This is a genomic window from Streptomyces coerulescens, assembly GCF_042657965.1.
Lineage (GTDB): Bacteria > Actinomycetota > Actinomycetes > Streptomycetales > Streptomycetaceae > Streptomyces > Streptomyces coerulescens.
This window is the reverse complement of record NZ_JBHSKM010000043.1, coordinates 1-115,093: the sequence shown is the minus strand read 5'-3', so window position 1 is coordinate 115,093 and position 115,093 is coordinate 1. Positions and strand designations below refer to the sequence as shown.

The 115,093-nt window shown below is 71.4% G+C and carries 97 protein-coding genes, 1 pseudogene and 1 riboswitch (1 of these 99 cut by a window edge); of the genes and pseudogenes, 61 read left to right on the top strand and 37 right to left on the bottom strand.

Annotated features, from left to right (window positions below):
- On the top strand, positions 1-1,432 hold the 3' portion of the coding sequence (locus ACFPQ9_RS36885) for a primosomal protein N' (protein WP_380863184.1). It extends 722 nt beyond the left edge of the window; only the last 1,432 of its 2,154 coding nucleotides appear in the window; the start codon falls outside the window, past its left edge; it ends in the stop codon at positions 1,430-1,432.
- 447 nt (positions 1,433-1,879) lie between these two features.
- On the opposite strand, the gene ACFPQ9_RS36880 is transcribed toward ACFPQ9_RS36885, so the two are convergent.
- Positions 1,880-2,422, bottom strand: coding sequence for a hypothetical protein (locus ACFPQ9_RS36880; protein WP_380863182.1), 543 nt, complete (start codon positions 2,420-2,422; stop codon positions 1,880-1,882).
- Between the two features lie 308 nt (positions 2,423-2,730).
- Between ACFPQ9_RS36880 and fmt the strand changes: the two genes are divergently transcribed.
- Entirely contained in the window at positions 2,731-3,663 is a 933-nt protein-coding gene (gene fmt / locus ACFPQ9_RS36875) for a methionyl-tRNA formyltransferase (RefSeq protein ID WP_380863180.1), read from the top strand.
- A gap of 74 nt (positions 3,664-3,737) precedes the next feature.
- Positions 3,738-5,156 (top strand): RsmB/NOP family class I SAM-dependent RNA methyltransferase, encoded by a 1,419-nt coding sequence (locus ACFPQ9_RS36870; protein ID WP_380863178.1) that lies wholly within the window; start codon positions 3,738-3,740, stop codon positions 5,154-5,156.
- A gap of 229 nt (positions 5,157-5,385) precedes the next feature.
- On the opposite strand, the gene ACFPQ9_RS36865 is transcribed toward ACFPQ9_RS36870, so the two are convergent.
- Positions 5,386-7,512 (bottom strand): MMPL family transporter, encoded by a 2,127-nt coding sequence (locus ACFPQ9_RS36865; protein WP_380863176.1) that lies wholly within the window; start codon positions 7,510-7,512, stop codon positions 5,386-5,388.
- 164 nt (positions 7,513-7,676) lie between these two features.
- Between ACFPQ9_RS36865 and rpe the strand changes: the two genes are divergently transcribed.
- From rpe to ACFPQ9_RS36830, 7 genes are all read left to right on the top strand, one after another.
- Positions 7,677-8,363: a ribulose-phosphate 3-epimerase gene (rpe, locus tag ACFPQ9_RS36860; protein WP_380863174.1), complete on the top strand. Its 687-nt coding sequence runs from the start codon at positions 7,677-7,679 to the stop codon at positions 8,361-8,363.
- 78 nt (positions 8,364-8,441) lie between these two features.
- Positions 8,442-9,485 (top strand): sugar-binding transcriptional regulator, encoded by a 1,044-nt coding sequence (locus ACFPQ9_RS36855; RefSeq protein ID WP_380863172.1) that lies wholly within the window; start codon positions 8,442-8,444, stop codon positions 9,483-9,485.
- Positions 9,486-9,562: 77 nt separating this feature from the next.
- A complete protein-coding gene (locus ACFPQ9_RS36850) occupies positions 9,563-9,877 on the top strand; it encodes a barstar family protein (protein WP_380863170.1) in 315 nt (104 codons plus the stop codon).
- 131 nt (positions 9,878-10,008) lie between these two features.
- Complete coding sequence (locus ACFPQ9_RS36845; protein ID WP_380863168.1) at positions 10,009-11,451, top strand: GuaB1 family IMP dehydrogenase-related protein; 1,443 nt, start codon at positions 10,009-10,011, stop codon at positions 11,449-11,451.
- A gap of 96 nt (positions 11,452-11,547) precedes the next feature.
- Positions 11,548-12,168, top strand: coding sequence for a GNAT family N-acetyltransferase (locus ACFPQ9_RS36840; protein WP_380863166.1), 621 nt, complete (start codon positions 11,548-11,550; stop codon positions 12,166-12,168).
- A gap of 107 nt (positions 12,169-12,275) precedes the next feature.
- Positions 12,276-13,748 (top strand): amino acid permease, encoded by a 1,473-nt coding sequence (locus tag ACFPQ9_RS36835; protein WP_380863164.1) that lies wholly within the window; start codon positions 12,276-12,278, stop codon positions 13,746-13,748.
- Positions 13,749-13,758: 10 nt separating this feature from the next.
- Positions 13,759-14,211 (top strand): Lrp/AsnC family transcriptional regulator, encoded by a 453-nt coding sequence (locus ACFPQ9_RS36830; protein WP_030947984.1) that lies wholly within the window; start codon positions 13,759-13,761, stop codon positions 14,209-14,211.
- A 22-nt stretch (positions 14,212-14,233) separates the two neighbouring features.
- Here the strand turns inward: ACFPQ9_RS36830 and ACFPQ9_RS36825 are convergent, their stop codons facing one another.
- Positions 14,234-14,644, bottom strand: coding sequence for a hypothetical protein (locus ACFPQ9_RS36825; RefSeq protein ID WP_380863162.1), 411 nt, complete (start codon positions 14,642-14,644; stop codon positions 14,234-14,236).
- A gap of 77 nt (positions 14,645-14,721) precedes the next feature.
- The gene (locus tag ACFPQ9_RS36820; RefSeq protein WP_380863160.1) at positions 14,722-15,462 is read right to left on the bottom strand and encodes a GntR family transcriptional regulator; all 741 of its coding nucleotides are present in this window, start codon (positions 15,460-15,462) and stop codon (positions 14,722-14,724) included.
- Between the two features lie 238 nt (positions 15,463-15,700).
- On the opposite strand from ACFPQ9_RS36820, the gene ACFPQ9_RS36815 reads away from it, so the two are divergent.
- The 6 genes from ACFPQ9_RS36815 (at position 15,701) to ACFPQ9_RS36790 (ending at position 22,478) form a co-directional block, all read left to right on the top strand.
- Entirely contained in the window at positions 15,701-16,873 is a 1,173-nt protein-coding gene (locus tag ACFPQ9_RS36815; RefSeq protein ID WP_380863158.1) for an ABC transporter substrate-binding protein, read from the top strand.
- The gene (locus ACFPQ9_RS36810) at positions 16,870-17,769 is read left to right on the top strand and encodes an ABC transporter permease (protein WP_380863156.1); all 900 of its coding nucleotides are present in this window, start codon (positions 16,870-16,872) and stop codon (positions 17,767-17,769) included. The genes ACFPQ9_RS36815 and ACFPQ9_RS36810 overlap by 4 nt, the downstream gene beginning before the upstream one ends.
- Positions 17,757-18,569 (top strand): ABC transporter permease, encoded by an 813-nt coding sequence (locus ACFPQ9_RS36805; RefSeq protein ID WP_380863154.1) that lies wholly within the window; start codon positions 17,757-17,759, stop codon positions 18,567-18,569. Before ACFPQ9_RS36810 ends, ACFPQ9_RS36805 begins: the two co-directional genes overlap by 13 nt.
- A gap of 3 nt (positions 18,570-18,572) precedes the next feature.
- The gene (locus tag ACFPQ9_RS36800) at positions 18,573-19,652 is read left to right on the top strand and encodes an ABC transporter ATP-binding protein (protein ID WP_380863152.1); all 1,080 of its coding nucleotides are present in this window, start codon (positions 18,573-18,575) and stop codon (positions 19,650-19,652) included.
- Between the two features lie 60 nt (positions 19,653-19,712).
- Complete coding sequence (locus ACFPQ9_RS36795) at positions 19,713-21,161, top strand: HAD-IA family hydrolase (protein ID WP_380863150.1); 1,449 nt, start codon at positions 19,713-19,715, stop codon at positions 21,159-21,161.
- 120 nt (positions 21,162-21,281) lie between these two features.
- Positions 21,282-22,478, top strand: a complete 1,197-nt coding sequence (locus ACFPQ9_RS36790) for an MFS transporter (RefSeq protein ID WP_380863148.1) — start codon at positions 21,282-21,284, stop codon at positions 22,476-22,478.
- On the opposite strand, the gene ACFPQ9_RS36785 is transcribed toward ACFPQ9_RS36790, so the two are convergent.
- The gene (locus tag ACFPQ9_RS36785) at positions 22,447-22,989 is read right to left on the bottom strand and encodes a Repetin (RefSeq protein WP_380863146.1); all 543 of its coding nucleotides are present in this window, start codon (positions 22,987-22,989) and stop codon (positions 22,447-22,449) included. The genes ACFPQ9_RS36790 and ACFPQ9_RS36785 overlap by 32 nt on opposite strands.
- Positions 22,990-23,294: 305 nt before the next feature.
- Here ACFPQ9_RS36785 and ACFPQ9_RS36780 point away from each other — a divergent pair, with 305 nt between their 5' ends.
- Both ACFPQ9_RS36780 and ACFPQ9_RS36775 read left to right on the top strand, forming a co-directional pair.
- Positions 23,295-24,083 carry a carbon-nitrogen hydrolase family protein gene (locus ACFPQ9_RS36780; RefSeq protein WP_380863144.1) on the top strand — a complete coding sequence of 263 codons (789 nt, stop codon included), beginning with the start codon at positions 23,295-23,297 and terminating at the stop codon, positions 24,081-24,083.
- A 47-nt stretch (positions 24,084-24,130) separates the two neighbouring features.
- Positions 24,131-25,834 (top strand): flavin monoamine oxidase family protein, encoded by a 1,704-nt coding sequence (locus ACFPQ9_RS36775; protein WP_380863142.1) that lies wholly within the window; start codon positions 24,131-24,133, stop codon positions 25,832-25,834.
- A gap of 15 nt (positions 25,835-25,849) precedes the next feature.
- Here ACFPQ9_RS36775 and ACFPQ9_RS36770 read toward each other — a convergent pair whose 3' ends face one another.
- Positions 25,850-26,779: an LLM class F420-dependent oxidoreductase gene (locus tag ACFPQ9_RS36770; protein WP_380863140.1), complete on the bottom strand. Its 930-nt coding sequence runs from the start codon at positions 26,777-26,779 to the stop codon at positions 25,850-25,852.
- A 119-nt stretch (positions 26,780-26,898) separates the two neighbouring features.
- Positions 26,899-27,585: a DUF5995 family protein gene (locus tag ACFPQ9_RS36765; RefSeq protein ID WP_380863138.1), complete on the bottom strand. Its 687-nt coding sequence runs from the start codon at positions 27,583-27,585 to the stop codon at positions 26,899-26,901.
- 172 nt (positions 27,586-27,757) lie between these two features.
- On the opposite strand from ACFPQ9_RS36765, the gene ACFPQ9_RS36760 reads away from it, so the two are divergent.
- Positions 27,758-28,891 (top strand): glycoside hydrolase family 6 protein, encoded by a 1,134-nt coding sequence (locus ACFPQ9_RS36760; RefSeq protein WP_380863374.1) that lies wholly within the window; start codon positions 27,758-27,760, stop codon positions 28,889-28,891.
- Here ACFPQ9_RS36760 and ACFPQ9_RS36755 read toward each other — a convergent pair.
- Complete coding sequence (locus ACFPQ9_RS36755; RefSeq protein ID WP_380863136.1) at positions 28,873-30,267, bottom strand: uracil-xanthine permease family protein; 1,395 nt, start codon at positions 30,265-30,267, stop codon at positions 28,873-28,875. The genes ACFPQ9_RS36760 and ACFPQ9_RS36755 overlap by 19 nt on opposite strands.
- A 145-nt stretch (positions 30,268-30,412) precedes the next feature.
- On the opposite strand from ACFPQ9_RS36755, the gene ACFPQ9_RS36750 reads away from it, so the two are divergent.
- The gene (locus ACFPQ9_RS36750; RefSeq protein ID WP_380863134.1) at positions 30,413-30,868 is read left to right on the top strand and encodes an acyl-CoA thioesterase; all 456 of its coding nucleotides are present in this window, start codon (positions 30,413-30,415) and stop codon (positions 30,866-30,868) included.
- Here ACFPQ9_RS36750 and ACFPQ9_RS36745 read toward each other — a convergent pair.
- Positions 30,828-32,039 (bottom strand): MFS transporter, encoded by a 1,212-nt coding sequence (locus ACFPQ9_RS36745; RefSeq protein ID WP_380863132.1) that lies wholly within the window; start codon positions 32,037-32,039, stop codon positions 30,828-30,830. The two genes, ACFPQ9_RS36750 and ACFPQ9_RS36745, sit on opposite strands and share 41 nt — an antisense overlap.
- A 137-nt stretch (positions 32,040-32,176) precedes the next feature.
- Here ACFPQ9_RS36745 and ACFPQ9_RS36740 point away from each other — a divergent pair, with 137 nt between their 5' ends.
- On the top strand, positions 32,177-33,412 hold the full coding sequence (locus ACFPQ9_RS36740; RefSeq protein WP_380863130.1) for an ROK family transcriptional regulator: 1,236 nt from the start codon (positions 32,177-32,179) through the stop codon (positions 33,410-33,412).
- Positions 33,413-33,463: 51 nt separating this feature from the next.
- Here the strand turns inward: ACFPQ9_RS36740 and ACFPQ9_RS36735 are convergent, their stop codons facing one another.
- Both ACFPQ9_RS36735 and ACFPQ9_RS36730 read right to left on the bottom strand, forming a co-directional pair.
- Entirely contained in the window at positions 33,464-34,219 is a 756-nt protein-coding gene (locus tag ACFPQ9_RS36735) for an SDR family oxidoreductase (protein WP_380863128.1), read from the bottom strand.
- Positions 34,220-34,336: 117 nt separating this feature from the next.
- The gene (locus tag ACFPQ9_RS36730; RefSeq protein WP_380863126.1) at positions 34,337-35,224 is read right to left on the bottom strand and encodes an RNA polymerase sigma-70 factor; all 888 of its coding nucleotides are present in this window, start codon (positions 35,222-35,224) and stop codon (positions 34,337-34,339) included.
- Positions 35,225-35,543: 319 nt separating this feature from the next.
- Positions 35,544-35,674, top strand: a riboswitch (FMN riboswitch).
- Positions 35,675-35,820: 146 nt separating this feature from the next.
- Here ACFPQ9_RS36730 and ACFPQ9_RS36725 point away from each other — a divergent pair.
- The 9 genes from ACFPQ9_RS36725 (at position 35,821) to ACFPQ9_RS36685 (ending at position 43,251) form a co-directional block, all read left to right on the top strand.
- A complete protein-coding gene (locus ACFPQ9_RS36725; RefSeq protein ID WP_380863124.1) occupies positions 35,821-36,453 on the top strand; it encodes a riboflavin synthase in 633 nt (210 codons plus the stop codon).
- Positions 36,450-37,091, top strand: coding sequence for a nicotinamide mononucleotide transporter family protein (locus ACFPQ9_RS36720; protein ID WP_380863122.1), 642 nt, complete (start codon positions 36,450-36,452; stop codon positions 37,089-37,091). Before ACFPQ9_RS36725 ends, ACFPQ9_RS36720 begins: the two co-directional genes overlap by 4 nt.
- Positions 37,088-38,440: a bifunctional 3,4-dihydroxy-2-butanone-4-phosphate synthase/GTP cyclohydrolase II gene (locus tag ACFPQ9_RS36715; protein WP_380863120.1), complete on the top strand. Its 1,353-nt coding sequence runs from the start codon at positions 37,088-37,090 to the stop codon at positions 38,438-38,440. The genes ACFPQ9_RS36720 and ACFPQ9_RS36715 overlap by 4 nt, the downstream gene beginning before the upstream one ends.
- A gap of 25 nt (positions 38,441-38,465) precedes the next feature.
- The gene (gene ribH / locus ACFPQ9_RS36710; RefSeq protein WP_126390041.1) at positions 38,466-38,951 is read left to right on the top strand and encodes a 6,7-dimethyl-8-ribityllumazine synthase; all 486 of its coding nucleotides are present in this window, start codon (positions 38,466-38,468) and stop codon (positions 38,949-38,951) included.
- Positions 38,952-38,985: 34 nt separating this feature from the next.
- Entirely contained in the window at positions 38,986-39,258 is a 273-nt protein-coding gene (locus ACFPQ9_RS36705) for a phosphoribosyl-ATP diphosphatase (protein WP_004990764.1), read from the top strand.
- A 45-nt stretch (positions 39,259-39,303) separates the two neighbouring features.
- On the top strand, positions 39,304-40,155 hold the full coding sequence (gene hisG / locus ACFPQ9_RS36700) for an ATP phosphoribosyltransferase (protein WP_380863117.1): 852 nt from the start codon (positions 39,304-39,306) through the stop codon (positions 40,153-40,155).
- Positions 40,156-40,181: 26 nt separating this feature from the next.
- Positions 40,182-40,637: a PH domain-containing protein gene (locus ACFPQ9_RS36695; protein WP_380863115.1), complete on the top strand. Its 456-nt coding sequence runs from the start codon at positions 40,182-40,184 to the stop codon at positions 40,635-40,637.
- Between the two features lie 203 nt (positions 40,638-40,840).
- Positions 40,841-42,166 (top strand): hemolysin family protein, encoded by a 1,326-nt coding sequence (locus ACFPQ9_RS36690; protein WP_380863113.1) that lies wholly within the window; start codon positions 40,841-40,843, stop codon positions 42,164-42,166.
- Entirely contained in the window at positions 42,163-43,251 is a 1,089-nt protein-coding gene (locus tag ACFPQ9_RS36685) for a hemolysin family protein (protein ID WP_380863111.1), read from the top strand. The genes ACFPQ9_RS36690 and ACFPQ9_RS36685 overlap by 4 nt, the downstream gene beginning before the upstream one ends.
- 25 nt (positions 43,252-43,276) lie before the next feature.
- On the opposite strand, the gene ACFPQ9_RS36680 is transcribed toward ACFPQ9_RS36685, so the two are convergent.
- Together ACFPQ9_RS36680 and ACFPQ9_RS36675 are read right to left on the bottom strand one after the other, a co-directional pair.
- On the bottom strand, positions 43,277-45,133 hold the full coding sequence (locus ACFPQ9_RS36680; protein WP_380863109.1) for an AAA family ATPase: 1,857 nt from the start codon (positions 45,131-45,133) through the stop codon (positions 43,277-43,279).
- Between the two features lie 428 nt (positions 45,134-45,561).
- The gene (locus ACFPQ9_RS36675; protein ID WP_380863107.1) at positions 45,562-46,215 is read right to left on the bottom strand and encodes a uridine kinase family protein; all 654 of its coding nucleotides are present in this window, start codon (positions 46,213-46,215) and stop codon (positions 45,562-45,564) included.
- Positions 46,216-46,435: 220 nt separating this feature from the next.
- Here ACFPQ9_RS36675 and ACFPQ9_RS36670 point away from each other — a divergent pair, with 220 nt between their 5' ends.
- From ACFPQ9_RS36670 to ACFPQ9_RS36650, 5 genes are all read left to right on the top strand, one after another.
- The gene (locus tag ACFPQ9_RS36670; RefSeq protein ID WP_380863105.1) at positions 46,436-47,389 is read left to right on the top strand and encodes a hypothetical protein; all 954 of its coding nucleotides are present in this window, start codon (positions 46,436-46,438) and stop codon (positions 47,387-47,389) included.
- A 37-nt stretch (positions 47,390-47,426) separates the two neighbouring features.
- Entirely contained in the window at positions 47,427-48,968 is a 1,542-nt protein-coding gene (locus ACFPQ9_RS36665; RefSeq protein ID WP_380863103.1) for an amino acid permease, read from the top strand.
- Between the two features lie 249 nt (positions 48,969-49,217).
- The gene (locus tag ACFPQ9_RS36660) at positions 49,218-50,591 is read left to right on the top strand and encodes a peptidase C39 family protein (protein ID WP_380863101.1); all 1,374 of its coding nucleotides are present in this window, start codon (positions 49,218-49,220) and stop codon (positions 50,589-50,591) included.
- A gap of 46 nt (positions 50,592-50,637) precedes the next feature.
- Entirely contained in the window at positions 50,638-50,778 is a 141-nt protein-coding gene (locus ACFPQ9_RS36655; RefSeq protein ID WP_380863099.1) for an SCO1431 family membrane protein, read from the top strand.
- 146 nt (positions 50,779-50,924) lie between these two features.
- On the top strand, positions 50,925-51,611 hold the full coding sequence (locus ACFPQ9_RS36650; RefSeq protein WP_380863097.1) for a TetR/AcrR family transcriptional regulator: 687 nt from the start codon (positions 50,925-50,927) through the stop codon (positions 51,609-51,611).
- Positions 51,612-51,675: 64 nt separating this feature from the next.
- Here the strand turns inward: ACFPQ9_RS36650 and ACFPQ9_RS36645 are convergent, their stop codons facing one another.
- Positions 51,676-52,914: a glycoside hydrolase family 18 protein gene (locus ACFPQ9_RS36645; RefSeq protein WP_380863095.1), complete on the bottom strand. Its 1,239-nt coding sequence runs from the start codon at positions 52,912-52,914 to the stop codon at positions 51,676-51,678.
- Between the two features lie 334 nt (positions 52,915-53,248).
- Between ACFPQ9_RS36645 and ACFPQ9_RS36640 the strand changes: the two genes are divergently transcribed.
- From ACFPQ9_RS36640 to ACFPQ9_RS36630, 3 genes are all read left to right on the top strand, one after another.
- Positions 53,249-54,421, top strand: coding sequence for an acyl-CoA dehydrogenase family protein (locus ACFPQ9_RS36640; protein ID WP_380863093.1), 1,173 nt, complete (start codon positions 53,249-53,251; stop codon positions 54,419-54,421).
- Between the two features lie 354 nt (positions 54,422-54,775).
- Positions 54,776-55,879 carry an Rv3169 family protein gene (locus ACFPQ9_RS36635; RefSeq protein WP_465269600.1) on the top strand — a complete coding sequence of 368 codons (1,104 nt, stop codon included), beginning with the start codon at positions 54,776-54,778 and terminating at the stop codon, positions 55,877-55,879.
- Between the two features lie 12 nt (positions 55,880-55,891).
- Positions 55,892-56,989: a phosphotransferase family protein gene (locus ACFPQ9_RS36630; protein ID WP_380863091.1), complete on the top strand. Its 1,098-nt coding sequence runs from the start codon at positions 55,892-55,894 to the stop codon at positions 56,987-56,989.
- Between the two features lie 28 nt (positions 56,990-57,017).
- On the opposite strand, the gene ACFPQ9_RS36625 is transcribed toward ACFPQ9_RS36630, so the two are convergent.
- Positions 57,018-57,458: a hypothetical protein gene (locus ACFPQ9_RS36625; RefSeq protein ID WP_380863089.1), complete on the bottom strand. Its 441-nt coding sequence runs from the start codon at positions 57,456-57,458 to the stop codon at positions 57,018-57,020.
- Between the two features lie 268 nt (positions 57,459-57,726).
- Here ACFPQ9_RS36625 and ACFPQ9_RS36620 point away from each other — a divergent pair, with 268 nt between their 5' ends.
- The 4 genes from ACFPQ9_RS36620 to fxsA all read left to right on the top strand — a co-directional run bounded on the left by ACFPQ9_RS36620 (position 57,727) and on the right by fxsA (position 62,005).
- Positions 57,727-58,167 carry an Lrp/AsnC family transcriptional regulator gene (locus ACFPQ9_RS36620; RefSeq protein WP_380863087.1) on the top strand — a complete coding sequence of 147 codons (441 nt, stop codon included), beginning with the start codon at positions 57,727-57,729 and terminating at the stop codon, positions 58,165-58,167.
- Between the two features lie 149 nt (positions 58,168-58,316).
- Positions 58,317-59,921 (top strand): amidohydrolase, encoded by a 1,605-nt coding sequence (locus ACFPQ9_RS36615; protein WP_380863085.1) that lies wholly within the window; start codon positions 58,317-58,319, stop codon positions 59,919-59,921.
- Positions 59,922-60,479: 558 nt separating this feature from the next.
- Positions 60,480-61,382 carry a polyprenol monophosphomannose synthase gene (locus ACFPQ9_RS36610; protein ID WP_380863083.1) on the top strand — a complete coding sequence of 301 codons (903 nt, stop codon included), beginning with the start codon at positions 60,480-60,482 and terminating at the stop codon, positions 61,380-61,382.
- Between the two features lie 68 nt (positions 61,383-61,450).
- Positions 61,451-62,005, top strand: a complete 555-nt coding sequence (gene fxsA / locus ACFPQ9_RS36605) for an FxsA family membrane protein (protein WP_380863081.1) — start codon at positions 61,451-61,453, stop codon at positions 62,003-62,005.
- A 157-nt stretch (positions 62,006-62,162) separates the two neighbouring features.
- Here fxsA and ACFPQ9_RS36600 read toward each other — a convergent pair whose 3' ends face one another.
- The 4 genes from ACFPQ9_RS36600 to yczE form a co-directional block, all read right to left on the bottom strand.
- Entirely contained in the window at positions 62,163-62,537 is a 375-nt protein-coding gene (locus ACFPQ9_RS36600; protein ID WP_003977404.1) for an RNA polymerase-binding protein RbpA, read from the bottom strand.
- 279 nt (positions 62,538-62,816) lie between these two features.
- On the bottom strand, positions 62,817-64,175 hold the full coding sequence (locus ACFPQ9_RS36595) for an MFS transporter (protein ID WP_380863079.1): 1,359 nt from the start codon (positions 64,173-64,175) through the stop codon (positions 62,817-62,819).
- Between the two features lie 56 nt (positions 64,176-64,231).
- Positions 64,232-65,002: a glycerophosphodiester phosphodiesterase family protein gene (locus tag ACFPQ9_RS36590; RefSeq protein WP_380863077.1), complete on the bottom strand. Its 771-nt coding sequence runs from the start codon at positions 65,000-65,002 to the stop codon at positions 64,232-64,234.
- Complete coding sequence (gene yczE, locus ACFPQ9_RS36585) at positions 64,999-65,715, bottom strand: membrane protein YczE (protein ID WP_380863075.1); 717 nt, start codon at positions 65,713-65,715, stop codon at positions 64,999-65,001. Before yczE ends, ACFPQ9_RS36590 begins: the two co-directional genes overlap by 4 nt.
- A 64-nt stretch (positions 65,716-65,779) precedes the next feature.
- Between yczE and ACFPQ9_RS36580 the strand changes: the two genes are divergently transcribed.
- On the top strand, positions 65,780-67,288 hold the full coding sequence (locus tag ACFPQ9_RS36580) for an SCO1417 family PLP biosynthesis transcription factor (protein WP_380863073.1): 1,509 nt from the start codon (positions 65,780-65,782) through the stop codon (positions 67,286-67,288).
- Positions 67,289-67,356: 68 nt separating this feature from the next.
- On the opposite strand, the gene ACFPQ9_RS36575 is transcribed toward ACFPQ9_RS36580, so the two are convergent.
- Together ACFPQ9_RS36575 and ACFPQ9_RS36570 are read right to left on the bottom strand one after the other, a co-directional pair.
- Positions 67,357-68,991: a hypothetical protein gene (locus tag ACFPQ9_RS36575; RefSeq protein WP_380863071.1), complete on the bottom strand. Its 1,635-nt coding sequence runs from the start codon at positions 68,989-68,991 to the stop codon at positions 67,357-67,359.
- A gap of 40 nt (positions 68,992-69,031) precedes the next feature.
- Complete coding sequence (locus ACFPQ9_RS36570; RefSeq protein ID WP_004002760.1) at positions 69,032-69,226, bottom strand: hypothetical protein; 195 nt, start codon at positions 69,224-69,226, stop codon at positions 69,032-69,034.
- Positions 69,227-69,555: 329 nt separating this feature from the next.
- On the opposite strand from ACFPQ9_RS36570, the gene ACFPQ9_RS36565 reads away from it, so the two are divergent.
- Positions 69,556-69,948, top strand: a complete 393-nt coding sequence (locus tag ACFPQ9_RS36565; protein WP_126904002.1) for an ankyrin repeat domain-containing protein — start codon at positions 69,556-69,558, stop codon at positions 69,946-69,948.
- A gap of 300 nt (positions 69,949-70,248) precedes the next feature.
- Positions 70,249-71,667 (top strand): HEAT repeat domain-containing protein, encoded by a 1,419-nt coding sequence (locus tag ACFPQ9_RS36560; protein ID WP_380863069.1) that lies wholly within the window; start codon positions 70,249-70,251, stop codon positions 71,665-71,667.
- Positions 71,668-71,745: 78 nt separating this feature from the next.
- Here the strand turns inward: ACFPQ9_RS36560 and ACFPQ9_RS36555 are convergent, their stop codons facing one another.
- A complete protein-coding gene (locus tag ACFPQ9_RS36555; protein ID WP_351196490.1) occupies positions 71,746-71,964 on the bottom strand; it encodes a hypothetical protein in 219 nt (72 codons plus the stop codon).
- On the opposite strand from ACFPQ9_RS36555, the gene ACFPQ9_RS36550 reads away from it, so the two are divergent.
- The 3 genes and pseudogenes from ACFPQ9_RS36550 to ACFPQ9_RS36540 all read left to right on the top strand — a co-directional run.
- Positions 71,866-72,996, top strand: a complete 1,131-nt coding sequence (locus tag ACFPQ9_RS36550) for a glycosyltransferase family 4 protein (RefSeq protein ID WP_380863067.1) — start codon at positions 71,866-71,868, stop codon at positions 72,994-72,996. The two genes, ACFPQ9_RS36555 and ACFPQ9_RS36550, sit on opposite strands and share 99 nt — an antisense overlap.
- Positions 72,993-74,153: a glycosyltransferase gene (locus ACFPQ9_RS36545; RefSeq protein ID WP_380863065.1), complete on the top strand. Its 1,161-nt coding sequence runs from the start codon at positions 72,993-72,995 to the stop codon at positions 74,151-74,153. Before ACFPQ9_RS36550 ends, ACFPQ9_RS36545 begins: the two co-directional genes overlap by 4 nt.
- A pseudogene (locus ACFPQ9_RS36540) lies at positions 74,150-74,980 on the top strand (SGNH/GDSL hydrolase family protein); the annotation flags it as partial. The gene ACFPQ9_RS36545 and the pseudogene ACFPQ9_RS36540, both read left to right, overlap by 4 nt.
- A 477-nt stretch (positions 74,981-75,457) precedes the next feature.
- On the opposite strand, the gene ACFPQ9_RS36535 reads toward ACFPQ9_RS36540, so the two are convergent.
- The 5 genes from ACFPQ9_RS36535 to ACFPQ9_RS36515 are packed head-to-tail and all read right to left on the bottom strand — an operon-like array spanning position 75,458 to position 79,845.
- Complete coding sequence (locus ACFPQ9_RS36535; RefSeq protein WP_380863063.1) at positions 75,458-76,327, bottom strand: 5-oxoprolinase subunit C family protein; 870 nt, start codon at positions 76,325-76,327, stop codon at positions 75,458-75,460.
- Positions 76,324-76,941: a 5-oxoprolinase subunit B family protein gene (locus ACFPQ9_RS36530; RefSeq protein WP_380863061.1), complete on the bottom strand. Its 618-nt coding sequence runs from the start codon at positions 76,939-76,941 to the stop codon at positions 76,324-76,326. Before ACFPQ9_RS36530 ends, ACFPQ9_RS36535 begins: the two co-directional genes overlap by 4 nt.
- Complete coding sequence (locus ACFPQ9_RS36525) at positions 76,938-77,696, bottom strand: LamB/YcsF family protein (RefSeq protein ID WP_380863059.1); 759 nt, start codon at positions 77,694-77,696, stop codon at positions 76,938-76,940. The genes ACFPQ9_RS36530 and ACFPQ9_RS36525 overlap by 4 nt, the downstream gene beginning before the upstream one ends.
- A gap of 20 nt (positions 77,697-77,716) precedes the next feature.
- The gene (locus tag ACFPQ9_RS36520) at positions 77,717-78,556 is read right to left on the bottom strand and encodes a putative hydro-lyase (protein ID WP_380863057.1); all 840 of its coding nucleotides are present in this window, start codon (positions 78,554-78,556) and stop codon (positions 77,717-77,719) included.
- On the bottom strand, positions 78,553-79,845 hold the full coding sequence (locus ACFPQ9_RS36515) for an MFS transporter (protein WP_380863055.1): 1,293 nt from the start codon (positions 79,843-79,845) through the stop codon (positions 78,553-78,555). Before ACFPQ9_RS36515 ends, ACFPQ9_RS36520 begins: the two co-directional genes overlap by 4 nt.
- A gap of 135 nt (positions 79,846-79,980) precedes the next feature.
- Here ACFPQ9_RS36515 and ACFPQ9_RS36510 point away from each other — a divergent pair, with 135 nt between their 5' ends.
- The 4 genes from ACFPQ9_RS36510 (at position 79,981) to ACFPQ9_RS36495 (ending at position 87,998) form a co-directional block, all read left to right on the top strand.
- Positions 79,981-80,676 (top strand): GntR family transcriptional regulator, encoded by a 696-nt coding sequence (locus ACFPQ9_RS36510; protein ID WP_380863053.1) that lies wholly within the window; start codon positions 79,981-79,983, stop codon positions 80,674-80,676.
- Positions 80,677-80,823: 147 nt separating this feature from the next.
- Entirely contained in the window at positions 80,824-82,350 is a 1,527-nt protein-coding gene (locus ACFPQ9_RS36505; RefSeq protein ID WP_380863051.1) for a hypothetical protein, read from the top strand.
- A gap of 61 nt (positions 82,351-82,411) precedes the next feature.
- On the top strand, positions 82,412-83,293 hold the full coding sequence (locus ACFPQ9_RS36500) for a hypothetical protein (protein ID WP_380863049.1): 882 nt from the start codon (positions 82,412-82,414) through the stop codon (positions 83,291-83,293).
- Between the two features lie 64 nt (positions 83,294-83,357).
- The gene (locus ACFPQ9_RS36495; RefSeq protein ID WP_380863047.1) at positions 83,358-87,998 is read left to right on the top strand and encodes a hypothetical protein; all 4,641 of its coding nucleotides are present in this window, start codon (positions 83,358-83,360) and stop codon (positions 87,996-87,998) included.
- Between the two features lie 39 nt (positions 87,999-88,037).
- Here ACFPQ9_RS36495 and ACFPQ9_RS36490 read toward each other — a convergent pair whose 3' ends face one another.
- Positions 88,038-89,609, bottom strand: a complete 1,572-nt coding sequence (locus ACFPQ9_RS36490) for an APC family permease (RefSeq protein WP_380863045.1) — start codon at positions 89,607-89,609, stop codon at positions 88,038-88,040.
- 292 nt (positions 89,610-89,901) lie between these two features.
- Positions 89,902-90,546, bottom strand: coding sequence for a hypothetical protein (locus tag ACFPQ9_RS36485; protein WP_380863043.1), 645 nt, complete (start codon positions 90,544-90,546; stop codon positions 89,902-89,904).
- A gap of 421 nt (positions 90,547-90,967) precedes the next feature.
- On the opposite strand from ACFPQ9_RS36485, the gene ACFPQ9_RS36480 reads away from it, so the two are divergent.
- The 5 genes from ACFPQ9_RS36480 to ACFPQ9_RS36460 are packed head-to-tail and all read left to right on the top strand — an operon-like array spanning position 90,968 to position 98,920.
- Complete coding sequence (locus ACFPQ9_RS36480) at positions 90,968-93,820, top strand: nitrate- and nitrite sensing domain-containing protein (RefSeq protein WP_380863041.1); 2,853 nt, start codon at positions 90,968-90,970, stop codon at positions 93,818-93,820.
- Complete coding sequence (locus ACFPQ9_RS36475) at positions 93,817-94,254, top strand: roadblock/LC7 domain-containing protein (protein ID WP_380863039.1); 438 nt, start codon at positions 93,817-93,819, stop codon at positions 94,252-94,254. Before ACFPQ9_RS36480 ends, ACFPQ9_RS36475 begins: the two co-directional genes overlap by 4 nt.
- A 9-nt stretch (positions 94,255-94,263) precedes the next feature.
- Positions 94,264-94,659 (top strand): DUF742 domain-containing protein, encoded by a 396-nt coding sequence (locus ACFPQ9_RS36470; protein ID WP_380863037.1) that lies wholly within the window; start codon positions 94,264-94,266, stop codon positions 94,657-94,659.
- A 24-nt stretch (positions 94,660-94,683) separates the two neighbouring features.
- A complete protein-coding gene (locus tag ACFPQ9_RS36465; protein ID WP_380863035.1) occupies positions 94,684-98,334 on the top strand; it encodes a hydantoinase B/oxoprolinase family protein in 3,651 nt (1,216 codons plus the stop codon).
- Complete coding sequence (locus tag ACFPQ9_RS36460; RefSeq protein WP_380863033.1) at positions 98,315-98,920, top strand: GTP-binding protein; 606 nt, start codon at positions 98,315-98,317, stop codon at positions 98,918-98,920. Before ACFPQ9_RS36465 ends, ACFPQ9_RS36460 begins: the two co-directional genes overlap by 20 nt.
- A gap of 136 nt (positions 98,921-99,056) precedes the next feature.
- Here the strand turns inward: ACFPQ9_RS36460 and glpK are convergent, their stop codons facing one another.
- The 5 genes from glpK to ACFPQ9_RS36435 form a co-directional block, all read right to left on the bottom strand.
- Positions 99,057-100,568, bottom strand: coding sequence for a glycerol kinase GlpK (gene glpK / locus ACFPQ9_RS36455; RefSeq protein ID WP_380863031.1), 1,512 nt, complete (start codon positions 100,566-100,568; stop codon positions 99,057-99,059).
- Positions 100,569-100,590: 22 nt separating this feature from the next.
- On the bottom strand, positions 100,591-101,316 hold the full coding sequence (locus tag ACFPQ9_RS36450; RefSeq protein ID WP_380863029.1) for an MIP/aquaporin family protein: 726 nt from the start codon (positions 101,314-101,316) through the stop codon (positions 100,591-100,593).
- A gap of 497 nt (positions 101,317-101,813) precedes the next feature.
- Positions 101,814-103,463, bottom strand: a complete 1,650-nt coding sequence (locus tag ACFPQ9_RS36445; protein ID WP_380863027.1) for an EAL domain-containing protein — start codon at positions 103,461-103,463, stop codon at positions 101,814-101,816.
- A gap of 174 nt (positions 103,464-103,637) precedes the next feature.
- On the bottom strand, positions 103,638-104,828 hold the full coding sequence (locus ACFPQ9_RS36440) for a lipid-transfer protein (protein ID WP_380863025.1): 1,191 nt from the start codon (positions 104,826-104,828) through the stop codon (positions 103,638-103,640).
- Entirely contained in the window at positions 104,825-105,250 is a 426-nt protein-coding gene (locus tag ACFPQ9_RS36435) for a Zn-ribbon domain-containing OB-fold protein (RefSeq protein WP_380863023.1), read from the bottom strand. Before ACFPQ9_RS36435 ends, ACFPQ9_RS36440 begins: the two co-directional genes overlap by 4 nt.
- Before the next feature lie 167 nt (positions 105,251-105,417).
- Here ACFPQ9_RS36435 and ACFPQ9_RS36430 point away from each other — a divergent pair, with 167 nt between their 5' ends.
- Together ACFPQ9_RS36430 and ACFPQ9_RS36425 are read left to right on the top strand one after the other, a co-directional pair.
- Positions 105,418-106,230 carry a M15 family metallopeptidase gene (locus ACFPQ9_RS36430; RefSeq protein ID WP_380863021.1) on the top strand — a complete coding sequence of 271 codons (813 nt, stop codon included), beginning with the start codon at positions 105,418-105,420 and terminating at the stop codon, positions 106,228-106,230.
- Between the two features lie 47 nt (positions 106,231-106,277).
- Positions 106,278-106,814 (top strand): NUDIX domain-containing protein, encoded by a 537-nt coding sequence (locus tag ACFPQ9_RS36425; protein WP_380863019.1) that lies wholly within the window; start codon positions 106,278-106,280, stop codon positions 106,812-106,814.
- Here ACFPQ9_RS36425 and ACFPQ9_RS36420 read toward each other — a convergent pair.
- Complete coding sequence (locus ACFPQ9_RS36420; RefSeq protein ID WP_380863017.1) at positions 106,805-109,183, bottom strand: glycoside hydrolase family 31 protein; 2,379 nt, start codon at positions 109,181-109,183, stop codon at positions 106,805-106,807. The genes ACFPQ9_RS36425 and ACFPQ9_RS36420 overlap by 10 nt on opposite strands.
- Positions 109,184-109,395: 212 nt before the next feature.
- Here ACFPQ9_RS36420 and ACFPQ9_RS36415 point away from each other — a divergent pair, with 212 nt between their 5' ends.
- Positions 109,396-111,363, top strand: a complete 1,968-nt coding sequence (locus ACFPQ9_RS36415) for an acetoacetate--CoA ligase (RefSeq protein WP_380863015.1) — start codon at positions 109,396-109,398, stop codon at positions 111,361-111,363.
- 175 nt (positions 111,364-111,538) lie between these two features.
- Positions 111,539-112,438, top strand: a complete 900-nt coding sequence (locus ACFPQ9_RS36410) for a hypothetical protein (protein WP_380863013.1) — start codon at positions 111,539-111,541, stop codon at positions 112,436-112,438.
- A gap of 65 nt (positions 112,439-112,503) precedes the next feature.
- Here the strand turns inward: ACFPQ9_RS36410 and ptsP are convergent, their stop codons facing one another.
- On the bottom strand, positions 112,504-114,174 hold the full coding sequence (gene ptsP / locus ACFPQ9_RS36405) for a phosphoenolpyruvate--protein phosphotransferase (protein WP_380863011.1): 1,671 nt from the start codon (positions 114,172-114,174) through the stop codon (positions 112,504-112,506).
- A gap of 82 nt (positions 114,175-114,256) precedes the next feature.
- Positions 114,257-114,706: a PTS sugar transporter subunit IIA gene (locus ACFPQ9_RS36400; protein WP_380863009.1), complete on the bottom strand. Its 450-nt coding sequence runs from the start codon at positions 114,704-114,706 to the stop codon at positions 114,257-114,259.
- Positions 114,707-115,093 lie beyond the last annotated feature (387 nt).

The window sequence follows — 115,093 nt, the reverse complement described above, 5'->3', positions numbered from 1 at the left end:
CGTCGTGCTGCCGGACGGGCGGGCCGTGGCGCGGGTCGATGCCGCACTGACCTCGCTGATGGGCGAGGGGCGGCATGCCGTGCTCACCGCCGACGCCGGGCCCGAGAAGCGGTACCGGGAGTGGCTCGCGGTGCGGCGTGGGAGTGTGCGGGCGGTCGTGGGGACCCGGGCCGCCATGTTCGCGCCCGTGCAGGATCTTGGGCTGGTCGCCCTCTGGGACGACGGCGACGACAGCCACAGCGAGCGGCACGCCCCGCAGCCCCATGCCCGCGAGGTGCTGCTGCTCCGGGCCGCCCAGGACAAGTGCGGCTTCCTGCTGGGAAGTTGGAGCTGCACTGTCGAGGCCGCGCAGCTCGTGGAGAGCGGCTGGGCCCGGCCGTTGGTCGCCGCGCGCGAGCAGGTGCGGGGTGCGGCTCCGCTGGTACGGACCGTCGGCGACGGCGATCTCGCGCGGGACGAGGCCGCCCGCGCCGCCCGGTTGCCCACGCTCGCCTGGCAGGCGGTGCGGGAAGGGCTGCGGCAAGGACCGGTGCTCGTGCAGGTGCCGCGGCGTGGATACGTGCCGCGGATGGCCTGCGCCAACTGCCGGGCGCCCGCCCGGTGCCGGCACTGCTCCGGGCCGCTGGAGGCGCAGGGTTCCGGGGCCGATCTGCGGTGCGGGTGGTGCGGGCGCGACGAGGGTGCCTGGCACTGTCCGGAGTGCGGTGGCTTCCGGCTGCGTGCCCAGGTGGTGGGGGCGCGCCGGACCGCCGAGGAGCTGGGGCGGGCCTTTCCCGCCGTTCCGGTGCGGACGTCCGGGCGTGAACATGTCCTGGACACCGTGCCGGGCACGCCCTCGCTGGTCGTGAGCACACCGGGCGCCGAGCCCGTCGCCGAGGGCGGCTATGCCGCAGCGCTGCTGCTGGACGGCTGGGCCATGCTCGGGCGGCCCGACCTGCGGGCGGGGGAGGACGCGCTGCGCCGCTGGATCGGGGCCGCGTCGCTGGTCCGGCCGCAGAGCGCCGGGGGGACCGTGGTCGTCGTCGCCGAACCCACGCTGCGGCCCGTACAGGCGCTGGTGCGGTGGGACCCGGTCGGGCACGCCGTGCGTGAGCTCGGTGAGCGGGCCGAGCTGGGCTTTCCGCCGGTGTCCCGGATGGCCGCGGTGTCCGGGCCCGGGGAGGCCGTCGCCGAGTTTCTCCGTACGGCCGAGCTGCCGCCGGACGCCGAGGTGTTGGGGCCCGTGCCGCTGGCCGTCACGGCGGTCGGACGGCCCCGTCGCGTGGGTGGGCCGCCGCCGGGGGAGCACTGGGACCGGGCGTTGATCCGGGTGCCGCCGGGCAGCGGGGCCGCGCTGGCGTCCGCGCTGAAGGCCGCACAGGCGGCCCGCATGGCACGCGGGGCGAGCGAGGTCGCGGTGCGGGTTCGGATTGATCCGCCTGACATCGGGTGAGGGGGACTTCCACGCGGGCTGGGCGCGCCGCCCGAGGCCGGAGCGCGATGGACGGTGCCGTGTTGCTGGCGAGTGGAAGTCGGGAGGCGACTGGGCGGAGGGCGGCGCCATCGGGAGGCCGTGAGCCCAGGAGGCCGAGGGGAGGGGGCGCGAGGCAGGGGCTCTGCGACTTGGTGACGCCTGTGGCCGGCGATGGCGCGAGTTCGCATGCCGCTGTGCCGGGAACTCGCATGCCCGCCACCCCGCCGATACCCACCCCTCCGTGACGCCGAGAACCGCTGCGGGGCGGACGTAAGCCCAAACCAGACGTAGCTCAAGCCATCGGCGCCACTCGCCGACCCCGGAAGCCGTGCGTGCGTCGAGGTCGCGGCGGTGGGAGCTCCGTGGTTGTCGCCGGGCAAGACTCTGCCCTCCCGGGTGCGCTCCAGGAGGGCAGAGTGCTGGGGGTCAGCCGTTGCGGGGGCCGGGGAATGCCGTGGGCCTGGCCTCGTCGCGGAGGCCGGGGCTGCCCGCTGTCGGCTGTGTCGGCATCGAGCGGGCCGCGGGGACCGTCGGCACCGTGGGGAGGGCGGTGGAGACATTGACCGTCCGGGTGCCCGAGGGCTCGGACGTGCGCTCGGCCTCTGCCGCCGCCTGCGTGGCGGCACGGCGCGCGCCGTAGCGACGGTGGACCGCCTGCTTGGTGACGCCGAGGGCGGAACCCACCGCGTCCCAGGAGAAGCCGAGCGAGCGGTCGAAGTCCACGGCCGCCGTGACCAGCGTTTCTACGCTGTCCCGCAGCTCCTGGGCGAGACGGACCGTCGGGGCGGGTGCGCGTCCGTAGACGACGAAGCCCGTGGAAGGACCGGAGCGGCGCGGGCGGTAGACGTTGCCCAGTTGCGCGGTGAGCGTGCGCAGTGCGTCCACCTGCCGGCGGACCCGCTCGATGTCCCGCACCAGCAAGTGCAGGCTGGCCCGAGCCTGGGCGTCGTGGGTTGCGTGGTCGGCCATGAACAAGCCTCTCGAACCGGCGTTGAAAAGGAGAGGGCCGCGGGTACGGCGCTTGCGGCCCGTTGTGGTCAACTCTTTCTTGACCAACGCGGGAGTGCTCCGCGGGTCACGCACTGGGGGCGTGTGGGCATATGCCTACGCCCCTGGGTGGTGTGTACGCCCAGACCTTCGGCCTCGGACGACTCCCATAGACTTGTGCGTTGCCCAACCCGATCCCAGTAGATCCACTGACCCGAACCGACCCCCACCAACCCCCGCCGACCCCCACCGATCTCAACTGATCCTGACCGAGAGGCCCGTGCCCACCCATGAAGCTTGTCTTCGCCGGTACCCCCGAGGTCGCCGTTCCCGCTCTGGACGCTCTGATCGCCTCCGGGCGGCACGACGTGGCCGCCGTCGTCACGCGGCCCGACGCGCCGGCCGGCCGTGGACGCAGGCTGGTGGCGAGCCCGGTGGCCGAGCGGGCCGAGGAGGCCGGGATCGAGGTGCTCAAGCCCGCCAAGCCGCGCGACCCCGAGTTCCTGGACCGGCTGCGGGAGATCGCGCCGGACTGCTGCCCCGTCGTCGCCTACGGCGCCCTGCTGCCCCGCGTCGCCCTCGACGTGCCCGCCCACGGCTGGGTCAACCTGCACTTCTCGCTGCTGCCCGCCTGGCGCGGCGCGGCGCCCGTGCAGCACTCCATCATGGCGGGCGACGAGATCACGGGGGCCTCCACCTTCCTCATCGAGGAGGGGCTGGACTCCGGGCCCGTCTACGGCACCGTCACCGAGGCCATCCGGTCCACCGACACCAGCGGCGACCTGCTGACCCGGCTCGCCTTCGCGGGCGCCGGGCTGCTCGCCGCCACCATGGACGGGATCGAGGACGGCACGCTGAAGGCCGTACCGCAGCCGGCCGACGGGATCACCCACGCCCCCAAGGTCAACGTCGAGGACGCGCACATCGACTGGAACGCTCCCTCGCTGCGCGTCGACCGGCTGGTGCGCGGGTGCACCCCCGCGCCGGGTGCCTGGACCACCTTCCGCGGTGAGCGGCTCAAGCTCATCCAGGTGCAGCCGGTGCCGGGGCGGGACGACCTCGCCCCGGGTGCGCTGTCCGTGGGGAAGAACAACGTGTACGTCGGGACCGGGTCGTACGCCGTCGAGCTGCTGTGGGTGCAGGCGCAGGGCAAGAAGCCGATGCGTGCCGCCGACTGGGCGCGGGGCGTGCGGATCGGGGACGGGGAGAGCGTCGGGGCGTAGCCGGCCGTCCGCCGGGAGGGCCGTGCGACGTAGGCTGGTCGTACATCTCATCCAGTAATCCGGAGCACCTTTTCGTGAGCGACACCTCCCGTCGGCCCCGCAAACCCGGCAAGCCCTACCGACGGCCCAAGAAGGACCCCGTCCGCGTCCTCGCCTTCGACGCGCTGCGCGCCGTGGACGAGCGGGACGCCTACGCCAACCTCGTGCTGCCGCCGCTGCTGCGGAAGGCGCGGGAGAAGGGCGACTTCGACGGGCGGGACGCCGCGCTCGCCACGGAGCTGGTGTACGGGACGCTGCGGCGGCAGGGGACCTACGACGCGATCATCGCCGAGTGTGTGGACCGGCCGTTGCGTGAGGTCGACCCGCCGGTGCTGGACGTGCTCAGTCTGGGCGCGCATCAGCTTCTGGGGACGCGGATTCCCACGCATGCGGCGGTGTCGGCGTCCGTCGAGCTCGCCCGGGTCGTGCTCGGCGACGGGCGCGCGAAGTTCGTCAACGCCGTGCTGCGGAAGATCGCGCAGGACGACCTCGACGGATGGATCCAGCGGGTCGCGCCGCCGTACGAGGACGATCCCGAGGACCATCTCGCCGTCGTGCACTCGCATCCGCGCTGGGTCGTCTCCGCGCTGTGGGACTCGCTCGGCGGCGGGCGCGCCGGGATCGAGCGGCTGCTGGAGGCCGACAACGAGCGGCCCGAGGTGACGCTGGTCGCGCGGCCGGGACGGGCCACGACCGAGGAACTGCTCGGCGAGGAGGCCGCGGTGGCGGGGCGCTGGTCGCCGTACGCCGTGCGGTTGGCCGAGGGCGGGGAGCCGGGGGCCATCGAGGCCGTGCGCGACGGGCGTGCGGGGGTGCAGGACGAGGGCAGTCAGCTCGTCGCGCTCGCGCTCGCCAACGCACCCCTCGACGGGCCCGACGAGAAGTGGCTCGACGGATGCGCCGGGCCCGGCGGGAAGGCCGCGCTGCTCGCGGCGCTCGCCGCCGAGCGCGGGTCGATGCTGCTGGCGTCCGAGAAGCAGCCGCACCGGGCCGGGCTGGTGGCCAAGGCACTGCACGGCAATCCGGGGCCGTATCAGGTCATCGCCGCCGACGGGACGCGGCCGCCGTGGCGGGCGGGGAGTTTCGACCGGGTTCTGGTGGACGTGCCGTGTACCGGGCTCGGGGCGTTGCGGCGCAGGCCCGAGGCGCGGTGGCGGCGCCGGCCGGAGGACCTGGACGGGTTCGCCCCGCTCCAGCGGGGGTTGCTGCGCAGCGCGATCGACTCCGTGCGGGTGGGGGGTGTCGTCGGGTACGCGACGTGCTCGCCGCATCTTGCCGAGACGCGGGCGGTGGTCGACGACGTGCTGAAGCAGCGGGCCGACGTCGAGCTGATCGATGCGCGGGCGTTGCTGCCGGGGGTGCCGGAGTTGGGGGAGGGGCCCGATGTGCAGTTGTGGCCGCATGTGCATGGGACGGACGCGATGTATTTGGCGTTGATGCGGCGAGTGGGGTGAGGCGGGGTGGGGGTGTGCGAGGGGGATTTTCGCCCCCGCCGCCCCTACCCGTCCCGTCCTGAAGGGGCGCTGCCCCTTCGACCCCGCCGGGGCTGCCGCCCCGGACCCCGCGCTCCGGCCCCGAAAGGGCCTTGTCCTCAAGCGCCGGACGGGCTGGTGGGCGGCGCTCTGCCGTTCCCTCCCCGCTGGGGCTGCCGTCCCAATCTCCGGGCCCGAAAGGGCCTCGTCCTCAGAGGCCGGACGGGCTGGTGGGCGGCGCGGCGCCGTCCTCCCGTGCCAAGCGGTGCGGCCACCAAACCCTCGGTCCCACGTCCAGGAACAGGGACGTCACCAGTACCGAGCGCACGATGAAGGTGTCCAGGAGCACCCCGAGCGCCACTGTGAAGCCGATTTCGGCGAAGGCGACCATGGGGAGGGTGCCCAGGGCCGCGAAGGTGCCGGCCAGGACCAGGCCGGCGGAGGTGATGACGGCGCCGGTGGCGGCCAGGCCGGTGATGACGCCCCGGCGGGTGCCCTGGTGGGCCGCCTCCTCACGGATGCGGGTGGTCAGGAAGATGTTGTAGTCGATGCCCAGTGCCACCAGGAACACGAACACGAACAGCGGGAAGTCGGTCGACTCGCCGGCGTAGTCGAAGAGGTGGCGGAAGGCCAGCGCGCTGATGCCGAGTGCCGCCGTGAAGGACAGGATGACCGTCCCGATCAGCAGCAGCGGGGCGATCAGGGCGCGCAGCAGCGCGGCCAGGATCAGCATCACCACGACCAGGACGAGCGGGATGATCAGGATGTTGTCGTGGGTCGTCGCCTCGTCCATGTCCAGCAGGGCCGCCGTACCCCCGCCCACCTGGGCGTCGGCGTCCGGCACCGCGTGCACGGCGTCCCGCACCCGTTCGACCGTCTGTTTCGCGGCCTCGCTGTCGGACGGGGCGGTCATCGTCGCCTCGAAGAGCACCTTGCCCTCGTGGAACGGTTTCGTGCCCGGGGGCAGGCCGAGGGATTCCGGGACGACGCCCGGGGTGTCGGCGACGACACGGCCCACCTCCCGGGCCTGGGCCTGGTTGCTGACGATGACCAGGGGGTCGCCGCTGCCGGCCGGGAAGTACTCCTCGGAGAGCTCCTGGCCGGTGATCGACTCCGGTTTGTCGGTGAAGGCGTCGGCGTTGCTCAGCCCCTCGGCGCGCAGCTGGATCAGGCCCAGGGAGCAGACCGCGAGGACCACGGCCGTGATGATCCAGGTCATGCGGGGGCGGCGGGCGATGGTGCGGCCCATGCGCGCCCAGACTCCGCGCTCGTGCGGGTTCTCCGCGCCGACGTGCGGGATCACCGGCCAGAAGATCCAGCGGCCGAAGATGACGAGGAGCGCGGGGAACAGGGTCACCATGGCCAGGAGGCCCACCGCCACACCTATCGCGGCCACCGGGCCCAGGCCGCTCGTCGAGTTCATCTCCGCCGCCAGCAGCACCAGCATGCTCAGGACGACGGTCGCGCCGGACGCCAGTACGGCCGGGCCCGCGCGGTGCAGGGCCAGGGCCATCGCCTCGTGACGGTCCTCGTGACGGCGCAGTTCTTCCCGATAGCGGGCGACGAGGAGCAGCGCGTAGTCGGTGCCCGCGCCGAAGACCAGGACCGTCAGGATGCCCGCGCTCTGGCCGTTCACCGTCAGGCCGCCGTGCTCTGCCAGGAGATAGATGAGGGCCTGCGCGGTGAACAGGGCGACGATCACGGCGACCAGGGGGACCAGGAGCAGGGTCGGGCTGCGGTAGGTGATCAGGAGCATGACGATGACGACCGCCATCGCCGAGAGCAGGAGCGTGGAGTCGATGCCCTCGAACGCCTCGGCGAAGTCCGCCGATGTACCGCCCGGGCCCGTGACGTACACGGCGAGGCCGCCGCCGCTCGTGCCGACGATGTCCTTGATGGAGTCGACGGCGGGGGCGATACGGTCCCAGCCCTGCTCGTCCATCGTGATCGGGACCTGCACCTGCGCCGCGCGCGGGTCGACCTCCCGGTCGAAGACGGGCCCGCGGGTCTCGGCGCCCCGGATGCCATGGGCGGTCAGCTGCTTGAGCCGGGCCACGTCCTCGGTGATCGCGGCCCGGTCCTGTGCCGTGAGGCCGCTGTCGCGGGCGTAGATGACGACCGCCGGGATCTGCTCCGGCCTGAAGTCCTCTGAGATCTTCAGGACTTGGGTGGATTCCGCGGACCCGGGCAGCCAGGACGCCGCGTCGTTGTCCTGCGCGTCGCTCAGCTTCTGGGCGAGCGGCGCCGTCACGAACAGCGCCACCAGCCACAGGACGAGCACGACCCACTTGGCGCGCCGTCCGCAGACCAGATGCGCGATGCCCCGCTTCTCCGTCATGACCACCCCCGCGGCAGCGCCCCGCGAGGGGCGCGGGGCCATGTCCGCCCCGGCGGCTCCGCCGCGCGGGCGCGACCAGCCATATACAACCCGCAGCCGAAGTGATTCGCCAGCCCTGGATCCCCCCGGCCCCCCAAGCACACCGCAGCGCATACGCTTGGGGCATGGCCGCGCAGATCAATCCCAGCATCCTGTCCGCCGACTTCGCCCGCCTCGCGGACGAGGCGAAGGCGGTCGAGGGAGCCGACTTCCTCCACGTCGACGTCATGGACAACCATTTCGTCCCGAACCTCACGCTCGGCGTGCCGGTCGTAGAGTCCCTGGCCCGTGCGACGGACACCCCGCTGGACTGCCATCTGATGATCGAGGCCCCCGATCGGTGGGCGCCCCAGTACGTGGAAGCGGGGGCCTCCTCCGTCACCTTCCATGTCGAGGCCGCCGCGGCCCCCGTGCGTCTGGCCCGGGAGATCAGGGCCAAGGGTGCCCGCGCCTCGATGGCGCTGAAGCCCGCGACACCCATCGAGCCCTACGAGGATCTGCTGCCCGAACTCGACATGCTGCTGATCATGACGGTCGAGCCGGGCTTCGGTGGTCAGGCGTTTCTCGACATCATGCTTCCGAAGATTCGCCGCACCCGCGAGTTGATCAGCAAGCACGGCCTCGACCTGTGGCTCCAGGTCGACGGCGGTGTCTCGGCGAGCACCATCGAGCGGTGCGCGGAGGCGGGCGCGGACGTCTTCGTCGCGGGCTCGGCCGTGTACGGGGCGGAGGACCCCGCCGCGGCGGTCCGTGGCCTGCGTGCTCAGGCGGAGGCGGTGACGAAGTCCGCGGCGTGGGCATGCGACCACTGAGCCAAGGGAACGTGAACGGCGCCCATCTGGGCGGATCAAGAGCGCCGGATCTGCAAGGATGAACGGCGAATCCAGAGTGTGAACAGCAGTGAGGAGATCGCCGTGTCGGGTATGTCGGCGGGCCGGTCAGCCATGCGGATGGGACCCGCTGAGCTGGTGCAGGCGGCGGCCATGGCCCGTCGCTTCTACCTCGAGGGCAAATCCAAGATCCAGATCGCCGAGGAGTTCGGCGTCAGCCGCTTCAAGGTGGCCCGGGTCCTGGAGACCGCTCTCGAACGGGATCTGGTGCGCATCGAGATCCGTGTGCCGGCCGAGCTGGACGCCGAGCGCTCCGACGCGCTGCGCGCCCGGTACGGCCTACGGCATGCCGTCGTGGTCGAGTCCCCGGCCGACGCCGAGGAGACACCGGATCCCGAGAACCTGGGAGAAGTGGCCGCCGACCTGCTCGGCGAGCTGGTGAACGAGGGTGATGTGCTGGGCCTGGCCTGGGGCCGGTCCACCATCCACATGGCCGCGGCCCTGGACCGGCTGCCGCCGTGCACGGTCGTGCAGCTGACGGGTGTCTACGACGCCGGGACCGCCGAGCGCGGTTCGGTCGAGGCGGTCCGCCGGGCCGCCCAGGTGTCGGGCGGCGACGCCCACCCCATCTATGCGCCGATGCTGCTGCCGGACGCGGCCACCGCGGCGGCGCTGCGCCACCAGACCGGCATCGCGCGGGCCTTCGAGTACTTCGACAAGGTCACCGTCGCCTGTGTCTCCATCGGTTCCTGGGAGCCGGGCATCTCGACGGTGCACGACATGCTCAGCGACGAGGAGCGGGCCCACTACGCCTCGCTCGGGGTCGCCGCCGAGATGTCCGCGCACCTCTTCGACACCGACGGCCGCAGGGTCGGGCGGGACTTGGGCGAGCGGTGCATCACCGTCAAGGCCGACCAGCTCCGCCGTATCCCGGAGGTCGTGGCCATCGCGGGCGGCGCGCGCAAGGCGGCCGCGATCGACGCGGTGCTGCGGTCCGGGCTCGTCACCAGCCTGGTGACGGACACCTCGGCCGCCGATGTGCTGATGACGGCGGGTCCGACGCCGAAGCCGGCACTCAACAGGGCCGATCCGGACGGCAGCTGACGGAGTCTCAGAAAGGGGTGGCCGGCCGTGGCCACCCCCTTCTTCATCGACGACCACTACGACGGGGCGGTGCAGGGATGACGGAGCTCGTGGTCACGCTCGACCTCGACGGGGTCACGGACAAGGCGGGCCTGATGGACCGCTGCGCCCGCGATCTGCGGCTGCCCGGCTGGTTCGGCCGCAACTGGGACGCGCTGGCCGACTCCCTCTCCGACCGCACGGTGTGGCCGGAAAGCGCCGTCGAGCAGGGAATGCGGATCGTCGTACGGAACTGGCGGCCGTACGCGAAGGCACGGCCCGACGAGTGGGAGACCGCCCAGGAGGTGTTCGCGCAGGCGGTGGACCGCACGTCGGCGCTATCGGTGCTGCTCGCCCTTGGAGGATCCTCCTAAGGGGACTCTGACCTGCTCGTATGAAGCGACCGTGCATCGCAATCCGGTCAGCATGGGACAATGAAGTACGTGCTCTTCCCCCTGGCTGACCTGTCCGGGGGCCACCTCTGATCGACTGGGATGTGCAGCACGTGCGTTTCCTCAATGACCTCCAGCCCCCGTACGACCTGACGTACGACGACGTCTTCATGGTCCCGAGCCGCAGCGCGGTCGGCTCGCGGCAGGCGGTGGACCTCAGCTCCCCGGACGGCACGGGCACCACGATCCCGCTGGTCGTCGCCAACATGACCGCCATCGCCGGCCGCCGTATGGCCGAGACGATGGCCCGGCGCGGCGGCCTGGTCGTCATTCCGCAGGACATCCCGATCGAGGTCGTCACCGAGGTCGTCTCCTGGGTGAAGAGCCGCCACCTCGTCCTGGACACCCCGATCGTGCTGGCCCCTCACCAGACCGTCGCCGACGCGCTCGCCCTGCTGCCCAAGCGGGCCCACAACGCCGGTGTGGTCGTCGACGACAACCACCGGCCGATCGGCGTCGTCACCGACGAGGACCTATCCGGCGTGGACCGCTTCACGCAGCTCGAAGTGGTCATGTCCCGCGACCTGCTGCTCCTCGACGCCGACATCGACCCGCGAGAGGCCTTCAACACGCTCGACGGGCACAACCGGCGCTACGCCCCGGCCGTGGACTCCGAGGGCCGTCTCGCGGGCATCCTGACCCGTAGGGGCGCCCTGCGCGCCACGCTCTACACCCCGGCCGTCGACGCCGACGGCAAGCTGCGCATCGCGGCCGCCGTCGGCATCAACGGCGATGTGGCGGGCAAGGCCAAGCAACTGCTCGACGCGGGCGTCGACACTCTCGTCATCGACACGGCGCACGGCCACCAGGAGTCGATGATCGCCGCGATCCGGACCGTGCGGGCGCTCGACCCGCAGGTGCCGATCGTGGCCGGCAACATCGTTGCCGCGGAGGGTGTGCGGGATCTGATCGAGGCGGGCGCGGACATCATCAAGGTCGGTGTCGGACCCGGTGCGATGTGCACCACCCGCATGATGACCGGCGTCGGCCGGCCGCAGTTCTCCGCGGTCCTTGAGTGCGCGGCCGAGGCGAAGAAGTACGGCAAGCACGTGTGGGCCGACGGTGGCGTCCGGCACCCGCGAGACGTCGCGATGGCGCTCGCCGCCGGTGCCTCCAACGTGATGGTCGGATCCTGGTTCGCGGGCACCTACGAGTCCCCGGGCGACCTCCAGCAGGACTCCAGTGGCCGGCTGTACAAGGAGTCGTTCGGCATGGCGTCCGCGCGGGCCGTGGCCAACCGTACGTCGGACGAGTCCGCCTACGACCGTGCCCGCAAGGCTCTGTTCGAGGAGGGCATCTCCACCTCCCGCATGTTCCTCGACCCGGCCCGCCCCGGTGTGGAGGACCTGATCGACTCGATCATCGCGGGTGTGCGGTCGTCCTGCACCTACGCGGGCGCCGGCTCCCTCGAGGAGTTCGCGGAGAAGGCCGTCGTCGGCATCCAGAGCGCCGCCGGCTACGCCGAGGGCAAGCCGCTGCACGCCAGCTGGAGCTGACGCATCGTCAACATCCCTCGGAACGGCCTCCGTTGTCCCGCCCGCCGCGGGGAAAATCGGGGGCCGTTCCCGCGTCTCGGGGCTACCGTCGGCGTCATGGAGATCTCCGTCTGCGGTCCCGCCGATGTGGCGCTGCTCGACCGGCACATCGCTTCGCCCGGCACCCTGTCGTTCCGTGCGCGCAGGTTCGCGCGTCAGCAGCGCGGTGAAAGCACCTGTCTTCTCGCCTGGTTGGAGGGACGGCCCGTCGGGCACGTGGAGATGCGCTGGCTCGGCTGCGACGCTCCCGCCGTGCGCACCGCGCGGCCCGGCTGCCCCGAGATCAACGGGCTGGGCGTCTGGCCGGAGGAGCTGCGCTCGCGGGGGATCGGTACCGCACTCGTCCGGGCCGCCGAGGGGCTGGCCCGCGAACGCGGCATCGCGACCGTCGGGATGGGCGTGGCGAAGGACAACCCCCGCGCTGCCGCGCTCTATGCGCGACTCGGCTACCAGCCCCTGATCGACTACCTCGACCGCTGGTCGTACGAGGGTCCCGACGGGGCTCTGCGCGACTGCGTCGACGCATGCGCGTTCCTCGTCAAAGACCTGGTCCGACCAGCCCTGCGCAACGGTCGAAAGCCCCGCTGCAACGAACACCCGCCCAGTCGGCAGACACGCAATGATCATGCGGACACACGCAAGGTTGCTGCATTTCACCAGCAACGTCACTCGCCCTAGGCTGTCGCCTCGAACGTGGCGTGGCAGGGACCCCGCTCGGCGGGTCCCTGCTGCAAGGGCGCCGCCGGTCCCTGCCGCCCTGACCGGCAGCGAAAAGGAGCCAGCGCGTGCTCGACCAAGGCGCACCCCCGCAATCCCCAGGCCAGCAAGCCGCCCCCGCGTCCCTCGGCGTCGGCGCGCGCCTGATGCGTCGCAAGCCCGTGGAACACCTGGTCGCGGAGGGTGGCCAGGGCGAGGGAGGGTCCCTGCGACGCTCCCTCGGCCTGTGGCAGCTCACCATGATCAGCATCGGTGCCACCCTGGGCACCGGCATCTTCGTCGTCCTCGGCGACGCCGTCCCGGAGGCCGGTCCCGCGGTCACCCTGGCCTTCGTGATCGCCGGTCTCACGGCACTGTTCTCGGCCCTGTCCTATGCCGAGCTGGCGGGCAGCATCCCGGTCGCGGGCTCCTCCTACTCGTATGCGTACGCAACGATGGGTGAGCTGGTCGCCTGGGTCTGCGGCTGGTGTCTGGTGCTGGAGTACGGCGTCTCGGTGGCCGCCGTCGCCGTCGGCTGGGGCGAGTACCTCAACGAGCTGCTCGACGGGACGATAGGCGTCACCATCCCGTCCGTGCTGTCCTCCGCGCCCGGCGAGGGCGGGATCATCAACCTGCCGGCGCTGATCGTCGTCATGCTGGCGATGGTGTTCCTGCTCGGTGGTGTCCGTGAGTCCGCACGCGCCAACACGATCATGGTCGCCGTCAAGATCGTCGCGCTGGTGCTGTTCTGCGCGGTCGGCTTCATGGGCTTCAAGTCCGGCAACTACGAGGACTTCATGCCGCTCGGCATGGCCGGTGTGAGCGCCGCGGGTGCCACCCTGTTCTTCTCCTACATCGGCTTCGACGCCGCCTCCACCGCCGGTGAGGAGGCCAAGGACCCCAAGAAGGACCTGCCGCGCGCGATCATGCTCTCGCTGATCATCGTGACGGCGCTGTACGTCCTCGTCGCGGGTGTCGCGGTCGGTGCCTGGAACTGGACCAAGTTCGAGGGCTCCGAGGCATCCCTCGCCGCGATCATGAACGACGTCAGCGGCCAGTCCTACTGGGGCACGCTCCTCGCCCTCGGCGCCGTCATCTCCATCGCGAGCGTCGTCCTGACCGTGCTCTACGGCCAGACCCGCATCCTGTTCGCCATGTCCCGTGACGGCCTGGTGCCCAAGGCGCTCGGCAAGGTCCACGCGAAGACCGGCGCGCCGCGCCTCAACACGGTCATCGTCTCCGTGTTCTGCGGCGCCCTCGCCGCCCTCATCCCGCTGGGCAAGCTCGTCGACGCCACCAGCATCGGCACGCTGTTCGCCTTCGCGCTGGTCAACATCGCGGTGATCGTGCTGCGTGTGAAGCGGCCGGAGCTCGAGCGCACGTTCAGGGTGCCGCTGGGGCCCGTGCTGCCGGTGCTGGGCTTCCTGTTCTGCGCGTACAACATGTTCAGCCTCGACACCGTCACCTGGGTGGTCTTCGGGTGCTGGATGGCCGCCGGTCTCGTGTTCTACTTCCTGTACGGCTATCGCCGTTCCCGTCTTGCCACGCCAGAAGTGAAGTGAACCACCCGCAGTGCTGAACGATCTCGACGAACGCATCGTGCACGCCCTCGCCGAGGACGCCCGCCGCTCCTACGCGGACATCGGGCAACTCGTCGGCCTGTCCGCGCCCGCCGTGAAACGGCGCGTGGACCGGCTGCGCGCCACCGGAGCCATCACCGGGTTCACCGTGCGGGTGGATCCGTCGGCCCTTGGCTGGGAGACCGAGGGGTTCGTCGAGATCTACTGCCGGCACAACACCTCGCCGGAGACGATCCGGCGGGGGCTTGAGCGGTACCAGGAGGTCGTGGCCGCGTCGACCGTCACCGGTGAGGCGGATGCGGTGGTGCAGGTCTTCGCCTCTGACATGCGGCATTTCGAGCGGGTGCTCGAGCGGATCGCCGGGGAGCCGTTTGTGGAGCGGACCAAGTCTGTGCTGGTGCTGTCGCCCTTGTTGCGGCGGTTCTCTTCCGGGTCGCCTACGTAGCGCTCCGCGAGAAGGCCGGGTGTCATCCGCAGGCCGGTGGGGGCTTGTCGCGCAGTTCCCCGCGCCCCTTACGGGGCGCGTTTCTGCGGATCTTTCTCAGCATGTACCGCACGACCAACGCGTGGCCGCCCGTGCCTATGACGAGCCGTCGGTAGACGGCACCCGCCGCGCCGGGAAACTTCGCCCGGGTCTCGGCCCGCAGCCGTGTGCGACCCCGGTCCGCCTCGTCCAGGTGGAAGATCAGCGCGTATGTCGAGAACGGGTGGCGGCCGACGTAGGCCAGCTCCTGGCCCGGGATCGACACCGCCACCTTGAATCCGCGTGAGCCGTCCATCAGGGCGGTCAGCTCTTGCCGGACGGCGTCGGCGTTCGCCTCGACGAGCGTCGTGTGTTCGTCGACGAACGGCAGGGCGGGGATCTCGGTGGTGTCCATGGAGGAAGTCTCGCCCGCCTGCCCACGCCGCTGCCTCCTCCGGCAGGCGGAGGACGACAGCCGTTCGGGGGAGGGCCTCAGTTCGCCGTCTTCCTCGCCAGGGCGTTGTTGTCGATCGAGTTGTGCACGCTGAAGCTCACCGCGTCCGAGCGGTAGCGGTCGTCCGACCACTCCACGGGGCGGCCCTCGCGGGTCGTCGTCACGCGCCGCACCCGCAGCAGGGGGCTCGTGCGGCGGATGCCCAGCAACTCGGCGTCCTGGGCCCCGGCTGACACCGCGTCGATGACGTGCTCGCCGTAGGCGAAGACCAACCCCGTGTCCTCGTACAGGCGTTGGGTGACCGACGCGCAGTCGGGCTCTATGGACTCGACGGCGGGGGAGATCCAGTCCGCGTAGACCGTGCGCTCCAGAAGCACCGGTTCGCCGTCCAGGCCGCGCACCCGCAGGACGTGCAACACCGGGGTGCCGGCGGCCAGTTGGAGGCGTACCGCGTCCTCCTTCGTCGCCGGGCGGTACTCCTGGGTGACCACGTGGCCGGTCGCCTCCCGGCCCATCGCGTTCGCCCACTGGGCGAAGCTGCGCAGCTCGGCGAAGCTCTGGCTGCGACGGCTGGCCAGCACCACGCGGCGGGCGCCCTGGCGCGAGCCGATGAGACCCTCGGCGGTCAGGGCCGCGACAGCCTGGCGGACCGTGCCGCGCGAGACGCCGTAGTGGGCCGCGAGGTCGGTCTCGGCGGGCAGCAGTGAGCCGACCGTGTACTCCTCGCGGTCGATCGCCCGGCGCAGCTCGTCGGCGATCTCCTCGTGTCGCGCCGTCATGCTTCCCCTCTGAGTCGGTTGCTGTGCACAGCGTGACCAGCCTAATCGAGCGCGTCCAGTGATCGGTGTCGTGGGGAGTGTGCAGAAATTCAGGGCTGAGGCTTTCGCCAGTGTTAACCGACGTGTCACCATCGGCGGGCCTACTGGGGCCAACTTGTTCAGACAAGTTCTTCGGACAAGTTCGAGACCTTTCCTGGGCAAGAACCTCCCGCACCCTCGCGCGTCCCCTGGAGCAACCGTGTCCTCGTTTCTGTCGAGCACAGCCCTGCCGAGAAACGCCGTCCCGGCCGGCGCCCTCGCCGTCGTCGCCGCGCTCGCCCTGAGCGCCTGTGGCGCCGCACCCGACAACGCGTCCACCACCGCCGACGGCAAGAGCGCCGCCACCGCCACGTCCGCCGCCGACCTCGGCGGCATGGACAAGCTGGTCGAGGCCGCCAAGAAGGAGGGCACGCTGCACGCCATGGCGCTGCCCCGCGACTGGGCCAACTACGGTGCCCTCATCGACGGCTTCCAGAAGAAGTACGGCATCAAGATCGAGGTCGAGAACCCGGACGGCTCCAGCCAGGACGAGATCAACGCCGTGACGTCGAGGAAGGGCCAGGACCGGGCGCCGGACGTGCTCGACCTCGGCAGCTCCTTCGCGCTGAGCGCCGCCCAGCAGGGGCTGCTGGCGCCGTACAAGGTGGCGTCCTTCGGGGACATCCCCGAGGGGCAGAAGGACGCGCAGGGGCGCTGGTTCAACGACTACGGCGGCTACATCTCCATCGGCTGCGACGCAAAGCGCGTCAAGGAGTGCCCGAAGACCTTCGCCGATCTGCTGAAGCCGCAGTACAAGGGCCAGGTCGCGCTGAACGGCAACCCCACCAAGTCCGGCTCCGCCTTCGGCGGCGTGTACGCGGCGGCGCTCGCGAACGGCGGCTCGTTCGACGACATCCAGCCCGGCCTGGACTTCTTCGCCAAGCTGAAGAAGAACGGCAACTACACGCCCGTCGAGTCGACGCCGGCCACCGTCGAGAAGGGCGAGACGCCCATCAGCATCGACTGGGACTACCTCAACGCCGGCTACGCCGAGGAGTTCAAGTCCAAGGGCGTCGACTGGCAGGTGTCGGTGCCGAGCGACGGCAAGTTCTCGCAGTACTACTCCCAGGCCATCAACAAGGACGCCCCGCATCCCGCCGCCGCGCGGCTGTGGCAGGAGTACCTCTACAGCGCCGAGGGCCAGAACCTGTGGCTCAAGGGCTTCGCACGGCCGGCCCTGATGACCGCCATGGAGAAGGCGGGGACGCTCGACAAGACCGCTGCGGCCAAGCTGCCCGAGGTCTCCGGGACGCCCGCCTTCCCGAGCGAGGAGCAGCAGAACAAGGCCAAGACGGTTCTCGGCCAGGGCTGGGCGAAGGCCGTCTCCGGATGACGGCCACCCTCACCCGGGTCGACACGGCGACCGCCGCCGCGCACAAGCGGCGGCGCCGTGCCGTCGGCGGCGGGCTCGCCGTCCTCCCGCTCCTCGTCTTCACCGGACTCGCCTTCGGGCTGCCCGCCCTGGCCATGCTGGACGGCGCCTTCACCGTCAAGGACCCGGCCACCGGCGCGACTTCGTACACCGCCGACAACCTGACGAACTCGCTCCAGGGCGCCTACCTCACGGCCCTCCTCGGCAGCGTCAAGCTGTCCGCGGTCTCCGCCGCGCTCGGTACCCTCCTCGGGCTGCCGCTCGCCCAGGCCGTGGTGACCTCCCGCTTCCGCGCGCTGCGCGAGGCCGTGCTCACCGCGTCCGGGGTGCTCGCCAACTTCGGCGGCGTCCCGCTGGCCTTCGCCTTCGTCGCCACGCTCGGCAACGCCGGTGTGCTGACCCGGCATCTGGGCCTGAGCGACAAGGGCTGGGACCTGTACAGCTTCTGGGGCCTGGTCCTCGTCTACCTGTACTTCCTGATCCCGCTGATGGTCCTCACCATCACCCCCGCCCTGGAGGGCCTGCGCTCCCAGTGGCGCGAGGCGGCGCAGAACAACGGCGCGACGACCGTGCAGTACTGGCGGCACGTGGCCCTGCCCGTCCTGCTGCCCACGCTCCTCGGCGGCTTCGTCCTGCTCTTCGGCAGCGCCTTCGCCGCGTACGCCACGGCCGCCGCCATGGTGGGCAGCTCGATCCCGCTGGTCACCCTCCAGATCGCCGACGCGCTCTCCGGGAACGTCCTGGTCGGGCAGGAGAACGTGGCGCTCGCCCTCAGCCTCGACATGGTCCTGGTCGCCGGCCTGGTGATGGCCGTGTATCTGCCCCTGCAACGACGGAGCGCCCGATGGCTCGCCTGAACCTGTGGCGGTGGGGCGTGCTCGGCCTCGCCGGCCTGTACTTCCTGGTGCCGCTGGCCGCGTCGGTCGTCTTCACGGTCGACGTGCCCGGGCAGGGCCTCACCTTCGACGCCTACGGACAGATCTTCTCCACCGAGGGATTCGTCTCCAGTCTGCTGCTCTCGCTGGAGCTGGCCCTCGCCACCATCGTCGTCGTCCTGCTGCTGATGGTGCCCGCCATGGTCGCCCTGCGGCTCGGCGCGCCCCGGCTGCGGCCGGTCGTCGAGGTGGTGTGCTCGCTGCCGTTGGTCGTGCCGCCGATCGCGTTCGTCGCCGGCATCGGGACGGTGCTGAAGTGGGGGCCCGAGCACCTCTCGCGCACACCGCTGTTCCAGACGTTCGTGGCGATCCAGAACCCGGACTTCCCCGTGGTGCTGGTCCTGGCCTACGTCGTGATGGCGCTGCCGTTCGTGTACCGGGCCCTGGACGCCGGGCTGCGCGCCATCGACGTACGCACCCTCGTGGAGGCAGCCCGCAGCTGCGGCGCCGGCTGGCCGCAGGCGCTGCTGCGGGCCGTCCTGCCCAATCTGCGCGGCGCCCTGCTCAACGCCTCCTTCCTCACCCTCGCCCTGGTGCTCGGTGAGTTCACGGTCGCGCAGCTGCTGGGCTTCCAGCCCTTCGCCGTGTGGATCGTGAACGTCAGCGGCTCGCAGGCCCAGCTCTCGGTCGCCGTGTCCGTGCTGAGCCTGCTCGTGACCTGGATGCTGCTCCTCGTGATGGCCGGCTTCGGCGGCCGTACCCGTACTACCTCCCGGGGTTGAACCATGACCGTGCTCGAAAAGACAGCCGAAGCGACCGCGACGCAGGCCGCCACCGTCGAATTCCGCGGCCTGCGCCGGGAGTTCGGGTCGACCGTCGCCCTCGACGGACTCGACCTGACCGTCCAGCCCGGTGAACTCCTCGCCCTGCTCGGCCCGTCCGGCTGCGGCAAGACCACCGCCCTGCGGATGCTCGCCGGGTTCGAGCATCCCGACTCCGGACAGGTGCTGGTCGACGGCGAGGACGTCACCGCCATCCCCGCGCACCGCAGGGACGCCGGGATGGTCTTCCAGTCGTACAGCCTCTTCCCGCATCTCAGCGCCCTCGACAACGTGGCCTTCGGGCTGCGCATGCGCAAGGTGCGCACCGCCGAACGGCGCGCCCGCGCCGCCGAGTTGCTGGAGCTGGTCGGTCTCGCCGACAAGGGCGAGCGCTATCCGCACGAGCTCTCCGGCGGCCAGCAGCAGCGCATCGCCCTGGCCCGGGCGCTCGCCCTGCGCCCGCGCGTCCTGCTCCTCGACGAGCCGCTCTCCGCGCTGGACGCCAAGGTGCGCCTGACGCTGCGCGAGGAGATCCGGCGGCTCCAGCGGGAGCTCGGCATCACCACCCTGTTCGTCACCCACGACCAGGAGGAGGCCCTGTCCATGGCCGACCGGGTCGCGGTCATGCGCTCCGGACGGCTCGAACAGTGCGCCGCCCCCGCCGAGTTGTACGGCCGTCCCGCCACCGCCTTCGTCGCCGAGTTCGTCGGCACGATGAGCCGGATCCCGGGCACCCTCGTCGACGGTGGTGTCGAGGTGCTCGGCCGGCGGCTGCCCTTCGACGGCGACGCGCCCTCGGTGTCCGAGGTGGATGTGCTGGTGCGGCCGGAGGCCGTGAGGGTGAGTGCCGATGACGCCTCCGACGCGCATGTCGTCGCCACGTCGTTCCTCGGCGCCACCACCCGGCTGACCGTACGGCTCACCGACGGCACCGAGGTCAAGGCCGACCTGCCCGCTCACGAGGGCGCCGCACTCGGGGCCGGCGCCGCGGTGAGCGTGTCACTCCCGGAGCGGCCCGTGCTGGTGGCCGAACGTAGCCGCTGAACCAGCCCCGTACGACCCGCTGATCCCCCCACGCAAGAACCACGCAAGAAAGAGACAACCGTGACTCGACTCCCGCTCCAGGCCGTCCTGTTCGACATGGACGGCACGCTCGTCGACACCGAGCGACTGTGGTGGGAGGCGGTGGAGCAGGTCGCGGGCCGGGCGCTGAACGAGGCGGACGAGGCGGAGGTGCTCGGCCGGCCCGTCGAGCACACCGCCGACTGGCTGGCCGCGGCCACCGGCGGGCCGGCCGCCGACCTCGCCGACGCGCTCCACCGCGAGTTCGCCGACCGGGTCCGCGCCGGCATCGTCCCCCGCCCCGGTGCCCTCGACCTGCTCGACGCCCTCGCCCGCGACGGCGTCCCCACGGCCCTGGTCACCGCCTCGCCCCGGGCCGTCGCCGACACCGTCCTCGAAGCGCTCGGCGCGAGCCGGTTCGCGGTCTCCGTCACCGCCGACGACACCGACCGCACCAAGCCCGCCCCCGACCCCTACCTCGCCGCCTGCCGCGCCCTCGGCGTCGACCCGGAGGCCTGCGTCGCCGTCGAGGACACCCGCACCGGCGTCAGCTCGGCGGAGGCGGCCGGCTGCACGGTGCTCGCGGTGCCCTCGCTCGCCCCGATCGAGCCGGCACCCGGACGGACCGTGCTGGACAGCCTGGAGGGCGTCACCCCAGAGCTGCTGCGCACCCTGCTGCCGTACCGCCTCCGCGTCATGAGCTGGAACCTCTGGCACGGCGGCACCAAGGTCCACGACCACCTCGCCAAGCAGCTCAAGGTCATCGCCGAGACCGGCGTCGACGTCGTCGGCCTCCAGGAGACGAACGGCACCGCGGCCGAGGACCTCGCCGACGCCCTCGGCTGGTACCACCACCGGGCCGGCGAGAACCTCGGCGTCATCAGCCGGTATCCGATCACGGACGTCCTCGGAGATCCCGACGTCGGCTTCTACGGGGCGGCCGGCGCCCGGATCCGGGTCGGGGAACGGGTGGTCGACATCTGGACGGCCCACCTCGACTACACGCCCTACGGTCCCTATGAGTCCGCCTTCGACGGGCTCCCGGCCGCCGAGCTGATCGCCCACGAGCAGGTACGGCTCGACCAGATGCGGGACACCCTGGGGCGATTCCGGGCGACGGCCGTCCCCGTCGTCCTCGTCGGCGACTTCAACAGCCCCTCCCACCTGGACCGGCCGGACGTCGCCTGGCCGGTCACCAAGGCGGCGGAGGAAGCGGGGCTGCGCGACTCCTACCGTGAGGCCCACCCGGACCCGACCACCCACCCGGGCCACACCTGGTCGCCGATCCACGCCCTGCACGAGGACGGCAGCGGACGTCCCGAACCACAGGACCGGATCGACTACGTGCTGCACAGGGGGCTGCGCGTAGTCGACTCCGAGACCTATGTGAGGGGCGAACCGCGGCCCTGGCCGGACGTCGAGCACAACGACTGGCCCTCCGACCACGCCGCCGTGATCACCACATTCTCGCTGCGAGAACCGCGCGAATGAGCCGGATGCGCCTACCATCGGTGCCATGACCTGGCGACATTGATCCACCAGCCGTGCCTCCCGAGGGCCGCCTCGGACGCCGTTCCGACGACGTCCGAACCGCCCTTCCGGGAAGGCCCCATGACACTCACCCCCGCACGCGTGCCCGCCACCGGCGTCCGACGCCTGACGACCACGCTGTACGGCTATGCGTTCCTCGACGACTTCGTCCTGCTCTACCCGGTGTACGCGCTGCTGTTCGCCGACACCGGCATGTCGCTCTGGCAGATCTCCTCCCTGTTCGCCCTGTGGTCGATCACCGGTGTGCTCCTTGAGGTGCCCTCCGGTGCCTGGGCCGACGCCGTGTCGCGGCGCCGGCTGCTGTGGATCGGCCCGCTGCTCACCGCCGCCGGCTTCGCGCTGTGGGTGACCGTCCCGTCGTACTGGGCCTTCGCGGCCGGCTTCGTCCTGTGGGGCGCGGGCGGAGCGCTCGGCTCCGGCGCCCTGGAGGCGCTGGTCTACGACGAGCTGGACCGGCTGGGCGCGGCCGGCCGGTACGCCGGCGTCATGGGCCGGGCCCGGGCCGCGCGGCTGCTGGGCACCGTCTCCTCCATCGGCCTCGCGGCACCCGTCTTCGCCCGCGGCGGTTATGCGGCGGTCGGTGCCGCGAGCTTCGCGGCCTGTGTGCTGACCGCCGCCGTCGCGACCCGGTTCCCCGAGCACCGGGTGCGGCCGGAGACCGGCGACGACAGCTGGGCGACGACCCTGCGGAGCGGACTCGCCCAGGTCCGCGGGGACCGTTCGGTGCGCGGCGCCCTGCTGCTGGTCCCGGCCGTGGCCGCGGTGTGGGGTGCGCTCGACGAGTACACCCCGCTGCTGGTCCGGGACATCGGCGTCGCCGAGGCGACCGTGCCCTGTCTGATCATGCTGATCTGGGCCGGCGTCACCCTCGGCAGCCTCCTGGCCGGACCGGCCGAACGCCTCGGGACGAGGGGACTCGCCGCACTACTCGCGGGCAGCGCCGTCGCCCTGGCCGTCGGCGCCGCCGCCCGCTCCCTGCCCGGGATCGCTCTGGTCAGCCTCGCCTTCGCCGGGTTCCAGCTCGCCGAGGTGCTCGCCGACGTCCGGCTCCAGCACCGTATCGACGAGTCCCGTCGGGCCACCCTCACCTCGGTGGCGAGCCTGGGCACCGAGCTCGCCACGGTCGCCACCTTCGGCGTGTACGCCCTGCTGGGCACCGACAAGGCGCACAGCACCGTCTTCGCGATGCTGGCCATCCCCTACCTGGTGACGGCGTTGGCGCTGGCTAGAACTCGGGCCGCCACGGCACGACCGTGAAGTCGCCCGTCCCCTTCCTGACCTTCTCGAAGGGGGCGGAGCCCACGCACTTGGGCAGCCCCTTCGTCTCGACGGGGCTGCCCGTGGCGGCCCAGCTGTAGCCGAGCCGGTCGTGCCGGCCGATGTCATGGACCGTGATGCCGACCCGCTTGCCCTCGGCGCCCGGCAGATCGGAGTCGGTGATCACGCCGGAGACGACGGCCACCTTGCCGCCGGTGACGAGACAGTCGACCTTCGCCTTCGCCCGGGCGCCCTCGCCGTTCAGGTAGTGGCTGAATTCGAAGGTACCGGTGGCCTTCGTCGGGTCGGCGGTGTCCTTCGCCGCCAGATGGGCGTCGAACGAGAACGTGATGTCGTCCCCGGCCGAGCGGTACAGCTTGGCGGTGCCGGTGACCGCGGCGGCCTCGCGGTGCTGCGGCCCGTTTGTTGCGGTGGCGGCGGGACCGACCGTTCCGGCGGTGAGCAGCAGCAGCGCACAGCAGAGCACGACGGTCTTGGTACGGCGGTTCATGGCGGTCCTTTCCACAGGTCAACCGGACGGTCACCACTGTCGCGGCGGCGCGCCCCGGCCACATCGCACCGAGGACGGGACCCCGCCTCCCCCGTACTGCGGGGACACCCGTACGCCCCTCCGCTCCGAAGAGGAGGGAACCTCCGTCGGAGGGGGCGCAACGAATCGCCGCCAGGCCCGTGGTCGACGCAACAAACCGCTCACCGGCGCGCAACGGCTCCTCCTTGTCCCCCCTGGTCAGCCGCCCGTACCTTCTATATGGCCCCCACAACCACCCCGTCCGCCCGCCCCGGTGAGGAACACGCATGCGCACCGCCCTGCTCCAGAGCTCCGGCCGCCCCGGCTCGACCGTCGAGAACCTCAAGGTCCTCGACGACGCCGCGGGCCGTGCCGCCGCCGCGGGCGCCGGACTGCTGGTCGCGCCGGAGATGTTCCTCACCGGGTACGCGATCGGCGACGACATCGCCCGCCTCGCGGAGCCGGCCGACGGCGAGTGCGCGGACACGATCGCCGAGATCGCCACCGAGCACGGCCTCGCGATCGTCTACGGCTACCCGGAGCGCGACGGCGACGTCGTCCACAACTCCGCCCAGCTGATCTCCGCCGACGGCACCCGTCTCGCCAACTACCGCAAGACCCACCTCTTCGGCTGCTTCGAGCGTGACCACTTCACGCCGGGCGAGCAGCAGATCGTCCAGGCCGAGGTCGACGGCGTCCGAGTCGGCATCCTGATCTGCTACGACGTCGAGTTCCCGGAGAACGTCCGGGCCCATGCCCTCGCCGGCACCGACCTGCTGCTCGTCCCGACGGCGCAGATGCACCCGTTCCAGTTCGTCGCCGAGTCGATGATCCCGGTGCGGGCCTTCGAGAACCAGATGTACGTCGCCTACGTCAACCGCGTGGGCCAGGAAGGGGAGTTCGAGTTCGTCGGCCTCTCCACGCTGGCGGGCCCCGACGGAGTCGCCCGCACCCGGGCCGGCCACGCCGAGGAACTCGTCCTCGCCGATGTCGATCCCGCCTTCGTCGCCGCCTCCCGCGAGGCGAACCCGTATCTGCAGGACCGCCGCCCCGGCCTGTACGGGTCGCTCGTCTGAATCCCCCGCTTCCCCCGCCTGACGCAGTCGCAAGGAGTCCGTACCCCATGACGTCCATGGTGCCCAACGCCGTCGAGCACACCGACGAGCAGCAGCAGCCGCCGATCACCATGTTCGGCCCGGACTTCCCCTACGCCTACGACGACTTCCTCGCCCACCCGGCGGGCCTCGGCCAGATACCGGCGACCGAGCACGGCACCGAGATCGCGGTCATCGGCGGCGGTCTGTCCGGTCTCATCGCCGCGTACGAGCTGATGAAGATGGGCCTGAAGCCGGTCGTGTACGAAGCCGATCAGATCGGCGGCCGGCTGCGCACCGTCGGCTTCGACGGCCCGAGCACCGAGGGCCTGACGGCCGAGATGGGCGCGATGCGCTTCCCACCGTCCTCCACTGCGCTCCAGCACTACATCGACCTGGTGGGCCTGAAGACCAGCCCGTTCCCCAACCCCCTCGCCGAGGCGACGCCCTCGACCGTCGTCGACCTCAAGGGCGAGTCGCACTACGCCGAGACGATCGACGACCTGCCGCAGGTCTACCGCGACGTCGCCGAGGCCTGGAACAAGTGCCTCGAAGAGGGCGCCGACTTCTCCGACATGAACCGCGCCATGCGCGAGCGGGACGTGCCGCGCATCCGTGAGATCTGGGCGAAGCTCGTCGAGAAGCTCGACAACCAGACCTTCTACGGCTTCCTCTGCGACTCCGAGGCCTTCAAGTCCTTCCGGCACCGCGAGATCTTCGGCCAGGTCGGCTTCGGCACCGGCGGCTGGGACACCGACTTCCCGAACTCCATCCTGGAGATCCTGCGCGTCGTCTACACCGAGGCCGACGACCACCACCGCGGCATCGTCGGCGGCTCCCAGCAGCTGCCGGTGCGCCTGTGGGAGCGCGAGCCCGAGAAGATCGTCCACTGGAGCTACGGCACCTCGCTGGCGTCGCTGCACGAGAACGGCGCGCCCCGGCCGGCGGTGACCCGGCTGCACCGCGCCGCCGGCAACCGGATCACCGTGACCGACGCCAACGGCGACATCCGCACCTACCCGGCGGCGATCTTCACCGCCCAGTCCTGGATGCTGCTCTCCAAGATCGCCTGTGACGACTCGCTCTTCCCGATCGACCACTGGACGGCGATCGAGCGCACCCACTACATGGAGTCCTCGAAGCTCTTCGTGCCCGTGGACCGGCCGTTCTGGCTGGACAAGGACGAGGAGACCGGCCGGGACGTCATGTCGATGACGCTGACCGACCGGATGACCCGCGGGACGTACCTCCTCGACGACGGCCCGGACAAGCCCGCCGTCATCTGCCTCTCCTACACCTGGTGCGACGACAGCCTGAAGTGGCTGCCGCTGTCCGCGAACGAGCGGATGGAGGTCATGCTGAAGTCGCTCGGCGAGATCTACCCGAAGGTCGACATCAGGAAGCACATCATCGGCAACCCGGTGACCGTCTCCTGGGAGAACGAGCCCTACTTCATGGGCGCGTTCAAGGCCAACCTGCCCGGCCACTACCGCTACCAGCGGCGCCTGTTCACGCACTTCATGCAGGACCGGCTGCCCGAGGACAAGCGGGGCATCTTCCTCGCCGGCGACGACATCTCCTGGACGGCCGGCTGGGCCGAGGGCGCCGTCCAGACCGCGCTGAACGCGGTCTGGGGCGTCATGCACCACCTCGGCGGGTCGACGGACGCGGTCAACCCGGGTCCGGGCGACGTGTACGACGAGATCGCGCCGGTCGAGCTGCCCGAGGACTGACCCCGGGCGGGGCCGTCACAGTCCGGCGGCCCGCACCGCCTCGTACACCTCGGCGGCGACGTCCTTCAGTTCCTGGGCGTCGCGCGCGAGACCCTGGAGCTCGAAGAAGAACTCGTCGAGCCCGTCCGCGGCGTGCGCGGCCAGGTCCTCCACGATCTGGTCGACGCTGCCCTGGAAGGCGGCGCGGTCGGCGCCGTCGTACGCCTTGGGGCTGTACTGGACGTTGACCCGGACCACGGCCTGGATCGGCTCGGTGCGTCCGCGTTCGGCCGCGAGGTCCTGCAACTGGCGCCACTGCGAAGTGAGTTGCTCGGCGCCCATGGCGATCGGCATCCAGCCGTCGAGGCGGTCGACGAGCCGGGTCATCGCCTTCCTGCTGTTGCTGGGCACCAGGATCGGGATCGGCCGGGCGGGCTTGGGCGAGACCACGGCCGAGGCGACCTTGGAGTGCGGGCCCTCGTAGGACACGGGGTCGGGGCCCCACACGGCCCGGCACACGTCGATGATCTCGTCGAGGACCTTGCCGCGCTCCTCGAACGGCGCCACGCCCGCCGCCGCGTACTCGTCGAGCGACCAGCCGGTGCCGAAGCCCGCCACGACCCGGCCGCCGCTCGCCGCGTCCAGCGTGGCGAGCGCCTTGGCGAGCTGGAACGGGTTGTGCAGCGGTGCCACCAGGACGCTGGTGCCGAGCCGGGCCCGCTCGGTCGCCGTCACCGCCAGCGTCAGCGTCACCAAGGGGTCGGGCACGCCCCGGTACATGTCGGGCCACGCCAGCCCCTCGATGCCGTACAGGCCCTGGGTCTGCGGCTCGGGGAACAGGGCCCGCTCGTAGACCCACAGGCTCTCGTAGCCGATGCGTTCGGCGGCGCGCGCGACGTCCGGTACGTCGCGGCCGATGTCGTACTGCTGTGCTTGAGGGAGGCTGAGCCCCAGCCGAAGGGTCATCCGTACGCTCCTTTGCGTCGGTCCGTCACAGATGACGTCCCATGCGTCACTGACGGTTCAATCCTCAACTTAACTCGGGTACCCGCGTGGGTCAGATGTACCGCGCGGTGTGGCCGAGATCAGTCCGCCAGCGGCGTGAGCATCATGCGTCCCGCGAGCCCCACGGCCGCGTCGAGCCGCTCCGTGAACTCCTCGGCGACGTCGGGGAACCTGCGCAGCGCCCACAGCGCCCGGGCCGACGACCAGGTGGCGTCCCGCGCGCGCTCCAGGCTCCAGGAGCCGAGCAGATGGGTGAGCGGGTCGGCGATCTGGAGCAGATCGGGACCCGGCATCAGATCTTCGCGGATGCGCTCCTCCAGCGAGACGAGGAGATCACCCACGCGCTCGAACTCGTCCTCCAGATCGACGGGTTCGCAGCCGAGGCTACGACAGGTGTCCACCACGGCGAGCGCCAGATCGTGGCCGATGTGCGCGTTGATGCCCGCGAGCGCGAACTGCAACGGTCGTACACCCGGATGGCGCCGCATCTGGAACAGGGGCCGCCAGCACGCGGGCGCACGCCGCTCGTCCTCGGCCGACTCCACGGCCGCCAGATACCGCTCCGCGAACCGCGCGTCCAGCGTGATCGCCGCCCGCGCGTCCGGGAACCGGCCGCCGTCGATGTGCCGGTCGACCTCCTCCGTGACGGTGAGGTAGACGCGGTTGAAGACGGCGACACCGTCGCGTTCGGGGAGCATCGCTTCAAGGGAGCGCATACGGGAGATGACCGCGTCCACGGCTGTGGTGAATTGTTCGCATTGCGCCATGGGGGCAATGTCCCAGCTTTAGGGTGGCCGCAGTGTCGGCGGGCCCGGCGCTTCCCCAGAACGGGGGACGCGCTCGCTGTGGGGGAGGGGGAGCAGGACCGTGCCAGGCTCACGCGCCCAGCGACTGGCCGCACGCAGGGCCGAGCGCAGGAGGACGGCCCGGCGGAGCGTCATGGTGGTGGCGGCCTCGGTCGTTGCCGCCGTCGGCGCGGCGACCGGGATGATCTCCGCGCTCGAGGACCGCGGGGGCGCCGACGAGGCCGGGCCGCCCCGGGTGACGCGCTCGCCGAGCCTGCAGTCCCTGCCGCTTCTGCCGTCCGCCTCCCCGTCGGTCACGAGGTCCCCCTCGCCGACGTCCGCCTCGCCCACCCGGACGCGGGAGAAGGCCACCGCCACGCCCTCGCCGCCGCGGACCGAGAGGAAGCAGAGCACGGCCGGGGTCTCCAGCCGCCTCTACCGGCACCCCGACTCCCAGGTCCTGGAGTGGGTCCGCGACCACCCCGCCGACCCGCGGCACGCCGTCATCGAATCCCGGATCGCCGCCCAGCCGGCCGCGGTGTGGTTCGCCGATTTCACGCCGGACACCATCACCGCCCGGGTCCGCGCGGTCACCTCGGGCGGCTCGGCGCTCGGGCGGGTGCCGGTGGTCGTGCCGTACGCCATACCGGACCGGGACTGCGGCGGGTACTCCGAGGGCGGGGCGCCCGGCCTCGACGCCTACGACGACTGGATCGACCGGTTCGCCGCCGGGCTCGGCACCGGAGACGTCATCGTCGTCCTGGAGCCCGACTCCGTCGCCCAGGCCGAGTGCCTCTCCGAGGGTGCCCGCGCCGACCGGTTCGCCTCCCTCGCCCGCGCGGGCCGCGTCCTGAAGGCGGCCAACCCCAAGGTCCGCGTCTACTACGACGCCGGCCACTCCGGATGGAACACGCCCGCCCGGCAGGCCCGGTGGCTGCGACAGGCCGGCGCCGCCTCGACCGCGTCCTCCGACGGCGTCTTCAGCAACGTCTCCAACTTCCACACCACACCCGCCGAGATCGCCTACGACCGGCAGGTCCTCGACGCGCTCGGCGGCCCCGCGGGCCTGGGCGCCGTCATCGACACCAGCCGCAACGGCGCCGGTGCTCCGGCGGACGGGGAGTGGTGCGATCCGGCGGGCCGCAAGCTGGGCCGGGCGCCGACGCTGGCCACGGGTGAGGCGCGCATCGACGCCTACCTGTGGGTGAAGCTCCCCGGGGAGTCGGACGGGTGCAAGGGCAGCCCGGGGACCTTCACGGCGTCGTACGCCTACGACTTGGCGCGCTGAGTCCCTTCGTCGTCGTAGGAGGACATGCCCTCGTCCAGCAGGGGCTCCTGCGTCTTGAGGTGGGCCGGGGCGAACGCCCGCAGCGCGTGGTAGCCGGTGATCACGACCAGCGTGCCCAGGGCGATGCCGCTGAGCTGGAAGGTGTCGGTGAACTCCATGGTGACGTTGCCGACGCCGATGATGATGCCCGCCGCGGCCGGCACCAGGTTCAGCGGATTGCGCAGGTCCACCTTGGCGTTGATCCAGATCTGCGCGCCGAGCAGGCCGATCATGCCGTACAGGATGACGGTGATGCCGCCGAGGACACCGCCGGGGATCGCGGCTACGACGGCGCCGAACTTGGGGCAGACGCCGAAGAGCAGCGCGAAGCCGGCGGCGGCCCAGTAGGCGGCGGTGGAGTAGACGCGGGTCGCCGCCATCACGCCGATGTTCTCGGAGTACGTGGTGTTGGGCGGGCCGCCCACCGCCGTGGAGAGCACCGAGGCGGCCCCGTCCGCGGAGATCGCGGTGCCCAGCTTGCTGTCCAGGTTGTCGCCGGTCATCTCGCCGACCGCCTTGACGTGCCCGGCGTTCTCGGCGACCAGGGCGATGACGACGGGCAGCGCCACCAGGATCGCCGACCACTGGAAGGACGGGCCGTGCAGATCGGGCAGGCCGATCCAGTCGGCCTTGCCGACGCCGGAGAGGTCGAGCCGCCAGTGGTCGGTGACCTTGCCGCTCGCGTCGGCCGAGTGGATCCGGCCGAAGATCCGGTCGGAGGCCCAGGAGACGCCGTAGCCGAAGACCAGGCCCAGGAAGATCGCGATCCGGGACCAGAAACCGCGCAGACCGACCACGGCCAGACCGGTGAACAGCATCACCAGCAGCGCCGTCCACTGGTCCTGCGGCCAGTACGTGGACGCCGTCACCGGGGCGAGGTTGAAGCCGATCAGCATCACCACCGCGCCGGTGACGATCGGCGGCATCGTGGCGTGGATGATCCGCGCCCCGAACCGCTGCACGGCGAGGCCCACCAGGAACAGCACCGCGCCGACGACCAGGACCGCACCGGTCACGACCGCGCTCGAACCGCCGTCGGCCCGGATCACCGCCGCGACGCCGACGAAGGAGAGCGAGCAGCCGAGATAGCTGGGCACCCGGCCGCGCGTGGCCAGCAGGAAGATCACCGTCGCGACGCCCGACATCATGATCGCCAGGTTGGGGTCGAGCCCCATCAGGACCGGCGCCACGAACGACGCGCCGAACATCGCCACCACATGCTGGGCGCCGAGCCCGACCGTACGGGGCCAGGAGAGCCGTTCGTCGGGCCGGACGACCGCTCCGGGCGCGGGGGTGCGTCCGTCGCCGTGCAGTTTCCAGCGGACGCCGAGATCCATGGTGCGGTTTCGCTTTCGTCGTGCGGGTGGGTGTCCGGACCATTGTCAGGGACACCGGAGACGGTGCCGGCCCGGGCCCATCAGGGATGCTGAGCGCCCGCTTAGGATGGTGGGAGCCATCCCGTACGCCCCAGGAGACCCACCCGTGACCGCCGAAGCCCCCGTCGCGCCCACGTCCTACGGCCGACTCGTCCCCGTCACCGTCCACTTCGACGACCTGGACGCGCTCGGACTGCTGCACAACGCCCGCTACCCGCTGATGGTCGAGCGGGCCTGGGCCGAGCTGTGGCAGGAGCACGGCTTCCGCTTCGAGGGCGACTGGGTCGCCGCCGGCGATGCCTGCAACGCGGTGAAAGAGCTGCGCATCGGTTACGAGACGCCGGTCACCAGGCCCGGCGTCTACGCCGTCCACCTCTGGCTGGAACGGCTCGGCAACACCGGGCTGACGTACGGCTTCCGGTTCTGCTCGGCCGACGGCTCGGTGACCTACGCCCACGGCGCCCGGGTCCTGGTCCGGCTGGACGCCGGGACGCTGCGCCCGGCGCCGTGGAGCGAGGGCTTCAGGGCCGCGGGTCGGGAACTGCTGCGTCCGGTCGGCTGACCTTCGGGCGCTCACGGTCGCCGGCCCGCAGAACGCGAGCGAACACGACGAGTCCGAAGGACAGCACGGTGACCAGGCAGAACGACACCACCAGGCTGGTGGCCTGGGCGATCCCGCCGATCGCGCTCGGGGCGATCAGCCCCGAGGTGTAGGTGATCGTCGCGACGCCCGCGATGGCCAGCGAGGGGTTGGGGCCGCTGCGGCCGGCCGCGGCGAAGCACAGCGGCACGACCACCGCGATGCCGAGCCCCAGCAGTGCGAACCCGGTCATCGCCAGGGCCGGCTGGTCCGAGACGATGATCAGCAGTCCGCCGAGCGTGGCGAGGACACCGCTGAACCGGACCGTGCGCACGGAGCCGTAGCGGTCCACCACCTTGTCGCCGACGAGCCGGGCGATCGCCATGGTGAGCGTGAACCCGGTCGTGCAGGCCGCCGCGAGACCCGCCGAGGTGTCCAGCTGGTCCCGCAGATAGACCGCCGACCAGTCCAGGCTCGCCCCCTCCGCGAACACCGCGCAGAACCCGACCGCGCCGATGAGCAGCGCCGACCTGGGCGGCAGCGCGAACCGGGGCGGCGGCTCCTCGTCCTCGGCGGGCTGGAGGTCGAGCACCCACTGACAGGCCGCCACACCGAGCAGCGTGAGCGTCACCGCCGCGAGCGCGTGGTGCAGCCGGGCGTCCGAGCCGAGGTGTGCCGCGAGCGTGCCGGCCGCCGAGCCGATCAGGGCGCCGGCGCTCCACATGCCGTGCAGGCCCGACATGATCGACCGGCCGAGCCGGGTCTCGACCTCGACGCCGAGCGCGTTCATCGCCACGTCCGCCATGCCGGCCGTGGCGCCGTAGACGAACAGCGCCAGACACAGCGTCAGCAGGTTGGGGGCGAGCGAGGGCAGGATCAGCGCCAGCGTCCACAGGGCGATCAGTCCGCGCAGGGCGTTGCGGGCACCGAAGCGGTGGGTGATGCTGCCCGCCAGCGGCATCGCCACGGAGGCGCCGAGCGCGGGGAAGGCGAGCGCGATGCCCAACTGGCCCGCGCTGACGCCGGCATGGTCCTGGATCCACGGCACGCGCGTCGCGAACGAGCCGGTGACGGCGCCGTGCACGGCGAAGACGGCGGCCACGGCATACCGGGCTCGCCTCACTTCGCGCAGGTCGTAGACCATCCCACTCATTGTGCGGCCCCTCCCGGTCTTCGCTTTCGCCTGAGTCGGCCGTAAACTATCAGGAACCCTGCCTGATAGATAGAGTGTTTTCGCGGCCACCCGCTGCCGTGCCCCGCACGGCCCGGCCGATCTGGAAGGATCCCGGCATGCCCGCATCCCCGAGCACCGCCCGGGCCATCAACGACCGGCTCGCCCTCCGACTGCTCCAGCAGCAGGGCGCGTTGACGGCAGGACAGCTCAAGCAGCTGACCGGACTGTCCCGGCCGACCGTGGCCGACCTCGTCGATCGCCTCACAGACGCCGGCCTGATAGCGGTCGTCGGCGAGGCCGGCGAGCAGCGCCGCGGCCCGAACGCCAAGCTGTACGGCATCGTCGCCGACCGCGCCCAGCTGGCGGCCCTGGACGTCCGTACCGAAGGTGTCTCGGTGCTCGTGTCCGACCTGGTCGGGACCGTGCTCGCCGAGGCGTCGGTGCCGATCGGCGGCGACACCGGGACGGGTCCGGCGGTGGAGCAGGCGGTGGCGCTGGTGGAACGGGTGGTGAAGGAGGCCGGGGCGGACCGGCTCCACACGGTGGGCATAGGTGCCCCGGGCCTGATCGACCCGGCGAGCGGTGAACTGCGCGACTCCAGCGGCCTGCCCGAATGGCACCGCAGCCTGGTCGCGGCCCTTCAGGAACGGCTCCCCGAGGCCCGCGTCAACGTCGAGAACGAGACCAACCTCGCCGCCCTCGCCGAACAGCGCGACGGAGTGGCGGCCGACCGGGACACCTTCGTCCTGCTGTGGCTCGGCCACGGCACCGGCGCTGCGGTCGTCCTCGACGGCGCCCTGCGCCGCGGCGCCTCCGGCGGCACCGGCGAGATCGGCTTCCTGCCGGTGCCCGGGACGACGGGGCTGCCGTCGGCGGTGGACTGCGACGGCGGTTTCCACTCGCTGGCGGGGTCGACGGCGATCGTGGAACTCGCAAAGTCGTACGGCCTGCCGGTCGAGGACGCCGCCGCGTCCGGGCCGCTCGCGGCGGGGGTGGTGGGGAGCGCCGTCGCGCTGGTCGCCGGGACCGCTGGCCGGCCGGAGCGTGCCGGGCCCTCGGACCTCACCGGCCCGGCCGAGCGCTTCCTGGACACCCTCGCCGACCGCCTGGCCATCGGCGTCGCCTCGGTCGTCGCCATCCTCGACCCCGGCTGTGTGGTCCTCGGCGGCGAGGTCGGGCAGGCCGGGGGAGAGGTGCTCGCCGCGCGGGTGGAGGAACGGATCCGCCGGATGTCGCCGCTCGCGACAGTGGTGCGGCCCAGCGGCCTGGGCGGCGGCGCCGTCCTGCGCGGCGCACTGCTCACCGCACGGGACGCGGCGCAGAACGAACTGTTCGCGCCGCCGGACCGCTGACCACGGGAGAACCGGGCAGGCCGACGGCACACGGGCCTTGCCGGCGCAGGGTCAGACGCCCCGCGCGCCCCCGACCCGCCGCCCCAGATACTCCTCGAACGTCCCCTTGCCCACCGCATGCTCCGGCGCCAGATGACCGCCCGAGCGGAAGCTCCGGTACGCCTTCCCCCACAGCGGCACGTTCACGACCAGCCGCCTGCGGCCCGCGGCCTTGAAATAGGCGCGGGCCAGCGAGTCGAAGCTGCGGACCTCGGGTCCGCCCATGTCGGCGACCCGTCCGGCCGGAGCCGCCACGGCCAGCTCGGCCAGCCGGTCCGCCACCTCCGCGACCTCGACGGGCTGGTCCGGCACGCCGGACGGGATCAGCACGACCGGCACCTTGGCCAGGGCTCCGAGCACCTTCACCACCAGGTCGTGGAACTGGGTCGCGCGCAGCACGGTCCACTTGAGCCCCGACTCCTCGACCATCCGCTCCACGGCGAGCTTGGCCTTGTAGTAGCCCAGCGGCACCCGGTCGACGCCGACGATCGAGATGTACACCAGATGCCGTACGCCGGCCTTCCGCGCCGCCGCGATCAGCTGTCCCGCCGCCTCCTCGTCACCACCGTTCGTCGAGGTCGCGCAGTGGACGACCGTGTCCACGCCCGCCATCGCGGCGTCCAGGCCGGGACCGCCCTTGCGCAGGTCGACGGCGTACGGCTGGGCGTGCCGGCTGAGCACCCGCACCTCGTGGCCGTCCCCGCGCAGCCGCTCGGTGACGAGCCGGCCGAGCGTGCCGGTGCCGCCGGTCACCAGGATCGTGGTCATGCTGTTCAGTCCTCTCGGACGCCGGGCGCTCCCGGGCGGAGCGCCCCCTCGCCGACTAGGGACCGGGCACCCGCGCGAAATGTGACAGCCCGGAACCCGCCGCGCGCTCGGGCCGGTCTACGCCCGCGCCAGCTGCCGGCCCACGAACTCCAGCTTGTCCGGATTGGCCACGGCCCGCACGTGCCCGATCAGCCCGTCCCGCACGTCGAACGCCATCACCGTCATCAGGGTGTCGCCCGCCCAGACGGCCACCGCGGCCGAACCGTTGACCTCGGCGAGCGTGAAGTCCACACCCGCCAGGAACGTCCGCGACGCACCCGCGAGGAAGCGGGACACCTTCTCCCGGCCCTCGATCGGCCGCCGTGCCGCCGAGACCTTTCCGCCGCCGTCGCTCGACCAGACGACGTCGGCCGCCAGCAGCTTCTCCAGCCCGCTGAGGTCACCGTCGCGGGCCGCCGTGAGGAACGACCTGACCAGCTCCTCCTGCCGTTCGGGAGTCGACTCGAACCGCGAGCGGTCCTCACCGACCCGCCGTACCGCGCGCCGGTAGAGCTGCCGGGAGTTCGCCTCGGTCAGATCCAGCGCCTCGGCGATCTCCCGGTGGCCGTAGGCGAACGCCTCCCGCAGCACGTACACGGCCCGCTCGGTCGGGGTCAGCCGCTCCAGCAGCACGAGCATCGCCAGGGACACGGCATCCCGCTGCTCGGCGGCCTCGAGGGGGCCGAGGGCGCCGTCCGAGGTGGCCACAGGCTCCGGCAGCCAGGGGCCGACGTACCGCTCGCGCCGGGCGCGAGCGGAGGTCAGCCGGTTGAGGCAGAGGTTGGTGACGACCTTGGCCAGCCAGGCCGACGGATGCTCGATCGTGTCCCGGTCGGCGCCGCTGAAGCGCAGATAGGCGTCCTGGACGGTGTCCTCGGCCTCCTCCGCGGAGCCGAGCAGGCGATAGGCCAGGCCGAACAGCCGCGGGCGGTGTGTCTCGAACTCTTCGGCGGTCGCGCTCGTCATGCCCTCACCCTGCCAGAGGCGCCGCGGGCACGAGTTGGGAGACCCGGCGGCGGGCAAGGGCCGTCGTCACCGCCGCCGGGCCGTCTGCGGGGGGCTCCAAGGGAAGAGGGATCCGAGGACGGGGAGGTTCCCGCACAGTAAAATGGACTAGACCATAGCGTCAATAGGTATGGACCAATCTCAAGGGCATTTCCGCGCAAGGGAGTTGGGGGCCCGGCCGGCCGTCGTAGAAGTCCAGCGCAAGGGCCTGTGAGCCACCCCACACCCCTCGCCCGTATGGACACCGATCAGGCGTGGCACACTGGCCCTGTACCAGAAGCAGCGCACTCCGGGGTCGGTGAAAGTCCGAACCGGCGGTTACAGTCCGCGACCCGGTCGCCTCCAGCGGCCGGTTGACCAGGTGAAATTCCTGGACCGACGGTTAAAGTCCGGATGGGAGGCAGTGCGCGGCGGGCGGGCATTCGTGCGCGCCGCCGTACCGGTTCGTCCATGAGGCGAGCCCTGTCCGGCGTCGCCCCCGGTGTCCCTGCCCGTACATTCTGTCGTCATCGACAGCCCCGGAGTCCGTGCCCCTATGTGGCAGGAGGACCCGGGAAGTGTTCACCGGAATCGTCGAAGAGCTGGGCGAGATCACCGCCGTCGAGACCCTCGACGACGCCTGTCGCTTCCGACTGCGCGGCCCCGTCGTCACCGACGGCGCGAAGCACGGCGACTCCATCGCCGTCAACGGCGTATGCCTGACGGTCGTCGACCACGAGGGCGACGAATTCACCGCCGACGTCATGGCCGAGACCCTGAACCGCTCCAGCCTGGGCGTCCTCTCCGTGGGCTCCCGCGTCAACCTGGAGCGCCCCATGGCCGTGGGCGAGCGCCTCGGCGGGCACATCGTGCAGGGCCACGTCGACGGCACCGCCGAGGTGCTGGAGCGCAAGCCCTCCGACAACTGGGAGATCGTGAAGATCTCGCTCCCCGCGGACCTCTCCCGCTACGTGGTCGAGAAGGGCTCCATCACCGTCGACGGCATCAGCCTCACCGTCGTCGACGCCGGACCCGACTACTTCACCGTCAGCCTGATCCCCACCACCCTCGACCTGACCACCCTGGGCCTGAAGCAGCCCGGCGACCCGGTCAACCTCGAGGTCGACGTCATCGCCAAGTACGTCGAGCGGATGCTCGGCGACCGGGCCCTCGGCGACCGGACCTCCTCCGAAGGGGAGACGGCGAAGTGAACTCGCTGAACTCCGAGGCCTTCGTCCTGTTCGACCAGCACATCCTCTGGTCGGACATGATCGGCAACCTCTTCGGCCTCGCCGCCCTCGCCCTCGGCTGGCGGCGCTCGATATGGACCTGGCCCGTGCAGTTCCTCGCCGGACTGATCCTGTTCGCGGCGTTCTTCGGCCATCTGACCGGCAGCGCCGGCAAGCAGGCGGTCGTCATGCTGGTCGCCCTGTACGGCTGGTGGCAGTGGCAGCGCGGGAAGGGGCAGGCCGAGGACGGCCACATCAGCGTCCGGTTCGCCACCTGGCGCGAGCGCGGCGCCATGGTCGCGGCGGCCGCCGCCGGCACCGTCGCGGTGGCGCTGCTCTTCAAGGCGTACCCCACCCTGTCCTGGGACCCCTGGCCCGACGCCTACATCTTCGTCGGCACCATCGTCGCCATGTACGCCCAGGCCCGCGGCATGGTCGAGTTCTGGTTCGCCTGGCTGCTCGTCGACCTGGTCGGCGTGCCCCTGAACTTCGCCAACGGCTACGCCTTCTCCGGCTTCGTCTACGTCATCTACGGCGCACTCGTCCTGTGGGGCATGCGCGACTGGTGGCTGCGCTCCCGCAACGACGCGCGGCCCGTCCTGGAAGGAGCGCCGGCATGACGACGGCACCGACCCTGTACCGCACCGAGGACATCGAGGACGTCGAGGACCTGACCCTCGACCCGGTCGAGCGCGCCATCGCCGACATCGCGGCCGGCCGCCCGGTCGTGGTCGTCGACGACGAGGACCGGGAGAACGAGGGCGACCTCGTCATCGCCGCCGAGCACGCGACCCCCGAGATAGTCGCGTTCATGATGAGCGAGTGCCGCGGCCTGATCTGCGCCCCCATGGAGCCGGACGAGCTGGACCGGCTGGAGCTCCCGCAGATGGTCCAGGACAACACCGAGTCGATGAAGACCGCGTTCACGGTCTCCGTGGACGCCTCGGCCGCCCACGGCGTGACCACCGGCATCTCGGCCTCCGACCGCTCCACCACCCTCCAGCTCCTCGCGAGCGGCAAGGCGGAGCCGTCGGACCTCGTCCGCCCCGGCCACATCTTCCCGCTGCGCGCCCGCCCCGGCGGCGTCCTCGTGCGCAACGGCCACACCGAGGCCGCCGTCGACCTCGCCAAGCTCGCGGGCCTGCGCCCGGCCGGCGCCATCGTCGAGATCGCCGGGGAGGACGGCGAGATGCTGCGCCTGCCCGAGCTGATCCCGTTCGCCCGCAAGCACGGCCTGACGATCATCTCCATCGAGGACCTGATCACCTACCTGCGGGAAGCCGAGCACCCGAAGCCCGTGCGGCAAGAGCCCGCCCCGGGCCGGCCCACGATCCGCCGCGAGGCCGAGGTCCATCTCCCCACCGCCCACGGCACCTTCACCGCGTACGGCTACCGCTCCACCGTCGACGGCGTCGAACACGTCGCCCTCGTGCACGGCGAGCTCGGCGACGGCGAGGACGTCGTGGTCCGGATCCACTCCGAGTGCCTGACCGGCGACGTCTTCCACTCGCTGCGCTGCGACTGCGGCCCCCAGCTTCAGGCGGCGCTGGAACGCATCCAGGACGAGGGCCGCGGAGTCGTCGTCTACCTGCGCGGACACGAGGGCCGGGGTATCGGTCTGATGTCCAAGCTGCGCGCCTACGAACTCCAGGAGCGCGGCCGCGACACCCTCGACGCCAACCTGGAACTCGGTCTGCCCGCCGACGCCCGCGACTACGGCGCCGGCGCGCGGATCCTGGCCGACCTGGGCGTGCGCAGCGTGCGCCTGCTGACCAACAACCCCGACAAGTCCGACGCGCTGCGCGGCCACGGCATCGAGGTCACCGAGCGCGAGCCGATGCCCGTGCAGGCGGGCGAGCACAACCTGACGTACCTGCGCACCAAGCGGGACCGGATGGGCCACGACCTGCCCTGGCTGGACACGGCCCCCGAGGCCCCGGCCCCCCTGTCCACCTGCACCAACCAGTAACAGCACACCGAGGAGACGCAAGAACGTGAGCGGCAAGGGCGCACCGGAACTGTCCGTACGCAATGTGGGCGACCTGCGGGTCGCGGTCATCGCGGCACAGTGGCACGAGAAGGTGATGGACGGACTGGTGGACGGCGCGCTGCGCGCCCTGCACGACCTGGGCATCGACGAGCCGACCCTGCTGCGGGTCCCCGGCAGCTGGGAGCTCCCGGTCGTCGCCAAGGTCCTCGCGGGCCGCGGCTACGACGCGATCGTGGCCCTCGGGGTCGTCATCCGCGGCGGCACCCCCCACTTCGAGTACGTGTGCCAGGGCGTGACCCAGGGCCTGACCCAGGTCTCCGTCGAGACCGGCGTCCCCATCGGCTTCGGCGTGCTGACCTGCGACACCGAGGAGCAGGCCCTGGACCGGGCGGGCATCGAGGGCTCCAACGAGGACAAGGGGCACGAGGCGGTGACGGCCGCCGTGGCCACCGCGGCGACCCTCCGCTCAGTATCTGAACCCTGGCGCTGACGAAAGCCGTATGTGGCATAGGCTGAGCGTCACCATGTCCAAGAAGACGTTCGAGGAGCTCTTCACCGAGCTCCAGCACAAGGCCGCCCACGGCGATCCCGCCACCTCCCGTACCGCCGAACTCGTCGACAAGGGCGTCCACGCCATCGGCAAGAAGGTCGTCGAGGAGGCCGCCGAGGTCTGGATGGCCGCCGAGTACGAGGGCAAGGAAGCGGCCGCCGAGGAGATCTCGCAGCTGCTGTACCACGTCCAGGTGATGATGGTCGCCCGCGGCATCTCCCTCGACGACGTGTACGCCCACCTGTAAGCCACCCGCCGCAAGAAACCTCTCAGAGCAAAGGAAGCCGACCTCATGCTGCGCATCGCCGTCCCCAACAAGGGTTCCCTGTCCGGCCCTGCGGCGGAGATGCTGCATGAGGCCGGCTACCAGCAGCGCCGCGAGTCCAAGGAGCTGCGGATCGTCGACCCCGGCAACGACGTCGAGTTCTTCTACCTGCGCCCCCGCGACATCGCCATCTACGTCGCCTCCGGCCAGCTCGACATCGGCATCACCGGCCGTGACCTGCTGATCGACTCCGACGCCGACGCCGAGGAGATCCTGCCGCTCGGCTTCGCCCGCTCCACCTTCCGCTTCGCCACCAGGCCCGGCACCGTCGGCGACGACCTGGCGGACCTCAAGGGCAAGACGGTCGCCACCTCCTACGAGGGCATCGTCGCCAAGCACCTGGCCGACAACGGCATCGACGCCTCCGTCGTCCACCTCGACGGCGCCGTCGAGACCGCCATCCAGCTCGGTGTCGCCCACGTCATCGCAGACGTCGTCGAGACCGGCACCTCGCTGCGCAACGCCGGCCTGGAGGTCGTCGGCGAGCCGATCATGAAGTCCGAGGCCGTCGTCATCCGCCGCGTCGGCGCGGACGCCGAGGACCCCAAGGTCCAGCAGTTCCTGCGCCGCCTCCAGGGCGTCCTGGTCGCCCGGACCTACGTGATGATGGACTACGACTGCCGCGTCGAGCAGTTGGAGAAGGCCGTCGCGCTGACCCCGGGCCTGGAGTCGCCGACCGTCTCGCCGCTGCACAACGAGGGCTGGGTCGCCGTCCGCGCGATGGTCCCGGCCAAGGAAGCCCAGCGCATCATGGACGACCTGTACGACATCGGCGCCCGGGCCATCCTGACCACGGCCATCCACGCCTGCCGCCTGTAGAGAACGCGTCTGTAGAGAACACAGAGATGTCCGAACTGCCTGCTCTTCCCGTCACGTTCCGACCGGGCCGCACCCGGGCCGTCCTGCTCACCGCGGGCGTCGCGATCTTCGTCGTCATCACGGCCGTCGCGCTGCTCCTGGAGAAGCTCGGCCCCGGTGAGCGCCTCAGCTTCATCCTCACCGGCGCGCTCATGTTCGGCGTGCTGGCGATGCTGGCGCGCGTGAAGGTCGTCGCCGACGAGTCCGGGGTCACCGTGGTGAACATCGCCACCCGGCGCCGGCTGGACTGGGCCGAGATCCTCCAGGTGAACCTCCGTCCGGGCGACCCCTGGGTGTTCCTCAACCTCAGCGACGGCACCAGCCTGCCCGCGCTCGGCATCCAGCCGGGCATCGCCAAGCAGCACGCCATCGCCGACGCGCGGGCCTTGCGGGCGCTCGCCGAGGCCCATGGCATCAAGGAGCCCGAGGACCACGAGGGCTGACTCGGCGGCGTCCACCCTGCCGTAAATCGCGATGTCTTGATTAATCTGTTGGCGGAGGCGTTTTCGTGACGCCTCCGCCACTGATGTTCCCCACGGTCTTCAGAGGCCCCCCTGCTACCCGAGGAGTGATTCCTTCCAGCGATGGACGGATCGTCCTGTAGTACCTGCGCCGCCCCCACCCGACATACCGGGGCGGCCGCGTCATGAGCATCCCCCTGCTGCTACTCGCAGCCGCGTTCCTGCTGATCCTCGCCAACGGCTTCTTCGTGGCCGCCGAGTTCGGCCTGGTCACCGTCGAGGCGACGGACGCCGAGAAGGCGGCCGCCGAGGGCGACCGCCGGGCCCACCGGGTCGTCGAGTCGCTCAAGGAACTGTCCTTCCAGCTCTCCGGCACCCAACTCGGCATCACCATCACCTCCCTCGTCGTCGGCATGCTCGCCGAACCGGCGCTGGCGGAGCTGCTGGGCGGCCCGTTCACCGCGATCGGCATCCCCGAGGGCGCGGTGTCCGGGGTGGCCGTCGTCGTCGGCATGCTGCTGGCCTCGGCCGTGCAGATGGTGATCGGCGAGCTCGTGCCCAAGAACTGGGCGGTGTCCCGACCGATGCAGGTCGCGCGCTTCGTCGCCGGCCCGCAGCATGTCTTCGCGCGGCTCTTCCGCCCGGTGATCGCCGGGCTGAACGCCGTGGCGAACCGGCTGGTGCGCGCACTGGGCATCGAGCCGGCCGAGGAGCTGGCCTCCGCGCGCACCCCCGGCGAACTGGTGTCCCTGGCCCGGCACTCCGCCCAGGCCGGCGCCCTGGAACAGGACACCGCGGACCTCTTCGTCCGGACCCTGTCGCTGGCCGAGCTCACCGCGCAGCACGTCATGACCCCGCGTGTGAAGGTCAGCGCGCTGCAGTCGTCGGCGACCGCCGAGGACGTGGTCAACCTCACCCGCGCAACCGGTCTGTCCCGATTCCCGGTCTACCGGGAGAAGATCGACGAGATAGTCGGCATGGTCCATCTGAAGGACGCGCTGGCGATCCGTTCGAGTGAGCGGCTGCGCACCCCGGTCGGCCGGATCTCCCGCCCGGCGCTGCTCGTCCCCGAGACCCTGCCGGTCCAGCCGCTCCTCGCCCAGCTGCGCAGCGAGCAGCCCATCGCCGTCGTCGTCGACGAGTACGGCGGCACGGCCGGCGTGGTCACGCTGGAGGACATCGTCGAGGAGATCGTCGGCGAGGTCCGCGACGAGCACGACGGCCAGGACCTCCCCGAACTCGCCGCGGCCCCGCCGGAGGACGGCCGCCCCGCCTGGGACGCCGACGGCAGCTGCCGGGTCGACATCCTCCAGCGCATAGGACTCGACGTGCCCGAGGGGCCGTACGAGACCGTCGCCGGCCTCGTCGCCGACCTGCTCGGGCGTATCCCGGCCGTCGGCGACCGGGCGGAGCTGCCGGGCTGGCGGCTGTCGGTGCGCCGGGTCGGCCACTACCGCGCCGAACGCGTCCGGCTGGTGCGGACGGGGTCCGTGGTGGAGGTCGCCCGATGAGCGTGCTCCAACTCGTCTTCGCCGCACTGCTCGTGCTCGCCAACGGCTTCTTCGTCGGAGCCGAGTTCGCTCTCGTCTCGGTGCGCCGCAGCCAGATCGAACCGCTGGGCACGGCCCGCGCCCGCCAGGTCCTGTACGGCCTGGAGCGGCTGCCGCAGATGATGGCGGCGGCCCAGTTCGGCATCACCGTCTGCTCCCTGACGCTCGGCGCGGTCGCCGAACCGACCGTGGCGCATCTGCTGGAGCCGGTCTTCGAGTGGGCCCATCTGCCGGACGGCATGATCCACCCGCTCACCTATGTCATCGCGCTCGCCGCAGTGGTCTTCTTCCACCTGGTCATCGGCGAGATGGTGCCGAAGAACCTGGCCATGGCGGCGCCGGAGAAGGCGGCGCTGTGGCTCAGCCCCGGCCTGGTGTGGTTCGCCCGCTTCTGCAAGCCGATCACCGTCGCCCTCGGCGCGGTCGCGCAGGCCATCCTGCGGCTGTTCCGCGTCGAGCCCAGGGACGAGATCGAGGCGGTCTTCACCAGCGAGCAGCTCAACCGGCTCGTCGAGGACTCCGGGCAGGCGGGTCTGCTCGACCCCGAGGAGCAGGAGCGTCTGGAGGACGCCCTGGAGCTGGGCTCCCGCCCGGTGACGGACGTCCTGCTCGGGCGCGAGTCCCTCGTCACCGTCAGCCCTTCGGTCACTCCCGGCCAGATCGTCGCGCTCACCGCCCGCACCGGGTACTCCCGCTTCCCGGTCGCCGCGGAGAACGGCGCCTTCATGGGCTATCTGCATGTGAAGGACGTACTGGACCTGGAGGAGTCGGAGCGTGCGGTGCCGCAGCAGGTGTGGCACCCGATGACGACCCTGCGCTCGGAACTGCCCCTGGACGACGCCCTGACGGTGATGCGCCGCGCCGCGACCCACCTCGCCCAGGTGGCCGACGCCTCCGGACGGGTCCTCGGCCTGGTCGCGCTGGAGGACGTACTGGAGCTCCTGGTGGGCGAGGTACGGGACCCGGCGCACCGGGAGCTGCCCGAGGTGCGGGTCACCGCGCCGCGGGTCGGCAGCGGGGAGCCGGAAGAGGCACTGGCAGGTTGATCAGGACCCGGGACCGCGGGATCCGTCACATGGCCGACGGATCCTGCGGGCCCCGGCCCGACAGCACCTCGCCGTACGCCTGCATCAGATCCGGCAACCGGAGCGTCGAGAGCTCGTCCCGAGTCAGCGCGCCCGGATAGGTCGTGAGCCGCAGATCGCGGTACGCGCAGCTCTTCTCGTACAGCGTCCGCAGGAACCGCCCGTTGCCCAGCTCGTCGATCCACCCCTGGTCGACCACATGCCCGGCGATCGACCGCAGCTCCTCCAGGGCCTCCTCGTCCCACACGTCGCCGTTCTCGGCGGCGAGGACCTCGCCGATCGAGGTCAGTTCGAGGGGGCGGTACGAGGGGAAGTCGACGCGGGTCGTGAAGCGCGAGGACAGACCGGGGTTCGCGGCCAGCAGCCGGTCCATGCCCTCGGGGTAGCCGGCGAGGATCACGACCAGGTGGTCCCGGTTGTCCTCGGCCCGCTTCAGCAGCACCTGCAGGGCCTCGTCGCCGTAGGCGTCGCCCTTGCCGTAGCCGGTGTTGGAGAGGGAGTACGCCTCGTCCACGAACAGGACACCGCCGAGCGCGGAGTCGATGAGCTCATTGGCCTTCACGGCCGTCTGGCCAAGGTACTCGCCGACCAGATCGGCCCGCTGGGCCTCCACGAGATGGTCGCCGCCGAGCAGTCCGAGGGCGTAGAAGACCCGGCCCAGGATGCGGGCGACCGTGGTCTTGCCGGTGCCGGAGGGCCCGGAGAAGACGAAGTGCCGTTTCGGCGGCTGCACCGGCAGCCCCTGCCCGGCGCGCAGCCGGGCCATGTTCAACTGGGCGGACAGCGCCTTGACCTGGCGCTTGACGGGCTCGAGACCCACCATGCGCTCGAGCTCGGCGAGCGCCTCCTCGAGTAACGCGGGGTCGGTCGGCCCGGCGGGCAGCGGCTGCGAGGACACGGCGGTCTTCTCCCGCACCGCCGGATCCACCGCCGACGGCAGCGGTCCCGTGGGCGGCAGGTCGGGATCCGACAGCTTCAGGTCTCGTCCCTCGGTGCCGAACAGCGGGTCGAGTCCGTCGGCCATGTCCTGCCCGAATCCGGTGAGCGTGATCGCCGCGAGGTCGGTCGGGTCGTCGTACCCGTCGCCCTCGGCGATGGCCGCGAGCCGGGCCGAGGTGTCCATGAAGGCGGGGTCGACACGGTGCACGGCGCGGTAGAGGGGGAGGGCGGCGGCCGAGCGGCCCGTGCCCTCGTGCGCCCGGGCCAGCCAGTAGCGCAGCTCCTTGCGCTGCGGCTGCTCGCTGCGGCACCGCATCAGCGCGGCCGACAGCAGCGGTTCGGCCTGCCCGTACATCTCGAGGCGTACCCGTGCCATCCCGCCGAACAGGCCCGCCTCGATGCCGAGCAGCGGATCGTCGAGCAGTGGTTCGGTGTGCCGTACCAGTTGCTCCCAGTCCTTGACCAGATAGGCGCGGCAGGCGTGCAGGAAGCGGACCTGGTGGTCGGTGTCCACGGGCGGGAGCCCGGCGAGCGCCCGGTCCAGTTCCGGGACGTGCCGGCCGTCCAGCCAGTGCGAGGCGTGCGCCAGCAGCAGGTCGCGCGGGCTCTCCAGGACCGGTTGCACCCACCAGCCCAGCCAGTACCAGGAGTTGAGCGTCCGGCGGTGCCGGGCGCGCTGTTCCCCGAAGCGGTCCCGGTGGCGGAACATCCGCAGCAGCGCGGTCGTCGTGTCGACGCGCAGCGCGTGCAGTCCGAGCCAGCCGTCGGCCATCCCGGGATCGATCCGCACAGCGGTGCGGAACTCCTCCTCCGCCTGTGGATACGCCCCCATCGTGTAGGCGTCCACACCTCGCAGCCAGGCGAGGTCGGCCGGGGCCTCGGGGCCCTGCGTGCCGAAGTCCATCACGTCCCCCACAAACCGTGCCCCCGTCGGTTGGCCGACCACTCGCCCGCCGGCCGCCGGATTCGAACCGCCGTACCGCGGACCGGAGTTGCAGTGGTGCGCAGAGCAGCCGTCCGTAGGTCGCACCGAGGGCATCGTACCTGCGAGGGCATGGCCCGCCCCAGGGTGCCGCACCGGCCGTTTGGCGAGGTGGGAGCAGATCGGGGGAGTACGCGCGGTGACCGAGCGTGAGCAAATCACGTCGCTCGGCGCCCGAAATGAGGAGTCAGGGCAGAACGAAGCCCCCGATCACGGGGGAACAACCGGGGGCTTCGCGACTGCGGGCGGTCTCGAATGACCGCACATTGAGAACGTAAGTCCTGTACGGCCCCCGGGTCAAGCCGAGTTGAGGCACTCCGGGAACTTGTCCGAGGGGGCTCTTCACAAGTTCAGCACATTGCCGATGGGTCGTCACCGTGTGTGATGGACTGGTCCGGTCCAACAGTCCCGACAGGCCCAGGAATCACCTCATATCCCTTGCCGCACTGCCGAACCAGAAGGTCGGCGAACGGCCGCGAAGGGTCCTCGGCGAAGTGACTCAGCTCCGCCCTGACCCACCCCTCCCAGAACTCCCGCTGCTCCTCCCCGTCCCGCGAGCGACCTCGTGTCCACGACTCCTCGTGCGCCACGTCCATCCACAGCAGCCGGGCGAGGTACGGGCGCAGAGCCCGGCGGCCGGCGCCCACGCCCTCGACGACGATCACCGGCGCGGGCGGCAGGGCGACGGGTGCCCTGAAGCGGCGGGCCCGCCAGTCGTAGGGGGTGTAGTGGGCGGTGCGGCCCCCGGTGAGCGGCGTGATCACCTGGGCCAGCAGACGGTCCGTCCATGCGAACAGCTCGTCGTGGCTGGCGATGTCGTCGAGGTGCAGCACCGGGGCGTCGTCCAGCTCCCGGGCCAACCGCCCGGCGAACGTGGACTTTCCGGACCCGGCGTGCCCGTCGACGCCGATGAGGCGGACGGGGCCGCAGGACGGGGGGAGGCGGCGGAGCCGCGCGGCGAGCTCGTGAATCGTTTTTCCTGAAAGCTGGTCGGGGTTGGGCATATTTCGTTGGAACATTCTAGTAGTGGGTGAAACCGGATGGGGCGGGGGATCCGTGGCGGGAAGAGAAAAGGTGTCGCTTTGAACTAGCCGGTGGATCTCCGCAATGCCGCCGAAAAACTCCGGCCACCACAGTGAAATCCGCGTTCCGGTTGAGGCCCACGCTGAGTAAGGTGCCAGGTGCGCAACTGTGAGGTGACGTAACGGGGATGGGCTGGGACACATGGCCGCGGGGTTATTCGAAGGGCAGTATGTCTGGCATCCGGCGGCCGATGACCGCGTGCTGGCGAGCGTATGCGTCGATGTCCGGGCCGGGCGTTATCTCAGCTCCCGCGACGCCCTGGCCGAAACCCGCGGTGCCTTCGCCCTGCGCGCCCACCGCTCCCTCGTGCTCGCCTCGGAGGCCGCCGACTCCGACCTCGTCGAGCGCTGGCTGACCGAGGAACCGGGCCCCGAGGCCGCCCTGATGTGGGCGCGGGTCGCCGTGCTGCGGGCGTTGCGCGCGGCCGACGTCCGCGACCCGCGCACCGAGGCGCTGGAGCGGATAGCGCTGGCCGCCTGCGAGCGGGCCACGACGGTCGACCCCGCCGATCCCACGCCCTGGGTGGCCAAGCTCGCCATGGCCCGGCTGCACCGGCTGCGCGACCAGGCACCGCGCGGGCTGCTCACCGCGCCGCCCGGTCCGTGGCGCCTGTTCGCGCACGTCCTGTCCCTGGACCCCTGGCACCGCGAGGCCCACCACCGCTTTCTGGCCTGCTTCTTCCCCCGCTACGGCGGCTCCGTGACCGCCGCCTGGGACGTCGCCGCCTTCCTCGGTCAGCGGGCGCCCGCCGATTCACCCTTGCGGCTGCTCCCGCTGGTCGCCCTGGTGGAGTGCTACGACCCCACCCAACTGCTCGCCGACCGCGTCTGGGAGCAGCCGCAGTGGCGTTCGACCGCGCTGGAGATCCACCAGAGCTGGCTGCCCGTGGTGGCCGGCTACCCCTTCACTCCGGTCCTCGACCTGGCTTACCTCGCACACGCCATGGTCATGGCCGGGTGCGAGGCGCAGGCACGCGCCGTCTTCACGGCGATGGGCCCCTACGCCTCGCGCATGCCCTGGTCCGTCTTCGGCGACCCGGCCGAGCAGCTGTCCCGGGCGCGTCGCGCCTGCGGGCTGCCCGTACCGGCCGCCTGACGGGCCACCACCCCCCACCGAGAGAAAGGTCCGGCCCGTGTCACACCGGATATCCGCCCCGCGTGCCCGAGCACGCGGTGGAGCGGATCCGCACGCGCTCGACGACGACGCCACACTGCATGCGATGGGTTATCCGAGAAAACTCACGCGACGCTTTCAGGCGTTCGACAATTTCGCCATCTCATTCACCATCATCAACATCATCTCAGGTATCTTCTCGGGCTTCGGGTTCGGTCTGAACGCGGGCGGCCCGAGCATTCTCGTCTTCGGCTGGATAGGCGTTTCCATCATGGTGCTCTTCGTGGGGGCAGCCATGGCGGAAGTCGCCTCCGCCTATCCGACGAGCGGCGCACTGTATTTCTCCGCCGGGAAACTCGCCAAGCGTCACAAGGGCGCCTGGTCGTGGTACACCGGCTGGCTGAACTTCGTGGGCCAGGTCGGCGGCACGGCCGCCACCGGGTACGCCGCCGCCACCTTCGTCCAGGCCCTCATCACCCTCCAGTGGCCCTCGTACGAGGCGACCGGCCACCGTACGGTGCTGATCACGGCCCTGATCATCGTGCTCCAAGGCCTCGCCAACACCTACACCGTTCAGCTGGTCGCCGTACTGAACAGGATCTCCGTCTGGTGGCTGCTCGGCGGACTCGTGGTGATCGTGACGGCACTGATCGTCATTCCCGATCACCATCAGCCGGCCTCGTATGTCACGCATTTCGCGAACAACACCGGTTTCACGAGCGCCCTTTACGGCGGCATGCTCGGACTGCTCGTCACCAGCTGGACCTTCACCGGCTTCGACGGCAGCTTCCACATGTCGGAGGAAACGGTCCGGGCCACGGTCAACGCGCCGAAGGGGATCACGCGGGCGATCGCATACTCGGCAATCGCGGGACTGCTGCTGATGCTGGCACTGGTCTACAGCATTCGTGACTACGACCGGGTCGCGGGCGCCGACGCACCGCCGGTGCAGATTCTGATCGACGGGCTCGGAGTCGGCGGCGCGAAGGCACTGCTGCTGATCGTGATCGGCGCGATGCTCTTCTGCGGCCTGGCCAATCTCACCAGCAACACCCGGCAGATCTTCGCTTTCTCCCGGGACGGCGCCATGCCGGGCTCGCGCTGGTGGCACTCGGTCTCGCCGCGCACCCGCACCCCCGTCAAGGCGGTATGGCTGGCGGTCGGCTGCTCGCTGACGCTGGTGGTGCCCGGCTGGTGGTCGCACACCGCGTTCACGGCCATCGTCAGCGTCAATGTCGTCGGGCTCTTCCTCGCCTACGCCGTCCCGATCCTGCTCAGGCTGCGGCTCGGCGACGAGTTCCAGCCGGGCCCCTGGCACCTGGGCCGCTGGGGACGCCCGGTCGGCATCGTCGCGGTGACCTGGATCCTGGTCAGCAGTGTCCTCTTCATGCTGCCGCAGGCCTCACCGGTCACCGTCGACTCGTTCAACTACGCGCCGGTCGCCCTGGCCGTGGTCCTGGCCGTGGCCACGGTGTGGTGGTTCACCACCGCCCGACGCCGCTTCCACGGCCCGGTCAGCTACGGCCGGCCCGACGAGGTGGCGGCGATGGACCTGGTCTGACGTACCGTCATCGGTCCCGGTGCATGCCGTCGCGGCGGTGTGCACCGGGGCCGCCGGCCCGCTCATGTCGCCCCGCCCGCAAGGGGGTTGGGGCTGCGGGCCCCGCCCGGGTCACGCCAATGGTCGACACCAATATTCGTAGCCACGCCAGGGGCCGAAGTGCTGGCAGAGGCTGCCCCTTGCGTTCATAGTTGGCGGACAGCCGTGCACAGGATCCGCCCTACTCGGACACCTGGGGGTCTTCCGCCCATGAGCAGAGCCGAACAGCCGTCCCGCAGAACCGTCCTCGCCGCCGCGGTCGCCGCGGCCGTCGCCGGCGGCACGGGCCCGGCCGCCGCCGACAGCACCGCCGAGACCGCCGCCGATGCCGCGCCCCCCGGCGACGCCCGGGCCCGCACCGTCGACAACCGCGCCTGGACCACGTACCGCGACTGGCGCTGCGGCACCGCCCAGGGCCTGCGGGCCGTCTCCGGCCGCCGCCCCGGCATCGTGATCACCGCGCCGGCCGGCTCCGTCGACTACACGGACCCCCACACCGGCCGGACCGCGACCTGGGAGTACGCGACCTGGACCTCCCCGGTCCACCGGCTCGACGTGCCCGCGACCGAGGCGATCGCCTCCTGGAACGCGCACACCCCCGACGGCACCTGGCTCCAGATCGAGCTCGAAGGCACCTACTCCGACGGCACGGCGACCCCCTGGTACGTCCTCGGCCGCTGGGCCGCCGGTGACCAGGACATCCGCCGGACCTCGGTCGACGACCAGAGCGACGGCAGAAGCAGCATCTGGACGGACACCTTCGCCATCGACGACCCGGCGACCGGGCTGCGGCTGACCGCGTACCGGCTGCGGCTGACCCTGTACCGCAGGCCCGGCACCCGGCTCACCCCCAAGGTCTGGCGGGTCGGCGCGATGGGCTCCGACGTCCCCGACCGCTTCACCGTCCCGGCCTCCACCCCCGGCCTCGCCCAGGAGCTGACCGTCCCGCGCTACTCGCAGGAGACCCACGTCGGCCAGTACCCGGAGTACGACAACGGCGGCGAGGCCTGGTGCAGCCCCACCTCCTCGCAGATGATCGTCGAGTACTGGGGCGGCCGTCTCACCCCGGAGCAGATGTCCTGGGTCGACCCGGCCTTCGCCGACCCGCAAGTCTGCCACGCGGCCCGGTTCACCTACGACTACCAGTACGAGGGCTGCGGGAACTGGCCGTTCAACGCCGCCTACGCCGCGACCTTCGACGACCTCCAGGGCGTCGTCACCCGACTCGGCTCGCTCACCGACCTGGAGACGCTGATCGCGGCCGGCATCCCGGCCATAACGTCCCAGTCCTTCCTGAAGGAGGAGCTGACCGGGGCGGGGTACGGCACCGCCGGCCATCTGATGACGGTCGTCGGCTTCACGGCGGAGGGCGACGTGATCGCCAACGACCCGAACTCGGCGAGCAACGAGGCAGTGCGGCGCGTCTACAAGCGGCGCGAGTGGGAGAACATCTGGCTGCGGACCAAGCGGTACAACGCGAGCGGCAAGGTCGTCTCCGGCACGGGCGGCGTCTGCTACCTCTACTTCCCCGCGTGCCCGAACCCGCGCCAGCGCAGGGCGCTCGCGGCCGTGGGCGTCCTGTGAGCAAGGTCTCCGCCGCATAAGCCGTTCCCGATGGCAGGGTGGGCATATGACCACGCACTCGGCCACAGCCGCCCGGGCCGGCACCGGCGGACCCAAGCCGGACGGCCCGAAGATCCTCGAGCACGTCCTGGGCTGGACCCTCGTCGTGGTCGTCGCCATGCTCGTCACCCAGCTCGGTCTGCTGTGAGCTGACCCACACGGCAGCCCTTGTGCGGACATATACCGACCCTGTTGTTCATGGGCGCCTCAGAGTCGTTCAGACTCGAACGGGTGCCTGGTGAAGGTCTGCCATACTGCCGATGTCCCACAGCCCGTTGAACAACAGGGTCTAAATTGAATATTAGTCAACAGCGCGACACGGCCCGTCCCCGGGCACGTGGCACCGAACGTTCGGTGGCGCGCCGTGCCGAACTCATCGCCATCGGGCGGAAGCTGTTCGCCGACACGTCGTACGACGCGCTCTCCATGGACGACATCGCACGCCAGGCCCATGTCGCCAAGGGGCTCATCTACTACTACTTCCAGTCCAAGCGCGGCTACTACCTGGCCATCATCCAGGACTCCGTCGCCGACCTGGTCACCTATGCGGCGAGCGGCATCGAGCTGAACGCGGTGGACCGGGTCCACCGCACCATCGACAGCTATCTGCGCTACGCCGAGCACAACCAGGCCGCCTACCGCACCATCGTCAGCGGCGGCGTCGGCTTCGACGCGGAGGTGCACGCCATCAGGGACGGCGTGCGCGAGGCGATCGTCGCGACCCTCGCCGAGGGGGCGTACGGCAGGACCGACATCGCCCCGGTGGCCCGCATGGGCCTGCTCGCCTGGGTGTGCAGCGTGGAGGGTGCCACCCTCGACTGGATAGACCACCCCGACCTGCCCCGGGACACCATGCGCGAGCTGCTGGTGAAGATGCTCGGCGGCGCCATGCGCTCCATCGAGGAACTCGACCCCGCCTACCGGGCCCCGGAGCCGGCCCGCCGGGACCGGGCCCCGGAGCCGGCCCGCCGGGACGACTGACCCGGGGTGTGCGCGTGGGGCGGAGGTCTCGTGGTCCTCCGCCCCAAGCCCCCCGTGGGACCGGCTAGTTGATCGCCTTGATCAGCTCACCGTTCGCCGTGTCCCCGCTCAGCTCCCAGAAGAAGGTCCCGCCCAGTCCCTGCTGGTTCTTGTACGTCATCTTCGTGCCGATGGTCGCCGGAGTGTCGTAACTCCACCAGTTGTTCCCGCACTTGGCGTAGGCGGTGCCGCCCACTGTCCCGGTCGTCGGGCACTTGGTCTTGAGAACCTTGTAGTCCTCGATGCCCGCCTCATAGGTACCGGCGGCCGCCCCGGTCGCCGTACCGCCGGGCGCCGCCTGGGTGACGCCGGTCCAGCCGCGGCCGTAGAAGCCGATGCCCAGCAGCAGCTTCGACGACGGGATGCCGAGGCCCTTGAGCTTGGCGATGGTCGCCGAGGTGTGGAACTGCGCCTTCGGGATGCCGGAGTAGGAGTTCAGCGCCGAGTGCGGAGCCGTCGGACCGGTCGCGTCCCAGGCCCCGAAGAAGTCGTACGTCATCGGGTTGTACCAGTCGACGTACTGCGCCGCGCCCGCGTAGTTCGCCGCGTCGATCTTGCCGCCGCTCGTCGCGTCGGCCGTGATCGCCGCGGTGACGAGATTGCCGGAGCCGAACTTGGCGCGCACCGCCGACATCAGGTTCTTGAAGGCCTCCCGGCCGCTGGTGTCACAGGTGGCACCGCAGGCGTTCGGGTACTCCCAGTCGATGTCGATGCCGTCGAAGACGTCCTTCCACTTGGAGTTCTCGACCAGGTCGTAGCAGGACTGGGCGAACGCGGCCGGGTTGCGCGCGGCCTCGCCGAAGCCGTTCGACCAGGTCCAGCCGCCGAAGGACCACAGCACCTTCAGGCCCGGGTGCTTCTTCTTCAGCTCACGCAGCTGGTTGAAGGTGCCGCGCAGCGGCTGGTCCCAGGTGTCGGCGACGCCGTCCACGGACTCGGCCGCGGTATAGGTGCGTTCGGTCGCCGCGTAGGAGTCGCCGATCGCGCACTTGCCTCCGGTGACATTGCCGAAGGCGTAGTTGATATGGGTCAGCTTGGCCGCCGAGCCCGAGGTCTCGATGTTCTTGACGTAGTACTTGCGGTCGTAGGTGCCCCATTCGGTGAAGTAGCCGACGACCTTGGAGCCGGCGGCGAGCTTCGGTGAGGCGGCGGGTTCCGCGGTTGCGGTGCCCGCGCCGGCCAGCAGTCCGGCGCCGAGCACGGCCGCGCACGCGGCGGAGACGAGCGCCATCAGCCGGGCGCGGGGGCGGTGCGTGAGGTGCATCGGGTGTCTCCTCGTGGGGGAGAGGGGAGCATGTGCCGATTGGCATGGACGCGATGATGCGTTGATCCGTCACGGTAGGAGGACTAGACCAGTACGTCAATGGTTCGGACCAATTTTGGAAGCGTTGATGACGTGTCGGACACTTCTTGAAGTGAGCGGTCGTTAACTGGTGACTCGGTGCCTCCGATCGGGCATACTCACAGCGCACAGCCGCTGGTCAGCAGCTTCCGAGACCCGGGAATGCGAGCATCGGCCCGGCGCCAGTGAGACCCGGCGGAGCCGCCCCACCCAAGGCGTGCGTCCGCCGATGTGCCCGACAGGGAGGATCGTCGTCATGCCCGACCGCGCCCCGCAGCCGGTGGATCGTCAACTGCCCACGGACGAGGCCCGGGATCTGATCTCGCTCGTCCGCGACATCGCGCAGCGCGAGATCGCCCCGAAGGCGGCCGAGGAGGAGGACGCCGGACGCTTCCCGCGCGAGGTCTTCACCCTGCTCTCCGAATCCGGACTGCTCGGCCTGCCGTACGACTCCGAGTACGGCGGCGGCGACCAGCCGTACGAGGTCTACCTCCAGGTCCTCGAAGAGCTCGCCGCGGTCCGCCTCACCGTCGGCCTCGGCGTCAGTGTGCACACCCTGGCGTCCTACGCGCTCGCCACCTACGGCACCAAGCAGCAGCAGGTCGAGCACCTCCCCGCGATGCTGGGCGGCGGGCTCCTCGGCGCGTACTGCCTCTCCGAGCCGGCGTCCGGATCCGACGCGGCCTCGCTGCGCACGAAGGCCGTGCGCGACGGCGAGGAGTGGGTCATCACCGGCACCAAGGCGTGGATCACCCACGGCGGCATCGCCGACTTCTACACCGTCATGGCCCGCACCGGCGAGGACGGCCCGCGCGGGATCAGCGCGTTCCTGGTGCCCGCCGACGCGCCCGGCCTGAGCGCGGCGGCGCCCGAGAAGAAGATGGGCATGAAGGGATCGCCCACCGCCCAGGTCCACTTCGACGGCGTCCGGGTCGGCGACGAGCGACGCATCGGCGACGAGGGCCAGGGCTTCGCCATCGCCCTGTCCGCGCTCGACTCCGGCCGGCTCGGCATCGCGGCCTGCGCCATCGGCGTCGCCCAGGCGGCGCTCGACGAGGCGGTGACGTACGCGACCGAGCGCCGGCAGTTCGGCAAGCCGATCGCCGACTTCCAGGGCCTGCGCTTCATGCTCGCCGACATGGCCACCCAGATCGAGGCGGGCCGCGCGCTGTACTTGGCGGCCGCGCGGCTGCGCGACGCGGGGCGGCCGTTCGCCAAGCAGGCGGCGATGGCCAAACTGCACTGCACCGACGCGGCGATGAAGGTCACCACCGACGCCGTCCAGATCCTCGGCGGGTACGGATACACCGCGGACTTCCCGGCCGAGCGCTACATGCGCGAGGCCAAGGTCCTCCAGATCGTCGAGGGCACCAACCAGATTCAGCGGATGGTCATCGCCCGTCACCTAGCTGGTCCCGAGGGACGCTGAACTGGCCGTGCTTGACCGTCGGCGCCGCGAGCCGGATCCACTCCGGGTCGTGGTGCCCGGGCAAGGTGCGGCCCCGGTCGGCCCACATCCGCATCAGATCGCGGTAGATCGGCGGATCCGGCTGCTGCGGGGGTGCCGGCGGCTGAAGCGTTCCTGCGGGCCGGGGAACGAAGACGCGGCGCTGGGGCCCGGTCCCGTAGTAGGTGTGGGGCATACCCGGGCAACGCGGAGGTGGCGGGACAAGTCACCGCCGGTCGGAATCGGGCGTGAGTTCACCCGCGTCCGGTTCCCTCTCTGGTCACCCGAGGCTGTCTGACGTACCGTCAGCCCAGCCCGCGTCCAGGGAGGTTTGCCGTGACCGACGACGACCGCCCGGTACCGCTCGACGAGTACCCGGTGCACCAGGTGCCCCTGTCCATGAAGCACGTCGCCACCGGCGACCGGAACGCCTACGACCGCTGCATCTTCCACGTCCTCGACCACGAGGGGCGCGCGCTGCTCATCCTCGGTCTCGGGGTGTACCCGAACGCCGGGGTGATCGACGCCTACGCGACCCTGCGGGTGGGGGACACCCTGCACGCCGTACGCGCCTCGGACGCGCTCGGCGACGACCGGATGCGGCTCGCCGTCGGGCCGCTCAGGATCGAGGTCGAGGAGCCGCTGAGCCGACTGCGCCTCGTCGGCGACGACGACTCCCTGTCGTACGACCTCACCTGGACCGCCGACTTCCCGGCCCTGTGGGAACCCCATCACGTCCAGCGCCGCGGCGACCGGCTCACCCTGGAGGGGCGCCGATTCGTGCAGGCGGGGAGCGTGACGGGTGTGATCCGCGCCGGGGGCGAGGAGTTCCGGGTCACCGAGGCAGGCTGGACCGGGACCCGGGACCGCAGCTGGGGTGTGCGGCCCCTCCCGGGGGAGGAGGGCGGACGGCTCGCCGAGGAGTACCCGACGGAGGGCTTCCACTGGATCTGGTGCCCGGTCCGCTTCGAGGACCGGTTCCTGATGGTGATCCTCCAGGAGGACGCCGACGGACACCGCTCGCTGAACGAGGCGACGCTGGTCCGCCCCGGCCGCCGCGACACCCAACTCGGCTGGCCGCAGGCCGAGATCACCTACCGCCCGGGCACCCGCCACCCCGAACGCGCCCTCATCCACCTCGGCGACCTGCGCAAACCGCAGGAACTGGAGGTGGAGATCCTCACCTCCTCCCCGCTCGCCGTCGGCGCCGGCTACCCGCCCGCCGACGACTGGCAGCACGGCACCTGGCGCGGGCGCGGCTGGACCGACCGGCGCACCTACGACCTCACCGAGCCCCACCCCCTGGCCGCGTACGGCGTCACCGACCACGCCGCGCGCTTCCGGCTGAACGGCCGGACCGGCCACGGCATCCTCGAGCACGGCTCGTTCGGGCGGCACGACCCGAGCGGCTTTGCGGACTTCAAGTCGGTCGCACCCTAGGGGGATGGCGTCATGGCAGCCACGGCACCGCGCCCGCGCACCACCACCCGCGATCCGGAGGAGCTCACCCGCCGTCTCACCGCCTGGCTCCGCACCAGGCTGCCCGGCGCCGAGGCGGCCGGCGTCACCGTCCCCGAGTCGAACGGCCTGTCCAGCGAGACCCTGCTCTTCGACATCCGGCATCCCGAACGCCCCGCGCACGCCTGCGCGTTGCGGCTCGCGGCCGATCCGGCGGCGTACACCGTGTTCCCGGTGTACGACATGCCGCGCCAGTTCCGGACGATGCGCGTCGTCGCCGAGCACACGGATCTGCCCGTGCCCAGGGTGCTGTGGCTGGAGGAGGACCCGGGTCCGCTGGGGGCGCCCTTCTTCGTCATGGAGCGCGTCGAGGGACGCGTGCCGCCGGACGTCATGCCGTACACCTACGAGGGCAACTGGCTGCACGCGGCGACCGACGAGGAGCGCGAGCGGCTGGAGGGGGCCACGGTCGACCTGTTGGCCCGGCTGCACGACCAAGTACCGCGGACGGCGGCGGAGTTCCTCGCGCTGCCGGGCGCGGGCGACGCCCTGCGGCGGCACGTCACGGCCCAACGCGCGTACTACGAATGGGTGGTTGACGGACTCGCCCGTTCACCGCTGATCGAGGACGCGTTCGACCGGCTGGAGGACATCTGGCCCCGCGATCCGGGCACACCGGTGCTCAACTGGGGCGACGCGCGCATCGGGAACGTCGTCTACGACGGGTTCGCCCCGGCGGCCGTCCTGGACTGGGAGATGGCGGCCCTGGCCCCGCGCGAGGTCGACCTCGGCTGGACCGTCTACCTGCACCGCTTCTTCCAGGACCTCACGGTCGCCTTCGGACAGCGCGGACTGCCGGAGTTCCTGCGCCGCGACCGCGTCGAGGCCCGCTACGCCGAGCTCACCGGCCACATCCCGCGCGACATGGACTTCTACACGCTGTACGCCGCCCTGCGGCACGCCGTCGTCATGCTGCGCATCGCCTACCGGCAGGCCTACTTCGGCGAAGTGGCCGTCCCGGCCGACCCGGACACACTGATCCTGCACCACGGCAGCCTGCGAGCCATGGTGCAGGGCAGCTACTGGAGTTGAGCGAGGCGCGAACGGACGGCGTACGCGCTCAGGCGGCCTGACGCCGCATGACCGGAACCCTGATGGGCCGTGAGCCCGGGCCGCCGACGTGCGAGAAGGGCTGGGTCCGCCAGTCCAGTCCCTGAGGAAGCGTCAACAGCAGGGCGGTGTCCTGCTCCTGGGGCTCGTCCGACGCGTCGGCGGAGCGGGCCTCCCCTGCCCGGCGGCCCGTGCCGGCGCAGACCGTGAGGCCGAACGGGTTCCACGGCGAGGCACACAGCGCGTGCTCCGGCAGGACCTCCTCGTCCGCCAGCAGGGCGATGGGCTGCGCGCAGTCCGGGCAGATCACCCGGTACATCTCGAAGGTGTCGTACGCGTCGAGTTCCTCGTCGTCCTCCACGGCGTCGGGTTCGACGCCCTCCGGAGCGGGCTCGACGACCAGCTGCTGCCGCTTGGGCGTGGTACGACCAGGGCGCTTAAGACTCTGCATGGGATTCTCCCCCTCGGGCTGGGCCGTGACGGCACTGCGGCCTCGACCACAGCAAGCACTTCCCGCCTCGGTTCGGCATTAATCACGGGTACATCACGGAGCCTGTTCGGGGCCTGTGGCCTTCGTCACATGCCGCCCGCAGGTGCCCGAGGCGGCCGATTTGTCCCTCAGGTGGCTCACAGACGGCCGCGCCCCACATCACAAACCGGGCATGACCTGCGCTGCTGAGGTATCCGATGAGATCAGCCGCACTGTAGGTTCTTGCGCCATGGAGGAGCTGGACCGACAAATCGTGCAGCTGCTCGTCAAGGACGGGCGGATGAGCTACACCGACCTGGGCAAGGCCACCGGCCTGTCCACGTCGGCCGTGCACCAGCGGGTGCGCCGGCTGGAACAGCGCGGCGTCATCCGCGGCTATGCCGCGGTCGTCGACCCGGAGGCCGTGGGGCTGCCCATGACGGCCTTCATCTCGGTGAAACCGTTCGACCCCAGCGCCCCCGACGACATCGCGGACCGGCTCGCCGACGTGCCCGAGATCGAGGCCTGCCACAGCGTGGCGGGCGACGAGAACTACATCCTCAAGGTCCGGGTGGCCACGCCGCACGAGCTGGAGGAGCTGCTGGCCCGGGTGCGGTCGTTGGCCGGGGTGTCCACGCGGACGACGGTTGTGTTGTCCACGCCGTACGAGGCCCGGCCGCCGAAGGTCTGATCGCCGGTTGTTCTTCGGCCGCGGGTTGTCTGTGGCTGGTCGCGCCCGCGCGGCGGAGCGGCATATCGATACAGCCCCGCGCTCCTTGGGGGGCGCTATGGGCGGGCCCTGTTCAGAGGGCGCCGGCGTGAGGCGCGAGACTGTTCTCCATGAGTGAGTCCAACGCCCAGCCGAAGACCGTCCTCCTGCGCCGAGGCGAGGTCCACAGCCCCGCCGACCCCTTCGCCACCGCGATGGTCGTGGAGCGCGGACAGGTCGCCTGGGTCGGATCCGAAGGGGCCGCCGACGCCTTCGCCGAGGGTGTGGACGAGGTCGTCGACCTGGACGGCGCGCTGGTCACCCCCGCGTTCACCGACGCCCATGTGCACACCACCGCCACGGGCCTCGCCCTGACCGGCCTCGACCTGTCGGGCGCCCCGTCCCTGGAGGCGGCACTCGCCCTCGTACGGGACTTCGCCGCCGCCCGCCCGCACGACCGCGTCCTGCTCGGCCACGGCTGGGACGCCGCCCGCTGGCCCGGTGGCCGTCCGCCGACGCGCCCCGAGCTCGACGCCGCCACCGGTGGCCGCCCGCTGTACCTGTCCCGTATCGACGTCCACTCCGCGGTCGTCACGACGGCCCTGCTGGACATGACGCCCGGCGACCTCGGCGCCGTCGACGGCCCCCTCGTCGCCGACGCCCACCACGCGGTCCGCGCCACCGCGCTGGCCTCCCTCACCCCGGCCCAGCGCGTCGAGGCCCAGCGCGCCGCCCTGGCGCACGCCGCCTCCCTCGGGATCGGCACCGTCCACGAGTGCGGCGGGCCGGACATCTCCTCCGAGGACGACTTCACCGGCCTGCTCCGGCTCGCCGCCGAGGAGGCCGGGCCGCGGGTCGTCGGCTACTGGGCCGAGCAGGACGTGGCCAAGGCGCGCGCACTGGGCGCGCTCGGCGCGGCCGGAGACCTCTTCGTCGACGGTGCCCTCGGCTCGCACACCGCCTGTCTGCACCAGCCGTACGCCGACGCCGCCCACACCGGCACCGCCTACCTGGACGCGGCCGCCGTCGCCGCCCATGTCGCCGCCTGCACCGAGGCGGGCCTGCAGGCGGGCTTCCACGCGATCGGTGACGCCGCCGTCACCGCCGTCGTGGAGGGTGTGCGGACCGCCGCCGAGAAGGTCGGCACGGCCCGCGTCCGCGCCGCCCGGCACCGCGTCGAGCACGCCGAGATGCTCACCCCCGAGGCGGTGGCCGCCTTCGCCGAACTGGGTCTGACGGCCTCGGTGCAGCCCGCCTTCGACGCGCTGTGGGGCGGTGAGGAGGGCATGTACGTCCAGCGCCTCGGCGCCGAACGCGCCCGTACCCTGAACCCGTTCGCGGCCCTGCTGCGCGCGGGCGTCCCGCTCGCCTTCGGCTCCGACAGCCCCGTCACGCCCCTCGACCCCTGGGGCACGGTCCGTGCCGCCGCCTTCCACCACACGCCCGAGCACCGGGTGTCGGTGCGCGCCGCGTTCACGGCGCACACGCGCGGCGGCTGGCGGGCGATCGGACGCGACGACGCGGGTGTCCTGACGCCGGGCGCGCCCGCCGACTACGCCGTGTGGCGCACCGACGAACTGGTGGTCCAGGCCCCCGACGACCGGGTCGCGCGCTGGTCCACCGATCCGCGCTCCGGCACCCCCGGCCTGCCCGATCTCACCCCGGGCCGTGACCTGCCGGTCTGTCTGCGCACGGTGGTGGGCGGACGAACGGTCTTCGTACGGCCGGGCGAGTGATCTCCCGGGGTGGCGCGAAGCCGATCACCGCGCGCCGTCCCGTCGCGCGACCTGCGTATCCTCTGCGTTGACCAGCGGAAGAGGCGAAAAACCGCAGGTCAAACGGCTGTTGACAGGCGGAGGTCCGAGGCCGGTAGGTTCGGCGGAGTCCACCACCGGACGCCCGACCGGGCAACCGCGGAACTTCCGGGAGTCCGTCGCAACGCCGCTGGGTCAGGGACGGTGTGCCGCACCGGGCACCGCCACTGGGAGCCAGGCTCAGCGCTCGCGCGGCGACGACGGAACTTTCCGGCCGGTCGGGGAGGTGTGACCCGGATGGGGCCCGGGCGCTCAGTAGACAACGGCTTTCGGTCGACCCGCAGCCAGCGGGTCCCAGGTCGGCCCGAAGGGCGCCGGGCCCCCATCCGCAGCGTGCGTGCTCCGGACCCACGGGCCGCGCGAAAACCCGCACTCGCCCCGCTCTTGTGGATTCGGCACCGCCATACGAACGTGCTGTCACGTCAGCGCAGGCCGCGACCACTATGGTGGTCCTCTGCGTACGGAGATGAAGGGGCAGCAGTGAACGACGGCGACGGGACCCTCGCGGCACAGGACCGGGGGAAGCGGTTCGGTCCGCTCGGCACGGCGTTGGTGATCATTCCGACCTACAACGAGGCGGAGAACATCAAGAGCATCGTCGGCCGGGTCCGCAAGGCGGTGCCGGACGCGCACGTCCTGGTGGCCGACGACAACAGCCCCGACGGCACCGGCAAGCTCGCGGACGAACTGGCTGCCGAGGACGACCACGTCCAGGTGCTGCACCGCAAGGGCAAGGAGGGCCTCGGCGCCGCCTATCTCGCGGGCTTCCGCTGGGGCATCGAGCACGACTACGGCGTCCTGATCGAGATGGACGCCGACGGCTCCCACCAGCCCGAGGAACTGCCCCGCCTGCTGACCGCCCTCAAGGGCGCGGACCTCGTGCTCGGTTCGCGCTGGGTGCCCGGCGGCCGGGTCGTGAACTGGCCCAAGTCCCGGGAGTTCATCTCCCGCGGCGGCAGCCTGTACTCCCGCGTCGCCCTGGACCTGCCGCTGCGCGACATCACCGGCGGCTACCGCGCCTTCCGCCGCGAGACGCTTCAGGGCCTCGGCCTGGACGACGTGGCCTCCCAGGGCTACTGCTTCCAGGTCGACCTCGCCCGCCGCGCGGTCAAGGCCGGCTATCACGTGGTGGAGGTGCCGATCACCTTCGTCGAGCGGGAGCTCGGGGACTCCAAGATGAGCCGCGACATCCTGGTCGAGGCGCTGTGGCGGGTCACCACGTGGGGCGCGCAGGAGCGGGTGGGCAAGCTGCTGGGCCGCCCCAAGACGACTTCGTCGTCAGAGCCGCAGCCGCAGCCGCAGCCGCAGTCCCAGGCACAGTCCCAGCCGCAGTCCCAGGCACAGCCGCAGTCGCAGGAGCAGCCCCCGCAGGCACAGGCGTAGGGCCCGAGGCGCGGGCGGGCGAACGTCCGCTTATCCCGCTCTGAGCCGCACCCAGGCACACTGGACGCATGACGACTGGCGCTCCGCCCCCTACGTATCCCGCCCGGCCCCGGCGTTCCCGGCTGCGCACCTTCCTGCCGCTGGGGATCGCCGCGTGGCTGGTGCTGGAGATCTGGCTGCTGACCGTGGTCGCGGACGTGACCGGCGGGCTCGCGGTGTTCCTGCTGCTGGTCGCCGGTCTCGTGCTCGGCTCGGTGGTGATCAAGCGGGCGGGGCGACGCGCCTTCCAGGCGCTGAACGAGGCGGTCCAGCGCGGCGGCACCCCCGTCGGCGGCGGTGGCAACGGTCTGATGATGCTGGGCGGCCTGCTGATCATGCTGCCTGGCCTGATCTCGGACGCGTTGGGCCTGGTCCTGCTGATACCGCCGGTTCAGAAGGCCCTGAGCCGCTACGCCGAGCGGACCTTCGACCGAAAGCTCCGCGAGGCGACGCCCGGTTCGTTCGGTGACGCCTTTCAGCAGGCCCGCATTCACCGCCCCGACGGCAAGGTCGTACAGGGTGAGGTCATCCGGGACGAGCCGGGTGACGCCCCGCAGGGGCCGCGGCCGCCGCTGACCGGCTGAGCCGCCGAGGGCCGGGCCCGGCCCTCGGGCCCTCGCCCCCACTTGAGCTCACCCGGAAACGGGCACACGAAACCGCGGGCGCCGTACGTCATCACATGACGTACGGCGCCCGCGGTTGTACGCGTTACCTGGTAAGTCCACCCAAGCCGCGCTGGGACTACGCGGACTTGCGGCTGTCCCGGGGGTGAACCGCGATGTTCATCGCCCCGGAGCGCAGCACCGCAAGACGTTCCTCGAGGACCTCTTCGAGTTCCTCGCGGGTACGCCGCTCCATCAGCATGTCCCAATGTGTACGCGCGGGCTTGGCCTTCTTTTCCTCAGGGCCGTCGCCGTCCACGAGGAGTGCCTGGGCCCCGCAGACCTTGCACTCCCACTCCGGCGGGATCTCCGCCTCGACCGAGAAGGGCATCTCGAACCGGTGCCCCTTCTCGCATGCGTACTCCACGGCCTGGCGCGGGGCCAGGTCGATGCCGCGGTCCGTCTCGTAGCTGGTCACCACGAGGCGCGTGCCGCGAAGAGCTCGCTCACTCATGAATCGTGCCTCCCGGGCTTGTCGCCCACAGGACAGGTGTCGCTGTCGTCGTCATCCGGTCAACGTCCGGTCGGCGGTAAAGATTCCCGTTCCGCGTCACGTTCCGGGTCATGCGTCGCCGTCGTAGCCCGCAGCCTTGCTGACCAATGTCGTACCCACCGGCGCCCGGTTTGTCACATCTGATAGCAGATGTAACCCAGCGTTTCGGCATCTTTGACGCGCAGTAACGGTACGCCTGGCAGGCCAAACGCGTACACTACCGCCCTTTCGCGCGGAACGCTAAATCGTCGTCGGCACCGGATTGCCCGCGGCGCCGATCGCCCTGCGCACCGGAACCCTCGCGAGCAGGACGAACCCGATGGCGAAGAACGCCACCAGGGAGATGATCGCGTCCCGATAACTTCCGGTCAGCTGGTAGGTGAGCCCGAACAGCAGCGGGCCCAGCCAGCTCATACCGCGGTCGCTGAGCTCGTAGGCGGAGAAGTATTCGGCTTCCTTGCCCGGCGGGACGAGATGCGAGAAGAGGGAGCGGGACAGGGCCTGGCTGCCGCCGAGCACCAGCCCGATGCCGGCCGCGAGGACGAAGAACCAGACCGGCGCCCCGGCCGGCAGGAAGTATCCGGCCGCCAGGGTCACCGTCCACGCGACGAGTGAGCCGAGGATCGTCCGCTTCGCCCCGTAGATCCGGGCCAGCCGTCCCATCGTCAGCGCCCCCGCCACCGCCAGCACCTGGACCAGCAGTACGGCGCCGATGAGTGTGGACTGTCCGAGGCCGAGTTCCTCGGAACCGTAGATCGACGCCTGGGAGATCACGGTCTGGATGCCGTCGTTGTAGATCAGATAGGCCAGCAGGAAGGCAAGGGTCAGGGGATGGCGGCGCATGTCGCGGATCGTCGCCGCCAGCTGCCGGAAGCCCATCGCGCCCGCCGGCCCGGTCGCGCGGTCGCCGGCGGAGCGGCGGTCGCGCAGTCGCCGTAGCGGGATGAGCGCCCAGGCGCCCCACCACAGGCCGGCCGAGGCCAGGCAGATGCGGACCGCCGTGCTCTCCGAGACACCGAAGGAGTCGTGCGCCAGGTACAGGACCAGGTTCACGATCAGCATCAGCGACCCCGACGCGTAGCCGAAGGCCCAGCCCCGGGAGGAGACCGCGTCGCGCTCCTCGGGCGGGGCGATCTGCGGGAGGTAGGAGTTGTAGAGCATCATCGCGACCGACTGGGCCGCGTTCGCCACGACCAGCAGGACTCCGCCGAGCAGATAGCGCTCGCCGTCCAGGAAGAACATGGCCGTGGTGGCGGCCGCCCCGACATAGGCGGCGACCGCGAGCAGCGGCTTCTTGCGGCCGGTGCGGTCGGCCGCCGCGCCCACCAGGGGCATCACCAGAACGGCCACGATGACCGACAGGGACACCGAGTAGGCGAAGAAGGAGCCGGCGCGCACCGGTATGCCCAGGGGGTGGACGAACCCGTCCGCGTCCGCCGCCGCCTCGGCGACCGACGTCAGATAAGGGCCCAGGAACACGGTGAGCACGCTCGTCGAGTAGACCGAGCAGGCCCAGTCGTAGAAGTACCAGCCGCGCTGCTCGCGCCGCCGTCCCGCGGCCTCGTCGGCCGCGTCGGTTCGCACGGTATCGGTGCCCACCCCGTGCCCTCGCTTCCCCGTGATGATCCCGCGCGAGGGCGGAGCCGGAGACCGGGTCAGACCCAGGTGCCCCGGTCCTCCATGACCTTGCGCAACGTGTCGATGTGATCGGTCATGATGCCATCGACTCCCAGGTCCAGGAGCCGGTGCATCGCATCGGGATCATTGATGGTCCACACGTGGACCTGGAGCCCGCGCGCGTGGGCGGCACGGACGAAGCGGTGGTCCACCACCTGGATGCCGGACTGGGCCTCGGGCACCTGTGCGGCGACCGCCGAACGGCGCAGCGCGGCCGGCACCCCCCAGGAGCGCAGCCGCAGGTTCAGCACGCCCCGGGTGCCGTACGACGTCGCCAGTCGCGGTCCGGCCAGGCGCTGGGCGCGGATGACTCGGGCCTCGGAGAAGGAACCGACGCAGATGCGGTCCCAGGCGCCCATGCGCTCGATGAGGTCCAGGAAGGGGTGGAGCGCCGGCTCCGACTTGAGGTCGACGTTCCAGCGGACGTCGGGGAAGGTCTCCAGCAGCTCCTCGAACAGGGGCACTGGCTCCTTCCCGGCCACGCGCGCCTGCCGTACGTCGTCCCAGGGCAGGTCGGCGATCCGGCCCGCCCCGTCCGTCACCCGGTCCAGGGTCGAGTCGTGGAAGGCGACGAGCTTGCCGTCGCGTGTGGTGTGGACGTCGGTCTCGATGTACCGGTAGCCCATGTCGACCGCGCGCCGGAACTGGAGCGGGGTGTTCTCCAGGCCGTCCGCCGCCCCGCCGCGATGGGCGAAGGGGATCGGGCCGGGGTGGTCGAGGTAGGGGTGGCGTATCCGCGTGGTGCTCACGGACGCAGTATCGCTCCCCGGGGTTGCCCGGTGGCAACGACCGTGCTGCCGTCGGATGCCGTGGGGACGGCGAACAACCGCAGGAAGAGCTGGGCGAGCGGGCCGATCGACAGCGCGTAGAGCAGGGTGCCGACACCGACGGTGCCGCCGAGGGCGAAGCCCGTCACCACGACCGCGATCTCGATGGCCGTGCGCATCAGACGGATCGAGCGGCCGGTGCGCCGGTGCAGGCCGGTCATCAGGCCGTCCCGGGGGCCGGGGCCGAAGCGGGCGGCGATGTAGAGGCCGGTGGCCGCGCCGTTGAGCACGACGCCGGCCAGGAGCAGCGGGATCCGTACGGCCAGGCCGTGCGCCTCGGGGAGCAGGGCGAGGGCGCCGTCCATGGCGATGCCGACCACGAAGACGTTGGAGACGGTGCCCAGGCCCGGGCGCTGGCGCAGCGGGATCCACAGGAGCAGCACGGCCGCGCCGACGATGATCGAGACGACGCCGATCGTCAGGCCGGTGAGCTCGGCGAGGCCCTGGTGCAGCACGTTCCAGGGTTCCAGGCCCAGGCCCGCCTCGACGAGCAGTGCCGAACTCACGCCGTACAGCGCGAGCCCGGTGTAGAGCTGTGTCAGCCGCCGTATGAGATGCCCTTGCGTGAGCCGCTGTGCGAAACGCCCCTGCGTGGACAAGACGTGCCCCCCTGTGGTGGTAGTGGCCTGATGCATGACACCCTGTGGCTTGGGATGCGATGTCATCCATGGCCAATTCGGAGAAGGTGGACTGGAAATCATGGCGCAGTGGACTTCCGCGGTGGGCGCCGCGCAGCTCGCCCGGCTCCTCACCTCCCAGCAGGATCGCCCCGCAGGGCCGGGCAGCAAACGTCCGCCCGCGTACCGGGCGTTGGCCGACGGCATCCGGCTGCTCGTCCTGGAAGGGCGTGTCCCGGTCGCCGCACGCCTGCCCGCCGAGCGGGAGTTGGCCCTCGCGCTGTCCGTGAGCCGTACGACCGTGGCCGCCGCCTACGAGGCGTTGCGTGGCGAGGGGTTCCTGGAGTCCCGGCGCGGGGCCGGGAGCTGGACCGCCGTGCCGGCCGGGAACCCGCTGCCCGCGCGCGGCCTGGAGCCGCTGCCGCCCGAGGCGCTGGGCTCGATCATCGACCTGGGCTGCGCGGCGCTGCCCGCGCCCGAGCCGTGGCTGACCCGTGCGGTCCAGGGCGCCCTGGAGGAACTGCCGCCGTACGCCCACACCCACGGCGACTATCCGGCCGGGCTGCCCGCGCTGCGGTCGATGATCGCCGAGCGGTACACGGAGCGTGGGATACCGACCATGCCCGAGCAGATCATGGTGACGACCGGGGCGATGGGCGCGATCGACGCCATCTGCCATCTGTTCGCGGGACGCGGTGAGCGGATCGCGGTCGAGTCGCCGTCGTACGCGAACATCCTTCAGCTGATGCGGGAGGCGGGGGCCCGGCTGGTGCCCGTGGCCATGGCCGAAGGGCTGTCCGGCTGGGACATGGACCGCTGGCGGCAGGTGCTGCGGGAGGCCGCGCCGCGACTCGCCTATGTCGTCGCCGACTTCCACAACCCGACCGGCGCCCTGGCCGACGAGGACCAGCGGCGACGGCTGGTCGACGCCGCTCGCTCGGCCGGGACGGTGCTCGTCGCCGACGAGACGATGAGCGAGTTGTGGCTCGACCCGGACCTCGAAATGCCGCGGCCCGTCTGCGCCTTCGACCCCGCCGGGTCGACGGTGATCACCGTCGGCTCGGCCAGCAAGGCCTTCTGGGCGGGCATGCGGATCGGCTGGGTACGGGCGGCTCCGGACGTGATCCGCAGCCTCGTGGCCGCGCGCGCCTACGCCGATCTGGGCACGCCCGTGCTGGAGCAGCTGGCCGTGAACTGGCTGTTCGGCACCGGGGGTTGGGAACAGGCCGTGGACGTACGGCGGGGGCAGGCCCGGGAGAACCGGGACGCCCTGGTCGCGGCCGTGCGCCGGGAGCTCCCCGAGTGGGAGTTCGAGGTACCCGGGGGCGGACTCACCCTCTGGGTCCGCACCGGTGGCCTGTCCGGCTCGCGGCTCGCGGAGGCGGGGGAGCGGGTCGGCGTACGAGTGCCGTCCGGGCCCCGGTTCGGGGTGGACGGGGCCTTCGAGGGGTATGTGCGGCTGCCGTTCACCGTCGGGGGAGCGGTGGCGGAGGAGGCCGCGGTCAGACTGGCCGCGGCAGCCCGGCTGGTGGAGAGCGGCGCGAGCGGGGTGAACGGGGCCGGGGAGTCGGTGCGGCCGTTTGTCGCGTGAGGGCTGAGGGCTGAGGGCTGCGGGGTGAGTGGGCCGCTTTTCACAGGGCCGCTCGTGGTGGCGGAGTGTCAGGTCGTCTCCGCCACCACCGCCTCTGCCGGTACCGGCTCCGGCTGCTGCTCGGTCTTCTCCAGGGGTGGCAGTTGCTCCGCCGCCACCGGCGTCGTGCGCTCCGGCAGGAGTTCCAGGACCGCTTGGCGGTGGGCGTCGCTCGTCGCGTCGTCGTAGGGGTCCGGGGTCGCCGGGACCTGGAGGCGGTGGACGGGGCCGGTGCCCAGGCGGGCGTAGCCGCGGCCGGGTGGGACCTCGGCGACCGGGGTGGTGTGCGGAGGGGCGCCCAGCGTCGACTCCAGTTGCCCGGCCGTCGCGGGGCCGAGTACGACACGCGCGCGTGTGTGCTGCCGTACCGCGTCGGACAGGGCGTCCATGGTGTCCCACTGCTCCGCCACGACCACCGTCACGTTCGCCGAGCGTCCGTGCCGCAGGGGTACCTGGAGCAGGGACTGCGGGTCCTTGCGGTCGTCCGCCGCGGCGAGGTGGGTGAACACGGTCGGGCGGTCCAGCAGAAGCCACAACGGGCGCTTGGTGTCCTCCGGCGGCGGGTTGCCGGCCTGTCGCGCCCGGTTCACGGCGATCAGGCGCCGCTCCGTCTCCGTCGCGGCCCACTCCATGCTCGCCAGCGTCCCGGCCAGGCCGCACTCGACGGCAAGGACGCCGTCCCGTCCGGTCAGACAGGCGTACTCGCCGGTGCTGCCGCCCTCGACGATGACCACGTCGCCGTACTGAAGGGCCTGCAGCGCGATGGAGCGCAGCAGGGTCGAGGTGCCGCTGCCGGGCTGGCCGACGACCAGCAGGTGCGGCTCGGTGGAGCGGATGCCGGTGCGCCAGACGACCGGGGGGACGTCGAGCTGCTGGGCGCCGTGGGTCAGCGGAAGCGTGCGCTGGACCCCGCTGGGGTCGGTGAAGCCGAGGACGGTCTCGCCGGGGGCCGTGACGAACCGCTGGGCGGCGATGTCGGTGGGCAGCGGGGCGAGGACGGTGACCGTGAGTTCGTTGCCCTCCTCGTCCCAGTCGAAGTGGTACTCCCGGCCGCGGCCGGACTTCGTCGTCAGCAGATGCTCGATCCGCGCGCGGGCCTGCGCCTCGCCGTCGGTGAAGTAGGCCGGGTAGCGCACGAGGAGCCGGCTGATGCGACCGGTGCCGTCGAAGTCGAACTCCGGGAATGCCTTCTCCCACTCGCCGCCGTGGGTGTACAGCGGGGCCGGGTCGTCGGCCGCGGAGAAGTACGGGACGAGGGCCTCGTACAGCGCCCGCAGACGTTCCGACTGGGACTCGTCGGGGCCGTCGGGCGCCGCCGGCTCACGATCCCGGCCCTGCCAGGCTGCCGCCGCCATCACGGTGATGACGGCGAGCAGCGGCCCGTACGGCACGAGCACCACGACCAGGATCACAGAGGCCACCAGGAACAGCAGCGGACCGCGCCTGTCCTTGGGGGTCTCGGCCCATCTGCGCCGCCCGGCCGAGGCCAGCCGGCGCAGACCACGGGTGATCGTGATCAGTGGATGGAGGACGTCAGAGGCGCTGTCGCCGGCCGTCCGGGCCAGCTCCCGGCTTCGGGCGAACTGCGCCCGGGCAAGATCCCGGCTCCGGGCGAACTGCGCGCTGCCTGTGCTCAGGATGCGGGGGAGGGGGCGGCGGGCCACTGCGGTCTCCTACAGGTGCGTACGGGCGGATGGGGCGGCGTCAGAACTGGATGCCGCCCAGGAGGCTCGCGAGGCTCTCGCCGCCGGCCTTGATGCTCGGGGCGATCGCCGTGCTTGCCAGATAGAAGCCGAACAGGGCCGAGATCAGGGCGTGCGACGCCTTCAGCCCGTCCTTGCGGAAGAAGATGAAGACGACGATGCCGAGCAGAACGACGCCTGAGATGGAGAGGATCATGTGAGTGCTCCTGGTTCGGTGGGGACAGTCACCATGAGTACTTCCAGGCTCACAGCATGTATCCATACGATAAAAGGTGCAACTGGGTGAAATTCGCTAGATTTCCCTCGGGTGGTGGAGTGTCCTTGACCGGATGAGCTTGGGTGTTGCGTCCCGCTGTGTCTGCGATGATCTTTGCCTTGGACACGCCGGGTCATGTGCCGCGCTAGCCAGTACGCTGGCGAATCACTCGTACGGCCGAGCACCGCTCGCCGGCCGTACCCTTGCTCCCCGCAGCAGCCCGCAGTCCCCCGCAGTCCCCGTGTACGTAGTGAGAGGCGGTCCGGCCGATGACTGATGCCCCCGACCCCGAGGTCGTGGAGCTGGCGACCAAGATCTTCGATCTGGCCCGGCAGGGGCAGACCGAAGCGCTCGTGGCGTACGTCGACGCCGGCGTTCCGGCCAACCTCACCAACGACCGCGGCGACTCCCTGGTGATGCTCGCCGCCTATCACGGCCACGCGGACGCGGTGCGCGCCCTGCTCGCCCGGGGCGCCGAGGCGAACCGCGTCAACGACCGAGGCCAGACGCCACTCGCCGGTGCAGTCTTCAAGGGGGAGACGGAAGTGATCAAGGCTCTTCTGGAGGGCGGCGCCGACCCGGCCGAGGGCACCCCCTCAGCCGTCGACACCGCCCGCATGTTCGCCAAGACGGAGCTGCTCGAACTGTTCGGCGCCCACTGAGCCGAACGCGCTGACCAGCTAAGACACGGAAAACGGGGGAGGCGGTACAGGGCCGCCGAAATTTCGGTCGCGGCAGATGTAAGTGCCGAGTCATCATGACGTCGTGATTCACGGACGCGATGGCCGGGCAGGTGTTGCCGCACCGCGCGGGCCGTGATCGGTCCGCATGGGCCACCGACGAGAGGCAGAGGAACATGGTCTACAGCAAGCAGGAAACGGCGGGCGCCCCGACGTGTTGTCACGCGGCCAGGTGAAGCAAGAACCCCGGTTGCGTCGACGCTTGATGTGAGGCTGTTTCCCATGTTCGAACCGGTCATAGCGCCCAGCGGAACGCTGCTCGGCCTGCTCCAGCGGGGCCGCGGCGACGGCACCCTGCACGCGCTCACCGCCCCGCGGGCCGAGGCGCTCGCGGCTCTGAACCACTGTGTGCTGCGCGATCCCCGCCACGACTGGCAGGTGGAGAACCGCTCCCTGTACTACGCCCGTCTCTACCTCGACCTCAGCGGCGAGCTGGACGAGATCGAGGCCCACCTCTTCGACGTCGAGGACGTTCTCGACACCGAGGAGTCACGCACGGGGCTGGCCCTGGCCGTCCTCGGCCACCTCGCGTCCTACGGCAGGCGCGACGCCCTGGAACTGCTGCGCAGGTACGCCGCCTCGGGCGCCAACTGGGCCTGGGCGCTGGACGAGCTCGCGCTCAGGGACGACGACACCGGGCTGCGCGCCCTCGCCGCGCCCGTGCTCGCCCGATTCCCGGCCGATCCCGAGGGCGAGGCCGAGCTGGCCGCCGCCGTACGGGACGCCTTCGAGCCACGGCCGTGGCGGCTGTGGGCCGAGGACCCGCGTGAATCCATCGCCACGCGCGTGCGTGCCGCTCAGGAGGCCGGCTGTTTCGACCGCTGGCAACGCCAGATGCGACCTACCGGGCCCCGTCCGGGGTGGAGCGTGCAGGCGGTCTTCGAGTGGGCCCAGCAGGGCATGGAGCGCGGTGCCGCACTCCATGTGCCCGCCGCGCGGTGCCTCATGGCCGTCGCCGGGCCCGAGGACCGGCCCGAGATCGTCGCCGCCGCCGAGGACGGCACCGACGGGGCCCGCTGCACCGCCCTGCGCTACCTCGCCGACAGCAACGACCCGGACGCCCTCGATCTGATCGAGGCGGCAGTGGTCACCGGTACATCCGCAGTGGTGGACGCCGCCGTCGACGCCTTCGAGCGGATGCGCAGCGTCGCCGCCGTCGACCGGGCGCGCGGCTGGGCCCGACGGCCCGATCCGCTCGGTGCCGCCGCCGGACGCATGCTCGCCTGCCGGGGCGGAGCCGAGGACAAGGACCTCGTCCTCGCGGCCCTACGAGAGGCCGTACGGGGCGAAGGCCCCGACGCCCCGACGCTGTGGACCCTCGTCGACGGCACCGGACGGCTCGGCATCGCCTGCGCCGCGCCCGTGCTGCGCCATATCTACCGCGAGACCGCCTCGTCCCATCTGCGCTGCCGCACCGCCCGTGCACTGGCCGCCACCGATCCCTCCTTCCCGGCGGGATTCGCCGTCGAATGCCTGTGGGACTGCGAGGAGACGACCCGAGAGATCGCCGCCCGGCACGCCGAGACCGGGGACACACGCGTCGTCGAGCGACTGCGCCGGCTCGCCGCCGATCCGGCCGAGGAGGCCGAGGTCCAGACCGCCGTACGCAGCCGGATCGGACCGGACACGAGCGCCGGCTGAGCGGCACGCGGGACATGTGTTCACCCTGTGAATCTCGCGGAGATCCGCCCGCCGGGTGAACACGGGATGACCCGCGGGTCAGGCGCGCATGGACGCGACCTGACCCGCTCGGGTGCGCAGCGGAACGCTCATGGGACGTTTGTCGTTCGGAAAGATCCACTTTGACGCGGCCACGTCCAGCACGGCGACAACACCGGTATGCGTGTCGTCATCGTGACCGAATCCTTTCCCCCCGATGTGAACGGCGTGGCCCACTGCGCGCTCCAGACCGCCCGACACCTCGTCGATCGCGGTCACGCGCCCCTCGTCGTCGCACCGGCTCCCGCTCCCGGGAACAAGGCAGCCGCCTCCATGGCGCCCTGCCCCGTCGTCCATGTCCCCTCCCTACCGCTCCCCGGCTATCCGCAGGTCAGGGTCGCGCTCCCCAGCCGGCGCCTCGCCGCCGCGCTGATCCAGCACCGGCCCGACATCGTGCACCTGGCCAGCCCCTTCGTCCTCGGTGTGCGCGGCATGGCCGCCGCCGCCCGGCTCGGCATCCCCGCCGTCGCCGTCTACCAGACCGACCTGGCCGGATACGCCCGCACCTACATGGGCGCCGGCGAGGCCGCCGCCTGGCGGCGCATCCGGTCCGTCCACTCCGCCGCCGACCTCACGCTCGTCCCCTCCAGCGCTTCCATGAACGACCTGGAGGCCCACGGGGTTCCCCGGCTCAAGCTGTGGGCACGCGGCGTGGACACCGCCCGCTTCCGCCCCGAGCTGCGCGACGAGAAGCTGCGCCGCGAGATCGCCCCGAACGGCGAGGTCATCGTCGGCTACGTCGGGCGGCTCGCCCCGGAGAAGCACATCGAGCTGCTCTCCGGTGTGTGCGGCCTGGCCGGCGTCAAGGTCGTCATCGTCGGCGACGGGCCGAGCCAGCCCGCGCTCGCCGAGGCGCTGCCCGGCGCGGTCTTCCTGGGCCGCCGTGGCGGCGACGACCTTGCGCGGATCTTCGCCTCGTTCGACATCTTCGCCCACACCGGCCCGTTCGAGACCTTCTGCCAGACCGTGCAGGAGGCCATGGCCAGCGGAGTCCCCGTCGTCGCGCCCGCCGCGGGCGGTCCGCTCGACCTGGTCGACCACGGCCGCACCGGCCTGCTCGTGCCGCCGCGGGATGCCGACGCCGTACGCAACGCCGTGCGGTCCCTGGTCGCCGACCCGGCGCTGCGGGCCGCGTACGGCGCCGCCGGACACGCCACGGTCGAGGGCCGCACCTGGGCGGCCATCGGCGACCAGCTGATCGGCCACTACGGCGACGTGCTCGCCGCGCGCCGGGCGGTGGTGGCGGCATGACCGGCCTGCGGATCGTCCGGCTCGCGAACTTCGTCGCGCCCGCCTCCGGGGGGCTGCGCACCGCCCTGCGCGAACTGGGCAAGGGCTTCAAGCTGGCGGGCCACGACCCCGTCCTGATCGTGCCCGGTGAGAAGTACGGCGACCGCGAGACCGAGCAGGGCCGCGTGATCACCCTGCCCGGCCCGATGCTGCCCGGCACCGGCGGCTACCGCGTGCTCATCGACAAGCGCCGGGTCGCGTCCCTTCTGGAGGAGCTCGCTCCCGACCGCCTGGAGGTCTCCGACCGCACCACGCTGCGCTGGACCGGCAAGTGGGCCCGCCGCGCCCGGGTGCCCGCCGTGATGGTCTCCCACGAGACCGCCGACGGCGTGCTGCGGACCTGGGGCCTGTCGGAGAACATGTCCCGGCGGGCCGCCGACGCCCTCAACGTCCGTACCGCCCACACGTACTCACGGGTCGTGTGCACCACCGAGTTCGCCGAGCGGGAGTTCGTGCGGATCGGCGCCCGCAACGTCGTACGGGCCCCGCTGGGCGTCGACCTGATGAACCGGCGCCCCACCCTTCGCGACACCGCGCTGCGCGCCACCCACGCGCGGGCCGACGAGACGCTGCTGGTGATGTGCTCCCGGCTCTCCGTGGAGAAGCGGCCCGGAACCGCCCTCGACGCCCTGGAATCGCTGCGCCGGCGCGGAGTGCGCGCCGTGCTCGTGGTGGCGGGGAACGGCCCGCTGCGCGCGGGGCTGGAGAAGCGGGCGCAGGAGCGCGACCTGCCGGTCACCTTCCTCGGCCATGTCGCCGACCGCAGCCTGCTCGGCGCGCTCCAGGCCTCCGCCGACGTGGCGCTGGCTCCGGGGCCCGCCGAGACGTTCGGGCTCGCCGCGCTGGAGGCCATGGCCTGCGGTACACCTGTGGTGGCGAGCGCGTCCTCCGCGCTGCCCGAGGTGATCGGTTCCGCCGGGGCCACCGCCGCGGACAACGGGGACGCCTTCGCGGACGCCGTGGAGATGATCCTCGACCGTCCCGAGCGCGAGCGCCGGGAGGCCGCACGCGCGCGTGCGGAGTGCTTCGGCTGGGGCACGGCGGTGGACGCCTTCCTCACCGCGCACGACGCGGCCCTGCCGGCGCGTCCCTTCGTGCGTGCGGAGGGCGCGGCATGAGACCGCTGCGTTACGTCGCCCTCGGGGACTCCCTGAGCGAGGGGGTGGGCGATCCCGTGGGGAACGGGTGGCGCGGCTGGGCCGCGCTGCTCGCGGGCGGGCTGTCCGAACCGTCCGCCGAGTTCACCAACCTCGCGGTCAGCGGGGCGCAGACGCGGGACGTGCTGGAGACCCAGCTGCCGGCCGCGCTGGAGCTGCGCCCCGATGTCGCGTCCGTCCTGGTGGGTGTGAACGACACCCTGCGCAGCACCTTCGACATCGAGAAGATCGCCCAGCGCCTGGACAAGGTCTACGAGTCCTTCACCCGCCAGGGCACGGCCGTGCTCACGGCCTGTCTGCCCGACCCGGGCACGATGCTGGGCCTGCCGGGGGTCCTGGGCCATCCGCTGGCGCGCAGGCAGCGGGCCGTCAACACGGTGGTCCACACGCTGTCCGAGCGGTACGGGGCGGTGCATCTGCACGCCGTCGACGACCCCTGGATCATGGACCGCGCGATGTGGAGCTCGGACCGGCTGCATCCCGGGGAGCGCGGGCACCGGCAGATCGCCCTGCGCTTCCACGCGATGCTGCGGCACCGGGGCATCGCGACGCAGACGGCGCCCTCGCCCGAGCCCGAGTTCGCGCCGCCCACCAGGTCGGCGAGCCTGCTGTGGCTGGCCACCGCGGGTACCGCCTGGGTGATCCGGCGCTGCAACGACCTGCTGCCGCAACTGGTGCGCCTCGCCGCCGTCGAGATGCGGCACCGCGCGAAGGGCACCAGCGACCGGCTCGACCTGCGAGCGGCACAGTCGGTGTCCAGGGCCCTGGCCGCGCTGTCGGCACCCGAACCGATGGGGCTGCTGCCGGAGCAGCGGCGCATGCCGGAGCTGGACGGGCTGCCCGGGCATCGCCGGGTGGCTGACCTGGATGGGTTGCCTGAACAGCGGCGGGTACCGGAGGCGATGGCGTTGCCCGAGCACCTGAGCCGGCCGGACGGGCTGTCCGGGTCCGACCATCGGCCGGTCCCCGAGCACCGGCCCGTGCCGGAGCACCTGTGCGTGCCGGAGGGACTGTCGGTGCCTGTGCCCGGACAGCGCACGGTTTCGGAGCCACAGCCGGAACCGGAGGCGGCGTAGCGGGGGAGGGGTGACATAGCGGGGGAGGCGGGCACCGCCCGGGGCCACGGCACTTCGAGGCGATCTGGGCGGCGTAGCGCGGTCGAGGCGGCTCGACGCGGTCAAGGCGGCGCAGCGCGGGAAGTGCGGGCACCGTGGCTCGTCGTGGGCAGGGCGGTGTGCAGTCGGTGGTGCAGCGGTCCCTGGTCGTCAGTGGCGGCGTACGGCCACGAAGCGGACCGGCGTGCCCGGTACGGCCTGGGCGGCGGCCGCGAGGTCGGCCGCGCGGACGACGGCGATCACGGGGTAGCCGCCGGTCGTCGGGTGGTCGGCCAGGAACACGACCGGCCTGCCGTCGGGCGGGACCTGGACCGCGCCCAGGACCACGCCCTCGCTGGGGAGTTCGCGAGTGAGCGCCCGTTCCAGGGCGGGGCCCTCGGTGCGCAGCCCGATGCGGTTGCTCGCGGCGGAGACGCGGTACACGCGGGAGGTGAAGTCCCGCACGGCCGCCGTGGTGAACCAGTCGTCGCGCGGGCCCAGGGTCACGCGCAGCACCAGCTCGGCAGGGGGCGCCGGCTGCGGGGCGACGTCCACGCGCGTGTGCGGCCGCGTCGGTGAGCCAAGCGGCAGCACCGCGCCTTCCGTGAGGGGTGGTGGGCCGAGCCCGGACAGCAGGTCGGTGGAGCGGCTGCCGAGGACCGGCTCGACGGCGACGCCGCCGCAGACGCCCACATAGCCGCGTACGCCGGAGAGGGCCGCCCCGATGTCCAGCAGCGCACCCGCGGGCACGTGCACCGGGGCGCCCCAGGCGACCGGGCGCCCGTCGACCGTGACCCGGCAGGGTGCGCCGGCGACCGCCACGGTGACCGCCGAACGGGGCCGCAGTGTGCAGCCGTTGAGCGTGGTCTCCAGCACCGCCGCCTCGGGCACATTGCCGACCAGCCGGTTGACCAGCGCCGCCGCCGGCGGGTCCAGTGCCCCGGAGCGGGGCACGCCGAGGTGGGCGTGCCCGGGACGGCCGAGGTCCTGCACCGTGGTGAGCGCCCCTGCGCGTACGACGGACAGCGCATGGTCGCTCATGAGCTCCCCACGGGAACGAAGCGCACGCGCGTGCCGGGTGACAGCAGCGCGGCCGGCACGCGCGTGTGGTCCCACAGCACCGCGTCGGTGCTGCCGATCAGCTGCCAGCCGCCGGGTGACGAACGCGGGTACACACCCGTGTACGGACCCGCCAGCGCCACCGCGCCCGCGGGTACGGACGTGCGCGGGGTGGCCCGGCGCGGCACGTCGTAGTGCGGCGGCAGGCCGGTGAGATAGCCGAAGCCGGGGGCGAAACCGCAGAAGGCGACGCTGAATTCGGTGCCCGCGTGGATCCGGGCGACTTCCCGTGCGGACACGCCCCAGTGCGCGGCGACATCCGCGAGGTCCGGGCCGTCGTAGCGCACCGGCAGTTCGACGGTCTCCCGCGCGCGTGGGGGGACGGGCGGCACTTCGGAGGTGGTCAGTTCGGTGGCCAGGCGGGCCGGGTCGGTGAGGCCGTCGAGCAGGACGGTCCGGGCCGCGGGGACGATCTCGCGGACCGACAGCGCGCCCTCGGAACGGCGCCGCAGCAGCTCCGTGTGCAGCGCCCGGGCCTGCTCGTCCGAGGACACCTCGACGAGCAGGGCCTCGTCTCCGACGGGCAGCACCCTCATGCGAAGGCCTCCACCCGGATCCCCGACTCCTCCAGCCGCGCCCGCACCCGGCGGGCCAGCTCGACGGCGCCGGGCGTGTCCCCGTGCAGGCACAGGGAACGCGCGCGTACCTCGACCGGAAGCCCGGAGTGCGAGGTGACCGTGCCCGAGCGGGCCAGGCCCACCGAACGTTCCACGACGGCCTCCGGATCGGTGACCACGGCACCGTCCTGGCCGCGCGGTACGAGCGTGCCCCGTTCGGTGTACGCGCGGTCCGCGAACGCCTCCGTTACGGCCGGGAGTCCGGCCTTGGCGGCCAGCTCCAGCACGCGTGAGCCGGGCAGGCCGAGCACGGGCAGCGTCGCGTCCGCCAGGAGCACGCCGTCGACGACCGCGCCGGCCTGCTCCTCGTCGTGCACGACGCGGTTGTAGAGCGCGCCGTGCGGCTTGACGTACGACACGCGCGTGCCCGCTGCTCGCGCGAAGACCTCAAGGGCGCCGATCTGGTACGCCACTTCGGCCGCCAGCTCGGCGGGCGGCACGTCCATCGCGCGCCGCCCGAACCCCGCCAGGTCCCGGTAGGAGACCTGGGCGCCGATCCGCACCCCGCGCTCGGCCGCCTGCTCGCACACCCGCCGCATGGTGGCCGCGTCCCCGGCGTGGAAGCCGCAGGCCACGTTGGCGCTGGTGACGACGGACAGCAGCCGTTCGTCGTCGGTGAGCCGCCAGCGGCCGAAGCCCTCGCCGAGGTCGGCGTTGAGATCGATCGAGGTCATCCGTCCTGTCATCTCTTCGGTCAGGCGACGATGCGGTACTGCTCGTCGCGGGCGTCGGTCAGGAACATCTGGCCCGGTGCGTGGGTGATGGCGAACGGCGGGCGGGAGGCCATCACGGCGGCCTGCGGGGTCACGCCGCAGGCCCAGAACATCGGGATGTCGTCCGGCTCCAGGTCCACGGGGTCGCCGAAGTCGGGCCGGCCGAGGTCCGCGATGCCCAGCGCCGAGGGATCACCGCAGTGCACGGGGGCGCCGTGCACCGCCGGCAGGAGGCCGGTCTCCCGCAGGGCCGCCGCCACGTGCTGCGGCGGCACCGGGCGCATGGACACCACCATCGGGCCGTGCAGCCGCCCCGCCGGCCGGCACTGCCGACCGGTGACGTACATCGGGACGTTGCGACCCTGCTCGACGTGGCGGATCGGGACGCCCGCCCCGGTCAGCGCCGACTCGAAGGTGAAGCTGCATCCGATCAGGAACGACACCAGATCGCCCCGCCAGTGCGCGCGCACGTCCGTCGGCTCGTCCACCAACTCGCCGTCCCGCCACACCCGGTAGCGCGGCAGATCGGTGCGCAGGTCGGCGCCGTCGGCGAGCACGGTCGTCCAGGAACCGGCGTCGGTGACGTCGAGCACCGGACAGGGCTTGGGGTTGCGCTGGCAGAACAGCAGCATGTCGTACGCCCAGTCGGCGGGCACCGAGATCAGATTGACCTGGGTGTGCCCGGCCGCGACCCCGGCCGTGGGGCCGGTCAGGCCGTCCCGGAAGCGGGCCCGTGCGGTCGCGGGGCTCCACGCGTGCGCTTGCTCGTCGATGGCGGCGACGGGCTGGTCGGCTGCCCTGACGGTGACCGTAGGGTTCACGCCAGCTCCTTCCCGCGCGTCTCCGGCAGTCCGAGCAGGGCCAGCGCCGCGATGCCGTAGCCGATCGCGCCGAAGACCAGCGCGCCGCCCACGCCCCAGCTGTCGGCCAGGAAGCCGACCGTGGTGGGGAAGACGGCGCCCACCGCGCGGCCGGTGTTGTACGTGAAGCCCTGTCCCGTGCCGCGCACCGCCGTCGGGTACAGCTCGCTCAGGTACGAACCGAAGCCGCTGAAGATCGCCGACATGCAGAACCCGAGCGGGAAACCGAGTATCAGCAGGAGGGTGTTGGCGCCGCTCGGGATGTTCGCGTACGCCAGGATGCAGACCGCCGACAGCAGCGCGAACAGCCAGATGTTGCGCCGCCGGCCCAGCCGGTCGGTGAGATAACCGCCGGTCAGATAGCCGAGGAAGGCGCCTGAGATCAGGAACGTCAGATAGCCGCCGGTGCCGACGACCGACAGCTCGCGCTCGGTCTTGAGATAGGTCGGCACCCAGGTGGCGAGGGTGTAGTAGCCGCCCTGCACACCGGTCGACAGCAGCCCCGCGAAGATCGTCGTACGCAGCAGGCCGGGCTTGAAGATCGCCGCGAAGTTGCCCTTCTCGGTGCTCCGTTCGCGCACGGCGACGGCCTCGGGGGCATCGTGCACCCGGCGCCGCATCCAGATGACGAGCAGCGCGGGCAGGGCGCCGGTCCAGAACATCACGCGCCAGGCCAGATCGTCGTCGGCGAGCGAGAAGACGACGGTGTACATGACCGCGGCCAGCGCCCAGCCGACGGCCCACGAGCTCTGGATCGCGCCGAGGGTACGGCCCCGGTGCTTGGCGCTCGCGTACTCGGCGACCAGGATCGCGCCGACCGCCCATTCGCCGCCGAATCCGAGGCCCTGGAGGGCCCGGAAGACCAGCAGCGTCTCGTAGTTGGGCGCGAAACCGCAGGCGACGGTGAAAACCGCGTAGGTGATCACGGTGATCATCAGCGCCTTGACCCGGCCGATCCGGTCGGCCAGCACTCCGGCGAGGGCACCGCCGATCGCGGAGACAACGAGCGTGACGGTGGTGAAGAGACCGGTCTGGCCGCTGTCCAGGCCGAAGTACGCCGCCAGCGCCACCATGCTCAGCGGTAGCGTGAAGTAGTCGTAGGAATCCAGGGCATACCCGCCGAAAGCGCCCGCGAAGGCGCGGCGGCCGCGCGGCCCCAGGGCGCGCAGCCAGCCGAACGCGCCGTCGTCGGCGGCGCGTTCGTCAGCGGTGGGGTGGGTCAGTGCCTGCGGTGGAGGGGTCGCGCTCATGGGCACCTCGCAGAGAGGGGACGGAGGGTGCATGGGGGGGTGAGCCGTGCCGGTGCGAAGTACCGTAGGGGATTGTTCAACGATCCCTCAATACCCATGTTGGTTCGTTCTTGTGGTCTGCGGTTGAATTCCCGCATGGACGAGCACCTGACCTCACTGTCCGAGGACCGCGCGCTCCTCGGCCGTACGAGCACCGCGGAGCGGGTCTCCGACATCCTCAGGAGCCGTATCGCCGAAGGGTTCTTCCCACCCGGCGCCCGTCTGTCGGAGGACAGCATCGGCGGCGCGCTCGGCGTCTCCCGCAACACCCTGCGCGAGGCGTTCCGGCTGCTCACCCATGAACGTCTGCTCGTGCACGAGCTGAATCGGGGGGTCTTCGTCCGGGTCCTGACCGTCGAGGACGTCGAGGACATCTACCGGACGCGCGGGCTGGTCGAGTGCGCGGTCGTGCGAGGGCTCGGGGAGCCGCCGTACGACTTGGACGGGCTCGCGGCGGCCGTCGAGGAGGGCCGCCGGGCGTCCGCCGAAGACGACTGGAAAGGTGTGGGTACCGCCAACATCCACTTCCACCGGGAACTGGTCGCCCTCGCGGGCAGCGCCCGCACCGACGAACTGATGCGCAGCGTCTTCGCCGAGCTACGGCTCGCCTTCCACGTCGTGGACGACCCGAAGCGCCTGCACGAGCCGTATCTCACCCGCAACCAGCAGATCTTGCAGGCGCTGGGGGCGGGGAACCGGGCAGAGGCGGAGAAACTGCTCGCGGTCTACCTCCAGGATTCGCTGGAGCGCGTCGTGGAGGTCTATCGACGCCGGGTGACGAGCACGCCCTAGGGACGCGGGGCTGTATCGATAGGCGGCTCCGCCGCGTGGGCGCGACCAGCCGCATCCGGACCCGCGGGCGAAACACGACCGTCAGTTCCCCGGCTCTCCCAGCGGAGGGTTCGGTCGTTGTCAGACCCAGGACCTAGTCTGTGCACCGTGACTTCACCCGCATCGACGGACCGTGTTCCGCCCCAGCTCAGCGCAGGGTCGCGCCCGGCTCCGGGCCCGGCCGCCGACGAAGGCCTGGCGCGGCGGCTGCGCGCGCTCGCCTGCACCGCGCCGCTGCACGACCTCGACACGCGCAAGGCGAACCTCGCCGGCGAGTACTCGGTGTACGGCATGGCCGAGGTGGCGCTCGCCGCCATCGACCTCGTCACACTCAACATGGACTTCGACACGGGCGCCGACCACGACCAGATAGTCGCCCGCCTCATCCCCCGTATCGCCGCCCAGGCCCCGCGCCGCCCTGTCGCCGAGCACGAGCGCGTGGCCCGCTGGGTCCTGGAGAACCTGATCAACGTCGGCAGCGTGGACCGCGGCTTCCGGGCCGTCTACGGCACCTTCGCGCCGGACGGCAGCTATGTCCGCCGTGACTACGACTTCAAGCTGATCGAGGAAGTGCCGGGGCCGGGCGGCAGCGTCTACCTCCGGACCACCGACGAGGCGGTCAACGTCCTCGTCGGCGCTCTCGACACCGATGTCACCAGCGCGCAGATCGCCGCCGAGGTCAAGCTGGAGGTGCTGATCAACCGCGGCCGCCTCGCCGACGCCCAGCTGGCCGCCGAGCAGGCCCGGTACCGCACCGTGCAGTACTCCGAGACCCTCCGCCGCGCCCTGGACGCCACCCGGCGCAACGTCCGGGCGGTCGACTGGCTGAACTCCGTTCCGGACATGATCGCCGAGGCCCTCGACCACGTCGCCGACCGGTACCGCCACGAGAACGCGATCCTCACCAACATCCGCAAGGCACGCGACGAGACCGAGGACCCGGAGCACAAGCGCCGCGCGGCCGAGCTCGTCGACATCGTCAAGGACTGCATCCGACGGCACACTCAGTTGCAGTCCCGCCTGCTGGAGGCCGGTCCCCTGTTCCGCGCCGAACAGGACCGGCAGGCCTTCGCGACGCCCATGACCACGTCGGGCATTGACCTGTACGGGCACCTGGTCTCGCCGGTGCTCCCGCTGCCGCTGGAGCAGGCGGTCCGCGTCACGGACGCCTACTTCGCGCGCGGGACCGGGCTGCGCACGCCGGTGTCGGTCCGTGTGGCCGACCTCGTCGACATACTGCTGACGCCTCCCGTGGAGCGGGAGCACCTGGGCGCCGAGATGCCCGAGCCCGACCTCATCGCGACACCGGACGACAGCCGGTTCAGCGAGGAGCAGTTGGCCGCGGCGACGGTCCTGCTCGACCTGCCCGCCGACGCGCCGCGCCGGCTCTCGGGCCTGCTGGCCGAGGCACGGCGACGGGACCCCGAACTGCCCTACCTGGTCGCGCTGCTGGCCGTGCACGCGGCCAGTCCGCCGGTGGGCACGGCCTATCGGCAGGGCGAGGAGAAGCTGCTGTTCGCCGTGGACGACGGGACCGAGCTGGACGACCCCGAGTTCGGCGGCGCCGACCTCATCGTCGGCACGGCCCTGCTGGACGCCGTGGGAATGGCGGCCGACAGAACGGAAGCAGCATGAGCCGCGTCGAGCACCGTATGAGCCTGCATCAGCACCAGCACCGCACCGAGGAGCCGCAACCGTGACCGAGCACGTCGATCGGAGTGAGCCGGAGGCCGCCGCCCCGTCGGCGACCGCCGCCGTCACCCCCGCCGACGCCGCCGACGCGGCGCGGCTCGTCGCCTTCGGGCTCCAGCCCAAGTTGCAGCCCGCGCGGGACCAGGAGTACGCCGATCTGCTGCGCCGGTACCGCGAGGACCCGCCGTTCGCGCGGCTCGCGGACGCCGTGGCCGCGGGGCTCGGACTGGTCGTGCTGGAGGTGTCCCCGCGCGCGGGGATGGCCGTGACCGCCGCCGAGGACTCCGTGTTCGCCGTCCGCATGGGCGACTACGCGCGTCGTACGTCCGCCGACGGCAGCGACCGGTTCCTGCACGGCCTTGCCCATCTCGCCGTGGCCGCCATGGCGTTCCCACGGCCCGAGGACCTCGCCGACGACGCGTACATCGGGCGCGTCACCGTCAACGGCGTCGACGCCTTCGTCCGGCAGGCCTGCCGCCGGCTGGAGGAGCGCGCCGATGAGCAGGGGGAGAACACCGACCCCGCCACGGACGCTCCCGGCCTGGAGGCCGCCTGGCGGATCTGGGTGAGACGCAGCGCGACCGGCGCCACCAAGGACGCGCGCCGGCTCGCCGGCTCCACCACCGGCATCATCGGCAAGGCCGTGGCCTTCCTCACCGACTCCGGATTCCTCCAGCGGACCGGTGACGACAACGGCGGTACCTATCGGACCACCGCTCGTTACCAGCTCCAGGTGCGGGACATGGCCGGCAGCGCCGCCATGGCCGAGCTGCTGGAGCTGGGCGTCGTCCCGGTCACCGACGGCACACCGACCCTGCTGCCCGCGGAGGAGACGGACGACCTGGAGCTGGTGGCCGACGCCGGGTTGCCGTTCCACTCAGCCTGAGCCACACCCCCTCCCTCAGTTCCCCGAACCTCACCGATCTGCCGAAGACTTACGAGAGTCCGCCATGTACGAGCTGTCCCGCGTCCGCCTCTACTCCATCGGGCCCGCCGGTGCGCGCTACGCCGACACCGTGCTCGACCTGCGCGGTGTCGGCGAGCCCGTGCCCGACCCCGCCCCCACGCAGGCGGAGTTCTTCGAGGAGGAGCCCGTCGGCCCGCCGCGCCGGCCCGCCCCGGCAGGCGTGCTCTTCCTGGAGAACGGCGGCGGCAAGTCGGTCCTGCTCAAGCTGATCTTCTCCGTGATGCTGCCGGGCCACCGCAACACCCTCGGCGGCGCCAGCTCCGGCGTGCTGCGCAAGTTCCTGCTCGCCGACGACTGCGGGCATGTCGCACTGGAGTGGCAGCACACCCTCACCGGCGAGTGCGTCGTGGTCGGCAAGGTGAGCGAGTGGCGCGGACGCCAGGTCTCCAACGACCCGCGCAAGTTCGCCGAGGCCTGGTACTCCTTCCGGCCCGGCCCCGGGCTGTCCCTGGACAATCTGCCCGTCGCCGAGTCCACCGCCGTACGGCCGCCCGTCGAGGGCCAGTCCGGCGCACAGGGCCGCCGCCGCACCATGAAGGGTTTCCGGGACGCGATCACGGAGGCGGGCAAGGCGTATCCGCATCTGGAGGTGCACTGGGAGGAGATCCACGACCGCTGGATCGAGCACCTCGGCGACCTCGGCCTCGACCCCGAACTCTTCCGCTACCAGCGCGAGATGAACGCCGACGAGGGTGAGGCGGCCGGCCTCTTCGCGGTCAAGAAGGACGCCGACTTCACCGACCTGCTGCTGCGGGCCGTGACCGACACACGCGACACCGACGGCCTCGCCGACCTGGTCGGCGGCTTCGGCAACAAGCTGGGCCGGCGCGCCGAGCTGATCGCCGAGCGGGACTTCACCGCCGGGTCCGTCGACCTGCTCGGGCGGATCGTCGAGGCCGCCGAGACCCGCTCACGCGCGCGTGACATCCACGCCGGCGCCGAGCGGCGCACCCGGACCCTGGCCCGGCGGCTGTCCGCGCGGGGCGTCCAGGAGCGGGTACGGGCCGCCGATCTCGCCCAGCGGGTCACCGCCGCCGCGTACGCCGTCACCCACGCCGAGGCGGCCCGCGAGCGCAGCGCGCTGATCGCCGCCGAACTGGCTTACCGGCACGCCTCGTTGGCGCTCGCCGCAGCCGAGAAGTCCGCGGCCGCCCAGAAGCGCGAGCTCGCCGACGCACGCACCCTGCACTCCGCCTGGCAGGCCGCCGAAGCCGTCCTGCGCCACCGTGCCGCCTCCGACCGCGTCGCGCGCGTGGCCGCCGCCATCCAGGAGGCCGAGCGGGACGCGGCCCCCGCACTGGCCGCCCGCGCCAAGGCCGCCGTCGATCTCGTACGGGCCCTGCACGCCGCGGCGGAGGGCGCCGAGAGCCTGGCCAACGAGGGGGAGGAGCGGTCCGCCGCCCTTCAGGAGGTCAGCGAATCCGCCTACGGGGACTCCACCGCCGCCGCCACCGACGCGCAGCGCGCCCGCAGCGAGGCCGGGCATCTGCGGCAGCGCCTGACCGAGGTGGAGCAGGAGACCGCCGAGGCGGTACGCGCGGGCTGGCTCGACGACAGCGCGCCCGACGCCGACCCGGCCCGCGCCGCCCTCGCGGCGAGCGACGCCGAGAAGAGCGCCGTCGCCGCCTGGGACACCGCCCGCGAGGCCTCCCGGCGCGCCTCGGAGCACGCGCGCGAGGCGGCCTCGACCGAGTCCCGCGCGGAACTGACGGCGGCCCGCGCGGCAGACGCGGCGACGGCGGCGGAGCGTACATACGAAGCCGAGCGGCGGCTCGCCGAGGGGCTGGCTGCAGAGGAGCGGCTCGCCGAACTGCTCAGCCTGACCGGCGAGTCCGGTGCGAAGCGCGGGCCCGTGCCCGCCCCGCGCGCGGGTGACGACGACAAGGAGGGCGGGTCGGCGCGCGGGGGCGCTCTCACCCCGGAGGAGCTGGACCGGTTCGCCGGCGAACTGCGCGAACTGCTCGACGACGCCGTCTCCGCCGCCGAGCGCCAGCTCTTCGAGCTGCGTACGGCCGCCGCGGACGACGCCCGGATCCTGGGCGCCCTCGGCGACGGCGGGCTGCTGCCGCCCGGCCCGGACGTGCTCGCCACCGTGGAGTTCCTCGGCGAACAGGGCATCCCGGCGCTGCCCGGCTGGCGCTACCTCGCCCAGGCCGTCGACCCCGCCGACCACGCGCGCGTGCTCGCCGCCCGGCCCGAACTGGTCGACGGCGTGATCATCACCGACCCCGCCACGCACGCGCGTGCCCGCGAGGTGCTGGGCGACGCGGCCCTGCTGCCCCGGTCCGCCGTCGCGGTGGGCACGGCCGCCGCCCTGCTCGCCCCGACTCCGGCCGCCGAAGCGCCGGACGGTGACGTATTCCTCGTACCTCCGAACCCGGCCATGCACGACGAACTCGCCGCCGACGAGGAGCGCCAGGCGCTGCGCGCGCGGGCGACCGAGCGGGACGAGGAGATCCGCGGCCTCGCCGCACGGCTCGGCAAGGACCGTGAACTGGCGGCACGACTCGCCTCGTGGCGGACCGGCTGCCCGGACGGCCGACTGGTGGAGCTGGCACGGGCGGCCGGGGAGGCGCGCGCGTTCGCCGAGGAGACCGAGGCCGAACTCGCCGAGGCGCGGACCGTGCGGGCCGAGGCCGACGAAGCCGCCGCCGAGGCGGCCCAGGTCCGCGACGAACGGCAGGAGTCCGCACAGAAGGCCCGGCGCTCCGCCGACGCCCTGGCCGGGCTGGCGTTCCGGCTGCGCGAGCGGGCCGGCTGGCAGGTCAAACTGCGCGAACTCGCCGACGAGGCCGTCGAGTCCGAGGCCCGAGCCCAGACCTGCCTGGAGCGTGCCCGCGCCGCAGACGAGGACCGCCGTGCCGCCCAGCGCGCGGCCGACGACGCGCGCCGCACCGCGCGTGCCCTGCGCGCCGAGCGCTCGGAGATCGCGGGCGCCCCCGACGACGTACCGGACACGGACGGCGATGCGCCGCAGACGTCGTTGCCCGCGCTGCGCGAGGCGTACCGGGCCGCGTCCCAGGTGTACGAGAAGGTCGGCGTCGGCGCCGACCTGCGTGCCGAGCAGGCCCGCGCGGAGAGCGACGAGAGCGCGGCACGCGCGGAACTGGACCGGCTGAGCAACAAGGTCCGTACCCGGGCCGAACAACTCCTGCAATCGCCGGACGGCTCCGACGGACCCTCCCGTCAGGCTGCCGCGGCGCGCGCCGAGGAGCTGGTGCAGCTCCTGGAGACCCGCATGTCCAGCGCGAGCGAACAACTCGGCCGACTGCGTGGCGAGGCCGAGCGGCACGCCCCCGAGGACGGTGAGGCGCACACCGAGCTGTCCGAGGAACTCCAGCCGCGCGACGCCGACCACGCGCAGGCGCTGCTGCGCACCGCGACCGGCGAACTCACGTCCCGCACCGAGGCGTTGGCACAGGCCCGCGAGGCGCACGCGGAGCTCCTCGAAGCCCACCGGAGTGCCGAGGACGCGGCCGGCGGCTTCGACGAGATCGCCGCGATGCTGCGCGACCTGCTGCGGGAGCACGCCTCCGACGAGGAGCAGGAGGAGTCGGAGCCCTATCCCGGCAGTCCCGAAGAGGCCCGGCACTCCGCCGCCGAGGCCCGACGGTCGCTGCGCGGCTGCGCCGCCGATCTCTCCGCCGCCGAGGCCGCCGTGCGTGAGGCGAGCGACGTGCTCGTACGGCACGCCAACTCCACGCGCTACGAGCAGGTCCGCACCCCCGCCCGCCAGCAGATCCGCGAACTGCCCGCCTCCGCGCTGCCCGAGCACGCGCAGAAGTGGGCGGACGCCTTCGCGCCCCGACTCCGCGTACTCACGGACGAGTTGGCCCAGCTGGAGCGCAACCGCGACTCGATCGTGGACCGGCTGCGAGGGCTCGTCGAGTCCGCCCTCGCGACCCTGCGGTCCGCCCAGCGGCTGTCCCGGCTGCCCGAGGGGCTCGGCGAGTGGTCCGGACAGGAGTTCCTGCGCATCCGCTTCGAGGAGCCCGACCAGGCGACTCTGACCGAGCGGCTCGGCGAGGTCGTCGACGAGGCGACGCGCGCGGCCGTGAAGAAGAACTCCGACCTGCGGCGCGACGGAATGTCGCTGCTCCTGAGGGGAGTCGCGGCGGCGCTCCAGCCCAAGGGCGTCGCCGTCGAGATCCTCAAGCCGGACGCCGTACTGCGCGCCGAGCGCGTGCCCGTCGGGCAGATGGGAGACGTGTTCTCCGGCGGCCAGCTGCTCACGGCTGCCATCGCGCTGTACTGCACGATGGCCGCGCTGCGTTCGAACGACCGGGGCCGCGACAAGCACCGTCACGCCGGCACGCTGTTCCTGGACAACCCCATCGGCCGCGCCAACGCGACCTACCTCCTGGAGCTCCAGCGCGCCGTGTCGGACGCCCTCGGCGTCCAGCTCCTCTACACCACCGGCCTGTTCGACACCACCGCACTCGCCGAGTTCCCGCTGGTCATCCGCCTGCGCAACGACGCCGACCTCCGGGCGGGCCTGAAGTACATCAGCGTCGAGGAACACCTCCGCCCGGGACTGCCCCAGCAGCCCCAGGCGGGGGAGGCGGTGCACAGCGAGATCACCGCGACCCGGATGTTCAAGCGCCCGGCGCCGGCGACACCCTGAGGACGGCGGCAAGGACGGTGAACCGGGCGGCGGGGCCGCTCACTCCGCCACCGGCGAGGCGACGGGACCGTCTCCGGCCGTCACCGTCCCCTCCAGGCTGTGCTCGGCGAGGACGCCCGTCCGGTGCCGCTGGACGAACCAGTAATAGGCGAAGCCGCCGCCCGCGATGACGGCGACGAACAGCACCGCGCCCCAGCGCAGATACCAGTGGTACGGGGCCGCCGCGTTGTAGACCGCGGCACGCGGCCAGATCAGGTTCAGCGTCATGCCCGCGCCCCACACCACGGCGACGATGTTGACCAGCAGCCCCCAACGCCCCAGCGAGAACTTCCCGTCCCCCGCCGGCTGCCACCTGCCGCGCAGCCGCGCCACCAGCATCGGCGTCGTCACACCGAGGTAGGCGAGGTAGATCATGATGATGCCGATGCTCGTGACGACGGTGAAGATCTGCGGCTGGCGGATGTTCACCACCAGGATCGACAGCGCCAGGATCCCGATGATCACGGTCGGCAGCACCGGCGTCTGGAACCGCGGGCTGACCTTCGCCAGGCGCGAGGACGCCGGCAGGTTGTTGTCCCGGGCCATCGCGAACGCCAGCCGGATCGCCGCCGTGTGCACCGCCAGCGCGCACACCGTGACCGCGATCAGGACGCACCACAGCATCGCCTTCCCGGCCGTGGGACCGAGCACGTCGAGCACCACGAACTGAAGGCCGTCCGTCGACAGCTTCTCGCCCTTCAGACTCGAGACGCTCATCAGCGCCAGCAGCAGGATCAGACCGCCGAGGACGAACGAGGCCACGATGGCCCGGATGATGGCCCGCGGTGCGTTGCGGGACGGATCCAGGCACTCCTCACCCAGGGAGGAGGCCGTGTCGAAGCCGTACATCACATACGCCGACGCCAGCGAGGCGACGAGGAACGCGCCCAGGTACCCCGTGCCGTAGTCCGCCCCCGTCCCGTTCGTCTCCAGGACGACCTGCGGGCCGCGAGTGACGTGGACGGCGAACAGGACGATCAGTACGACGGTGGCGATCAGCTCGATGAACACGCCCGCCGTGTTGATCCTCGCCATCAGCTTGACGCCGAAGGCGTTCACCAGGGTGGTGAACAGGATCAACACCGCGGCCAGGATGACCGCGTTGGTCGCCACGTCGTACTTGCCGGTGCCGTCGCCCACGATCTGGAAGGCCGAGGAGATCTGGGGGAGCGTCAACTGGTACGCCAGCGCCACGGCCGAGATCGACACGATGGACGCCACCAGCATCATCCAGCCGGCGAGCCAGCCCAGATGCGGGTTGCCTATCTTCTTCGACCAGTTGTAGACGGAGCCCGCCACGGGATAGCGGGCGGCGAGCTCCGCGAAGCAGAGGGCGACCATGAACTGGCCGACGAACACCATCGGCCACGACCACCAGTAGGCGGGACCGCCGCTGCCGTATCCGAAGTAGAACAGCTGGAACGTGCCGGTCAGGATCGAGATGTAGCTGATCCCGGCGGCGAAGGTGTGGAAGTTGCCGAGGGTGCGCTTGAGTTCGGGCTTGTAGCCGAACTCCGCGAGTTCGCTGTCGTCACTACTGTCTGGACCGGCTGATTGCTCCGTTGTCGACATGAGCGGACTCCTCATGGGCCGAAGTGGGGGAGGGAGCGGCTCGGCGGCTGCGTGGATCAAGGACAGTGTCAGTGCGGCAGGACACTGTCAATGAGGTGAGCCGGGTCGAACGGGCCGGTGGGGGTTGAACAGGCCGGTGGGGCGCTCGGCGCCGTCGGGGCCTGCTCCAGGTCGTCGTACAACTCATAGGCGTTCAGCGGCAGCGGGACATACGTCCAGTCCTCGAAGGGCGACTGCCGGGTGATCCGCGAACCGTCACGGCCGGAGCCGCGGTCGCGCAGGACCGAACTTCTCAGGAGTGCGACAACCGGCCCGTCCCGCCCCGTCGGCCTATTCGCTCCTGCGCGCGCTCGGCCTCCCGCGCCAGCCGCCGGGCTCGGCGCCGCTCGCGTCGCAGGGACCGTGCCGTGCTGCTCGGGGCCGAGACCACGCCGTTGCGCTGGTTCCACACCTGGCGGGTCACCCAGACGTCGAGGGCGCCCCAGGTGGCCACCACGGTGCTGACGACACTGCTGATCACCATGGGGAACGCCAGCCACGATCCCGCCAGCGTGCACAGGAAGGCCACCATCGCCTGTATCAGCGTCAACGCGATGATCAGCACGGCCCGCACCGCCGACCTGCGCACCGGATCGGGCATCCGGCGCCGCCGTGCCGGCTCCTCCACCCACAACGGTCGGTAGCCGGACCAGCCCCCGGGCCCCCGCTCACCGTCGGTCGCGACGTCGTCGTCCATCGGCACCCTGCCACGGGAGTCGGCCACCACATCGTCCCTGTTCGCCTTAACGACGCGGTCGGCCACCGGGGCCTCGCAGGTCACTGTCGCTGTGCGCGCGCCCGCCGGAATGTCGCGATCCAGCGCTTCGGGGCCGCGTCGCGCCCTCTCGTGCGCCGTGGCTCCGTCCTCGGGCGCCTCACGCCGCTCCGCCGTGCCCATCACCGTGTCACTCCCCACCGCCAGCAGACCACTTGCCCGTGTCCGTAGACCCGACTTCCCAGTGGCTGCCCGGCTTGCGCTGTTTTAGGCCCCTCAGGGGCAGGATGCGGCTCCTGTGGCCCCTTCCGCCCCCATTTCCTGTACAGAAGGACGAACGGCACGACCCGAAGATTCCCCGGAATGATAAAAATCCGGCCAACTGGCCAGAGAAACCGGCCGGTTCTCTCCCTCTGAGTGCCAGGGGATCGCGGTAGGCAATCTCCCGTAATGAACGGACAACTCCACATGTCTTGTCGCCGGTACGGAAGTTCAGGTTCCGGACCGCTCTTCGAGTTACTTGTGCGTCGGTAGTAGGCTCGCGCCGACTGTTGACGCACAGGTGTGCCCCCTGACCGGTGGGGGGTTTGAGCTGGGGGAGGCCATGCGCTTTCGCGGGAAGTCGATCCGCCGGAAGATGGTGGCGCTGCTTCTCGTGCCGCTGGTGTCCCTGACCGCGATCTGGGGATTCGCCACGGTACTCACGGGGCGAGGTGTGGCCCAGCTGTTCACGGTGTCGTCCCTCGTCGAGAAGATCGGCTACTCCACCGAGGACGCCGTCCGCGTTCTCCAGCAGGAGCGCCGTCAGGCGCTCGTCTATCTCGCCGATCCGCGGGCCTCGGACGCACTGACGGCGCTGCGTGTCACCCGGCGCGCCACCGACGCCTCCGTCTCCGAGATCCGCAAGAACGCCAAGGACCCCGACGTCCGTGACGGGATGGACGAGGGCGACGAGGAAAGCCTCACCGCGGTCCTGGACGCCTTCGACGGTATCGACGCCCTGCGCCGCAGCGTCGAGGACGGGACGGTGACCCGCGCCCAGGCCCTCTACCTCTACAACCGGCTCGTCGACCCCTGTTACGCCCTGCTGGGCTCCCTCGACGGCATCGACAGCGTCGCGATGGACAAGCAGGCACGCGCCCTGCTCAACGTCACCCGCGCCCGCGAGCTCCTCTCGCGCGAGGACGCGCTGCTCAGCTCCGCCCTCGTCGTCGGCAAGCTCACCCGCGAGGAGATCCGCGACGTCTCCGACCTCGTGGCCCAGCGCACCCTCATGTACGACGTCAGCCTGACGGACCTGCCGTCGACGGAGCGCGAGCGCTACGAGCGCTTCTGGAAGAACGCCTCCACCGCTCCGCTGCGCGTCGCCGAGCAGGCCGTCATCTTCGGCCAGCCGGGCAGGCCCAGCATCGTCGAGGCCAAGAGCTGGGACACCGCCGCAGGCAGCGTCCTCGAAGAACTCAGCAAACTCAACGACGAAGCGGGCACCCGCTATCAGGAGCGCGTCCAGCCCGTCGCGATGGGCGTCATCGTCAAGGCCGCCATCGCAGGCGTCCTCGGCCTGGTCGCCCTGCTGCTGTCGCTCATCCTTTCCGTGCGGATCGGCCGCAGCCTCATCCGCGACTTGCGGCAGCTGCGCCTGGAAGCCCACGAGGCGTCCGGTGTACGACTGCCCAGCGTGATGCGCCGCCTCTCCGCCGGTGAACAGGTCGACGTGGAGACCGAGGTTCCGCGCCTGGAGTACGACAAGAACGAGATGGGCGAGGTCGGCCAAGCCCTCAACACCCTCCAGCGCGCCGCCGTCGAGGCCGCCGTCAAGCAGGCCGAACTGCGCGCCGGCGTCTCCGAGGTCTTTGTGAACCTCGCCCGCCGCAGCCAGGTCCTGCTGCACAAGCAGCTCACCCTCCTCGACACCATGGAACGCCGGACCGAGGACACCGACGAACTCGCCGATCTGTTCCGCCTGGACCACCTGACCACCCGTATGCGCCGCCACGCCGAAGGACTGGTGATCCTCTCCGGCGCCGCCCCCTCCCGGCAGTGGCGCAAGCCCGTCCAGCTCATGGACGTCGTGCGCGCAGCCGTCGCCGAGGTCGAGGACTACGAGCGCATCGAGGTGCGCCGCCTGCCCCGCGTCGCCGTCACCGGCCCCGCCGTCGCGGACATCACCCACCTCGTCGCCGAACTCCTGGAGAACGCCACGGTGTTCTCCCCGCCGCACACCGCCGTCCAGGTACTGGGCGAGCGCGTCGCCAACGGCTTCACCCTGGAGATCCACGACCGCGGTCTGGGCATGGCGGCCGAGGCTCTCCTCGACGCCAACCTCCGGCTCGCGGAGACACCCGAGTTCGAACTGTCCGACACCGACCGGCTCGGCCTCTTCGTGGTCAGCCGGCTCGCCCAGCGCCAGAACGTCCGCGTCTCCCTCCAGCCGTCGCCGTACGGCGGCACCACCGCCGTCGTCTTCATCCCCGACGCGCTGCTCACCGACGACGTGCCCGACACCAACGGCATCGGGTTCCGTCTGGACCGGCCCACGCCCTCCAAGGAAGCCGAACTGGAGGAGGCACGCCGGGCGGCCCTCTCCCAGGTGCCGGTCCGCGTGCCCGGCCTGCCAACCTCGCTCCTGGACGGCCCGGTCGAGCTGGAGGCCCCCGTCGATCTCGACGCGCTCGGTGACTTCCCGGACCATCTCGACGACGAGGACGGCGATCGCGGCGGCCTCTTCCGTCCGCGCCGCGCCCTCGGCCCCACGGAGACCGAGGCCACCGGCCCGCTCGGCGACCAGAACCCCGTCTCCGGCATCCCCGGCGGCCCGGACCGGACCGGCCCCGAGAACGATGCGAGCGCCCCGGTGCCACTGCCCCGCCGCAGCACACCCAAGCTGGTCAGCTCCCACGGCCGCCCCGTCACCGAGCAGCGATCACGGCGGGAGAAGCCGGAGGCCGAGCCCTCGGCGACCCCGAACCGACCGCAGCCGAACGGCCTCGCTCCACTGCCGACCCGCCGCCGCGGTACCGGACCCCGAGGCGGGGCGGTCGACGGGCCCGACCGCACGGAGGAGCGCCCCGGAATCCCGTCCGCCGGCGGACGGGACCCCGGTGAGCAGCCGGAGCCACCGGCCCTGCCCAGACGCACACACCGCCCAGCGATCTCGGCCGGCGGCCCCGACGACTCCCCACCGAGCCCGGCCGCCGCGCCACCGCCGGCCGGCTCCGGAGCGGGCGCGCTGCCCCGACGCGTACGACAGGCCAATCTGGCGCCCCAGCTCAGGCAGGGCCCCGCGCGGCGCACCGAGGACAAGCCGGAGCCCGTGGAGAGGGACGCGGACGAGGTACGCAGCCGGATGGCCTCACTCCAACGCGGCTGGCAGCGTGGCCGTACGGAGAACGCCGCGGGCGACGACGCCCACAGCGGCACAGCACCACAAGGAACGACTAAGGGGGACGGTCGATGACCGCACCAGAGGCGACCGGCCACACCGCGACCAACCAGTACGGGGAGCTCAACTGGCTCCTCGACGACCTGGTGGACCGGGTCGCCAGCATCCGCAAGGCGCTCGTGCTCTCCGGCGACGGCCTGCCCACAGGTGTGTCCAAGGACCTGACGCGGGAGGACAGCGAGCACCTCGCCGCCGTCGCGTCCGGGTTCCACAGCCTCGCCAAGGGCGTTGGCCGCCACTTCGAGGCGGGCAGCGTCCGCCAGACGGTCGTCGAGCTCGACGAAGCCTTCCTGTTCGTGACGGCGGCCGGTGACGGCAGCTGTCTCGCGGTGCTCTCGGACGCCGACTCCGACGTCGGCCAGGTCGCCTACGAGATGACGCTCCTCGTCAAGCGGGTCGGCGTACATCTGGGCTCCGCTCCGCGCACCGATCTGACCTCGGGCGGGTAGTGGGATGGCATGAGCGCTGACGGTCAGGGAAGAAGCCACTGGTTCGACGACGAGGCCGGGCCGGTCGTCCGTCCGTACGCCATGACACGCGGCCGCACCACCAGTGCGGCCCAGCACCGCCTCGACCTGATCGCGGTGGTCGTCGCGGAATCGCAGGCGGACGACCCGGACGCCGACTCGACACTGTCCCCGGAACACGTGGACATCGTCGAGCTGTGCCGTGACGCCCCGCAGTCCGTCGCGGAACTCTCCGCCGAACTCGATCTGCCCATCGGAGTCGTACGGGTCCTCGTCGGGGACCTCGTGGACGCGGAATTCGTCCATGTGAACCGGCCGGTACCGCCTGCCGAGCTGGTCGACGAGAGTATTCTGCGCGACGTGATCAACGGCCTGCGGGCGCTGTGAGCGGCGTGGAAGCGGGGTAGTGACGTGACAGGCTGGCAGTTCTGGGTCGACCGTGGCGGCACCTTCACGGACATCGTCGCGCGACGCCCGGACGGCCGCCTGCTGACGCACAAGCTCCTGTCGGAGAACCCGGCACGCTACTCCGACGCGGCGGTGGCGGGCGTACGTGAGCTGCTGGACGGCTCCCCGGACGCCATCGAGGCCGTCCGCATGGGCACGACGGTCGCCACGAACGCCCTCCTCGAGCGCAAGGGCGAGCGAACCCTGCTGGTGATCACCCGCGGCTTCCGTGACGCCCTGCGCATCGCCTACCAGAACCGCCCCCGCATCTTCGCCCGCCGTATCGAGCTGCCGGAGCTGCTGTACGAGCGGGTCGTCGAAGTCGACGAACGCATCGCCGCCGACGGCACCGTCCTGCACACTCCCGACCTGGACGCCCTCGCCGACCCCCTCCGGGAGGCGTACGACGAGGGGATCCGCGCGGTCGCCGTGGTCTGCATGCACAGCCACCTCCACCCGGCGCACGAGCAGGCCGTCGGCCGGCTCGCCGCCCGCATCGGCTACCCGCAGATCTCGCTGTCCAGCGAGGTCAGCCCCCTGATGAAACTCGTCCCGCGCGGGGACACCGCCGTCGTCGACGCCTACCTGTCGCCCGTGCTGCGCCGCTACGTCCAGCATGTCGCCGACCAACTCGATGACGTCCGGCTGATGTTCATGCAGTCCAACGGCGGTCTCGCCGAAGCCGGGCAGTTCCGCGGCAAGGACGCCATCCTCTCCGGCCCCGCCGGCGGCATCGTCGGCATGGCCCGCATGTCGCAGCTCGCCGGGTTCGACCGGGTCATCGGCTTCGACATGGGCGGCACCTCCACCGACGTCTCGCACTTCGCCGGCGACTACGAACGCGTCTTCACCACGCAGATCGCCGGAGTCCGGCTGCGCGCCCCCATGCTCGACATCCACACCGTCGCGGCCGGCGGCGGCTCGGTCCTCCACTTCGACGGCTCCCGCTACCGCGTAGGGCCGGACTCGGCGGGCGCGGACCCGGGCCCGGCCTGCTACCGGGGCGGCGGACCGCTCGCCGTGACCGACGCCAACGTCATGCTCGGCCGTATCCAACCCGCCCACTTTCCCCAGGTGTTCGGGCCGGACGGTGACCAGCCCCTCGACGACGCCCTCGTGCGCGACCGCTTCACCGCCCTCGCCCGCGAGATCCGCGAACACACCGGAAACGACCGCACCCCCGAGCAGGTCGCCGAGGGCTACCTCCAGATCGCGGTCGCCAACATCGCCAACGCCGTGAAGCGGATCTCGGTCCAGAAGGGCCACGACGTCACCCGCTACGCCCTCACCACCTTCGGTGGCGCGGGTGGTCAGCACGCGTGCATGGTCGCCGACTCGCTCGGCATCCGTACCGTCCTCGTGCCGCCCATGGCCGGCGTCCTCTCCGCGCTCGGCATCGGTCTCGCCGACACGACGGCCATGCGCGAACAGTCCGTGGAAGTACCCCTGGACACCGCCTCGATGCCGGGCGTCCTGAAGACGGCGGACGACCTCGAATCCGCCGCCCGCGCCGAACTCCTCGACGAGGACGTCCCCGAGGACCGCATCAGGATCACCCGACGGGCCCAACTCCGCTACGACGGCACCGACACCACCCTCACTGTCGAACTCACCGAGCCCGACACCATGCGGCGCGCCTTCGAAGAACGTCATCGCGCCACGTACTCCTTCACCCTCGACCGCCCGATCGTCGTCGAAGCCCTCTCCGTCGAAGCCACCGGCATCACCGAACCCCCCGATCTCTCCGCTCTCGCCCCTTACGAGGCCGCCCCCGAGGACAGCCCGTCCGCACCGTCGACCGTCCGCCTCCACACCGGCGGCACCCGGCGCGAAGTGCCCCTCCACCGCCGCGAGTTCCTCCCTCCCGGCGACACCGTCACCGGCCCGGCGATCATCACCGAGGCCAGCGCGACGACCGTCGTGGACGACGGCTGGCAAGCCGTGGCGACCGATGACGGGCATCTGGTCATGGAACGCGTGGCGATTACGGAGAGTTCCGATCTCGGCACACAAGCTGATCCGGTTCTGCTCGAGGTCTTCAACAACCTCTTCATGTCCATCGCCGAACAGATGGGTGCCCGCCTCGAGTCCACGGCCCAGTCCGTCAACATCAAAGAGCGTCTGGACTTCTCGTGTGCGCTCTTCGACCCGGACGGAAACCTGGTGGCCAACGCCCCGCACATCCCCGTCCACCTGGGTTCGATGGGCACGAGCGTCAAGGAGGTCATCCGGCGCCGCGGCTCCGGGATGCGCCCCGGCGACACCTATGCCGTCAACGACCCGTACCACGGCGGTACCCACCTGCCCGATGTCACCGTGATCACCCCGGTCTTCGACACGGGCGGCACGGCGAACACGGAGGGTGAGTTCCGGATCCTCTTCTACGTGGCCTCACGCGGGCACCACGCCGAGATCGGCGGCATCGCGCCCGGCTCCATGCCCGCGAACAGCAGCACCATCGAGGAGGAGGGGATCCTCTTCGACAACTGGCTGCTCGCCGAGAACGGCCGCTTCCGCGAGGAGGAGACCCTCCGACTCCTCACCGAGGCGCCGTACCCCTCACGCAATCCCAGCACCAACCTCGCCGACCTGCGTGCCCAGATCGCGGCCAACCAGAAGGGCGTCGACGAAGTCGCCCGGATGATCGAGAACTTCGGCCTCGACGTCGTCCAGGCGTACATGCGGCACGTCCAGGACAACGCCGAGGAAGCGGTCCGCCGCGTCATCGACGCCCTCGACGACGGCGAGTACGCCTACGAGACCGACTCCGGCGCCGTCATCCGGGTACGCGTGCGCGTGGACCGCGCCGAACGCACCGCCACCGTCGACTTCACCGGCACCTCTTCGCAGCTGGCCACCAACTTCAACGCGCCCTTCTCGGTGGTCAACGCGGCGGTCCTGTACGTCTTCCGCACCCTGGTCGCCGACGACATCCCGCTCAACGACGGCTGTTTGCGCCCCCTCGACATCGTCGTGCGGCCCGGATCCATGCTCGCCCCCGAACCCCCGGCCGCGGTCGTCGCGGGCAACGTGGAGACCTCCCAGGCCATCACCGGCGCCCTCTACGCGGCTCTCGGCGTCCAGGCCGAGGGCTCCGGCACCATGAACAACGTCACCTTCGGCAACGAACGCCACCAGTACTACGAGACCGTGGCCTCCGGGTCGGGTGCGGGCGACGGCTTCCCCGGCGCGCCCGTCGTCCAGACCCACATGACGAACTCACGGCTCACCGATCCCGAAGTGCTGGAATGGCGACTGCCCGTCCAACTCGACGAGTTCGCGCTCCGGCACGGCAGCGGCGGCGTCGGCCGGTGGCACGGAGGGGACGGCGCCGTACGCCGCCTCCGGTTCCACGAGCCCATGACCGTTTCCACGCTGTCCCAGCACCGCCGGGTCCCGCCCTACGGCATGGCAGGCGGCGAGCCCGGCGCGCTCGGAGCCAACCGCGTGGAACACGCGGACGGCACGGTCACCACGCTCGGCGGCAGCGACTCGGCGGACGTCGGCCCCGGCGACGTACTCGTCATCGAAACCCCCGGCGGCGGAGGCTACGGGCCACCGTCGCGCGACCCCCATCAAGCAGGAGAAGAGATCGATGATCTTCGGGCGTTCTGAGCGCGGGAAGCCTCCGGTCGAGCCCGTCACGCTCAAGATCCTGGTGGCCGGCGGCTTCGGCGTGGGCAAGACCACCCTCGTCGGCGCGGTCAGCGAGATCAGGCCGCTGCGCACCGAGGAACTGCTCACAGAGGCCGGACGTCCGGTCGACGACACGAGCGGTGTCGAGGGCAAGCGCACCACCACCGTGGCCATGGACTTCGGCCGCATCACCCTGCGCGAGGACCTGGTCCTGTACCTCTTCGGCACGCCCGGCCAGGAGCGCTTCTGGTTCATGTGGGACGAGCTGTCGGAGGGCGCCCTCGGTGCCATCGTCCTCGCCGACACACGGCGCCTGGAGGACTGCTTCGCGGCGGTCGACTACTTCGAACGGCGCTCCATACCCTTTCTCGTCGGCGTCAACTGCTTCGAGGGAGCCGCCCGTTACCCGGCGGACGACATCCGGCAGGCCCTCGATCTCGACGCCGACGTTCCGCTGGTGTTGTGCGACGCCCGCGATCGGGAGTCCGTCAAGGAGACCCTCATCGGCGTCGTCCAGCACGCGATGGCCTTCCAGGCGGACCGCAGGCAGACCGTGACCACCTGAACCCGATCCAGGACACGGCCCGTACCCCCGCCGACCGGGGTACGGGCCGTGCGCCTTGAGCACACGCGCGTGGCTCGTGTGCGACGCACGCACGCGTGGGCCGCTCTCGGCGCTGCTTCTCCTCTTGCTCTCTTTCTCAGCTCTCGCCGTCTTCCTCCCAGCCGAAGCTCTTCTCCACCGCCTTGCGCCAGTTGTGGTACTCGCGGTCGCGCACCTCGGCGGTCATGGTGGGCGTCCACTCGGCGTCCTTCGCCCAGTGAGCCTTGAGCTCATCCAGGTCGTTCCACACGCCCGTGGCCAGCCCAGCCGCGTACGCGGCGCCCAGACAGGTCGTCTCGGAGATCTTGGGCCGGATCACGGGCACGTCGAGTACGTCGGCCTGGTGCTGCATGAGGAGGTTGTTCTTCGTCATGCCACCGTCGACCTTCAGGGTCGTGATCTCGACTCCGGAGTCCTGGAACATCGCGTCCACGACCTCGCGGGTCTGCCAGCTCGTCGCCTCCAGCACCGCGCGGGCGAGGTGCGCCTTGGTGACGTAGCGCGTCAGGCCGGTGATGACACCGCGGGCGTCCGAGCGCCAGTACGGAGCGAACAGGCCGGAGAAGGCGGGCACGATGTACGCGCCGCCGTTGTCCTCGACGCTCTCCGCCAGGGGCTCGATCTCGTCGGCGGTGCGGATGATGCCGAGCTGGTCGCGGAACCATTGGACCAGCGCGCCCGTTATGGCTATCGCACCCTCCAGGCAGTACACCGGCGCCTCGTCGCCGATCTTGTAGCCCATCGTCGTCAGCAGCCCGCTCTTCGACGGCACCGGCCGGTTGCCCGTGTTGAGCAGCAGGAAGCTACCGGTGCCGTAGGTGTTCTTCGCGGTGCCGACGTCGTAGCAGGCCTGCCCGAACACAGCCGCCTGCTGGTCGCCCAGGGCCGAGGCGACCGGCACGCCGGCCAGCTGCCCGACAGCGGTCCCGTACACCTCGGCGGAGGACCTGATCTCCGGCAGGACGGCCTCGGGCACGTTCATGGCGGACAGGATCGAGGAGTCCCACTGGAGGGACTCCAGGTTCATCAGCATGGTGCGTCCGGCGTTCGTCACGTCGGTCACGTGCCGCCCGCCGTCCGTGCCGCCGGTGAGGTTCCAGATGAGCCAGGAGTCTATGGTGCCGAAGGCGATCTCGCCGCGCTCGGCGCGGGCCCGCAGACCGGGCACGTTGTCCAGCAGCCAGGCGGCCTTGGGACCGGAGAAGTAGCTGGCCAGCGGCAGTCCGGTCTGCTCGCGGAACCGGTCCTGACCGTCCGAGCCGCCGAGCTGGTTGCACAGCGCCGCGGTGCGTGTGTCCTGCCACACGATGGCGTTGTGCACCGGCTTGCCGGTCGCGCGGTCCCACAGGACCGTCGTCTCGCGCTGGTTGGTGATGCCGAGCGCGCTGATCTGGTCGGTGCGCAGTCCGGCCTTGGCGATCGCTCCGGCGACCACCGCCTGCACCTTGGACCAGATCTCCGTCGCGTCATGCTCCACCCAGCCTGGCTTGGGGAAGATCTGGCGGTGCTCGCGCTGGTCGACGGCCACGATCGCGCCGTCCTGGTTGAAGATGATGCAGCGGCTCGAGGTCGTTCCCTGGTCGATTGCGGCGACGAACTTGTCCGTCATGACGTCCCCTTCGTCGGATCCTTCAGAACGCTGCGTTGAAGATGACCCCGGACAGCGCCCCGCCGATCAGCGGTCCCACCACCGGGATCCACGCGTAACCCCAGTCCGAGGTGCCCTTGTTGGGAATCGGGAGCACGGCGTGGACGATGCGGGGGCCCAGGTCACGGGCCGGGTTGATGGCGTACCCCGTGGGACCGCCGAGCGACAGACCGATGCCGACCACGAGGAACGAGACGATCAGGATCGCGGTGCCCGACACACCGAGCCCCTTGGTCAGACCGAACGCCAGGATCGGCAGCACCAGCGCGATGGTCGCGATGATCTCGGTGATCAGGTTCGCGACGGTATTGCGGATCGCGGGGGCGGTGGAGAAGATCCCGAGCGTCGGCTGGGCGATCTCCTTGTCGGCGTTGGCCTGGAACTGCGCGAAGTAGACCAGCCAGCACAGCACCGCACCGAGCATCGCGCCGACCATCTGGCCGGCGATGTAGATGTGGACCTTGTCCCAGTTCCCCGTGTCGATGGCGATCCCGATCGTCACGGCCGGATTGAGCTGTCCACCGGACAGCGGGGCCGCGGTGTACGCGCCGGCCATGACGCCGAACCCCCAGCCGAACGCGATGACGATCCAGCCCGAGTCCTTGGCCTTGGAGTAGTTCAGAAGGACGGCGGCTACGACGCCGGCCCCGAAGAGGATCAGGATCGCGGTGCCGATGACCTCACCAAGGAAAATGTCTCCGTTGCTCATGGCTGCTCCTAGGCCCTGGCCGGGACGATCGGCCCCGGTTCTTCGTGCGGGGTGCGTTTCCCATGGCGACTTCAGACGAAGGCGGAGGGTCCCGCGCCCCGCCCGGCGTCCATGACGAGCGTGCCGTCGCAGCCGAATCGCCCGTGGGGGAGGGCCTTTGCACAGGCGCATCCACGCGGCGCAGTGCGTGGATACGCCGAGAATGTACGGCCATGTCGGCTGACACCGGGAAGTGTTCACCGGTGTCCAGGGGGCGTCAAGGTCGCTGACGCCAACGGTTCGGGGTGTGCCGACGGGCCACGGGCGCACGCCTTCCGTGCTCGGGGCACGCCTGACCGGAGGTGAGACGGGACTGGGACGGGACACCGGAGTCTGCTGAGGCCGGCAGGTGGGCCAATTGCTGCTGGACTCGGCAGGGGTCGCAGGCCAACGCTGTGCAGCTGTGCTGAGGCCCGCGGTTGCCTTTCGGTCACCGCCGACCTCGTGGGGAAAGCGTCTCACCCCCTGCCGGGCTCCGCCACCGCGCAACCGGCGGCGGGTGCCTCTTCGACTCCGCGAAGGATCTCGTGCCCGGGCAGCCCGGCGCGCCCCAGGACCCAACTTGCCCCGCTCAGTGACTTCGCTGCCTTCTTCAGCGGCGCCAGACAGGAGGCAGCCTGCCTGTGGTCCGTCACGCTTCCGGGTTCGCACAGAACCGTGGCCAGGGACAGCGTGACAGGGCGCCCACCCGCCGACCACGGCGCGTCCAGCACCGAGGCGGCCAGCGGGTTGAGACCCTCCGGGTCGGCGAGGACCAGGAAATCGTCCCCGCCGATGTGGCCGACGCGGGTGTTGTCCGTCGCCACGTGCTGAAGCGCCCGTCCGACCGACCGGATCAGCTCGTCGCCGGCCGCGAATCCGGCACCGTCGTTGACCTGCTTGAAGTGGTCCACATCGAGCCAGCTCAGGGCGAACCTCCGCCCGTCCGCGATCCGCCGGTCCACCTCACCGGTGATCGCGTCGGATCCTGGGAGCCGGGTCAGCGGATTGAGCCCGGCGGCCTCCTCGACCCGGTTCTCGGCGAGCGCGCGCACGAGGTCCGCGAGCCGTACGACGCCCACGCACCGGCCGAACCGGTCGACCACGGCGACGTCGTCCGAGGTGCGGTCCCGGCCGCCGTCCGCGACCACGTCCAGGACCTCCCAGGCCGTGGCGTCGACCCCCACCGTGCGAGGCGGGTCGCCGAGCTTGGCCGCGGGCCGGTCGGCGTACAGGGCGTGGCCGTAGCGGCCCGACATCGACAGCAGGAAGCGGGACCGGTGCACCGATCGCACCGGGATGCCGTGCATGTCCACCAGCAGCACCCCGGACACTTCCGGGCACCCGGTCAGCAGCGCCCGGACCTGCCCGGCCGACGCGGTGGCGGGCAGGAGTGCAGCCGGCCGCACGAACTCCCGCACCGAAGGTCCCGAACGAGGCGTCACCGGCAGGCCTGGTGAGCGCGGCGGAACGTATACCTCCGCCGCGGGCAGCCGGGCAGGCGGAGCGAACAGCTCGCCCTGAGCCAGCTGCGCACCAGCCGCTCGGGCAGCCGCGCACTGGAGTTCCGTCTCCACCCCCTCGACGCACACGAGTGCCCCCAGCTGCTCGCACAACGCCCGCATCGCACTGATGGCCGCCGGCCGCGCCAACAGGGACGCGTCCAGTTTCACCAGCTCCGGCGACATGTCGGTGAGCAGCCGCAGCGGGACGTCCCCGTCGCCGACGCCGTCCGCGCTGATCCGGAACCCCTGGTCCCGCAGCGCGCCGACCGCCTCCAGAAGCGCCTGCTGGGGCACGTGCGTGTACGGCGGGCCGATGTCGATCGTCACCTCCCACGGCAGCCGCCCCGCCGCACGGACAGCGTCGTGCAGCGGCGTCAGCCCGCCGAGGTCGCCGAGAGTGCCGGCGAACACGTTGACGTACAGGGGGAGCAGTGTCTCCTTGCGAGCCGCCGCACGGAACGCCAACACGGCGAGCTGGCCGTCGAGTTCGGGATCGCGGCGCGCCTCGGCCAGGACGTCGCCGGTCTCCGGGCGGGCCAGTATCTCCAGCCCCGCGACCCCGCCGGTCGTCAGATTGACCACCGGTTGGAAAGCGAAGCGGAGAGTATCCGTCCAGGAGTGCACGGCAGCATACTTGCGCTCCCTGAGCCCGCCCGAGCCCAGTTCATGAGACGTTCACGCAGGATTCCCAGCTGCTCACGCTCTGTAGATAGATGCTGATCGCCTGGGGTGCGAGCGAGGCTGATGCAACGGTGGTCCGACCACCCGCACGGGCATGCTACGGCCGCCGCACCGCTCTCAGCGCACCGCGACCACCGCCGCCCCGTGCCCGAACAGCCCCTGGTTCGCGGCGATGCCCACCCGCGCACCTGGGACCTGGCGGTCGCCCGCGACGGCCCTCAACTGCCAGGTCAGTTCGCATACTTGGGCGATGGCCTGGGCCGGCACCGCCTCACCGAAGGAAGCCAGTCCGCCGCTCGCGTTCACTGGTATGCGTCCTCCAGGCGCCGTCGTGCCCTCTCTCAGCAGCTTCGCGGCCTCCCCTGCGCCGCACAGCCCGAGATCCTCGTACCACTGCAACTCCAGTGCGGTGGACAGGTCGTAGACCTCCGCGAGGGACAGATCCTCGGGTCCGATCCCCGCCTCCTCGTAGGCGGCTCTGGCGATCGACTCCCGGAAAGTCTCGGCCGCCGGCTGCACCGCCACCGCGGAGTCCGTCGCGATGTCCGGCAGGTCCAGCACGGTGTTGGGGTAGCGCGGCGTCACCGTGGAAACCGCCCGTATCCGCACCGGATTGCCGGACCCGTGCCGACGTGCGAAATCCATCCCGGCCAGCACGAGCGCCGCCCCGCCGTCCGACGTCGCGCAGATGTCGAGCAGCCGCAGCGGGTCGGCGACCACCGCGGAGGCGGCGACCTCCTCGGCAGTGACCGCCTTGCGATAGCGCGCGTTGGGATTGAGCGCGCCCAGGGCGGAGTTCTTCACCTTGACCTGCGCGAAGTCTTCGGGTGTGTCCCCGTGCACCGCCATCCGCCGACGGGCGTACAGCCCGAAGTAGGTCGGATTCGTCGCACCCAGAACACGGAAGCGCAGCCAGTCCGGATCCTCGGGCCGGTCGCCGCCCGCAGGCCGGAAGAAGCCCTTGGGGGCCGCATCGGCACCCACCACCAGCACCACGTCCGCGAGCCCCGAAAGTATCTGCGCCCGTGCGGTGTTGACCGCCTGCGCCCCCGAAGCGCACGCCGCGTACACGCTCGTGACCCGGGCGCCCTGCCAGCCGAGCGCCTTCGCGAACGTCGCCCCGGCCACATACCCCGGATAGCCGCCCCGCACGGTGTCCGCACCGATGATCGCCCCGATGTCCCGCCACTCCAGGCCCGCGTCGGCCAGCGCCGCGCGTGCCGCCGCAACGCCGTACTCGACGAAGTTGCGCCCCCACTTGCCCCATGGGTGCATACCCGCGCCGAGCACCGCCACGTCGTCCGTCATGCCGTCACCCCCGTCGGTCGCCACTGCCAGGTCGTCCAGATCATCTCCGCGTCCTCATGGAGCACACCGGGGACGACCTCCACCTCCATGCCCACCGTCAGATCGGCGACGGTGACCCCGGGAACCGCCTGTCCCAGCACCACGAGGCGCTCGGATTCCAGTTCCACAGCGATCAACGTGCACGGCTCCCACGGAAGTTCCGGATTGGTCACATAGGGTGACGGAGGCCGATAGTGGCTGTCGGTGAAAGACCAGACGCGCCCGCGCGGGGAAAGACGGACTTCCTCCAGGTCACCGCCGGGGCAGGCCGGATTGCGGCAATGAGCGTCCTCACGAGGAAAGAACACCGACGTACACACGGAGCAGCGAGTACCGATCAGCCGGAAGTCCTCCCCGTCACCGGTGAACCACCCGGCAACCACAGGCGTACGCGTACGTGGCACATCCCCTCCCGGCCAGCGATCTGACGGAACGTCAGAAAGTGTGCCACGGCCAATGCGATAGCGGCAGGGCGCCGGATTCGGCCTTCGGAAGGAACCGTGACCGATCGCTTCCCGGGCGGACCGCGCACCTGATAGATGCAGGAGACATGACACGACTCTCGACCCTGGCGCGGCGATTGACCGTCACCCTCGCCACGCTGCTCGCCGTGACCGCCGCACCCCCGACCGCCCAGGCCAAGACCGGGACCGACAAGGCCCCGAAGGACTTCGTGGCGCTGAGAACCGTGGACCCGACCATCATCCAGGAGATGCGGTACTTCACCCCGCACAACTTCGTCGGCGAACGCATCGACGGCTACCGGCAGCCCCTCTGCATCCTCACCCGACCCGCCGCCGAAGCGCTCCACAAGGCCCAAAAGCGCCTCCTGCGCCAGGGGTACTCGCTCAAGGTGTACGACTGCTACCGCCCGCAGCGCGCCGTCGACCACTTCGTGCGCTGGGCCGAGGACCTCGACGACGAGGCCATGAAGAGCGAGTTCTACCCGAACGTCGACAAGACCCGGCTGTTCCTCGACGGCTACATCGCGGAGAAATCCGGCCACAGCCGCGGCTCCACCATGGACCTGACCATCGTCAGGCTGCCGGCCAGGCCGACCCGGCCGTACGTACCCGGAGAGCCCCTGCTGCCCTGCTACGCACCCAAGGGTGAGCGCTTCCCCGACAACTCCGTCGACATGGGCACCGGCTTCGACTGCTTCGACACCCTCTCCCACACCCTCGACCCGCGCATCCAGGGCCGACAGCGCGCCAACCGGCTGCTCCTCAAGGGCACCCTCGAAGCCCTCGGATTCGTGAACCTCGCCGAGGAGTGGTGGCACTACACGTACAAGCCGGAGCTGTACCCGGACACCTACTTCGACTTCCCCGTGTCCTCGAAATCCCTCACGACGCACAAGTGACCGGCCCCCGGAAGACGCCCTTCCACCCATCGGATACAGTCCGCCGCGTGTCCGAAACTCAAGCCTCCGTTCCCAACTCCGCAGCGGACTCCCACTGTTCGACCTGCGGCGCGCCCTACGGAGAGGGCGTCTCCGGCTGGCCGCGCACCTGCCCGGTGTGTGGCGCCGTGGCCTACCGCAATCCGTTGCCGGTGGCCATCGCGCTCCAGCCCGTGTACGACACGAAGGGCACCGCCCTGGTCGTCGTCACCCGCACCATCGCCCCCGCGCGCGGGGGCATCGCCCTGCCCGGCGGCTACATCGACGACCGCGAGGACTGGCGGCATGCCGTCGTCCGCGAACTCGGCGAAGAGACCGGGATCGACGCGGCCGACCGCGACGTACGCCTCGTCGACGCGATGAGCTCCCCGGACGGGCACCTACTGCTGTTCGGCCTCCTTCCGGAGCGGCCCGCCGACCGTCTGCCGACGTCGGCCGCAACGGACGAGACCGAGGGCTGGCACCTCCTGCGCAGGCCGGAGGAACTCGCCTTCCCACTGCACACGCTGGCCGTGCGGGCCTTCTTCGAGGGCCGTTACATCTGAGCCCCACGCCCGCCGAGCCCGCGTACCCGCACCGGACGTGGTGACGGGATCACGCCGTCCTCGCGATCCAGCTCGACGGCCACCCGGTCGCCCACCCAACGGGTGACGTAGCGCTCGACCTCAGGCTCGTCCCAGCCATCACCCGCGTCCGGCACCACCAGCCCGCCCCCGGCCCGTCCCCGGGCGGGCGCCCACACCTCCAGTTCCAGCCCGCCGTCGTCCCCACGCACGGGGACGACGGCGCCCGAGCGCGCGAGCACCGGGATCCGAGTCATGGGCGCGTCCACGAGAACCTGCCCCGGCCCTTCGTACGCCCGCTCCGTCGCCGTGTCGTACCAACGCCCACGCGGCAGCTGCACGGCACGCCGGTCGGCACCCGGATCCAGCACCGGCGCCACCAACAGCCCGTCACCGAGCAGAAACGCATCCTCGCACTCGCGCAGCGCGCGGTCCTCGGGCGCCGACCACCACACCGGACGCACATACGGCGCCCCCGTACGCCGGGCCAGATGCGCCAGCGTCATGAAGTACGGCAGCAGCCTCCTGCGCTCGACGAGCGCCACGCGCGCGTGCTCCAGAACCTCGGGTCCGAACTCCCACGGCTCCCTGCGCCCGGCCCGCAGACTCGCGTGCGTACGGAACAGCGGCAGGTACGCGGCCAACTGGAACCACCGCAGGTACAGCTCCGGCGACGGACTTCCGTCGAAGCCGCCCACGTCCGGCCCCGAGTACGGCACTCCGCACAGCCCGAGCCCCATGACCAGCGACAGCGACGCCCGCAGCCCGGGCCAGCCCGTGGCCACGTCCCCGGACCAGGTGCCTCCGTAGCGCTGCATGCCGGCCCATCCGGAGCGCGAGAAGACGAAGGGGCGCTCGTCGGGCGTCAGTTCACGCAGGCCTTCGTAGGCCGCCCTGGCCATGCACAGGCCATAGACGTTGTGCGCCTCCCGGTGGTCGCCGCCCCGCCCCTCCAGGGAGTGCGCGGCCGAACGCGGCAGCGTCGACTCCCCGAAGGCGGTGAAGGAGGTCGGCTCGTTCATGTCATGCCAGAAACCCGCGAAGCCCTGCGCCAGCCGCTCCTCGTACAGCCCACCCCACCACTGCCGCACGCGCGCGTGCGTGAAGTCGGGGAAGACGGCCTCCCCGGGCCACACCACACCCCGCACGACCTCCTCCGAGGCGTCCCGCACGAACGCGTCCTGCGCCGTCCCCGCGTCGTACACGGCGTTGCCCGGCTCGGCCTTGACCGCGGGGTCCACGATCGACACCAGCCGGATCCCGTCCCGTCGCAGGTCCTCGGCAAGCTGCGGCAGCTTGGGGAAGGCCTCGTGGCCGACCGTGAACACCTGGTGCTCGTCGTAGTGGTCGATGTCCAGATGGACCGCGTCCAGCGGCAGATCCCGCGCCTGGTAACCCGAAACGATCCGCCGCACCTCCTGCTCACTGCCGAACCCCCACCGCGCGTGGTGGTGCCCGAGCGCCCACGCGGGCGGCAGCGCCGCCCCACCGGTCAGAGAGGCCCACACCAGCAGCACGCGCGCGGGAGTGCCCACCATCACCCAGCAACGCAACGGACCGCCGTCCATCCGCAGCTCGCAGGTCCCCGCCCGGTCATGGCCGGAACCGGCACCCTCCTCGCCCTCCCGCAGCGTCACGGTGCCGTCCCACGAGGTGTCGTGGAACGCCAGGTGCGTCGCGGCGTCGGCCACGACCAGCTGCACCGGCATGGTGATGTACAGCGGATCGTCGCCGGGATCGAACGAATGCCCGGGGTCGGTGTTCCACAGCCGGTACGTGCCGTCCCTGAGCCGAGGTCCCGAAGCCCGCCCCCCGAGCCCGAAGATCCGCGCGTCCGCGGCCACCTCCGAGCGCTGCATCCACCGCGCCGGCCCACCCGCGACCGGCTCCCACCAGCGCGGCGGCAGATCACGGCGCAGCGTCACACCACCGGGCGTCTGCACCTCCACGGCGCCGTGCCGCGAGATGACCACCGTCACCCGCTCGGCCACGACCCGCCAGCCACCGTCCTTGTCGGGCTCCAGGACCGCCCGGGGGTCCGGCTCCGGACAGCGGCCGGCGAGCGCGTACGACGGCTCGGGAGCCGCCCCGTCCCAGCCCCAGAAGACCGCCCCGTTCACCGTCACGGTCACGCACAGCTCGGACCGGCTGAACCGGATCACGCCGCCGCCCGGCCCGGGCCGCACCTCCTGCACGGGCCCGGGCACACGAGCACGCTCGGCACCCCGGGGCGGCAGCCCCGCGGCGTCCGCACGCTTCCTGCGCCACGCCGCTCGTACGGTACGCAACCCCTGGGCCGCCCCCACAGAACCGACCACCTTCATCGAACGCACCAGGTCACGACCGTCCATGCTGCTCAGCCTGCCATTCACCGCCCCACACGCGTGTGCCGTTCAACTGCCGTTCACCAGTGCCGGGACCACATCTTCACGACACGGACTATGTGGGGCGGACCCTGGTGTAGAAGTCGATCACATGGCATCGTCCGTGTCATCCGCGTCACGCGCACACCCCCGCCGTGCGCGGAAGACGCACACGACGCGCACAGTCCGGGAGCCGCTCCATGTCGATCGTGAACCCCCAGCCGCTGTGGCAGCCAGACCCGCAGCGCATCGCCCGAGCACAAGTCACCCAGTTCCAGGCCTGGGCCGCCGAAAACCACGGTGCCCCTGCCGAGGGCGGCTACGAGGCACTGCACCGCTGGTCGGTCGACGAACTGGAAACGTTCTGGAAAGCCGTCACCGAGTGGTTCGACGTCCGCTTCTCCACCCCCTACGCGCGCGTGCTCGGCGACCGCTCCATGCCCGGCGCCCAGTGGTTCCCCGGCGCCACCCTGAACTACGCCGAGCACGCCCTGCGCGCAGCCGAGACCCGCGCGGACCAACCCGCACTCCTGCACGTCGACGAAACCCACGAGCCCCGCCCGGTCACCTGGTCCGAGCTGCGCCGCCAGGTCGGCTCCCTCGCCGCCGAGCTGCGCGCCCTCGGAGTACGTCCCGGAGACCGCGTCAGCGGCTACCTCCCCAACATCCCGCAGGCCGTCGTCGCCCTCCTCGCCACAGCCGCCGTCGGCGGCGTATGGACCTCCTGCGCCCCCGACTTCGGCGCCCGCAGCGTCCTCGACCGCTTCCAGCAGGTCGAACCGGTCGTCCTGTTCACCGTCGACGGCTACCGCTACGGAGGCAAGGAGCACGACCGCCGCGACACCGTCGCCGAACTGCGCCGCGAACTGCCGACCCTGCGAGCGGTCGTGCACATTCCGGTCCTCGGCACCGAGGCCCCCGAGGGCGCCCTGGAATGGTCGGCCCTGACGGCCGCCGACGAGGAACCCCTCTTCGAGCAGGTCCCCTTCGACCACCCCCTCTGGGTGCTCTACTCCTCCGGCACGACCGGCCTCCCCAAAGCCATCGTCCAGTCCCAGGGCGGCATCCTCGTCGAGCACCTCAAACAGCTCGGCCTGCACTGCGACCTCGGCCCCGAGGACCGTTTCTTCTGGTACACCTCGACCGGCTGGATGATGTGGAACTTCCTCGTCTCCGGCCTGCTCACCGGCACCACGATCGTCCTCTACGACGGCAGCCCCGGCTATCCCGACACCGCCGCCCAGTGGCGCGTCGCCGAACGCACGGAAGCCACCCTCTACGGCACCTCGGCCGCCTACGTCATGGCCTGCCGCAAGGCCGACGTGCACCCCGCGCGCGACTTCGACCTCTCCAAGGTGCAGTGCGTCGCCACCACCGGCTCACCACTGCCGCCCGACGGCTTCCGCTGGCTGCACGACGAAGTCCGCGACGACCTCTGGATCGCCTCCGTCAGCGGCGGCACCGACGTGTGTTCCTGCTTCGCGGGAGCCGTGCCCACCCTGCCCGTGTACGTCGGGGAGCTCCAGGCCGCCGGCCTCGGCACCGACCTCCAGTCCTGGGACCCCAGCGGCAAGCCCGTCATCGACGAGGTCGGGGAGCTCGTCGTCACCAACCCCATGCCGTCCATGCCGATCCACTTCTGGAACGACCCCGGCGGCAGCCGGTACCACGACAGCTACTTCGACACCTACCCCGGCGTATGGCGCCACGGCGACTGGATCACCATCACCTCACGCGGCTCCGTCGTCATCCACGGCCGCTCCGACTCGACCCTCAACCGCCAGGGCGTCCGCATGGGGTCGGCCGACATCTACGAAGCCGTGGAGCGCCTCCCCGAGATCAAGGAATCCCTCGTCATCGGCATCGAACAGCCCGACGGCGGCTACTGGATGCCCCTGTTCGTCCACCTGGTCCCCGGCGCCGTGCTCGACGAGGCCCTCCTGAACCGCATCAAGCAGACCATCCGCGAACAGCTCTCACCGCGCCACGTCCCCGACGAGGTCATCGAGGTCCCCGGCGTCCCGCACACCCTCACCGGCAAGCGCATCGAGGTCCCGGTCAAACGCCTCCTCCAGGGCACACCCCTGGACAAGGCGGTCAACCCCGGCTCCATCGACAACCTCGACCTCCTCCACTTCTACGAGGAACTCGCCCGCAAGCGCGCCTGACCGAACGGACACACGGCCCCGGACCCACGTGGAGTCCGGGGCAGGCCGCACCGAGAACCCCTCCGACCTGCGCGATTACGAGCGACCGGCTCACCATGCACCTCACCCCGACGCCGTTGTCAGTGCTGCCAGTTACTGTGAGTGAGCATTGATCGACTGCGTATCAGGGGGAAACATGGCGCACACCGACCACCAGACCATGCGACGCGTCCTGCGCCGCGAGATCGCCGGCACGATCGGCCTGCTGACCGACGAGCACGACTTCCGCGCGATGCGGCGCTACCGCAGCTTCACCTTCGACGACCACAAGATCTACCTGGAACAGGTGGAGGCACTCCTCAGGACCCGGGCCTCCCGGGGCAGCCATACGACGATCGCTCTCTTCGACCCACAGGAGTACGCGGAGTTCTGCTCGGACACCGGCCTCGACCCCGACGCCCCGTCGAGCCGCACGCGCTTCACCGCCGAACTCGCGACCACCGGGCCGACCATCCCGTACGACGGCCGGCCGCTGTCGGATGTCGTCCCGGCCTTGGTCGACGAAGCCGTCCGACAAGCCACCTGGGAGTACGCGTCCATCCTCCTGGCCCGCCTCGGCACCTGCGCCACCTGCGGCGAGGACATCGGCCGCGCGGCATTCACCCGCGCCTCCGACCTCCTCGTACGCATCCTCGACACAGCCCCGCCGGGCACCCGACACCTCGTATGCAGCATCACCGGAACCCCGGAAACACTGCTCTCCGTCCTGCACGCCGACGAGAACGACCAGGGCGCCACAGACCTCGACGAGGCCGAAGCACTGGAGTTCACCACGGTTCTCGCCCTCGGCCTCGCCACCCGGAGCCCCGGCGGACTCGTGATGCGGACCAGCGCGCCCGGCACAACCGACCGCATCTACGGCTGGCGTCTGCGAGGAGACGGACTGGAACCCCTCACGGCGGGAGAGGTCTTCGACGCATACTGCACCGACCACGAATCCGGCGACCTCATCTCCCCGGAATCAGGCGTCGACTACTGCGTGCCCCCGGACCTCGGAGGCGGAAGCGACGTAACCCCGCCCGGACACCACCACTGAGACGCGGCAGGGGCGCCCCACCCGATGGTGGAGCGCCCCATAACAACCCGCGGTGCTGATCCGGCTTACTCGCCCGACAGCACCGCCTGAGCGGCGCTCCGCGCCTCCTCGGCGCTGTCCGCCGCCCGCGCGGCCGCAGCGGCACGCTCACACTGCGCCAGCGTGTACTTCGTCAGCGTCGCCCGGACATAAGGAATGGACGCCGAGCCCATGGACAGGGAGGTGACACCCAGACCGGTCAACACACAGGCCAGCAGCGGGTCGGACGCGGCCTCACCGCAGACACCGCAGCTCTTGCCCTCGGCCTTCGCCGCCTCCGCGGACAGCGCGACCAGGTCGAGCAGCGCGGGCTGCCACGGGTCCTGAAGGCGGGACACCGCACCCACCTGACGGTCCGCGGCGAACGTGTACTGCGCGAGGTCGTTGGTCCCCAAGGACAGGAACTCGACCTCCTGAAGGACCGAGCGCGCCCGCAGCGCGGCGGAGGGGATCTCCACCATCGCCCCGAACTTCGCCTGCAGCCCGGCGTCACGGCACGCGTCCGCGAACGCCTTGGCGTCGGCACGGTCCGCCACCATCGGGGCCATGACCTCGAGGTAGACGGGCAGCCCCTCCGCCGCCTTGGCAAGCGCAGTCAGCTGGGTCCGCAGTACGTCGGGGTGGTCCAGCAGCGTGCGCAGCCCACGCACGCCCAGCGCGGGGTTCGGCTCGTCGGCCGGCGTCAGGAAGTCCAGCGGCTTGTCCGCACCCGCGTCCAGGACGCGGACCACCACCCGGCCCTCGGGGAAGGCCTCGAGAACTTGCCGATAGGCCTCGACCTGCTTCTCCTCCGACGGCGCCTTCTTGCTGTCGTCCAGGAAGAGGAACTCGGTACGGAACAGCCCGATGCCCTCGGCACCCGCCTCGACGGCGGCCGGAACGTCCGCCGGTCCGCCGACGTTCGCCAGCAGCGGCACCTTGTGACCGTCGGCGGTGGCACCCGGCCCCGTCGACGCCGCGAGCGCGGCCTTGCGCTCGGCGGCAGCGGCCTCGAGCTCCGCCTTCTTCTCGGCGCTCGGGTTCACGAAGATGTCGCCTGTACTGCCGTCGACGGCGATGACCGTACCCTCGGCGAGCTCACCGGCACCTGGCAGCGCAACCACGGCCGGCACCCCGAGCGCCCGCGCCAGAATCGCGCTGTGACTGGTCGGCCCGCCCTCCTCGGTGACGAAGCCGAGAACGAGGGTGGGGTCCAGCAGCGCCGTGTCGGCGGGCGCGAGGTCGCGCGCCACCAGGACATAAGGCTCGTCGCTGTCCGGCACACCCGGCATCGGAACCCCGAGCAGCCGGGCGACGATACGATTCCGCACGTCGTCAAGATCGGCCACACGACCGGCAAGGTACTCACCGGCACCGGCCAGCAGCTCGCGGTATGCGGCGAAAGCGTCGTACACCGCACGCTCGGCAGTGCTGCCGACGGCGATCCGCCGGTCCACGTCCGCCATCAGCTCGGGGTCCTGGGCCATCATGGCCTGCGCCTCGAGCACCGCCTGGGCCTCGCCGCCCGCCAGGTTGCCGCGCGCCATCAGGTCGGCTGCCACAGCCTCCACCGCCTTGCGGGCGCGCCCCTGTTCACGCTCCGCGTCTTCGGCCGGAATCTGCTTGGCAGGCGGTTCCAGGACCGCCGTTCCCATGTGCCGAACCTCGCCGATGGCCACACCGTGGCTCACGCCGACGCCTCGCAGCGTTGTCTCCATCTCACCCGTCTCCGATAGTGCGGCGGGTCCCGCCGCCGCGGTGGTTGTCGTCCTTACTCGCCGCCATGGGACGGCACCGAAGTCACTTCCAGGTGAAGAGACTGTCGCCGGCCTTCACATCGCCGCTGTCACGCAGATCCGAGAGAGCCTCGGCCGTGGCCTCGAGGGCCACGATCGGGCACACCGGCGACTTGCCGGCCGCTTCCACGGCCGCGGGGTTCCAGCGCACGATGGCCTGGCCGCGGGTCACGGTGTCGCCCTTGTTCACGAGCAACTCGAAGCCCTCGCCGTTGAGCTGCACCGTGTCGATACCGAGGTGGGTGAGCACCCCATGACCTTCGTCGTCCACGACGACGAAGGCATGAGGGTGGAGAGAGACGATGACCCCGTCCACGGGAGAAACGGCCTCGGAGGGCTCACGTACGGGGTCGATCGCGGTGCCCGGGCCGACCATGGCCCCGGAGAAGACGGGATCCGGTACGGACGCCAGTCCGACGGCGCGTCCTGCGAGTGGGGACGTCACGGTGGTCATGGGAAACCTCCCAGGGGTGGAGATCGTTATGGGCCGTCTCTGCCTGTGCCGGACGGCACACTGTTCAGCAGGGTATGTCACATGAAGTGCCGGTTCCGCGTGGGCACTCCAGAGTGGTCTAGACCATACCGCAAATCGATTTGCACGCGCTCCGCGGCCACGTGTACAGTCGTACTCCTGCTTGGGGCCGAGTGACGCAACTTGGCGTCCTTGCCCGGCAGCACCCAACTTGTCAGATCCTATCTCGGGGTCACTTTCTGCATGCCCGCAGGACAGTGGTCAGAGGGCCGGAAAAACACTGATAGAGTTTGGAACACCGAAGGGAAGCGCCCGGAGGAAAGCCCGAGAGGGTGAGTACGAAGGAAGCGTCCGTTCCTTGAGAACTCA

Coding starts and splice junctions, on each gene's coding strand:
- ACFPQ9_RS36850 (WP_380863170.1), top strand. CDS start 9,563: ATGACGGAGCTCGTGGTCACGCTCGACCTCGACGGGGTCACGGACAAG.
- ACFPQ9_RS36560 (WP_380863069.1), top strand. CDS start 70,249: ATGTTCGAACCGGTCATAGCGCCCAGCGGAACGCTGCTCGGCCTGCTC.
- ACFPQ9_RS36490 (WP_380863045.1), bottom strand. CDS start 89,609: ATGTCGACAACGGAGCAATCAGCCGGTCCAGACAGTAGTGACGACAGC.
- ACFPQ9_RS36695 (WP_380863115.1), top strand. CDS start 40,182: ATGTCCGAACTGCCTGCTCTTCCCGTCACGTTCCGACCGGGCCGCACC.
- ACFPQ9_RS36515 (WP_380863055.1), bottom strand. CDS start 79,845: ATGAGCGCGACCCCTCCACCGCAGGCACTGACCCACCCCACCGCTGAC.
- ACFPQ9_RS36570 (WP_004002760.1), bottom strand. CDS start 69,226: ATGATCCTCTCCATCTCAGGCGTCGTTCTGCTCGGCATCGTCGTCTTC.
- ACFPQ9_RS36430 (WP_380863021.1), top strand. CDS start 105,418: ATGACACGACTCTCGACCCTGGCGCGGCGATTGACCGTCACCCTCGCC.
- ACFPQ9_RS36550 (WP_380863067.1), top strand. CDS start 71,866: ATGCGTGTCGTCATCGTGACCGAATCCTTTCCCCCCGATGTGAACGGC.
- ACFPQ9_RS36735 (WP_380863128.1), bottom strand. CDS start 34,219: ATGACCACGATCCTGGTGACCGGCGGCACCGGCACGCTCGGCCGGCTC.
- ACFPQ9_RS36440 (WP_380863025.1), bottom strand. CDS start 104,828: ATGACGGACGACGTGGCGGTGCTCGGCGCGGGTATGCACCCATGGGGC.
- ACFPQ9_RS36715 (WP_380863120.1), top strand. CDS start 37,088: ATGACGACGGCACCGACCCTGTACCGCACCGAGGACATCGAGGACGTC.
- ACFPQ9_RS36645 (WP_380863095.1), bottom strand. CDS start 52,914: ATGCACCTCACGCACCGCCCCCGCGCCCGGCTGATGGCGCTCGTCTCC.
- ACFPQ9_RS36535 (WP_380863063.1), bottom strand. CDS start 76,327: ATGAGCGACCATGCGCTGTCCGTCGTACGCGCAGGGGCGCTCACCACG.
- ACFPQ9_RS36510 (WP_380863053.1), top strand. CDS start 79,981: ATGGACGAGCACCTGACCTCACTGTCCGAGGACCGCGCGCTCCTCGGC.
- ptsP (WP_380863011.1), bottom strand. CDS start 114,174: ATGGAGACAACGCTGCGAGGCGTCGGCGTGAGCCACGGTGTGGCCATC.
- ACFPQ9_RS36630 (WP_380863091.1), top strand. CDS start 55,892: ATGGCAGCCACGGCACCGCGCCCGCGCACCACCACCCGCGATCCGGAG.
- ACFPQ9_RS36780 (WP_380863144.1), top strand. CDS start 23,295: ATGCGCACCGCCCTGCTCCAGAGCTCCGGCCGCCCCGGCTCGACCGTC.
- ACFPQ9_RS36680 (WP_380863109.1), bottom strand. CDS start 45,133: ATGGACTTCGGCACGCAGGGCCCCGAGGCCCCGGCCGACCTCGCCTGG.
- ACFPQ9_RS36825 (WP_380863162.1), bottom strand. CDS start 14,644: ATGGACACCACCGAGATCCCCGCCCTGCCGTTCGTCGACGAACACACG.
- ACFPQ9_RS36620 (WP_380863087.1), top strand. CDS start 57,727: ATGGAGGAGCTGGACCGACAAATCGTGCAGCTGCTCGTCAAGGACGGG.
- rpe (WP_380863174.1), top strand. CDS start 7,677: ATGGCCGCGCAGATCAATCCCAGCATCCTGTCCGCCGACTTCGCCCGC.
- ACFPQ9_RS36810 (WP_380863156.1), top strand. CDS start 16,870: ATGACGGCCACCCTCACCCGGGTCGACACGGCGACCGCCGCCGCGCAC.
- ACFPQ9_RS36805 (WP_380863154.1), top strand. CDS start 17,757: ATGGCTCGCCTGAACCTGTGGCGGTGGGGCGTGCTCGGCCTCGCCGGC.
- ACFPQ9_RS36685 (WP_380863111.1), top strand. CDS start 42,163: ATGAGCGTGCTCCAACTCGTCTTCGCCGCACTGCTCGTGCTCGCCAAC.
- ACFPQ9_RS36800 (WP_380863152.1), top strand. CDS start 18,573: ATGACCGTGCTCGAAAAGACAGCCGAAGCGACCGCGACGCAGGCCGCC.
- yczE (WP_380863075.1), bottom strand. CDS start 65,715: ATGCATCAGGCCACTACCACCACAGGGGGGCACGTCTTGTCCACGCAG.
- ACFPQ9_RS36530 (WP_380863061.1), bottom strand. CDS start 76,941: ATGAGGGTGCTGCCCGTCGGAGACGAGGCCCTGCTCGTCGAGGTGTCC.
- ACFPQ9_RS36865 (WP_380863176.1), bottom strand. CDS start 7,512: ATGACGGAGAAGCGGGGCATCGCGCATCTGGTCTGCGGACGGCGCGCC.
- ACFPQ9_RS36640 (WP_380863093.1), top strand. CDS start 53,249: ATGCCCGACCGCGCCCCGCAGCCGGTGGATCGTCAACTGCCCACGGAC.
- ACFPQ9_RS36770 (WP_380863140.1), bottom strand. CDS start 26,779: ATGACCCTTCGGCTGGGGCTCAGCCTCCCTCAAGCACAGCAGTACGAC.
- ACFPQ9_RS36475 (WP_380863039.1), top strand. CDS start 93,817: ATGACCGCACCAGAGGCGACCGGCCACACCGCGACCAACCAGTACGGG.
- ACFPQ9_RS36615 (WP_380863085.1), top strand. CDS start 58,317: ATGAGTGAGTCCAACGCCCAGCCGAAGACCGTCCTCCTGCGCCGAGGC.
- ACFPQ9_RS36675 (WP_380863107.1), bottom strand. CDS start 46,215: ATGCCCAACCCCGACCAGCTTTCAGGAAAAACGATTCACGAGCTCGCC.
- ACFPQ9_RS36460 (WP_380863033.1), top strand. CDS start 98,315: ATGATCTTCGGGCGTTCTGAGCGCGGGAAGCCTCCGGTCGAGCCCGTC.
- ACFPQ9_RS36840 (WP_380863166.1), top strand. CDS start 11,548: ATGGAGATCTCCGTCTGCGGTCCCGCCGATGTGGCGCTGCTCGACCGG.
- ACFPQ9_RS36765 (WP_380863138.1), bottom strand. CDS start 27,585: ATGGCGCAATGCGAACAATTCACCACAGCCGTGGACGCGGTCATCTCC.
- ACFPQ9_RS36625 (WP_380863089.1), bottom strand. CDS start 57,458: ATGCAGAGTCTTAAGCGCCCTGGTCGTACCACGCCCAAGCGGCAGCAG.
- ACFPQ9_RS36565 (WP_126904002.1), top strand. CDS start 69,556: ATGACTGATGCCCCCGACCCCGAGGTCGTGGAGCTGGCGACCAAGATC.
- ACFPQ9_RS36600 (WP_003977404.1), bottom strand. CDS start 62,537: ATGAGTGAGCGAGCTCTTCGCGGCACGCGCCTCGTGGTGACCAGCTAC.
- ACFPQ9_RS36730 (WP_380863126.1), bottom strand. CDS start 35,224: ATGACGAGCGCGACCGCCGAAGAGTTCGAGACACACCGCCCGCGGCTG.
- ACFPQ9_RS36740 (WP_380863130.1), top strand. CDS start 32,177: ATGCCCGCATCCCCGAGCACCGCCCGGGCCATCAACGACCGGCTCGCC.
- ACFPQ9_RS36480 (WP_380863041.1), top strand. CDS start 90,968: ATGCGCTTTCGCGGGAAGTCGATCCGCCGGAAGATGGTGGCGCTGCTT.
- ACFPQ9_RS36670 (WP_380863105.1), top strand. CDS start 46,436: ATGGCCGCGGGGTTATTCGAAGGGCAGTATGTCTGGCATCCGGCGGCC.
- ACFPQ9_RS36660 (WP_380863101.1), top strand. CDS start 49,218: ATGAGCAGAGCCGAACAGCCGTCCCGCAGAACCGTCCTCGCCGCCGCG.
- ACFPQ9_RS36785 (WP_380863146.1), bottom strand. CDS start 22,989: ATGAACCGCCGTACCAAGACCGTCGTGCTCTGCTGTGCGCTGCTGCTG.
- ACFPQ9_RS36790 (WP_380863148.1), top strand. CDS start 21,282: ATGACACTCACCCCCGCACGCGTGCCCGCCACCGGCGTCCGACGCCTG.
- glpK (WP_380863031.1), bottom strand. CDS start 100,568: ATGACGGACAAGTTCGTCGCCGCAATCGACCAGGGAACGACCTCGAGC.
- ACFPQ9_RS36705 (WP_004990764.1), top strand. CDS start 38,986: ATGTCCAAGAAGACGTTCGAGGAGCTCTTCACCGAGCTCCAGCACAAG.
- ACFPQ9_RS36745 (WP_380863132.1), bottom strand. CDS start 32,039: ATGAGTGGGATGGTCTACGACCTGCGCGAAGTGAGGCGAGCCCGGTAT.
- ACFPQ9_RS36655 (WP_380863099.1), top strand. CDS start 50,638: ATGACCACGCACTCGGCCACAGCCGCCCGGGCCGGCACCGGCGGACCC.
- ACFPQ9_RS36755 (WP_380863136.1), bottom strand. CDS start 30,267: ATGGATCTCGGCGTCCGCTGGAAACTGCACGGCGACGGACGCACCCCC.
- ACFPQ9_RS36415 (WP_380863015.1), top strand. CDS start 109,396: ATGTCGATCGTGAACCCCCAGCCGCTGTGGCAGCCAGACCCGCAGCGC.
- ACFPQ9_RS36880 (WP_380863182.1), bottom strand. CDS start 2,422: ATGGCCGACCACGCAACCCACGACGCCCAGGCTCGGGCCAGCCTGCAC.
- ACFPQ9_RS36485 (WP_380863043.1), bottom strand. CDS start 90,546: ATGGGCACGGCGGAGCGGCGTGAGGCGCCCGAGGACGGAGCCACGGCG.
- ACFPQ9_RS36580 (WP_380863073.1), top strand. CDS start 65,780: ATGGCGCAGTGGACTTCCGCGGTGGGCGCCGCGCAGCTCGCCCGGCTC.
- ACFPQ9_RS36400 (WP_380863009.1), bottom strand. CDS start 114,706: ATGACCACCGTGACGTCCCCACTCGCAGGACGCGCCGTCGGACTGGCG.
- ACFPQ9_RS36775 (WP_380863142.1), top strand. CDS start 24,131: ATGACGTCCATGGTGCCCAACGCCGTCGAGCACACCGACGAGCAGCAG.
- fmt (WP_380863180.1), top strand. CDS start 2,731: ATGAAGCTTGTCTTCGCCGGTACCCCCGAGGTCGCCGTTCCCGCTCTG.
- ACFPQ9_RS36420 (WP_380863017.1), bottom strand. CDS start 109,183: ATGGACGGTCGTGACCTGGTGCGTTCGATGAAGGTGGTCGGTTCTGTG.
- ACFPQ9_RS36470 (WP_380863037.1), top strand. CDS start 94,264: ATGAGCGCTGACGGTCAGGGAAGAAGCCACTGGTTCGACGACGAGGCC.
- ACFPQ9_RS36410 (WP_380863013.1), top strand. CDS start 111,539: ATGGCGCACACCGACCACCAGACCATGCGACGCGTCCTGCGCCGCGAG.
- ACFPQ9_RS36450 (WP_380863029.1), bottom strand. CDS start 101,316: ATGAGCAACGGAGACATTTTCCTTGGTGAGGTCATCGGCACCGCGATC.
- ACFPQ9_RS36760 (WP_380863374.1), top strand. CDS start 27,758: ATGGTGGTGGCGGCCTCGGTCGTTGCCGCCGTCGGCGCGGCGACCGGG.
- ACFPQ9_RS36820 (WP_380863160.1), bottom strand. CDS start 15,462: ATGACGGCGCGACACGAGGAGATCGCCGACGAGCTGCGCCGGGCGATC.
- fxsA (WP_380863081.1), top strand. CDS start 61,451: ATGACGACTGGCGCTCCGCCCCCTACGTATCCCGCCCGGCCCCGGCGT.
- ACFPQ9_RS36525 (WP_380863059.1), bottom strand. CDS start 77,696: ATGACCTCGATCGATCTCAACGCCGACCTCGGCGAGGGCTTCGGCCGC.
- ACFPQ9_RS36545 (WP_380863065.1), top strand. CDS start 72,993: ATGACCGGCCTGCGGATCGTCCGGCTCGCGAACTTCGTCGCGCCCGCC.
- hisG (WP_380863117.1), top strand. CDS start 39,304: ATGCTGCGCATCGCCGTCCCCAACAAGGGTTCCCTGTCCGGCCCTGCG.
- ACFPQ9_RS36690 (WP_380863113.1), top strand. CDS start 40,841: ATGAGCATCCCCCTGCTGCTACTCGCAGCCGCGTTCCTGCTGATCCTC.
- ACFPQ9_RS36495 (WP_380863047.1), top strand. CDS start 83,358: ATGTACGAGCTGTCCCGCGTCCGCCTCTACTCCATCGGGCCCGCCGGT.